The organism is Brachybacterium sp. JB7 (assembly GCF_003335205.1).
Classification (GTDB): domain Bacteria; phylum Actinomycetota; class Actinomycetes; order Actinomycetales; family Dermabacteraceae; genus Brachybacterium; species Brachybacterium alimentarium.
On sequence record NZ_QPGN01000002.1, the window covers coordinates 398,857 to 502,872 of the forward strand.

At 70.0% G+C, this 104,016-nt stretch carries 78 protein-coding genes and 3 pseudogenes (1 of these 81 only partly in view); 50 read left to right on the forward strand and 31 right to left on the reverse strand.

Going from position 1 to position 104,016, the window contains the following annotated elements:
* From CIK81_RS04140 to CIK81_RS04160, 5 genes are all read right to left on the reverse strand, one after another.
* A protein-coding gene (locus CIK81_RS04140) for a Sir2 family NAD-dependent protein deacetylase (protein WP_114306703.1) crosses the window boundary here: on the reverse strand, window positions 1–674 show its 5' portion. Its footprint begins 334 nt before the window's first position; only the first 674 of its 1,008 coding nucleotides appear in the window; the start codon lies at window positions 672–674; its stop codon lies beyond the left edge, outside the window.
* Between the two features lie 196 nt (window positions 675–870).
* On the reverse strand, window positions 871–2,577 hold the full coding sequence (locus CIK81_RS04145; protein WP_114355410.1) for a DUF222 domain-containing protein: 1,707 nt from the start codon (window positions 2,575–2,577) through the stop codon (window positions 871–873).
* 162 nt (window positions 2,578–2,739) lie between these two features.
* Window positions 2,740–4,872: a hypothetical protein gene (locus tag CIK81_RS04150; protein WP_114355411.1), complete on the reverse strand. Its 2,133-nt coding sequence runs from the start codon at window positions 4,870–4,872 to the stop codon at window positions 2,740–2,742.
* Window positions 4,869–6,164, reverse strand: a complete 1,296-nt coding sequence (locus tag CIK81_RS04155; protein WP_096164598.1) for an ABC transporter substrate-binding protein — start codon at window positions 6,162–6,164, stop codon at window positions 4,869–4,871. The genes CIK81_RS04150 and CIK81_RS04155 overlap by 4 nt, the downstream gene beginning before the upstream one ends.
* A gap of 71 nt (window positions 6,165–6,235) precedes the next feature.
* A complete protein-coding gene (locus CIK81_RS04160; RefSeq protein ID WP_241963926.1) occupies window positions 6,236–7,549 on the reverse strand; it encodes an ABC transporter substrate-binding protein in 1,314 nt (437 codons plus the stop codon).
* Window positions 7,550–8,167: 618 nt separating this feature from the next.
* Between CIK81_RS04160 and CIK81_RS04165 the strand changes: the two genes are divergently transcribed.
* The 12 genes from CIK81_RS04165 (at window position 8,168) to CIK81_RS04220 (ending at window position 23,453) form a co-directional block, all read left to right on the forward strand.
* Window positions 8,168–9,472, forward strand: a complete 1,305-nt coding sequence (locus tag CIK81_RS04165) for an ABC transporter substrate-binding protein (protein ID WP_096197087.1) — start codon at window positions 8,168–8,170, stop codon at window positions 9,470–9,472.
* 87 nt (window positions 9,473–9,559) lie between these two features.
* A complete protein-coding gene (locus tag CIK81_RS04170) occupies window positions 9,560–10,498 on the forward strand; it encodes a carbohydrate ABC transporter permease (protein ID WP_096197088.1) in 939 nt (312 codons plus the stop codon).
* Window positions 10,491–11,414, forward strand: coding sequence for a carbohydrate ABC transporter permease (locus CIK81_RS04175; RefSeq protein ID WP_096164594.1), 924 nt, complete (start codon window positions 10,491–10,493; stop codon window positions 11,412–11,414). Before CIK81_RS04170 ends, CIK81_RS04175 begins: the two co-directional genes overlap by 8 nt.
* Window positions 11,415–11,514: 100 nt before the next feature.
* Window positions 11,515–12,870: a Gfo/Idh/MocA family protein gene (locus tag CIK81_RS04180; protein WP_096197089.1), complete on the forward strand. Its 1,356-nt coding sequence runs from the start codon at window positions 11,515–11,517 to the stop codon at window positions 12,868–12,870.
* A complete protein-coding gene (locus CIK81_RS04185; RefSeq protein ID WP_096164592.1) occupies window positions 12,867–14,066 on the forward strand; it encodes a Gfo/Idh/MocA family protein in 1,200 nt (399 codons plus the stop codon). Before CIK81_RS04180 ends, CIK81_RS04185 begins: the two co-directional genes overlap by 4 nt.
* 47 nt (window positions 14,067–14,113) lie before the next feature.
* A complete protein-coding gene (locus tag CIK81_RS04190; RefSeq protein ID WP_114355412.1) occupies window positions 14,114–16,900 on the forward strand; it encodes a glycosyl hydrolase in 2,787 nt (928 codons plus the stop codon).
* Window positions 16,901–17,114: 214 nt separating this feature from the next.
* Complete coding sequence (locus CIK81_RS04195) at window positions 17,115–18,215, forward strand: ABC transporter permease (protein WP_096164590.1); 1,101 nt, start codon at window positions 17,115–17,117, stop codon at window positions 18,213–18,215.
* Window positions 18,212–19,129, forward strand: a complete 918-nt coding sequence (locus tag CIK81_RS04200; protein WP_096164589.1) for an ABC transporter permease — start codon at window positions 18,212–18,214, stop codon at window positions 19,127–19,129. The genes CIK81_RS04195 and CIK81_RS04200 overlap by 4 nt, the downstream gene beginning before the upstream one ends.
* The gene (locus tag CIK81_RS04205; protein WP_096164588.1) at window positions 19,129–20,268 is read left to right on the forward strand and encodes an ABC transporter ATP-binding protein; all 1,140 of its coding nucleotides are present in this window, start codon (window positions 19,129–19,131) and stop codon (window positions 20,266–20,268) included. The genes CIK81_RS04200 and CIK81_RS04205 overlap by 1 nt, the downstream gene beginning before the upstream one ends.
* Window positions 20,261–21,388, forward strand: coding sequence for an ABC transporter ATP-binding protein (locus CIK81_RS04210; RefSeq protein WP_114355413.1), 1,128 nt, complete (start codon window positions 20,261–20,263; stop codon window positions 21,386–21,388). Before CIK81_RS04205 ends, CIK81_RS04210 begins: the two co-directional genes overlap by 8 nt.
* The gene (locus CIK81_RS04215) at window positions 21,385–21,636 is read left to right on the forward strand and encodes a hypothetical protein (protein WP_096164586.1); all 252 of its coding nucleotides are present in this window, start codon (window positions 21,385–21,387) and stop codon (window positions 21,634–21,636) included. Before CIK81_RS04210 ends, CIK81_RS04215 begins: the two co-directional genes overlap by 4 nt.
* Window positions 21,633–23,453, forward strand: coding sequence for an ABC transporter substrate-binding protein (locus CIK81_RS04220; protein WP_096164585.1), 1,821 nt, complete (start codon window positions 21,633–21,635; stop codon window positions 23,451–23,453). Before CIK81_RS04215 ends, CIK81_RS04220 begins: the two co-directional genes overlap by 4 nt.
* A gap of 425 nt (window positions 23,454–23,878) precedes the next feature.
* Here the strand turns inward: CIK81_RS04220 and CIK81_RS04230 are convergent, their stop codons facing one another.
* The 3 genes from CIK81_RS04230 to CIK81_RS04240 all read right to left on the reverse strand — a co-directional run bounded on the left by CIK81_RS04230 (window position 23,879) and on the right by CIK81_RS04240 (window position 29,215).
* A complete protein-coding gene (locus CIK81_RS04230) occupies window positions 23,879–25,183 on the reverse strand; it encodes an ABC transporter substrate-binding protein (protein WP_114311417.1) in 1,305 nt (434 codons plus the stop codon).
* Between the two features lie 303 nt (window positions 25,184–25,486).
* A complete protein-coding gene (locus CIK81_RS04235; protein WP_096164583.1) occupies window positions 25,487–27,775 on the reverse strand; it encodes a family 78 glycoside hydrolase catalytic domain in 2,289 nt (762 codons plus the stop codon).
* A 3-nt stretch (window positions 27,776–27,778) separates the two neighbouring features.
* Window positions 27,779–29,215 carry an MFS transporter gene (locus CIK81_RS04240; RefSeq protein WP_241963928.1) on the reverse strand — a complete coding sequence of 479 codons (1,437 nt, stop codon included), beginning with the start codon at window positions 29,213–29,215 and terminating at the stop codon, window positions 27,779–27,781.
* 357 nt (window positions 29,216–29,572) lie between these two features.
* Between CIK81_RS04240 and CIK81_RS04245 the strand changes: the two genes are divergently transcribed.
* Together CIK81_RS04245 and CIK81_RS04250 are read left to right on the forward strand one after the other, a co-directional pair.
* Window positions 29,573–30,907, forward strand: a complete 1,335-nt coding sequence (locus CIK81_RS04245; RefSeq protein WP_241963930.1) for an ABC transporter substrate-binding protein — start codon at window positions 29,573–29,575, stop codon at window positions 30,905–30,907.
* 84 nt (window positions 30,908–30,991) lie between these two features.
* The gene (locus CIK81_RS04250; RefSeq protein ID WP_096164581.1) at window positions 30,992–32,005 is read left to right on the forward strand and encodes a LacI family DNA-binding transcriptional regulator; all 1,014 of its coding nucleotides are present in this window, start codon (window positions 30,992–30,994) and stop codon (window positions 32,003–32,005) included.
* Here CIK81_RS04250 and CIK81_RS04255 read toward each other — a convergent pair.
* From CIK81_RS04255 to rhaI, 3 genes are read right to left on the reverse strand one after another with little or no spacing between them, the layout of a single operon-like run.
* Window positions 31,965–33,590 (reverse strand): rhamnulokinase family protein, encoded by a 1,626-nt coding sequence (locus CIK81_RS04255; RefSeq protein ID WP_096164580.1) that lies wholly within the window; start codon window positions 33,588–33,590, stop codon window positions 31,965–31,967. The two genes, CIK81_RS04250 and CIK81_RS04255, sit on opposite strands and share 41 nt — an antisense overlap.
* Window positions 33,587–35,644 carry a bifunctional aldolase/short-chain dehydrogenase gene (locus tag CIK81_RS04260; protein WP_114355414.1) on the reverse strand — a complete coding sequence of 686 codons (2,058 nt, stop codon included), beginning with the start codon at window positions 35,642–35,644 and terminating at the stop codon, window positions 33,587–33,589. The genes CIK81_RS04255 and CIK81_RS04260 overlap by 4 nt, the downstream gene beginning before the upstream one ends.
* A 2-nt stretch (window positions 35,645–35,646) precedes the next feature.
* Entirely contained in the window at window positions 35,647–36,825 is a 1,179-nt protein-coding gene (gene rhaI, locus CIK81_RS04265) for an L-rhamnose isomerase (protein WP_096164578.1), read from the reverse strand.
* Between the two features lie 346 nt (window positions 36,826–37,171).
* Here rhaI and CIK81_RS04270 point away from each other — a divergent pair, with 346 nt between their 5' ends.
* The 6 genes from CIK81_RS04270 to CIK81_RS04295 all read left to right on the forward strand — a co-directional run bounded on the left by CIK81_RS04270 (window position 37,172) and on the right by CIK81_RS04295 (window position 43,679).
* Window positions 37,172–37,531: an L-rhamnose mutarotase gene (locus tag CIK81_RS04270; protein ID WP_096164577.1), complete on the forward strand. Its 360-nt coding sequence runs from the start codon at window positions 37,172–37,174 to the stop codon at window positions 37,529–37,531.
* A gap of 44 nt (window positions 37,532–37,575) precedes the next feature.
* Window positions 37,576–38,913 (forward strand): BNR-4 repeat-containing protein, encoded by a 1,338-nt coding sequence (locus tag CIK81_RS04275; protein ID WP_241963931.1) that lies wholly within the window; start codon window positions 37,576–37,578, stop codon window positions 38,911–38,913.
* Between the two features lie 87 nt (window positions 38,914–39,000).
* Window positions 39,001–40,053 carry an alpha/beta hydrolase gene (locus tag CIK81_RS04280; RefSeq protein ID WP_241963935.1) on the forward strand — a complete coding sequence of 351 codons (1,053 nt, stop codon included), beginning with the start codon at window positions 39,001–39,003 and terminating at the stop codon, window positions 40,051–40,053.
* Between the two features lie 58 nt (window positions 40,054–40,111).
* Window positions 40,112–40,987, forward strand: coding sequence for a sugar phosphate isomerase/epimerase (locus CIK81_RS04285; protein WP_096164576.1), 876 nt, complete (start codon window positions 40,112–40,114; stop codon window positions 40,985–40,987).
* A gap of 114 nt (window positions 40,988–41,101) precedes the next feature.
* Window positions 41,102–42,267, forward strand: a protein-coding gene (locus CIK81_RS04290; RefSeq protein ID WP_241963936.1) for an IS3 family transposase whose coding sequence is annotated in 2 segments (ribosomal slippage) — window positions 41,102–41,386 and window positions 41,389–42,267 — 1,164 coding nt in all. Because the reading frame shifts where the segments join, the coding sequence is not laid out codon by codon here.
* Window positions 42,268–42,836: 569 nt separating this feature from the next.
* The gene (locus CIK81_RS04295) at window positions 42,837–43,679 is read left to right on the forward strand and encodes a DUF1206 domain-containing protein (RefSeq protein ID WP_096164570.1); all 843 of its coding nucleotides are present in this window, start codon (window positions 42,837–42,839) and stop codon (window positions 43,677–43,679) included.
* Here the strand turns inward: CIK81_RS04295 and CIK81_RS04300 are convergent.
* Window positions 43,664–44,989, reverse strand: a complete 1,326-nt coding sequence (locus CIK81_RS04300; protein ID WP_158541912.1) for an alpha-galactosidase — start codon at window positions 44,987–44,989, stop codon at window positions 43,664–43,666. The two genes, CIK81_RS04295 and CIK81_RS04300, sit on opposite strands and share 16 nt — an antisense overlap.
* An 88-nt stretch (window positions 44,990–45,077) precedes the next feature.
* Window positions 45,078–46,370, reverse strand: coding sequence for an FAD-binding protein (locus tag CIK81_RS04305; protein WP_114355415.1), 1,293 nt, complete (start codon window positions 46,368–46,370; stop codon window positions 45,078–45,080).
* A gap of 256 nt (window positions 46,371–46,626) precedes the next feature.
* On the opposite strand from CIK81_RS04305, the pseudogene CIK81_RS04310 reads away from it, so the two are divergent.
* Window positions 46,627–47,876: pseudogene (locus CIK81_RS04310) on the forward strand (integrase core domain-containing protein).
* A gap of 213 nt (window positions 47,877–48,089) precedes the next feature.
* On the opposite strand, the gene araA reads toward CIK81_RS04310, so the two are convergent.
* The 4 genes from araA to CIK81_RS04330 all read right to left on the reverse strand — a co-directional run bounded on the left by araA (window position 48,090) and on the right by CIK81_RS04330 (window position 53,429).
* Entirely contained in the window at window positions 48,090–49,598 is a 1,509-nt protein-coding gene (gene araA, locus CIK81_RS04315; RefSeq protein WP_096164567.1) for an L-arabinose isomerase, read from the reverse strand.
* A 173-nt stretch (window positions 49,599–49,771) separates the two neighbouring features.
* Complete coding sequence (locus CIK81_RS04320; RefSeq protein WP_096164566.1) at window positions 49,772–50,560, reverse strand: L-ribulose-5-phosphate 4-epimerase; 789 nt, start codon at window positions 50,558–50,560, stop codon at window positions 49,772–49,774.
* 51 nt (window positions 50,561–50,611) lie between these two features.
* Window positions 50,612–52,258: a xylulokinase gene (locus CIK81_RS04325; RefSeq protein ID WP_114355416.1), complete on the reverse strand. Its 1,647-nt coding sequence runs from the start codon at window positions 52,256–52,258 to the stop codon at window positions 50,612–50,614.
* A gap of 148 nt (window positions 52,259–52,406) precedes the next feature.
* A complete protein-coding gene (locus tag CIK81_RS04330) occupies window positions 52,407–53,429 on the reverse strand; it encodes a LacI family DNA-binding transcriptional regulator (protein WP_096164564.1) in 1,023 nt (340 codons plus the stop codon).
* A gap of 424 nt (window positions 53,430–53,853) precedes the next feature.
* Between CIK81_RS04330 and chvE the strand changes: the two genes are divergently transcribed.
* The 6 genes and pseudogenes from chvE to CIK81_RS04360 all read left to right on the forward strand — a co-directional run bounded on the left by chvE (window position 53,854) and on the right by CIK81_RS04360 (window position 61,513).
* A complete protein-coding gene (gene chvE / locus CIK81_RS04335; protein WP_096164575.1) occupies window positions 53,854–55,005 on the forward strand; it encodes a multiple monosaccharide ABC transporter substrate-binding protein in 1,152 nt (383 codons plus the stop codon).
* An 82-nt stretch (window positions 55,006–55,087) separates the two neighbouring features.
* Window positions 55,088–56,629: a multiple monosaccharide ABC transporter ATP-binding protein gene (gene mmsA / locus CIK81_RS04340; RefSeq protein WP_114304989.1), complete on the forward strand. Its 1,542-nt coding sequence runs from the start codon at window positions 55,088–55,090 to the stop codon at window positions 56,627–56,629.
* Window positions 56,630–56,638: 9 nt separating this feature from the next.
* Window positions 56,639–57,820 (forward strand): multiple monosaccharide ABC transporter permease, encoded by a 1,182-nt coding sequence (mmsB, locus tag CIK81_RS04345; protein ID WP_096164562.1) that lies wholly within the window; start codon window positions 56,639–56,641, stop codon window positions 57,818–57,820.
* A 598-nt stretch (window positions 57,821–58,418) separates the two neighbouring features.
* Window positions 58,419–59,573 (forward strand): extracellular solute-binding protein, encoded by a 1,155-nt coding sequence (locus CIK81_RS04350; RefSeq protein WP_241963956.1) that lies wholly within the window; start codon window positions 58,419–58,421, stop codon window positions 59,571–59,573.
* Window positions 59,574–59,646: 73 nt separating this feature from the next.
* On the forward strand, window positions 59,647–60,597 hold the full coding sequence (locus CIK81_RS04355; RefSeq protein WP_096164561.1) for a carbohydrate ABC transporter permease: 951 nt from the start codon (window positions 59,647–59,649) through the stop codon (window positions 60,595–60,597).
* Window positions 60,594–61,513 (forward strand): annotated as a pseudogene (locus tag CIK81_RS04360) (carbohydrate ABC transporter permease). The gene CIK81_RS04355 and the pseudogene CIK81_RS04360 overlap by 4 nt, the downstream one beginning before the upstream one ends.
* Before the next feature lie 93 nt (window positions 61,514–61,606).
* On the opposite strand, the gene CIK81_RS04365 reads toward CIK81_RS04360, so the two are convergent.
* From CIK81_RS04365 to CIK81_RS04375, 3 genes are read right to left on the reverse strand one after another with little or no spacing between them, the layout of a single operon-like run.
* Window positions 61,607–62,191: a dihydrofolate reductase gene (locus CIK81_RS04365; RefSeq protein WP_096164559.1), complete on the reverse strand. Its 585-nt coding sequence runs from the start codon at window positions 62,189–62,191 to the stop codon at window positions 61,607–61,609.
* Window positions 62,191–62,994, reverse strand: coding sequence for a thymidylate synthase (locus CIK81_RS04370; protein ID WP_096164558.1), 804 nt, complete (start codon window positions 62,992–62,994; stop codon window positions 62,191–62,193). Before CIK81_RS04370 ends, CIK81_RS04365 begins: the two co-directional genes overlap by 1 nt.
* Window positions 62,991–64,148, reverse strand: coding sequence for a LacI family DNA-binding transcriptional regulator (locus CIK81_RS04375; protein WP_096164557.1), 1,158 nt, complete (start codon window positions 64,146–64,148; stop codon window positions 62,991–62,993). The genes CIK81_RS04370 and CIK81_RS04375 overlap by 4 nt, the downstream gene beginning before the upstream one ends.
* A gap of 241 nt (window positions 64,149–64,389) precedes the next feature.
* On the opposite strand from CIK81_RS04375, the gene CIK81_RS04380 reads away from it, so the two are divergent.
* Together CIK81_RS04380 and CIK81_RS04385 are read left to right on the forward strand one after the other, a co-directional pair.
* Window positions 64,390–65,913, forward strand: a complete 1,524-nt coding sequence (locus CIK81_RS04380; RefSeq protein WP_114355417.1) for an alpha-N-arabinofuranosidase — start codon at window positions 64,390–64,392, stop codon at window positions 65,911–65,913.
* A gap of 55 nt (window positions 65,914–65,968) precedes the next feature.
* Window positions 65,969–67,618, forward strand: a complete 1,650-nt coding sequence (locus CIK81_RS04385; protein ID WP_275937289.1) for an alpha-N-arabinofuranosidase — start codon at window positions 65,969–65,971, stop codon at window positions 67,616–67,618.
* A gap of 45 nt (window positions 67,619–67,663) precedes the next feature.
* Here CIK81_RS04385 and CIK81_RS04390 read toward each other — a convergent pair whose 3' ends face one another.
* Window positions 67,664–69,205 carry an MFS transporter gene (locus tag CIK81_RS04390; protein WP_114355449.1) on the reverse strand — a complete coding sequence of 514 codons (1,542 nt, stop codon included), beginning with the start codon at window positions 69,203–69,205 and terminating at the stop codon, window positions 67,664–67,666.
* A gap of 113 nt (window positions 69,206–69,318) precedes the next feature.
* Here CIK81_RS04390 and CIK81_RS04395 point away from each other — a divergent pair, with 113 nt between their 5' ends.
* The 4 genes from CIK81_RS04395 to CIK81_RS04410 all read left to right on the forward strand — a co-directional run bounded on the left by CIK81_RS04395 (window position 69,319) and on the right by CIK81_RS04410 (window position 72,981).
* Entirely contained in the window at window positions 69,319–69,801 is a 483-nt protein-coding gene (locus tag CIK81_RS04395; RefSeq protein ID WP_199586260.1) for a MarR family winged helix-turn-helix transcriptional regulator, read from the forward strand.
* Window positions 69,798–70,625 (forward strand): SDR family NAD(P)-dependent oxidoreductase, encoded by an 828-nt coding sequence (locus CIK81_RS04400; protein WP_114355419.1) that lies wholly within the window; start codon window positions 69,798–69,800, stop codon window positions 70,623–70,625. The genes CIK81_RS04395 and CIK81_RS04400 overlap by 4 nt, the downstream gene beginning before the upstream one ends.
* Window positions 70,626–70,699: 74 nt before the next feature.
* Window positions 70,700–71,989, forward strand: a complete 1,290-nt coding sequence (locus tag CIK81_RS04405) for a cytochrome P450 (protein WP_114355420.1) — start codon at window positions 70,700–70,702, stop codon at window positions 71,987–71,989.
* A 143-nt stretch (window positions 71,990–72,132) separates the two neighbouring features.
* Window positions 72,133–72,981, forward strand: a complete 849-nt coding sequence (locus CIK81_RS04410) for a sugar phosphate isomerase/epimerase (protein ID WP_114355421.1) — start codon at window positions 72,133–72,135, stop codon at window positions 72,979–72,981.
* On the opposite strand, the gene CIK81_RS04415 is transcribed toward CIK81_RS04410, so the two are convergent.
* Genes CIK81_RS04415 through CIK81_RS04425 form a run of 3 tightly spaced genes read right to left on the reverse strand, consistent with a single transcriptional unit; the run spans window position 72,946 to window position 77,296 of the window.
* Window positions 72,946–73,701 carry a rhamnogalacturonan acetylesterase gene (locus tag CIK81_RS04415; protein WP_114355451.1) on the reverse strand — a complete coding sequence of 252 codons (756 nt, stop codon included), beginning with the start codon at window positions 73,699–73,701 and terminating at the stop codon, window positions 72,946–72,948. The two genes, CIK81_RS04410 and CIK81_RS04415, sit on opposite strands and share 36 nt — an antisense overlap.
* Window positions 73,702–73,715: 14 nt before the next feature.
* Window positions 73,716–75,695 (reverse strand): DUF6807 family protein, encoded by a 1,980-nt coding sequence (locus CIK81_RS04420; protein ID WP_114355422.1) that lies wholly within the window; start codon window positions 75,693–75,695, stop codon window positions 73,716–73,718.
* On the reverse strand, window positions 75,695–77,296 hold the full coding sequence (locus CIK81_RS04425; protein WP_114355423.1) for a glycoside hydrolase 43 family protein: 1,602 nt from the start codon (window positions 77,294–77,296) through the stop codon (window positions 75,695–75,697). Before CIK81_RS04425 ends, CIK81_RS04420 begins: the two co-directional genes overlap by 1 nt.
* A gap of 375 nt (window positions 77,297–77,671) precedes the next feature.
* Here CIK81_RS04425 and CIK81_RS04430 point away from each other — a divergent pair, with 375 nt between their 5' ends.
* The 11 genes from CIK81_RS04430 to CIK81_RS04480 all read left to right on the forward strand — a co-directional run bounded on the left by CIK81_RS04430 (window position 77,672) and on the right by CIK81_RS04480 (window position 91,529).
* Window positions 77,672–78,682, forward strand: a complete 1,011-nt coding sequence (locus tag CIK81_RS04430; RefSeq protein ID WP_114355424.1) for a sugar ABC transporter permease — start codon at window positions 77,672–77,674, stop codon at window positions 78,680–78,682.
* On the forward strand, window positions 78,682–79,413 hold the full coding sequence (locus CIK81_RS04435) for a YesL family protein (protein WP_114355425.1): 732 nt from the start codon (window positions 78,682–78,684) through the stop codon (window positions 79,411–79,413). The genes CIK81_RS04430 and CIK81_RS04435 overlap by 1 nt, the downstream gene beginning before the upstream one ends.
* Window positions 79,410–80,912: an extracellular solute-binding protein gene (locus CIK81_RS04440; protein ID WP_114355426.1), complete on the forward strand. Its 1,503-nt coding sequence runs from the start codon at window positions 79,410–79,412 to the stop codon at window positions 80,910–80,912. Before CIK81_RS04435 ends, CIK81_RS04440 begins: the two co-directional genes overlap by 4 nt.
* Window positions 80,913–80,941: 29 nt before the next feature.
* Entirely contained in the window at window positions 80,942–82,237 is a 1,296-nt protein-coding gene (locus CIK81_RS04445) for a glycoside hydrolase family 28 protein (RefSeq protein WP_114355427.1), read from the forward strand.
* Window positions 82,221–82,679, forward strand: coding sequence for a DUF4064 domain-containing protein (locus tag CIK81_RS04450; RefSeq protein ID WP_096164546.1), 459 nt, complete (start codon window positions 82,221–82,223; stop codon window positions 82,677–82,679). Before CIK81_RS04445 ends, CIK81_RS04450 begins: the two co-directional genes overlap by 17 nt.
* On the forward strand, window positions 82,676–83,650 hold the full coding sequence (locus CIK81_RS04455) for a carbohydrate ABC transporter permease (RefSeq protein WP_241963938.1): 975 nt from the start codon (window positions 82,676–82,678) through the stop codon (window positions 83,648–83,650). The genes CIK81_RS04450 and CIK81_RS04455 overlap by 4 nt, the downstream gene beginning before the upstream one ends.
* Before the next feature lie 46 nt (window positions 83,651–83,696).
* Complete coding sequence (locus CIK81_RS04460; RefSeq protein WP_158541901.1) at window positions 83,697–85,730, forward strand: pectinesterase family protein; 2,034 nt, start codon at window positions 83,697–83,699, stop codon at window positions 85,728–85,730.
* Between the two features lie 23 nt (window positions 85,731–85,753).
* Window positions 85,754–87,250 carry a right-handed parallel beta-helix repeat-containing protein gene (locus tag CIK81_RS04465; RefSeq protein WP_114355429.1) on the forward strand — a complete coding sequence of 499 codons (1,497 nt, stop codon included), beginning with the start codon at window positions 85,754–85,756 and terminating at the stop codon, window positions 87,248–87,250.
* A gap of 47 nt (window positions 87,251–87,297) precedes the next feature.
* Entirely contained in the window at window positions 87,298–88,719 is a 1,422-nt protein-coding gene (locus tag CIK81_RS04470; RefSeq protein ID WP_114355430.1) for a polysaccharide lyase family 1 protein, read from the forward strand.
* The gene (locus CIK81_RS04475; RefSeq protein WP_114355431.1) at window positions 88,716–89,651 is read left to right on the forward strand and encodes a dienelactone hydrolase family protein; all 936 of its coding nucleotides are present in this window, start codon (window positions 88,716–88,718) and stop codon (window positions 89,649–89,651) included. The genes CIK81_RS04470 and CIK81_RS04475 overlap by 4 nt, the downstream gene beginning before the upstream one ends.
* 192 nt (window positions 89,652–89,843) lie before the next feature.
* Window positions 89,844–91,529 carry a ribonuclease J gene (locus CIK81_RS04480; RefSeq protein WP_096164541.1) on the forward strand — a complete coding sequence of 562 codons (1,686 nt, stop codon included), beginning with the start codon at window positions 89,844–89,846 and terminating at the stop codon, window positions 91,527–91,529.
* 83 nt (window positions 91,530–91,612) lie between these two features.
* Here CIK81_RS04480 and CIK81_RS18115 read toward each other — a convergent pair whose 3' ends face one another.
* Window positions 91,613–92,080, reverse strand: a complete 468-nt coding sequence (locus tag CIK81_RS18115) for a helix-turn-helix domain-containing protein (protein ID WP_158541902.1) — start codon at window positions 92,078–92,080, stop codon at window positions 91,613–91,615.
* Window positions 92,081–92,112: 32 nt separating this feature from the next.
* Window positions 92,113–92,457, reverse strand: a pseudogene (locus tag CIK81_RS18860) (AraC family ligand binding domain-containing protein); the annotation flags it as partial.
* A 55-nt stretch (window positions 92,458–92,512) separates the two neighbouring features.
* On the opposite strand from CIK81_RS18860, the gene CIK81_RS04490 reads away from it, so the two are divergent.
* Window positions 92,513–93,397 (forward strand): phytanoyl-CoA dioxygenase family protein, encoded by an 885-nt coding sequence (locus CIK81_RS04490; RefSeq protein WP_114355432.1) that lies wholly within the window; start codon window positions 92,513–92,515, stop codon window positions 93,395–93,397.
* A 50-nt stretch (window positions 93,398–93,447) separates the two neighbouring features.
* On the opposite strand, the gene CIK81_RS04495 is transcribed toward CIK81_RS04490, so the two are convergent.
* Window positions 93,448–95,040, reverse strand: a complete 1,593-nt coding sequence (locus CIK81_RS04495) for an HNH endonuclease signature motif containing protein (protein WP_158541903.1) — start codon at window positions 95,038–95,040, stop codon at window positions 93,448–93,450.
* A 356-nt stretch (window positions 95,041–95,396) separates the two neighbouring features.
* Between CIK81_RS04495 and CIK81_RS04500 the strand changes: the two genes are divergently transcribed.
* Both CIK81_RS04500 and CIK81_RS04505 read left to right on the forward strand, forming a co-directional pair.
* Window positions 95,397–96,722: an ISL3 family transposase gene (locus tag CIK81_RS04500; protein WP_096166782.1), complete on the forward strand. Its 1,326-nt coding sequence runs from the start codon at window positions 95,397–95,399 to the stop codon at window positions 96,720–96,722.
* Between the two features lie 187 nt (window positions 96,723–96,909).
* Complete coding sequence (locus tag CIK81_RS04505) at window positions 96,910–97,401, forward strand: hypothetical protein (protein WP_096197911.1); 492 nt, start codon at window positions 96,910–96,912, stop codon at window positions 97,399–97,401.
* A 75-nt stretch (window positions 97,402–97,476) separates the two neighbouring features.
* Here CIK81_RS04505 and CIK81_RS04510 read toward each other — a convergent pair whose 3' ends face one another.
* Window positions 97,477–99,045, reverse strand: a complete 1,569-nt coding sequence (locus CIK81_RS04510; RefSeq protein WP_241963939.1) for a hypothetical protein — start codon at window positions 99,043–99,045, stop codon at window positions 97,477–97,479.
* 94 nt (window positions 99,046–99,139) lie between these two features.
* Here CIK81_RS04510 and CIK81_RS04515 point away from each other — a divergent pair, with 94 nt between their 5' ends.
* On the forward strand, window positions 99,140–99,655 hold the full coding sequence (locus CIK81_RS04515; protein WP_114355434.1) for a hypothetical protein: 516 nt from the start codon (window positions 99,140–99,142) through the stop codon (window positions 99,653–99,655).
* A complete protein-coding gene (locus CIK81_RS04520) occupies window positions 99,652–100,368 on the forward strand; it encodes an HAD family hydrolase (RefSeq protein ID WP_158541904.1) in 717 nt (238 codons plus the stop codon). The genes CIK81_RS04515 and CIK81_RS04520 overlap by 4 nt, the downstream gene beginning before the upstream one ends.
* 4 nt (window positions 100,369–100,372) lie before the next feature.
* Here the strand turns inward: CIK81_RS04520 and CIK81_RS04525 are convergent, their stop codons facing one another.
* A complete protein-coding gene (locus tag CIK81_RS04525; RefSeq protein ID WP_241963941.1) occupies window positions 100,373–100,789 on the reverse strand; it encodes an HIT family protein in 417 nt (138 codons plus the stop codon).
* A gap of 68 nt (window positions 100,790–100,857) precedes the next feature.
* On the reverse strand, window positions 100,858–101,025 hold the full coding sequence (locus CIK81_RS18320; protein ID WP_176485579.1) for a hypothetical protein: 168 nt from the start codon (window positions 101,023–101,025) through the stop codon (window positions 100,858–100,860).
* Between the two features lie 255 nt (window positions 101,026–101,280).
* Here CIK81_RS18320 and CIK81_RS04530 point away from each other — a divergent pair, with 255 nt between their 5' ends.
* Window positions 101,281–102,447, forward strand: coding sequence for a 3,4-dioxygenase subunit beta (locus CIK81_RS04530; RefSeq protein ID WP_114355453.1), 1,167 nt, complete (start codon window positions 101,281–101,283; stop codon window positions 102,445–102,447).
* A 92-nt stretch (window positions 102,448–102,539) separates the two neighbouring features.
* On the opposite strand, the gene CIK81_RS18125 is transcribed toward CIK81_RS04530, so the two are convergent.
* On the reverse strand, window positions 102,540–104,016 hold a 1,477-nt coding region (locus tag CIK81_RS18125), incomplete at its 5' end, for a glycoside hydrolase family 95-like protein (RefSeq protein ID WP_346218055.1).

Genomic DNA, 104,016 nt, shown 5'->3' on the forward strand with positions numbered 1-104,016 from the left:
TCGGCGTCCCCGTCGGGGGCCTGGGCGGCGTCGGCCGCGAGTGCAGGGAGGCGCGCCGCGAGCCCAGGATTCATCGCCAGCATCCGCGCGTGCAGCGTCGATCGGGAGGAGAGCGCATCGCACTGCTGGCAGCGCACCCGGTCCAGGCGACCGTGCAGGTCCAGCACGGGATCGGACCCGGCCCCCTGGTGCAGACCGTCGACGTTCTGGGTGATCACGGCGGTCGGGGTGAACAGCTCCTCGCCGAGCGCGGCGAGCGCGAGGTGGGCGTGACCGGGACGGGCCCGGTTGAACTGCTCCCAGCCGACGGTCGAGCGGGCCCAGTAGCGCCGCCTGGCCAGGTCATGCCCCATGAACTCCTGGTAGGTCATGGGCGAGCGCGGAACGGCGTCCCGGCCGCGATAGTCGGGCAGCCCGGACGCGGTGGACATGCCCGCACCGGTCAGCACGGCGACGGCTCGATCACGCAGGATGTCAGCGCCGGCGGCGAGCTGATCCGCGGAGCTCTGACGCCCGTACTCGGCGCCGGCCATCGGGCCCCAGGCGGGGGAGCGAGGGCCGCCGCGCGTGGGGCCGGGGCCGTCCAGGGGCGCGCTGGTGGCGGAGGAGAACCATCGGCCGACGTCCGCTGCCGGACCGGCCCGGGCCGCCTCGCGTTCCGTGCTGCTGCTCATCGGTCGAGCGTAGGCGGTCAGCGGTGCGTGGTGGCGGGCTGCGACTCGGCTCCCCGCGAAATGGGCATCAGGAGCCACGATGACGTAGGGGGCGATCGTCGTCAGGGCTGGCTGAAGGCAGCCGGACGAGCCGGTGCCTGTCTTCTTGCTTGGCTGCCTGACTGCTTGGCTGCCTGACTTGCCAGCTGCCTGCTCATCACGTGCTGTCGCGGGGCAGCTGCTCGTCGACGGCGTGTGGGTCGTCTCCGTGCGGCAGATCGTGCTGGCCGGGTGGATCAGTGACGTGTGGCGGATCGCCGTCGTCCGCTTGATCGTGGCCTTGATCAGCAGCGTGGTCGGGAGCCCGCTCGGCGGCGGGTGAAGTGGCGGATGCACTGGCGGGTGCACTGGTGGGTGAAGTGGCGGGTTCGGCGGCGGGATCGGCCGTCCGGTCCACTGTCGCGGCCTCGACCTGTGGGGAGGTGAGGGCGACAGGCCCGGTCTCCCGGGTGGCGCCGGTGCGACTGGTCCAGGTCACGCGATGTCCGGAGCTGTCTGGCTCGCGCTCGACAGCCGCTGTCTGCTCTTCCTTGTCATTGCAGAAGGCGCACAGCCCCTGTCCGTTGTCGAGGCAGGTGTGGCCCCCGGCCGCGTGGGGCTTGATGTGGTCGGCGTGCCTGATCGGGGCATTGCAGAACGGCCCGCGGCAGGTCATGTCCCGCCAGCGGATGAAACGGGCCAGGGCCTTCGGGAAGACTCGGCCGATGGACTCCACCGCGACCAGCTCACCGGTGGTGGGGTGCGTGTAGAGCCGGCGCAGGGCGAGCTTGGCCGCAGCAGTGTCCGTCCCCAAGGACTCCTCGGCGCCGTGCGTGAGGGCGCGCAATCCGTCTTCGACCTCAGCGCGCACCGCCTCAGCCGTGATCGGCCCGTACCCCTCGATCTGCGCGAGGTCCCCGCACCCGGGGTTCAGCAGTGCCCGATCGGTGATGATCACGCCGAGGTCAAGGTCGGTACGGTCGATGCCGTCCTCCAGGCCGAGCAGCGACGCGACGAAGGAATCCGCTTGAATCTGCTGATGGCCGCGCCGGTCCCCGCTCGCACGGAGACGCTCGGCCTCCAGCGAGAGGCGCTTGCGGATCTTCATCGCATCCATCGCGGGAAGCCGCGCGGAGACCACGGCCATCCCGTGCTCACCTCGGCGGACGCTCACGCTGCGTCCCTGCCGTGCATGCGCGTGCCGTCGGGCCTCGCCCTCGGGGTCGGACTCGGCGATGGCCGCTGCGACCTCGCCGCGCCACTGCTCGGTGCCGCAGCCGTCCAGCGGCGCGAGGCGATCTCCGAGGAGGGCATCGACCTGCTCGCGACGAGCAGGGGTGAGGGCGGCGACCGAGGCGGCGGTGGACCGGGCGGCGCCCTCGCTGAGCTGGCCCTTCGCCACGGCGCGCAGCATCACAGGCATCGACTCGACCAGGCGGCGGGCGGACGAGAGAGTGCGGCCGGCGAGCGCCGGCGATCGCCGCGTTCTCATCGAGACGTCCCGAATCGCGGCGCGCTCGGCGCGACGCTCCGTCTCCTCGAGCGCTTCGACCGCATCGGGCTCCTGCGCCGCATCGGCATCGGCCGTGGCTCGGTCCTCCTCCCGGAATGCGTCTGCGAGAGCGACGATGCAGCGCATCTCCAAGGCATCCATCGCGGCCCGCTGCTCGTGCAGGCGCCGGAGCACGTCGGAGTACTGGCTCGAGGAGCCGGGAGCCGGGGAGAAGAGGCCGGAAGGCTGCGTAGCCAGTTCGACCAGGAGGAACCCCTGATCGCCCAAGAGCTCCGCCAGCGCCGTCGGGCCGCTCGTGCGCACGGCGTCGAGCAGCTGCCGGGCGGGGTCATCGCCCGCCGCTGCCTCGGTGCCCTGCGCGAAGTGGTTCATGCACTCCATGATTCGCGGGCCGCAGCGCTCCGGACACCGCGGATCCGGGATCGGGGATAACCACCCTCTGTGGAGGAAGGGTCGGGCTCGGGGCTCGGGGCTCGGGGCTCGGGGCTCGGGGCTCGGAGGCTCGGCGAGCTCGGGAGGTCGGGAGCTCGGGGCTCAGAGCTCCGTCAACGGCCCGGGCAGCGGCAGAATGCCCTCGTGCCGCGCGCCCCACGTGCGAGGCAGACCAGGAGAGACCGGGCCGTCGTCCTCCCCGGCGGCCATCAGGGCGAGCGCGATGAGCGTGCCCCCGTTCGCCGGCAGATAGGCGGGCAGGCCAGGGCGCTGAGGGAAGTGCCCGGCACCATCGCAGCGGTTCTTCACGGTGGGCATCAGCAGGGCGTCGACCGCGGTCTCCGGCCGACGCAGCCGAGCGGCTGTCATCGCGAGCGCGGGATAGTCCCATCCCCAGGTCGAATCCCAGTCCCACTCGGCCAGAGCGTCGTCCAGCGCGGCGCTCGCCGCGGCGGCAGGGATCGTCCCGGTGGGCGGCACCATTCCGTAGGCGAGCAGGTGGGACGGATGATCGGAGCGTTCCATCGCGGGGTCCGCTCGGAACGTCGAGAGCACCCCATCGGCCCGCAGCGGCGAATAGATCCTCCGGGCGATCGTCGTCAGCTCCCCGGCGTCCCGGGCATCACGACGGCTGCGCCAGCGGTCGGCCACGCGCAGCGCCCAGGCCACGTAGGCGAGTTCGAAGGCGGGGTCCTGCAGGCGCGAACGGTCCTCGACGTGCCGCTCCTGGGCTCCGATGAGCGGAGCGCCGAGACCGAGGCGCTCGCCGTCGGGCCGCAGCAGGTCCACCAGGCACAGAGCGCTCTGCTCGACGACCTCGACCAGGGTCGGATCCAACGCAGCTGCGGGATCTGCACGGCGCAGCAGCTCCGCCAGGTGGATCGGATGGGGCTGCTGCCACAGCAGGAACGGCCCGATGTCGCTCGGGGAGTCGTGGAGGTCAGGGCCGATCTGCTTGGGCCAGCGTGCGCCCCGGCAGCCCTGGCGCCGGGCCGTCTCCCGGGCCGATGGCAGCGCCGAGACATAGAAGTCCAGACTGCGTCGCAGGGACGCCGCATCACCCCACAGGGCGAAATGCGCGGCGTGCCACCAATGCATCTCCAGGTGGAACTTCCCGCGCCACGAATTCGCGAGCAGACCGGTCTCCGCCGGAGGGAGGGTCCCGGCCGCATGCACCCGCTGGGTGTAGCGCGAGAGAACGGCCCGACGCTCCAGCTCGTGAGCCCGCGGATCCGTGGCCTGGCCCAGGTCGAGCACACCGGTGGACTCCCAGTGCTCTGCCCAGAAGCGGGCTGACCGCGCCCGGATGCCCGCGCCGCTCTCGGCGCTCACGGCGCCCTCGGCGCCCTCGGCGCGGCCGGGCAGGGGGAGGGCGGGCACCTCGCGGGGCACCAGCTCGAGCACCACGTCGAGCACGCCGTCGCGCGGTGCGGACTCCCCGATCCTGAGCGGTGCGGACGCTCCGTGCCCGGTGCCAGCCGCGTCGCCCGTGCCGCTGGCCCGCAGTCGCACCTCGTGCGCGTCGGTCTGCTCCGCCGTCGCACCGTGGACGAGGACGTCATAGGCCAGGTCATCGAGCCGCCGACGGATCCGCCCGCCCTCGCAGCGCGTGCTGTGCGCATCGGGCTCCTCCCAGCTCGCGGCGCGCTCCCAGCCGGTCGACCCATACGGAAAGCTCAGGGCCAGATCGAGACCCGGCGCCTCGACGCGGAGCGCGATTGCGTCACGCTCGGGATCGGCCGACGTGATCACCGTGCAGGCCCGCCCGCGGTACCGGAAGGACGAACGGATCGTCCCGCTCCACAGGTCCAGGTGCTGCGTCGCCCCGGTGATCTCCGCGGCCGACGGACGGGCTCCGCCGTCCCGGTCCACGAGCGCGAAGCGCATCAAGGAGACCTTGTGCGGGTTCTCCCGGAACCAGGCGGCACCGGGCGAGGGGCTCTCGGTGCCCCCGGGCAGATCGAGGTACGGCACCGGCCCGCGCGGTGAGGAGTAGGAGCGCAGCAGGCTCTCCCACGGTGCTGGCGGCTCGCCGGGCATCGTGTGCCAGCCCCATTCGGCCAGTGTGTTGAGCCGCTCCTCGTCGCTGCCGGGACCGGCGAAGGTCTGCGTCCCGGTACGGTCCACGCCGACGGCGAAGCGCCCATTGCCGACGGACAGGATCGCATCGTCGGCCCACGTCAGGCGCGGATCATGACGCGAGACGACCGCGCGCCGGTCGATCCGCGCGCTCATCCGGCGACGGCCGCGACGGCCTCGGTGTGCCAGGCCTGCGCCGCCTCCTTCGACGAGGCGGAGCCGAACAGCACGTCGTTCTGGTGCCGGGGCGTGATCTCCTCGACGGCCGTGGAGCCCGCCGGGCCGACCCACGTGGGCTTGAGGTCCATCTCGCCGAGATCGGAGATGTACTCGACCTCTCGCCGAGCCGTCTCGCCGAGCTCGGGAAGGATCGCCTGGCGCACCGACTCGACCGCCGGCACCCCACGATCGGTGAGGATCAGCTTCGCCGCCTCGGGGTCGTTGATCAGGAAGTTCACGAAGGTCGCCGCATTCTCGGGGGAGCCGGTGCGGGCGGAGATCGTGTAGAGCTGCGAGGGCTGGAGCCACACCCCGGTCTCGGTGGACTCGCCGGGGACCTTCACGATCTCGAGCTCTTCTCCGGAGGCCTCGGACAGTGCGGTCAGAGAGCTGGACCAGGTGAGCATGAACGCGGCGAGCCCGCGCCCGATCAGGGTCTGCTCGGGGCCGACGTCGGTGAGCTCGACCAGCTGATCCGCTCCCGGGGAGGCGTTGGTGTCCACCAGGAGCTTCGAGTATTCGAAGAACGCCTGCACGGTCGCGACGTCCACCCCGATCTCGCCGTCCTCGGTGTAGAGGATCTGACCGTGCTGGCGGGCCCAGAGGTCGATGGAGTCGTGGGAGAAGACCGTCCCGGAGCCGAAGGTGCCGTCGGGCGTGTTCTCGCTGACCGCCTGTGCGGCCTCGGCGAAGTCGTCCCAGTCCCAGGTCTCGGTGTCCGGCAGCTCGATGCCCGCGGCCTCCAGCACCGCGCGGTTCACGACCATGCCGGGAGCGTTGATGCCGGTGGTGACGGCGACCTGGGTGCCTCCGACCTGGCCGCTGGACAGCGCCGCATCGTCCATCGCGGAGAGATCGAGAACGTCCTCCACGGTGCTCAGATCCAGCAGGACGTCGCGCGCCGCGTACTCGGCGGGGTAGGCGCCGCCCATGGTGATCACGTCGGGTTCGTCCCCGGCGGCGACGGACGTGGCGAGCTTGTCGAAGTATCCGGAGATGTCGCCGGGCTCGGCGCTGATCTCGAGGCCCTCATGCTTCTGGACGAACAGATCGATCACTTCCTGAGTGGTCGCGGCTCGTTCGGGGTTCCCCCACCAGGAGAACCGCAGCGTGTCCTGGCCCTCGTCGGACCCGCCGCCGGAGGCGTTGGGCCCGCAGGACGCGAGCGTGCCTGCGGCGAGCGCGCTGAGCGGCACCGCGGTGAGGGCCGTGCGTCGGGACAAGGTCATGGGGTCTCCTCGGGGCGGGGCAGTGCGGGGGCGGGCTGCGTCTGGTCTGGTCTGGTCGGGTCTGGTCAGGCTCAGATCTCGGGCTGCATTCCGGTCAGGACGGTGAGGATCTCCTCGGCGACGTCCGCCGGGGGACGCGTGCCGAACAGCGACTCCTCGCTGAGGCGGGAGAGCTCGTCGCCGAACCCGACCCCGGAGGCAGGGGTGACCAGCGGCGGACGCACCACCTCGGCCTGCATGTCCCGGGCGAAGTCGAGGGAGACCATCTCGTTCTCGTCGAGCACCGTCTCGATCTCGGACTGCAGTTCGGGGAAGGCTGTCACCCCGCGCTCGATCTTCAGCACCTTCGCCGCCTCGGGATCGCGCAGCAGGAAGTCGACGAGCGTCGCCGCGGCCTCGGGGTCCGGAGCGTTCGCCGCGATCGACCAGTACATCGACGCCTTGTTGACCATCTGCGGGTCTCCGCTGGTGAGGGCCGGCAGCCGCAGGAGCTTCAGGGGCGAGCCGGAGGCCTCCTGGAAGGTCTGCACCTGGGTGTGGAACTGGAAGTGGAAGGCTGCGCGGTTGTTGCCGAAGCGGCCCTGCTCGACGCCGGCGGCGAAGTCCTCGATCTGCTCGGAGGGGCCCACGGCCGCACCGGAGTCGACCAGTGCGAGCGCGTACTCGAGGTAGGCGGTGATCGTGTCGGCGCTGATCAGGGTCTCGTCCTCGCGCGGGAACAGCTGTTCACCGCTCTGACGCGCCCAGGCGCCGAGCTCGGCTGCGCTGGTGCCGAAGAAGTCGAGCCCGACGACGTCCTCGCCCTCCTCCTTCGCCCAGGCGCTCACCGCACCGGTGATCTCGGCGAAGTCGTCCCAGGTCCAACCGGTGTCGTCAGGCATGTCGAGCCCGGCCTGCTCGAGGAGGGTGGGATTCACGCCGACGGAGAAGATCCCGACCCCGAGCGGCGCCCCCACGAGCGTGCCGTCGGCCAGACGCCCGGTGTCGAGCACGGCTTCGTCCATCGCTCCGAGATCGAGCACGTCGGAGACGGTCTCGAGGTCGAGCAGGGAGGAGCGGGTCCCGTAGGAGTCGATGTAGGCCTCGTCCATCTGCAGCACCTGGGGCGCGTCGCCGCCGGCGAACTGGGTGGCGAGCTTGTCCCAGTACCCGGTCCATTCGCTGTACTCGGGGGTGACGGTGATGTCCTCGTGCGACTGCGCGAACAGGTCCAGCGCATCGCGGGTGAGCGTATTGCGCAGGTCCCCGCCCCACCAGTAGATCCGGACGGTGCTGCCGTCCCCGTCCTCACCGCCGGGTGAGGCGTTGGGCCCGCACGCGGCCAGGGCGGGCAGGGAGCCGGCGGCGGCGAGCAGGGTGAGGGTGCTGCGACGGGTGATCATCATCGATCCTTCCAGGGCCGTCCGACGCGATGGTCGGGCAGGGGCGTCGGTGTGGGTGGGGAGCATGGAGCGCTGTGCAGGGAGGTGCGTCCAGGCAGGCGTGGCGACGGGGCGCGCCATTGCGGGTCCGGTGTCAGGTGTTCGGTGTTCGTCCTGGTCACGAGCGACGACGCTCGTGACGGACGGGAGGACTCCCACTAAGTTATGGACGCACACTAATCGGAGCTCGACGTCTGGACAAGGGGTTCGGGTGCGCGTCGGGCGGAAGGAGCAGCAGGAGATCGACAGAAGGGGCGACAGGCGGACCGGGGCTCGGTCGATCGTGATCCGTGCGTGACGATGCCGGGTTGACAAGAGGCTCGTCAAGCGCTTTCCTGGGGTGAGTCGTCCCCGGATGAATCGCCGCAGCCGCGAGCGCTTGAACGTCGGATGGCCCGAGGAGAGGATTGAAACCTTTCACTCGTCATAGTCCTCCGGATCGTGCTGCTGCGCGGTCCGCGCCATATCGGGTGGGACGACGGAGTTCCCGCCCGAGCATCACCCCGACCGGGGCGACCACGGTGGTCACCCGGAGACCATCTCGCCCCGCCTGTCGGCGCCGCGACGATCACAGGAGATCTGATGTTCACTCGACGTAGAGCCCTCGCCCTCGGCCTCGCCGTCCCCGGTCTCGCCGGCCTCGCGGCCTGCGGTCCCAATGCCTCCGGCGGCTCCGGGGGAGGCGGCGGTGAGGGTGGCGGCGCCACGCTCCGCCTCGCCTGGTGGGGCAACCCCACCCGCGATGAGAACACCACGAAGGTGGCCGAGGCCTACGAGGAGGTCGATGACGAGGTCACCATCAGCCTCGAGCCGGGCGAATGGAGCGGCTACTGGGACAAGCTCGCCACCCAGACCGCCGGCGGCGATTTCCCCGACATCGTGCAGATGGACGAGAAGTACCTCGCCGAGTACGGGGAGCGCGGCGCGCTGCTCGACCTCGCCGACGCCGGTCTGAACACCGACGACTTCGTGGAGGGATCGGTCGAGGTGGGCGAGCTGCCCGACGTCGGTCTGGCCGCGATCAACGCCGGTCTGAACGCCTTCGCGTTCCTCATCAACCCGATGGTCTTCGAGGATGCCGGCGTCGATATCCCCGACGACACGACCTGGACCTGGGACGACCTCATCGACACCGCGGTGAAGATCTCCGAGAACACCGACACGGGCACCTACGGCATGACCCAGATGGGCACCGTGCAGGGACTGTTCCAGGTGTTCGTGCGCCAGGCCGGCCAGGACCAGTACAAGGACAAGGGGGCCGGCTTCGATCTGAAGACTGCCACCGAATGGTTCGACTGGGCCAAGAAGGTCCAGGACAGCGGCGCCGGTCCCGATGCGAGCGTCTCGGTCGAGGACGCCGCGCAGGCGATGGACCAGTCCCTCTTCGCCACCGGCAAGGTCGGCATGACGGTCGCCTGGTCCAACCAGGTCGTCGCCCACGATGCTCTCGTCCCCGAGGGCGTCGTCGTGCTGCGCCCGCCGTCGATGGAGGGCTCCGCCTCCGCGGCCCAGCTCTGGTACAAGGCCTCCATGTACTGGGCGGTCTCCGCGAAGGCGTCGGACCCCGAGGCCGCAGTCGCCTTCGTGGACTTCCTCGTGAACTCGCCGGACGCCGGCAAGATCCTCTCCGTCGAGCGCGGAGTGCCCGGCAACATGACGGTGCGCGAGGCGATCGTGCCCGACCTCGACGAAGCCAACAAGAAGGCCGTGGACTTCCTCGAGTCGATCGAGGACGAGCTGGGCGACGCCCCCGAGATCACTCCGCAGGGCGGCGGCCAGTTCGAGGACATCCTCACCCGTGCCGGCGAGGACATGCTCTTCGGCAAGCTCACCACGGAGGAAGCCGGCCAGCGCGTGCTCGACGAGCTGGAATCCGCTCTTGGCTGAGACCACCCATGCCGCGATGCCCTGCCGGGAGGGGAATCGTCCCCTCCCGGCGGGGCCCGTCGGTGATCCGATGAAGGGAAGAGACCTATGAGTGCAGTCGGCGAACTGACACAGATGGTGTCGAGCCGCAAGAAGGGCGGCGCGAAGGAGAAGCACCCCGACAACAAGTCGGCATTGGTGTTCATGCTGCCCTGGCTGGTGGGGCTCCTGGGGATCACGCTGATCCCGATGATCGCGTCGTTCGCGCTCGCGTTCACCGACTACAGCCTGCTGGCGCCGCCGGAGTTCGTGGGCCTGGCGAACATCAAGGAGATGATCTCCGATACCCGCCTGCACAACTCGCTGGTCGTCACCTTCATCTACGTGTTCGTGGGGACCCCGCTGCAGCTGGTCATGGCGCTGCTGCTCGCGGTGGTGCTGAACCAGGGCATCAAGGGCCTGGCCTTCTACCGCTCGATCTTCTACCTGCCCTCGCTGCTGGGCGGTTCGGTGGCCATCGCGATCCTGTGGCGCCAGATGTTCGGCGCGAACGGTCTGATCAACCAGGTCGCCGGGATGATCGGCTTCGAGAACCTGCCGGGCTGGGTCTCCAACCCGGATACCGCGCTCAGCACGATCATCCTGCTGCACGTGTGGACCTTCGGGTCCCCGATGATCATCTTCCTGGCGGGCCTGCGGCAGATCCCCGAAATGTACTACGAGGCCGCGTCCGTGGACGGTGCCTCGAAGGTCGCGCAGTTCTTCCGGATCACGATCCCGCTGCTCACGCCGATCATCTTCTTCAACGTGGTGCTGCAGGTCATCAATGCGTTCCAGTCGTTCACCCAGGCCTTCGTGGTCTCGGGCGGCACCGGCGGACCGTCGGATTCGACGATGTTCTACACGCTGTACCTGTACCAGAAGGGCTTCACCCAGTTCGACATGGGTTACGCGTCCGCGATGGCCTGGCTGCTGCTGATCATCGTGGCGATCTTCACCGCCATCAACTTCTTCGTCTCCAAGTTCTGGGTGTTCTACGATGACTGATCTTCAGAGCCGGCCGATCCCCGCCGATGCCTCCGGTGCCGGCACCGGAGGCCAGGGCGCCTCGCCCGCAACCCCGAAGCCTCGCCCCCGGCGTCTCGTGCGCCGCGGAGTGCGGCACGCGATCATGATCATCGCGTCGGTCGTGATGATCTATCCGCTGCTGTGGATGGTGGTCTCCTCGCTGCGACCCAATGAGGAGATCTTCCGCAACCCGAGCCTGTTCCCGATCAGCCTGGACTTCTCGAACTATGCGCGCGGCTGGGAATCCCTCGCGCAGCCGTTCTCGCACTACCTGATGAACTCCACGCTGCTGGTGCTGGGCTGCGTGATCGGCAACCTCATCGCGTGCTCGCTGACGGCCTATGCCTTCGCGCGGCTGAAGTTCTGGGGCCGGAACATCGCCTTCGCGATCATGCTCATGACGCTGATGCTCCCGATCCACGTGGTGATCGTGCCGCAGTACATCATCTTCAGCCAGACCGGCTGGGTGAACACCATGCTCCCCCTGATCCTGCCGAAGTTCCTGGCCACGGATGCCTTCTTCGTGTTCCTCATGGTCCAGTTCATCCGCGGCATCCCCCGGGAGCTCGACGAAGCGGCACGCATCGACGGCTGCGGTCATTTCCGCATCTTCTTCCAGGTGATCCTGCCGCTCATGCTCCCGGCGCTCGCGACCACCACGATCTTCACGTTCATGTGGATGTGGAACGACTTCTTCGGCTCCCTCATCTACCTGACCACCCCGGAGAACTTCACGGTGCCGCTGGCCCTGAAGTCGTTCCTGGACACCCAGGGCTCCTCCGACTGGGGAGCCATGTTCGCCATGTCGGTCGTCTCCCTGATCCCGCTGTTCCTGGTGTTCCTGTTCGGTCAGCGATTCCTCGTCAAGGGATTCGCCACCACCGGCATCAAGTAGCCGCCAGGGCGGCCGACGGGGCCTGCAGCCCCGTCGGCCGCCGGATCATTTCTGTTCCCGCTCGTTCCCGCCCTCGTTCCACCCCATCGCCAGGAGAGACATGCCCACCCGCTATGCCCTGATCGGTTCCGGACACCGTGCCCAGATGTACCTCGATGCGATCGCCGGGCCGCACGCCGATGTCGCCGAGCTGGTGGCCCTGCTGGACGTGAACCCGACCCGTCGCGAGTTCCACCGCGACCGCGTCCCGGCCTTCGCCGACGTGGTGCTGGCCGGACCCGAGCAGCTCGAGTACGTCATCCGCAAGCAGCAGGTGGACCGGGTGATCGTCACCAGCATCGACCGTCTGCACGCCGAGCACGTGGTGCGCTCGCTCGAGGCCGGGGCCGACGTGATCGTCGAGAAGCCGCTGACCATCGATGCGCCGTCGGCCCGCGCCATCCAGGACGCGATCGACCGCACCGGCCGCAGCGTGGTGGTCACCTTCAACTATCGCTACAGCCCCCGCAACAGTGCGCTGAAGCAGGTCATCGCCTCGGGAGAGATCGGCGACGTGGTCTCCGTGAACTTCGAATGGGTGCTGGACACCCAGCACGGCGCGGACTACTTCCGTCGCTGGCACCGCGACAAGACCCACAGCGGCGGCCTGTTCATCCACAAGGCCGCCCACCACTTCGATCTCGTGAACTGGTGGATCGCCGACACCCCCGCCCGGGTCTATGCCCGCGGCGGCCTGCGCTTCTACGGCCAGGAGAACGCGAACGCCCGCGGCCAGGCACCCCTGCCCGAGCGCGGCACCCACGACGGCACCCACGACCCCTTCGAGCTGGATCTGCGCTCCGACGAACGGCTCGAGGCGCTCTACCTCAAGGCCGAGCAGCACGACGGCTACCAGCGCGACCGCTCGGTGTTCGATGCCGGCATCACTGCCGAGGACAACCTCACCGCGATCGTCGACTACGCGGGCGGGCCGGTCCTCACCTACGCCCTGAACGCGCACAGCCCCTGGGAGGGCTACCGGGTCGCGGTCAACGGCACCAAGGGTCGCGCCGAGCTCGAGGTGGTGGAGCGAGCCGAGGTGATCGCGAAGGGGGAGGACGGGCAGTCGTCCTCGCACGTGGACCCCAGCGCCGTCGCCGTCTCCACGGCCGATGCCGGGGTCCGCGAGCGCGGTGAGCACCTGGTGGTGCAGAACCACTTCGCCCCGGCCCGGGAGGTCGAGATCCCCGAGGGCGTGGGCGGGCACGGCGGCGGCGACGCCCTGCTGCTGCGCGACGTGTTCGTGGGCCCCGCCGAGGACGAGCTGGGCCGCCCCTCCGACCACCGCGACGGTCTGCGTGCGATCTCCGTGGGCATCTGCGGCAACGAGTCGCTCGCCACCGGCGGCCCCGTCGACGTCGCCGAGTTCCTCGGCCTGGATCTCGCGCGGGACGCGCAGGTGGAGGTCGCCCGATGACCACCGCGCCCTCCGGATCAACCGATCCCGCCCGTATCGCGCTGATCGGCACGCACGGCTTCGGCGCCTCGCACCTGCGCAACCTCGCCCGGCTCGAGAAGGAGGGCGTCGCGCGTCTGGTCGGCGTCGTGGACGTCACCGAGCCGCCGGCGGAGCTGCAGGCGATCCACCACCGATCGCTCGGCGAGCTGCTGGACGCGGTGAGCGCCGGGGACCGGCCCGAGATCGTCATCATCGCCACTCCGATCGACACGCACGTGCCGCTCGCGACCGAGGCGCTCGCCGCCGGGCTCGACGTGTACCTCGAGAAGCCTCCGGTGCCGGCGCTGGAGGAGCTGCAGCAGCTGGAGGACGCGGCCCGCGCTGCCGGATGCTCGGTGCAGGTCGGCTTCCAGGCGCGCGGCGGGGCCGGTGTGGATCTGCTGGCCGACGAGGTCGCGAACGGCGCGCTCGGACAGGTCGACACCGTGCAGGTCTACGGTGCCTGGCAGCGGGATCGCGCCTACTACCGCCGCTCCGCCTGGGCCGGCAGGCGCCGGCTGAACGGCCGACGGGTGGCCGACGGCGTGGCCACCAATCCGCTCGCCCACTCGGTGCACGCAGGCCTGGTCATCGCGGGGATCCACGAGGTCTCCGACATCAGGTCGGTCACCACGGAGCTGCGCCGGGCCCATGACATCGAGGCCGACGACACCACCTTCCTGCGGATCGACCCGGTGGGCGACGGGCCCGCGGTGGTCTGCGCACTGACCACGGCGGCGCCCACGCAGAGCCCGCCGTGGATCGAGGCCGTCGGGACCAGCGGCACCCACCGGCTGTTCTACACGGACGACGTCTCCCGACGCACGCAGAGCGCCGCGGCCGGCGCGGCCGTCGAGCTCACCCACCAGCGGCTCGACCTGCTCGAGAACCTCATCGCCCACGTGCGCGACCGCTCCGTCGGGCTGCTCTCCTCGCTCGAGTCGACCGGGGCGTTCAGCGCCGTGCTCGAAGCGATCCAGTCCGCCCCGGATCCGGCACCGATCCCCGCCGAGGCCGTCGACTGGCAGGGGGAGGGCGACGCCGCGCACCCCGTGGTCGAGGACATCGAGGAGACGCTGCGGCGGTCCCTCGCCGAGGGGCGACCCTTCAGCGAGCTCGGGGTGAGCTGGGCGGACGAGGAGGCCGTCCAGGTCTGGACCCCGCCGGCGCCCTGAGGCACGCGGCGCCGACCATCGACCAGCACCCTCCGAGGAGACCCCGTATGCCCCGCTCAACTGTCGACGAGGCAAGGACCCTGTTCACCGCCCCGGATCCGGCGGCGCGCCCGATGATGCGCTGGTGGTGGTTCGGGCCGGACGTCGACGCGGCAGAGATCGACCGCGAGCTGCGAGCGATGGCGGACGCCGGGCTCGGCGGAGCCGAGGTCTCCTTCGTCTACCCGCTGCGGCAGGATTCCCCCGAATACCTCTCCGACCGGGCCATGGCGCACCTGCGTCATGCCGCCGAGACCGCCCGTGACCTGGGGCTGCGACTCGATGTGACGCTCGGCAGCGGCTGGAGCTACGGGGGTTCCCACATCGGGCCCGAGCACGCGTCGCGGCGCCTGCGCTGGGAGCACCGTGGCCTCGGCCCGGCTCCGCTCGCCGTGGAGCTGGTGCCGTCCTGGCCGGGGGACGAGATCGTCGGCGCGTACCTCGGCGACGGAGTCCCGCCGTCGGCCTGGCGCGCACTGGAGCTCGACCGCGATCCGTCCTCGCAGGCGGCCCGGCTCGAGATCCCCGCGGGGCGGGGGCCGCGGACCGTGCTGATCGCGTGGTCCACGACCACCGGCCAGCAGGTCAAGCGCGCCGCCGCTGGCGCCGAGGGGCCGGTGCTGGACCATCTCAGCGCCGACGCCGCCCGCCACCACCTCGCGGTGGTCGGCGAACGGATCGTCCGCGCCGTACCGGCCGAGCTGCTCGGCTCCGTGTTCAGCGACAGCCTCGAGGTGTACGACGCCGGCTGGACGGCCGGGCTGCCCGAGCACTTCCGCGCCCGTCGCGGCTACGATCCGCTGCCGCTGCTGCACCTGCTCGAGGTGGACGTGCCGGCAGCTGGGGACACACCTGGCTCTCCTGGCTCCCCGGGCTCCGCGACGTTCCGGGAGGACTTCGGCCGCACCCTGTCCGAGCTCGTCCAGGAGAACTTCGTGGCCGTCTGCCGGGACTGGGCCGAGGAGCACGGGGTGCGCTTCCGCCTGCAGGGCTACGGCGAGCCGCCGATCACGATGAGCGCGCAGCGCGGCGCCCATCTGATCGAGGGCGAAGGTGCCGGGTGGACCTCGCTCACCCAGTCCCGATGGGCGTCCTCGGCGGCGCATCTCGACGATCGGGCGTCGGCCTCCAGCGAGATCTGGACCTGGGTGCACTCCCCGTCCTTCCGCGCCACCCCGCTCGACCTGCTCGGGGAGGCCCATGAGCACCTGCTTCTCGGCATCACCCGCTTCGTCGGCCACGGCTGGCCCTACAGCGCACCCGACGCCGCGGGACTCGGTTGGACCTTCTACGCCGCCGGCGCACTGGACGATCGCAATGCCTGGTGGCCCGCGATGCCCGAGCTCACCGCGTATCTGACACGCCTCTCCGGGGTGATGAGCGAGGGCAGGACCGGCGCCGACGTGGCCCTCTACCTGCCCTATGCGGACGTGCGCGCGGCGAGCCGAGGCGGCCACGACCTGTGGCGCGCCTGCCGCGCCCACGTCGGGGAGGAGATCCCGGCGCTCCTCCGACGCGCCGGCTACGACATCGACCTGATCGACGACGACGCGCTCACCGCCCTCGATCCTGCCGCCTATCCGCTGGTGGTGCTGCCGCGGGTGCATCGCCTGCCCGCTGCGGCGGAGGGCTGGCTGGACCGGGCGCGGGAGGCCGGGGGCACCGTGCTGTCCGTCGGCTCCCCGGCCTATCCCGCAGGCGTGGCCGTGACCGCCCCGGCGGATGTGGTCGACGCGGCAGCGCTCGTGGACCACTCGCTGCTGGCTGCTGCGGCCCAGCAGGCCGGGCGGGGCACCGACGAGGGCGCGGAGGGCGACGAGGGCGACGAGGGCACGGCCCCGCTGGCGGCGGCCGTGCAGGCCGCACTCGCACCGCCCGTGTCCCTCGAGGGGGCAGGTGGCGAGATCGGCGTGGTGCGGCGACGCCTCGAGGACGGCGACCTGTATCTGCTGGTGAACACCGGGCCGACGACCCGCGAACTCACGGTGCGTCTGCGCGAGCCCCGTGAGCACCTGGAGGTGTGGGACCCCGCCACCGAGGAACGGATGGTGCTCACGATCGACGGCGGATCCGACGGCGGAGCCGAGGGTGGGCCCGACGGGGGAGCCGTGAGGTTGCACCCGTACCAGGCGCTGCTGCTGGTCGCGAGCGGTCAGGCCGTTCCCGACAGGACGGAGCAGGCCGGACAGGCTGGCGTCCCCACGGACGCACAGCGAGCAGGCACGGTCCCGTCGGCGGCCCCGGCGGCCCCGGCGGCCCCGGCGGCCCCGGCGGTGGAGATCAGCGGCTGGACGGTCTCGCGCGGGAGCGCCGCCCCGCAGGAGGTCGAGCTGCCGCATCTGCTGGGCCCCGTGCCGGACGCCGACCTGAGCCCGCTGGTGTTCGAGGCGAGTGTGCACCTCACCGAGGAGCAGCTGCGCGGCCGGGTGGAGCTGGACCTGGGAGAGGGCACTCCTCGCCCGGCGACGCCGGGCGCCCAGGGGTATCGGACGATGCTCGAGCCGCCGGTGCGGGAGATCGCCGTGGTCGAGGCGAACGGCCAGCGGTGCGGCGTGATCTGGCGCCCGCCCTATCGCCTCGACCTCACCGCGGCGCTGAGGCCGGGGGAGAACCGGCTGCGGATCCAGGTGCACGGCACCACCGCGCCCGCCGCGGCCGCCGATCCCGAGACGGAGCGGACGGTCGCCGCTGCGCACGCCGCCTACGGCGAGCGGTTCCAGCAGCAGCAGCTGGAGCGGATGCTCGACGGGGCGGACACGGGCCTGGGTGTCGTGCCGCAGCTGCGGATCCTCTGACGGACGGCTCTCCGAGAGGCCGGCACAGGCCTCCTCCTCCGCTGCCGGGGGAACCCTTCTGACGCGTTCGGCTGCCCGGCACGGGAGAGCGATCCTGAGCGAAATGCGCCGACATCAGCAGAACACATCGAACTGTGACCGTTTTCTGCTGTGTTGGAGGTCACGTCCGGGCTAGAGTTTCGGATCGAGCACCGACGCTCGACCGAGGAGAGCCATGACCGCTGATGTCTCATCCGGAGAGGCCCTGCCCGGGGTCCGCCCCGGCACCCGCCCGAAAGCCCCGCTCGGGCGCAGGATCTACCACTCCTTCGTGCTGCGGCGCCTGGTGCGGTCGGCCTTCGTGATCTGGGTGGTCGCCTCCGGCGTGTTCCTCATGGTGCGCCTGCTGCCGGGCAACCCCGTGGACGTCTACATCAACCAGCAGATCGCCCTGTACGGGAAGAGCTACGAGCAGGCGGCGGCCGAGGCGCAGAACTACTTCCGCTTCGACCCCGCCACCCCGATCTGGCGGCAGTACCTCGACTACCTCGCCGGGCTCCTCCACGGCGACATGGGCACCTCGATCGCGACCCCCGGCGTGACGGTGACCGGCAAGATCGCCCAGTACCTCCCGTGGACGCTCTACAGCGTGGGCCTCGCCCTGCTGATCTCCATCACGATCGGCCTGATCCTCGGCATGATCATGGCCTACCGTCGCGGCGGCATCATCGACCACGTCGTCTCCATCGTCGGCAGCGGTTTCCACGCGATCCCCAACTACCTGCTGGCGATCCTCATCGTGGTGGTCGGCGCCGTGCAGCTGGGCGTCATCGACTACACCCGGATGCGCGGCAACGTCTCGCCCGGCGTCACCCCGGAGCTGTCCCTGCGGTTCCTCTCCGACATCGGGTATCACGCGACGCTGCCCATGATCACGTACATCCTCACCACCGTGGGCACATGGGCGCTGATCATGAAGGCCTCGACCACGCAGGTGCTCGGCGAGGACTACGTGACCGTCGCCAAGGCGCGCGGGCTCAAGGAGTCCCGCATCCAGACCAACTACGTCGGCCGCAACGCGCTGCTCCCGCTCATCGCCCAGATCGCCACCCAGGCAGGGTTCATCGTCGGCGGCGCGATCTTCGTCGAGCAGACGTTCTCGTATCGCGGCATCGGGCTGCTGCTGTTCGAGTCGATCAACACCCGCGACTATCCGACGATCCAGGGCGTGCTGCTGGTGGTGACGATCACGGTGGTGCTCGCGAACCTCGCCGCGGATCTCGTCAACGCCGCGCTCGACCCACGGATCCGTCTCGGCGAGGGAGGTGCGGCATGACCGGCGCGCCCCCTCCCGTCACCTCCGCTCCTGGAGCGCCCGCCCCCGAGAGAGCGGCCGCCGTCAGTCCGCTGCGTCGTCTGCTCAGCGAGCTCACCCGCAGCCGTTCCGGCTTCGTGGGCCTGTGCCTGGTGGTCGCCATCCTGCTGGTCTCCCTGCTGGGACCGCTGGTCCTCGGGTCCCAGGTGGTCGGCGACCCGATGCGCGCCTGGGAGGCTCCGAGCGGGTCGCACTGGCTGGGCCTGGAGGGCGGCGGCAAGGATATCCTGCACCTCCTGGTCACCGGAGGCACCACCGTGCTCATGGTCGGCTTCCTCGCCGCGACGATCACCACCGTGATCGCGGTGGCGATCGGGTCGCTGGCCGGCTACTTCGGCGGCCGCTTCGACGCCCTCATGCTGCAGCTGACCGACGTGGTCATGACCGTCCCGCAGATCGTGCTGCTGGCCGTGGTGGGTGCGTTCTACAAGCTGGACTCCCCGATGCTGCTCGGCGTGATCATCGGGATCCTCAGCTGGCCGGTGCTCATGCGCTCCATCCGCGCCCAGGTGCTCTCGCTCAAGGAGCGCGAGTTCGTCGAAGCGGCCCAGCTGCTCGACGTGGGCTGGGTGCGCATCGTGTTCGGGGAGATCGTCCCCAACATGGCCAGCTACATCCTCATCAACTTCATCATCGCGGTCACCAACGCCATCTACGCGATGGTGGGCCTCTACCTGCTGGGCCTGGCCCCTCAGAAGGGCAGCAACTGGGGAATCATGATCAACGACGCGTGGACCAAGGGGGCGATGTTCAACCCTGATGCGATGGCGTACATCATCGCCCCGGTCACGATGATCGTGCTGCTCCAGCTGGGCCTGATCCTCCTGACCCGCACCCTCGAAGAGATCCTCAACCCCCGACTGAGGGACCGCTGATGAACGATTCCACGCCCCCGCTGTCCACTCCGACCGGTCCGCAGGGCCTCGGTCACGAGAGCCTCGGCCCCGACGGCCCCGGCCATGACGACACCGGCCCGCAGGAGGCTCCCGTCCTCTCGGTGAGGGACCTCGAGGTCGCCTACCGCACCGGCAAGCAGTCCCGCGTGCGGGCCCTGCGCGGGGTCAGCTTCGACCTGTACCCGGAGAGCTCCCTCGCCCTGGTCGGGGAGTCCGGCTGCGGCAAGACCACCCTCGGCCTCGCACTGCTGCGACTGCTGCCCACCCTCGGCGAGATCACCGGCGGCGAGGTGACCTACACCGGCGGCGACGGCCGCTCCCGGGACGTGACCGCGATGAGCGCCTCGCAGCTGCGCAGGTGGCGCTGGTCGGAGGCCGCGATGGTGTTCCAGGGCGCCCAGAATGCGTTCAACCCGGTGCTCACCATCGGCCAGCAGATGGCGGAGACCCTCAAGGACCACGCGCGCGGAGGGATCGGCCGACGGGAGATCCTCGAGCGCTCGGCCGAGGCGCTGCGCTCGGTGCGGCTCGAGCCGCGGCGCGTGCTGGGCAGCTACCCGCACGAGCTCTCCGGCGGCATGAAGCAGCGTGCCCTCATCGCCACCGGCCTGCTCCTGCACCCCCGACTGCTGGTGCTCGACGAGCCGACCACGGCGCTGGACATCCTCACGCAGCGCACCGTGATCGACCTGCTCGCAGAGCTGCGGGCCGAGTACGGCTTCGCGATGATCTTCATCTCGCACGACCTCGCGCTCGCCGCGGAGCTCGCCGATCGGGTGATCACGATGTACGCGGGCAAGGTCATCGAGACCGGATCGACGCAGGACATCTTCACCGCGCCCAAGCACCCGTACACCTCGAAGCTCATCAACGCCGTGCCCCCGGTGACGGGCGATCTGCCGGAGCTGGCCTCGATCCCCGGCGCTCCGCCGTCGCTCGCGACCCTCCCACCCGGCTGCGCCTTCGCCCCGCGCTGCGAGCTCGCGACCGAGGAGTGCGTGCAGAGCGAGCCCGAGCTGATCACCCTCGCGCAGCGCCCGGCGGACATGACGCACGCTGCGGCCTGCATCCATCACGACCAGGTCCATCACGAACGGAAGGTGATCGCGCGTGCGTGAATCCACCGCTGAGCCCGCTGGGTCCGCTGGGTCCGCTGAGCCCGCTGAGCCCTCGGCATCCCGCCCGGCACCGGGCTCCGTGCCGGCACCGGCCCCGCTCATCGAGCTGGACGGCGCCTCGCAGGTCTTCCACGTCAAGGGCAAGGACCTGCCCGCCGTCTCGGACGTCTCCCTGAGCGTCGGCGAGGGCGAGGTGCTGTGCCTGGTGGGCGAATCCGGCAGCGGGAAGACCACGACGGCGCGCCTCGCGGCGGGTCTCGCCGCCCCGACCTCCGGTGCCGTGCGCTTCGAGGGCAAGGACCTCTCGGAGATGACCCGGGCGGAGCGCCGCGAGTACCGGCGCGCCGTGCAGTACATCCACCAGGACCCCTACGCCTCGCTGAATCCGATCCGCTCGGTGCGCAGCACGCTCGCGATCCCGCTGAAGCGCCATGGGCTCGCTCGCACCGCGGCCGACGTGGACCGACGGGTCGACGAGCTGCTCACCACGGTGGACCTCACGCCGCCGGAGAGCTACAGCGCAAAATTCCCGCACCAGATGTCCGGCGGCCAGCGCCAGCGCGTGGCCGTCGCCCGTGGTCTCACGCTCTCCCCGCGCCTGCTGATCGCCGACGAATCCACCTCGATGCTCGACGTCTCGATCCGGGTGAGCCTGCTGAACATGCTCACCAGGCTGCGCACGGAGGAGGGCGTCGGCTTCATCTACATCACCCACGACCTCGCGCTCGCGAAGTACTTCGCCTGGGAGGGGCGCACGGCGGTCATGTACCTCGGCAAGATCGTCGAGGTGGGGCCCACCCCGCAGGTGATCAACTCCCCTCAGCACCCCTACACCAGAGCCCTGCTGGAGGCCGTCCCCGAACCCGATCCGGAGCTGGCCGCGCAGAAGAAGGCTGCGGGCGGACTGCTCAGCGCCGAGATCCCGAGCCTCTCCGACCTGCCCAGCGGCTGCACCTTCCATCCCCGCTGTCCGCTCGCGGAGGACCGCTGCCGCGAGGTCATCCCCGTGCTGCGCACAGCGCCCGAGGCCTCCGCGCAGGAGGTCGCCTGCATGGTCGTCACCGATCCGCAGCCTGCGGCGTCGGCCGGAACCGCACCCGGAGGAGGTGGACCCCCGTGATCGACATGGCCACCCGGGCCCTGCTCTCCCTGGGCTGCTTCGTGGGGGTGGGCGCCGCGCTCATGATCCCCTTCACCCAGGCCGGCACCGGGGAGCGGGTCGTCAGCATCCTGGCGCTCGTGCTCGGCATCGGCATCGTCGCCGGCTCGGTGGCCGCGCGACTCCTCAGCTCCCGACGACGCCAGCGCAACGACGCGATGGCGGATCTCATCGACGACCCGATCGTCACGACCAAGGAGAACCCATGATCAGCAACTGGACCCGACGAGACGTCCTCAAGGCAGTGGGACTGACCACCGTCGCCGGAGCGGGTGTGGCGGCCTGCGCCCCGGCCGAGCCCGAGGGCGGCGGCGGCAGCGGCGGCGAGGGGAGCGGCGGAGACTTCCACGGCGCCTGGCCGTACATGCCCTCCCCGGAGGGCCACTTCAACTTCGCCGCCCTGCCCTACGCCGGTGTGCCGACAGTCATCCTCGGCGACGGCCCGTACCGCGACCTGCTGCTCCCGCCGTCGGCCCTGTGGCTGTGGGCGGACAAGGAGTGGGAGTACCTCATCGCGGAGTCCCATGAGCTCGACGCCGATGCGGGCACGCTCACCGTGACCCTCAAGCCGGACCTGACCTGGAGCGACGGCTCGGCCCTCACCTCCCAGGACTACCTGACCACGTTCTACGTGCAGTTCATCCAGCGCTCCCCGGCCTGGGACTTCATCACGGGGCTCGAGGCACCGGACGACACCACCGTGGTGGTGAGCTTCGAGGACCCGCCCGCGGTGCTCGAGCGCTTCATCCTCAAGAGCAACATCGTCCCCACCGCCCAGTACGGCGAGTGGGCGGATCGGGCCAAGGCGATCGTGGATGCCGGCGGGTCGATGGACGAGGGCGACGGCGAGGCGCTCGGCACCGACTTCCAGACGTTCAAGCCCGAGAAAGTCGTGGTCTCCGGTCCGTACGACTTCGACTACGACACGATCACCAACACCCAGCTCACCCTGGTGCGGAACAAGACCGGCTACGGGGCCGACAAGGTCACCTTCGACAACGTGGTCATCTACAACGGCGAGACCACCGAGATCACCTCGCTGGTGCAGTCCGCGGACATCGACTACGCGACCCACGGCTTCGCGCCGGCCTCGGAAAAGCCTTTCGAAGCGGCCGGCTACACCATCCTCCGCCCGCCGGTGTACTCGGGGCCGGCCCTGTACCTCAATCAGGAACGGTTCCCGGAGTTCGCCGACGTGCGCACCCGCAAGGCGTTCGCGCACCTGCTCGACCGCGCGACCATCGGCCAGGTCTCGCTGGCGGAATCCGGCGTGGCCGTGACCAACATGGTCGGCTTCTCCGACAACTTCGTCGATGAGTGGCTGACCGATGACGTCAAGGGCAAGATCGACAAGTACGAGCAGGACGTCGACAAGGCGACCTCGCTGCTCGAGGAGGCGGGCTGGACCAAGGACGGCGACGCCTGGAAGACCCCGGAGGGGAAGTCCGCCTCCTACGAGATCCAGTTCCCGCAGACCTATGCCGACTGGTCGGCGGCGGGCAAGGAGGTCGCCGAGGAGTTCGCGGCCTTCGGCATCTCGGTCACCGCCCGTGGTCTGGACGACAAGCAGGCTCCGATCGACCTCGACAAGGGCGACTTCGAGATGGCGATCGAGGCATGGGGCTCGTCGGCCCACCCCCACCCGTACTTCTCCTTCGTGCAGGACCTCTTCGTGCACAACATCCCGATCGCGAAGAACCAGGGCGGCAAGGGCTACGCCTTCCCGCTGCAGGACGTGGAGACCTCCGCCGGGACGGTGGATCTCGAGGAGGTCGTGACGAAGTCGGGCGAGGGCCTGGACGTGGAGGACCAGAAGAAGAACGTCTCCGTCGCGGCGCTGGCCTTCAACGAGCTGCTCCCGATCATCCCGATCTTCGAGCGCTACGGGAACAATCCCGCGCTCGAGGGCGTGCGGGTGCAGGGCTTCCCGGCGGAGGACGATCCGATCCTGGAGAACGCCCCGTATGCGGACAACTTCGTCGTGCTGAAGATGTTCCGCGGTGAGATCACCCCGGTCGAGGGCTGATCGCGGACGGGCCGATCCCGGGTCGGTCCCCCCGGCCGGCCGCCACTGCCCAGGTAGCCGCTACTGCCCAGGTGGCCGCTACTGCCCAGTGAGCCGCTACTGCCCGGGTGGCCGCTACTGCCCGGGTAGCTGCCACTGCCCAGGTAGCCACCACTGCCCAGGTAGCCGCTACCGCCCGGCGAGCCGCTACTGCCCGGTTATGAGCGTCTCACTTCCACTGATGGAAGTGAGACGCTCATAACTGTCCGGTAGGGCTTGGGCTTGGGCTTGGGCTTGGGCTTGGGCTTGGGCTTGGGCGTGGGCGTGGGCGTGGGCGTGGGCGTGGGCGTGGGCGTGGGCGTGGGCGTGGCGTGGCCCGACCTGACCTGACCTGGCCAGGCCAGGCGTGACCCTGCCTAAGGGCGGGGCCCAGGGAAGAGAACGGATCAGCTCTCGGGCTGCATGTCGGTGAGGATCTCGAGGATCTCGTCGGCCACGTCCGAAGGGGTGCGCTTGCCGAACAGCGACTCTTCGGCCAGACGGGTGTACTCGTCCCCGAAGCCGACTCCGCTGGCGGGCGTCACCGCAGGTGGCTTCACGACCTCCTCCTGCATGGTCTGCGCGAAGTCGAGGGAGACCAGCTCGTTCTCGGTGAGTAGCGGGCGCACCGCCTCCTGCAGCTCGGGGAAGGCGGGGATGCCGCGCTCGATCTTCAGCACCTCGGCGGCGCCCTTGTCGTTCAGCAGGAAGTTCGTGAGCTCTGCGGCGGCGGCGGAAACCGCCGACTTCGCGCTGAGGGACCAGTACATGGACGCCTTGTTCACCATCTTCGCCTTGCCGCTGGTGCGGGCGGGGGTGCGCAGCAGCTGCAGCGGGTCGCCGGTGGAGTCCTGGAAGGTAAGGATCTGCGAGCTCGGCACCTGTTGGAAGGCGCAGCCCGCCGTCGCGAACAGTCCCTGCTCCAGGCTCGCCGAGTTGTTCTCGATCTGCGCCCCGGGCTCGAGCGCCGCGCCGGAGGTGGCGAGGCTGAGGCTGTACTCCAGCAGCGAGACGATCGTGTCCTTGGAGACCATCTTCTCGTCCTCGCGGGGGAACAGCTGCTCGTCGTCGGACTGTCGTGCCCACGCGGCGAGATCGCCGGAACCTAGACCGAACCCGCTGGTTCCCACCAGGTTCTCGCCCGAGGACTTCCCCCACTCGGAGATCTCCTGGCAGAGCTCCAGGAAGTCGTCCCAGGTCCAGGTGGTGTCATCGGGCAGGGCGATGTCGGCCTTCTCGAGCAGCGTGGGGTTCATGCCGGTGGCGAAGAGGTTGAACCCGTTCGGCGCTCCCACGAGCGTGCCGTCGGCCAGGCGTCCGGTCTCGAGGATCGCGTCGTCCATCGCGGAGAGGTCCAGCGTGTCCGAGACGCTCTCCAGATCCAGCAGCGACCCCTTGCTGCCGTAGGAGTCGATGTAGGCCTCGTCCATCTGGATGATGTCCGGGGCGCTGCCGCCGGCGGTCTGGGTGGCGAGCTTGTCCCAGTATCCCGACCAGTCGCTGTACTCCGGTTCGATCGTGATGTCCGCGTGGTCCTCGGAGTACATGTCCAGCACCTCTTGGGTGAGCCCCGCCCGAAGATCTGCTCCCCACCAGTAGATCCGCAGCTTTCCGCTGTCGGAGCTGGAGGCGGAGTTCGGGCCGCAGGCGGCCAGGGCAGGAGCGGCGCCGGCGGCGGCCATGAGGGCGAGGGCGTGACGGCGAGAGAGCATCGGAATCTCCTGTGCAGGGGCGGCGAGACGGTGGGACTGCGGTGACGGTCGAGGGGGAGAGCTTCTCTGCTCACGTGGGAAATTCAGGCTCTTCCGGCTGGGCCCGACCGGGGCGGACATGAGCCAGTCTCGACCCGACGCACTGCCACGGTCAAGCGCTTACCGCGGTGCGGGACGGGGCGTGCTGTGCCGTGGAGCGCCGTGCCGTGCTGTGCCGTGCCTTGCCGTGCAGCGGCGTGCTGCTGTGCCGTGCTGTCGGGCAGGCGGCCGTGGGCTCCGTCGGCGAGGGTCCGCCGTCTCCTCTCAGAAGCTGTGCCGACCACCAGTGACGGTGTGACGGGCGCCGTCGGGGAGCACCACGTCGGCCTCGATGCCGTCGGGGATCGTGGCCGTCAGGGCGAAGCTCCCGTCGGCCGCCGACTCCCACGACACCTCGATGCGGCCGACGACCGAGTCGTAGGCGCCCTTGGCCCAGTCGATGCCCGGGCCCGGGGTGGGCTGGATCAGGATCCGGCGGTAGCCGGGCTCGGCGGCGCGGATGCCGAGGATGACCTGGTAGATCCAGTCGGCCACGGCGCCGAGGGCGTAGTGGTTGAAGCTTGTCATCTCGCCGGGGTTGATGGAGCCGTCCGGCAGCATCGAGTCCCAGCGCTCCCAGATAGTGGTGGCGCCCATCGAGACCGGGTACAGCCAGGAGGGGTTCGAGTCCTCCAGGAGCAGCCGGTAGGCGTCCTCGACGTGGCCGGTCTCGGAGAGGGCCCAGGTCACGAAGGGAGTGCCGGCGAAGCCGGTGGAGACCTGGTAGTTCGCCTCGCGGACGAGTTCGGCGAGGCGCTCGGCGGAGCGCGGTCGGGTGCCCTCGTCGAGCAGGTCGAAGGCGATCGCGAGGGCGTACACGGTCGCGCAATCGGAGACGATGTGGCCGTCGGCGCTCACGTAGGCCTCGGTGAAGGCGGCGAGCGTGCGATCGGCGAGGTCCTGCCAGCGGGTGGCGTCGGCCTCCTCGCCGAGCAGACGGGCCGTCTCGGCGGCGAAACGCGCCGAACGGATCAGGCAGGCGGTGGCCACGACGCCCTTGTCCGCCTTCGCATCGGCGGGTGAGTCCGCCGGCGCGTCGGGGTCGAGCCAGTCCGCGAACTGGAACCCCTGGTCCCAGAGACCCGTGGGGGACAGCGCGCGCTCGACCGACTCGAGGTGGAGCACCATCCCCGGGTACTCGGCGCGCAGCCGGTCGAGGTCCCCGTAGGCGTTCCACAGGGCCTCGGCGACCCAGACGGCTGCATCGCCCCAGATCGCGGTGGGTATTTCCTTCGGGTCACCGTCGGAGAAGGGGTCGGCACCGCCGACGCGGAGCTTGAGGATGTCCGGCACGACGAAGGGGACGAAGCTCAGCGGCGGCAGGCTCGCCTCGGCCTGTACGTCGAGGAGCCAGCTATGGAGGAAGTCGGAGACGTCGAACTGGTAGGCGGCGGTGGCGGCGTAGGCGGCGATGTCGCCCGTCCAGCCCAGGCGCTCGTCGCGCTGGGGGCAGTCCGTGGGCACGGCGAGGAAGTTGCCGCGCTGGGACCAGATCGAGTTGCTGATCAGCTGGTTCACGCCCTCATGGGAGGACTCGAACCAGCCGGTCCGGGGAATGTCGGAGTGGACGACGACCGCCTCGATGTCCTCGGCGGTGAGCTCCCCGGGCCAGCCGGTCACCTCCGCATAGCGGAAACCGTGGAACGTGAACGTCGGCTCGAAGTAGTCGCCGTCGACGTCACCGGAGAGCACCAGCTGATCGGTGGCCTTCGCGGCGCGCAGCGGCCGGGTGCCGAGCTCCTCGTGCTCGAGCACCTCGGCGTGGCGCAGGGTGATCTCCGTGCCCGCAGGGCCGGTGACTGTGAAGCGCAGCCAGCCCACGAGGTTCTGCCCGAAGTCGAGCAGCGTCTTCCCGGAGGGAGAGGTCCAGATCTTCTCGGGCCGACGGGTCTCGTGCCGAGTGATCAGCGGGGAGGCCTGTTCGATCAGCGTGGACCGGTCGATCTCGGTGACGCGCACGGGGCGGGGGTCGCCGGCAGCGAGCGTGCGGTCTTCGTGCTGGCCGTCGTAGATCGTCGCGAAGGTGATCGGCGAATCGGTCGCGGTCCAGGTCTCGTCGGTGGCGACGGTCTGGGTGGAGCCGTCCGCGTAGGTGATGACCAGGGCGGCGAGGAGAGCGTTCTCGTCCCCGTAGTTGGAGGCGGCGTCGCCGAAGCCGAAGTCGCCGTTCCACCAGCCGCGGCCCAGGAGCACCGACAGCTCGATCTCCTCGCCGCCGGAGCGTGCCTGCTCGGTGACGTCGAAGCGCTGCACCTGCAGGCGGGACTCGTAGACGGTCCAGCCCGGGTTCAGCACGGAGTCGGTGGCGCGTGCGCCGTTGAGCGATGCCTCGTAGATGCCGTGGGCGGTGGCGAGGAGCTCCGCGCCGGCGATCGCCGAGGCAGGGCCCTGGAGCGCGGCGCGCGTGGACAGTACGGGGGCGCGGCCATCCGTGGGATCGGCGGTGATCGCCGTGGCGCTCTCGAACGGTGCGGCGGCGGGGGCGTCAGCGGTAGTGCTGTCAGTCGTGGTCATGGGTCACCTCTCGGTCGGGGCGTATGGGGTGGTGGGGGAGAGCTGTGCGTGCCGAACGGCATGCGGCGCAGCGGGGCGGGGAGGGCGTCGACGGTCGGTGCGTGTCCTGGTGCCGGCACCGGAATGCGCGCCGGGGTTCGTGTCGCCGACGGAGGCGGCTGCGGGGGCGGATAGCGTGGAGGCGTCGAGGGTCTCCTCGGCAAAGGCGTCGAACCCGGTGCGTCGGAACCCGACCCACCCGCAGACGAGGCCGACCGTCACGATGATCGTGAGCAGCAGGTAGGCCATCGTCGGCGTGTTCATGAGGGCCGGCGTAATAAGGGCGACCCCGGCGGCGAGAACCCGGGCGATGCCGATCACGGAGCCCTGCACCGTCGAGCGCAGCAGGGTCGGGAAGGACTCCTGGGACCAGACCTTCATGATCGCCTCGAAAGCGAACGCGCCGCCGATGGCGTTGAAGAAGCTCAGGGCGACCCAAGGGATCAGGCTGAAGCCGAAGACCACGGGGATCAGGTAGGAGCCGGCCAGGAGGACGGCGCCGACGGCGTAGACCTTCATCCGCAGCGGGGTGTCGACGATCCGCATGAACACCATGGCGCCGAGCATGCCGACGCCGAGCATCACGATGCCCAGCAGCGACTGTTGCTGCACGGTGATCCCCACGACGTTCACGCCGATGTAGGTGCCGAACTGACCGCCGGTGTTCGCGCCGATGTTCGTGAGCGTGTAGAAGCCGATCAGGGCGAGGAACGGCATGAGGAAGATCTTCTGGCTGAGCACGTCCTTGAGGCCTGTGCTCGAGGCGCGGATCGTGTCCGAGCCGGCGAGGCGCTCGCGGTCGGCGTTAGCCCAGGTGGTCGACTCGGGGATGCTCAGTCGCGCGGCGAGGACGATCAGGGCGACGATCCCGACGTGGCAGAACATGATCTGGCCGCCGAGCTGGCCCAGGCCGCCAGCGATGATGCCGAAGACGTTCGCGCCGATGATCCCACCGAACCAGAGGATCTGCGAGAAGCCGACGAGCCGACCGCGGTTGTGGTCCGATGCCGCCTCGGAGATCGAGGCGAGGGAGACCGGGAGATCGGCGCCGGAGCCGAGACCGACGAGCATCATGCCCACCATCAGCATCGCGAACCCGGGCGCGAGCACCAGCAGGGCCGAGCCGATGACGATCATCGCCATCGTGGTGAGGAAGACTCGACGGCGCCCGTAGCGATCGCCGAGCCGCCCTCCGGTGAGTGCGCCGACGGCGATGCTCAGGGTGAGGGTCGCGGAGAGGGCGCCGATCTGGCCCTCGGTGATCCCGATGGAGTGCTGGTAGAGCACCAGCGCGGTGCCGGAGCTGACGATGGCGGCGGAGTCGATGTACGACGCCATTCCGCAGATCAGGGCCACCCACCAGGGATGGGCGGTCGACGGGCTCGAATGGTCTGGTCGCACTCGTGTTCTCCTTCGAACGGGTGCAGGGCGTGAGCCGCAGCTTCTCGGTCCTGTCTCTATGGCCTGCGGCGATACCCAAATCTGTTGAAACGACTCAACATCGTGTCCGGCGAGACTAGCAACGGCTCGACCGGCCCACAACCCGTACGGCAGATGCGAGGCGCCAGGTCCGCATTCATGGGGTCGGAAAGGGCTTTACACGTTTCAAGCGGCGTGTCTGCACTCCGGTCACGATGCACTCGCGCCCGACCTGGTCCGAGCCGTGCACCCCGACGACCTCCCGCTGCAGAGTCCCGAGAGTCCCGCAGCGGAATCTCCGGTCGGGTCTCCCTGCCCTCGCCGATCGAAGGAGATCACATGACGTCCTCCCGCCTGCTCGTCCGCCTGCCCACCCGTCGTGCCGCCCTTGCTGCGCCCCTCGCTCTGACCTCGCTCGTCTCCGTCGCCTCGCTGTCCGCCTGCGGCCCTAACGCTGCGGGCAGCGGCGACTCCGGGGATGCCGAGTCGGGGGATCTCCGCTTCGCGTGGTGGGGCAACACGACGCGCGACGAGCTCACCCGCACTGCCCTGGAGGCCTTTCAGGACATCGAGCCCGACCTCACGGTCTCCGCCGAGCCGGGTGACTGGAGCGGCTACTGGGACAAGCTCGCCACGCAGGTCGCCGGCGGGGACGCACCGGACATCATCCAGATGGACGAGGGCTACCTCGCCGAGTACTCGAGCCGGAAGATCCTGCTGGATCTGTCCACCACGGACTTCGACACCGACGGCATCGACCCCGATGCCCTGGACGCCGGCATGGTCGACGAAGGGCTGTTCGCCGTCAACGCCGGGATCAACGCCCCGGTGCTGCTGGCGAACCCCGATCTGTTCGAGGCGGCGGGCGTCGACATGCCGGACGACACCACCTGGACCTGGGAGGACCTCCTGGAGATCGCCACGAAGATCTCGGAGAACACCCCGGAGGGCACCTACGGGGTGCAGCAGTTCGGTGCGGCGGGCGGGCCGCCGCTGAGCGTGTTCCTGCGTCAGCTCGGGGCCGACCGGTTCGGCCCGGACGGCGTCGGGTACACCGCCGATCAGCTCGAGAAGTGGATGGACTTCGCACTCGAGCTGCAGGACAGCGGTGCGGCGCCGCCTGCGTCCGTGGCCGTCGAGGAGGCGGGCCAGTCCGTCGACCAGGCGCTGTTCGCCGTCGGGAAGTGCGCGATCCAGGCGCAGTGGTCGAACCAGGTCGTCACCTTGGATGCCGCGCTCGACGGGAAGGTCGTGATCCTGCGGATGCCCTCGATGACCGGCAGCGCGGCCGACGCCCAGCTCTGGTACAAGGCGTCGATGTACTTCTCGGTCGCCGCGACCTCCCAGAAGCAGGATGACGCCGTGGCCCTCGTCGACTGGCTGCTCAACAGCGTCGACGCCGGGAAGATCCTGCTCGCCGAGCGCGGAGTGCCCGCGAACCTCGAGGTGCGCGAGGCGATCGTCCCCGAGCTCACCGACTCCGATCTCAAGGCGGTCGACTTCATCGAGGCGATCGCGGACGAGCTCGGCGAGGCGCCGCCGCTCACCCCGCCCGGCGGCGGAGCCGTCGACGACGCCCTCGCCCGGCACGTCGAGGACGTGCTGTTCGGGCGGGAGAAGCCCGCGGAGGCGAGCGCCGCCGTGATCGACGAAGCATCGGGTCTGCTGGGCTGAGGCGATCGCGATACAGTCACCGGATCACGGTCCCGGAGCCCACGGCCCCGGGGCCGGTCAGGTCGAGCCGAGGAGCGTGGGGGAGTGGCCGGGAACCGCCTGGTGAGCATGAAGGATGTCGCGCGCCGCGCGGAGGTCTCCGTCGGTACCGTCTCCAACGTCCTGAACCGGCCGGACATCGTCTCCCAGGACCGTCGCGAACGGGTCGAGGCGGCGATCGCCGAACTCGGCTACGTGCGCAACGATGCCGCTCGCCAGCTGAAGCTCGGCCACTCCCGCACCGTCGGCGCGATCGTGCTGGACTCCGCGAACCCGTTCTACGGCCAGATCGTCGGCGGCATCGAATCCGCCGCGGAGTCCTCCTCCCTCGCAGTGATCGCCGGCAGCACGGGCAACCGGGAGCAGCGCGAGCGGCTGTACCTCTCGCTGTTCGAGGAGCAGCGTGTGCGGGGCATCCTGCTCGCCTCGACCGGCGGCACCAAGGAGCTCATCGACGGGATCCGCCGACGCGGGACGCCCGTGGTGCTGGTCGAGAGCAGCCGGGACGCCACCGGTGGGTCCTCGGTGAGCGTGGACGACATCGCCGGTGGCGAGATCGCCGTGCGGCACCTCGCCGAGCTGGGGCGGCGCCGGATCGGCGTGGTCGCCGCCCGGCAGGATCTGCGGCAGGTCGCGGATCGTCTGCACGGGGCACGCCGCGCCGCGGCCGACGCCGGGATCGAGCTCGAGGTGCTCGACGCGGAGGACCTCACCGTGCTCGCGGGCCGCGCCGCCGGCATGAGCATCGTCGAACGCCCTGCGGCCGAGCGTCCCGACGCCGTGTTCTGCGTGAACGACCTGATCGCCGTCGGCGTCCTGCAGGCGTTCGCCTTCCGTCACCAGATCTCGGTGCCCGAGGAGATCGCGCTGGTGGGCTACGACGACATCGCCTTCGCGAGCTCGACCGTGGTGCCGCTGACCTCGGTGGCGCAGCCGGCCGACCTCATGGGCCGCACCGCGCTCGCCCTGCTCGAGGAGGAGATCGCCGATCCCGACGCCTCGCCCCGGCACGTGAGCTTCACGCCGACGCTCGTGGAGCGCGAGTCGACGACGGGCTGAACGTCTCCAGGTCCACGCTCGCGCGGATGAGCTCCCGGATCGCGCCGTCGGGGGACGGAACGGCACTGAGAGCTCGGGCCTGCACCGCGATGTTCCCCAGCGCGGTCGCCTCCATGGGGCCGGCGACCACCTCGATGCCCAGGGCGTCGGCGGTGAGCTGGTTCAGCAGGGCGTTGCGGCTGCCTCCGCCGACGACGTGCAGACGCGACGGCAGGGGGAGTTCGGCGAGTCGGCAGGCGGTGTGCAGCCCGTCGCGGTAGGTCTCGGCGAGCGATTCGAGGATGCAGCGCACCAGCTCGGCGGGGGAGCGAGGGTGGGCGCTGCGCCGCTCCGGTCCGTCCTCGTGGTCCCCGTGCTGCTCGCCGGTGACCGGGCGGGCGGCGGCCATGACCCGATCCGCCATCTGGCCGGGCGGGAGGAAGGCCGGATCGGTGGGGTCGATCCGGAAGCGGCCGCCCGGGACCGACGCGGCGGCCTCCAGCAGATCACCGAGGTCGACCTGCGCGCCCTCGTCCTCCCATTGCCGGATCGATTCGCTGACCAGCCACATCCCGGCCACGTTCTTGAGGACGCGGAATGTGCCGTCGATGCCGCGCTCATTCGTGAAGCCGGCCGCGAGGGCCGGCCCCGAGGGGACCGCGCCGGCCAGCTCGAGCCCGATGAGGGACCAGGTGCCCGAGGAGATGTAGGCGACGGGGGCGTTCTCGAGGGCGGCCGCCGGCGAGGCCGGGGCCGCCAGCACCGCCGACGCGGTGTCATGGGAGCCGACGGCGATCACCGGGGCCTCACCGATGCCGAGCACGGAGGCGAGCTCCGGGCGGACCGTGCCCAGCTGCTCGCCCGGTGCGATCAGGGGCGCCAACAGCGCGCGGTCCACGCCGGCTGCCTCCAGGAGCTCGGGGACCCACTCCCGGGCGGTCACCGACAGCATCCCGGTGGTCGAGGCGTTGGTGAGCTCCGTGCGGCGCTCGCCGGTGAGCAGGTAGCCGATGAGGTCGGGCACCATCAGCAGCGCGCTGCCCGCGGGCAGCTCCGCGAGGCGGTCGTCGGCCAGCAGCTGGTAGATCGTGTTGAAGGGCTGCTGGGCGATCCCGGTGAGCGCGAACTGTCGCTCCCGGGAGACCTTCCGCGCGAACTCGTCGGCGACCCCGTCGGTGCGGGAATCCCGATAGGCGATCACCTCGCCGAGGCGCTCGCCGGAGCCCGGCACAGGGGTGCCGTCGGCCCCGACCGCGTCCGGCCCGACCAGGCCGTAGTCCACGGCCCAGGAGTCGACGCCGATGGAGGACAGGCGGCCCAGTCCACGCACGACGGCGAGATCATGGGCGTCGGCCAGCCCCTGCCTGATCTCGGCCCACAGGGCATCGAGATCCCAGCACAGGTGACCGCCGCGCCGGACCAGACGGTTCTCGAAGCGGTGCGCCGGGACCAGCTCGAGGCGACCGTGGTCGACCACGCCGAGCATGACCCGGCCCGAGGTGGCACCGAGATCGATCGCCGCGACTGCGAACGGGCTGCTGGTGCCGGTGCTGGTGCTGGTGCCGTAGTCAGGTCGTGGGCCGGGGGCCGGGACGGCGCCGCTCATCGCAGGAACGCGGCCGCGACCCCGGCGTCGACCGGGACGTGCAGGCCGGTGGTGTGCGAGAGGTCCCCGGAGGTCAGGGCGAACACGGCGTTCGCGACGTTCTCCGGCAGCACCTCGTGTCCGAGCAGCGTGCGCTGGGCGTAGAACTTGCCGAGGTCCTCCTCCTGGACGCCATAGACCTTCGCGCGGCTGGCGCCCCAGCCGCCGGCGAAGATGCCGGAGCCGCGCACCACCCCGTCGGGGTTGATGCCGTTGACCCGGATCTGATGGCTGCCGAGCTCCGCCGCGAGCAGCCGCACCTGATGGGCCTGATCGGCCTTGGTCGCCGAGTAGGCGATGTTGTTGGGCCCGGCGAACACGGAGTTCTTCGAGGAGATGTAGATGATGTCCCCGCCCATGGCCTGGTCGATCATCACTCGCGCCGTCTCCCGGGAGACCAGGAACGAGCCGCGCGCCATGACGTCGTGCTGGAGGTCCCAGTCCTTCGCGGTGGTCTCCAGCAGCGGCTTGGACAGCGACAGCCCGGCATTGTTGACGATCAGGTCGAGGCCGCCGAAGGCGAGCACAGCCTCGGCGACCGCCTCCACGACCGCGGCCTCATCGGAGACGTCGGCCCGCAGGACCACGGCCTTGTCCGGTCCGCCCAGCTCCTCGGCGACGGCCTGTGCGTTCTCGAGGTTCAGATCGGCGATGACCACGCAGGCCCCGTCGGCGACCAGTCGGGCCGCGGTGGCCTTGCCGATCCCGGAGCCGCCCCCGGTCACCAGCGCCACTCGAGTGGCGAGCGGCTTGGGCGCGGGCTTGCGCTGCAGCTTCGCCTCCTCGAGGGCCCAGTATTCGATGCGGAACTTCTCCGACTCCTCGATCGGCGCATAGGTCGAGATCGACTCCGCGCCCCGCATGACGTGGATGGCGTTGACATAGAACTCGCCGGCCACGCGCGCGGTCTGCTTATCGGCACCGAAGCTGAACATGCCCACGCCCGGGACCAGCACGATCGCGGGGTCCGCACCGCGCAGGGCGGGGGAGTCCGGCTCAGCATGGCGCTCGTAGTAGGCGGAGTAGTCCTCGCGGTACGCCTCGTGCAGCTCCGTCAGGCGGGCCACGGAGTCCTCGACCGACGCGTCGGCCGGGAGGTCCAGGACCAGGGGCTTCACCTTGGTGCGCAGGAAATGGTCGGGGCAGGAGGTGCCGAGCTCGGCCAGGGGCGCGAGCTTCTCGCTGGCGAGGAACTCGTGCACGATCTCGGTGTCCGTCCAGTGCCCGATCATCGGGGCATCGGTCGAGGCGAGGCCGCGGATCACCGGGAACAGGGCCGACGCCTTCGCATGGCGCTCGGCCTCCGGAAGTGCTTCCCGGGCGGCGTCGTGCGCGCCGAACGGCTCCGCGGAGCCGGTGCGCTCGAGGAACTCGGTCGCCTCGGCGATGATCCGCAGGGAGTTCTCCTGCGCCTCCTGGGAGGTCTCGCCCCAGGCGGTGATGCCGTGCCCGCCGAGGATGCAGCCGATCGCAGCGGGGTGCTCCGCCTTGATCGCCGCGATGTCCAGGCCCAGCTGGAATCCCGGGCGGCGCCACGGCACCCACACCACGGCGTCGCCGAAGCACTCCGTCGTCAGGCGCTCGCCGTCGGCCGCGGTCGCGAGCGCGATCCCGGCGTCGGGGTGCAGGTGGTCCACGTGGGCGGCATCGACGAGCGCGTGCATGGCAGTGTCGATCGACGGCGCGGCGCCGCCCTTGCCGTGCAGGCAGTAGTCGAAGGCCGCGACCATCTCGTCCTCCCGGTCCACGCCCGGGTACACGTCCTGCAGGGCGCGCACACGATCCAGGCGCAGCACCGCCAGGCCCTTCTCCTGCAGCGTGCCGAGGTCTCCGCCGGAGCCCTTGACCCACAGCAGCTCGGTCTCCTCGCCGGTGACCGGATCGGTGTCCGTGCCCTTGGCGGACGTGTTCCCGCCCGCGTAGTTGGTGTTCCTCGGATCGTCGCCCAGCTCGTGCGAGCGGCGGAGCAGGGCGTCGATCGTCTCGCGTGCGTTCGTGGTGCGATGCGTCGTCATGCTCAGGCTCCCCATCCCATCTGGTTGCCGCCCACGCGCTCCGCGGCGACCTTGTCCTCGTAGCCGCTCGCCCGGAACGCCTCGAACGGATCGGCCGGGAGGCCCCGCTCCTCGCGGAAGGCGGCCAGGGCCGGGCGCACGTCGGTCCAGAACGCGTCCATGAGGATCGTGTTCGCCTCGAGCACGTCGTGGCGCTCCTGGGCATCGGCGAGGGCTTCGCGATCCACCAGCAGCGTCTTGGCGAGGGTCTCCTGGACGTTCAGCACCGAGCGGATCTGGCCCTGGATCTTGGACTCCAGGTTGTGGCACTGGTCGAGCATGAAGTTCACACCCGCGGCAGGGCGGTGCGCGTCCTGCTGGACGATCTCGAACAGGATCCGGAACAGCTGGAACGGGTCCGCCGCCCCGACGATCAGATCGTCATCGGCGTAGTTGCGCGAGTTGAAGTCGAAGGCGCCGAGGCGGTTCTGGCGCAGCAGCTGGGCGACGATGAACTCGATGTTGGTGCCGGGCGCGTGGTGACCGGTGTCGAGCACGACCTGCGCCTGCTCGCCGAGGGCCAGGCAGTGCAGCAGGCTGGTGCCCCAGTCCGGGACGTCCGTGTGGTAGAACGCCGGCTCGAAGAACTTGTACTCGAGCACGATCCGCTCGCCCTCGCCGAGTCCCTGGTAGATCTCCGCGAGGGACTCCGCGAGATGGTCCTGACGGGCGCGGATCGAATCCTGCCCGGCGTAGTTCGTGCCGTCGGCCAGCCAGATCTTCAGCTCGTGCGAGCCGGTGGCGCGCATGACGTCCAGGCACTCGAGGTGATGGTCGATCGCGCGGCGCCGCACGGTCTTGTCGCCGTGCGTGAGCGAGCCGAACTTGTACTCGTCGTCCTGGAAGGTGTTGGAGTTGATCATCCCGAGCGTCATGCCCTGCTCCTCGGCGAACTCGCGCAGGGCACCGAAGTCCTCGACCTTGTCCCAGGGGTAGTGCAGGGAGACGCGCGGCGCCGAGCCGGTGAAGGCGTGGGTCTGCGCGGCGTCGGCGATCTTCTCGAAGGGGTCGCGCGGGGTGCCGGGGGTGCCGAACACCTTGAAGCGGGTGCCGGAGTTGCCGTAGCCCCAGCTGGGGACCTCGATCGAGAACTCTTCGAGATCCCGGGCGACGTCGGCGGGAAGGGTGGTGGGAGTGGTCATGGGTGCTCCTCGAGGATTCCGTCGGAGCCGGAACCCGGTCGACGGTGACGGGCGGGGTGGTGCGATGTCATGCCGCAGCGGGTGTCACGCACTAGTTGAAACGACTCAACCCACGTTATCACGCCATTGGGTGGAAGTGCCAGGCGGCACTGGCGACGCCCGAGGGGGCGCGCTGGGCGCGCCGCGTTCCGCTCGCGGGTGGCGCGGGAAAGCGGTTGACATTGCCGGTCGATGAACTCAGGATGGGCGGCAGCGGGTGCACGCCGAGGCCAGTCCCGAGACTCGCGCGCATGAGCCGGGTATCCACGAAACCCTCGGACTTCACGCCATCCCCGCAGGAGCCCCGTTGACCAGCGCTGACCTTGACCACCTGCTCGCCACCACCCCCGCCCGCAGCCCGCATCGCTGCTGCTTCCTGCTGCACGTGCGCCCCGAGAGGCTGGTCGACTACGTCGCCGCCCACCAGGACGTGTGGGAGGAGATGCGCGAGGCGCTGACCACCGCGGGCTGGCGCAACTACTCCCTGTTCCTGCGCCCGGAGGATGGCATGGTCGTCGGCTACTTCGAGGCCGATGACGTCGACGCCGCGCAGGAGGCCATGGGTCGCGCCGCGATCTCCCCGCGCTGGGAGGCGACGATGGCCGAGTACTTCGCGCCCGGCGGCGGCGAGAAGCAGGTGCTGCCGCAGTACTTCCACCTCGCATGATCCACTGATCCCCTGGCACTGCAGTCCCCGAGCGAAGGAGCCCGATGAGTCCGATGAGGCCGAGCAGCCCGCAGTCCGCGCCTTCCCCGCAGGTCATCAACCCCGATGGCGCCTGGTGCTGGTTCCAGGACGAGCGCGCGCTGGTCGACCCCGAGGCCGGGCTGCTCGTCGTCGGCTCCATCGCCTCCGGGGGAGCCCCTGAGGATGTTGCGCGTCGCGGGGACCTCGATCTCACGGTCGTGGATCTCGCGTCGGGCGCCGCCCAGGTGGTGACCCTGCACCCCGGGTTCGAGGCCGACGATCACGATGTGCCCGCACTGTGGCGTCGGCCGGACGGCCGCTGGCTCGCGGTCTACGCCCGGCACAAGAGCGACGACCTCACCCACTGGCGGATCAGCGAACCCGGCGACCCCACCCGCTGGGGCGAGGAGCGCACCTACGACTGGACCGCGCACACCGGCGGCCGCGGCGTCACCTACTCCAACCTCCACGAGATCGACGGCCGCCTGTACTGCATCGCCCGGGCCGTCAACGACGATCCCTGCGCCCTGGTCTCCGACGACCACGGGGACACCTGGGCCTACGCCGGTAAGCTGTTCGACCGCCCCAAGATCGGCTACGTCAACGGCTACGCCCGCTACGCCGACGGCCCCGGGAGCCTGCACGTGCTGGTCACCGACCATCACCCGCGCGACCACGACAACTCGATCTACCACGGCACGATCGCGCGCGGCCGCCTCCGCGACAGCACCGGCCGCGCCCTGGAGGCCGAACCGTTCACCGATCCCGCGCCGGACCAGGCGGAGCTGACCACCGTGCTCGCCGCGGGCACGGAGGTCGGGGGAGCGCGGCTGGGGCACGCCTGGACCACGGACATCCGCGAGGCGGACGGTCAGGTGGCCGCGGTGATGACCGCCCGCGCCGACCATCAGGCGGCACCGGACGGCGCAGATCTGGGACGCAACGTCCCGGTCCCGGACCTGCGCTTCGTCTATGCCCGGCTCGGCGCCGACGGCCGGTGGACCCTCTCTCCGCTCGCGAAGGCCGGGCCAGGCCTGCTGCCGCACGAGCAGGACTATTCCGGGCTGGCGGCGATCGACCCGTACGACGTCGACACCGTCTACCTCTCCACCCCGATCGACCCGCGCGACGGCTCCCGCCTCGCTCACCATGAGATCTTCCGTGGACACACCGCCGACGAGGGGCGACGCTGGGCATGGACCGCGCTCACCGATGCCGCCGAGAACCCGGGGGTCGACAACCTCCGCCCGATCGTCGCCCCGGGCGACCCGTCCACGACTCATCTGCTCTGGTTCCGCGGAACCATGCGCTCCTCCCAGGACTACGACTGCGAGGTCGTGCTCCGCAGCACTCCGCGCTGAGGAGCCCCGTCCGCAGAGCCCCGTCCGCAGGGCCCGCCCACTGCACCGGCCCGCCCGCACCCTCCGCACCACCGAAAAGGACCCGCGATGACAGAGAAGACTTCCCCCGATCTCCGGCCCGCGCCCCGTGACCCCGCCGAGGAGGCGATGGCCACCCCCACCGGCCCCCTCGAGATGGAACGTCGGATGCACGCCCTCGGCGATGCCGCCACCTGGGAGGACGTCGACGCACAGGCGCATCGAGCCTGGGACGCTCCGTATGGCCCGCCGGAGACGTGGGCGGTCGATGCCGAGGACCGGGAGATCCCCGGCCCGCACGGCCCGGTCCCCGTGCGCGTCTACACCCCGCGGGCCTCGGCCGACGGGCCACGACCCTGCCTGGTGTGGCTGCACGGCGGTGGCTTCGTGCACGGCGACCTCGACATGCCCGAGGGCGACCATGTGGCGCGGGGCGTCGCCGGACGCGCCGATGCCGTCGTGGTCTCGGTCGACTACCGGCTGTGCGACGGGTTCGACGGGAGCCCCGCCCGCGAGTTCCCCGGCGGGCCCGAGCACGTGACCGCACCGATCCCGCTGGACGACGTCTGCGCGGCCGTGGCCTGGACGCGGAGCAGCGCGGACACCCTCGGCATCGACCCGGCCCGGGTCGCGATCGGCGGCGCCAGCGCGGGCGGCAACCTCGCCGCGGCGGCGTCCCTGCGCCTGACCGACGAGGGCACTCTGCCGGCCGCCTCGCTGCTGATGTATCTCGTCGCCCATCCGGTGCGGCCCGAGCCCGACGCCGAGGAGGCGCAGGCGCTCGCGGCGACGCCGCCGATGGTGCGCTTCCCCCTCGAGACGATGCAGGCCATGTCGAGCAACTACCTCGGGCGCCCCTTCCAGGAGGCGACGCCCTACGACTTCCCGGGGCTCGCCGACCCCGGCCAGCTGGCGGCGCTCCCGCGCACCTATATCGAGACCGATGAGTACGACGACCTGCGGGTCAGCGGGCGTCGATACGCCGAGCAGCTGCGCGAGGCCGGGGTGGACGTCGAGTATGTCGTGCGCCGCGGCGTGTGCCACGGGCATCTGAACCGGGTGGGACTGGCGGAGGCGCGCGACTCCATGGACCGGATGGGGGACCTGGTGCGCGGACTCTGAACCGCTGCACGGGCAGGACCGGTGCGACCGTCGCACCGACCCGGATCGAGGAGGATCCATGCAGTCACCGCAGAACGGGCAGTCCCCGCATCACGGACAGTCACCGAAGCACGGGCGATCACCGCAGTACGGAGTCATCGCTCCTGACCAGGACGTCGACGCGATCCTCGCCGCGGGCGCGGACTACATCGAGCCCACGATCGTCGGCAACGTGATCATGCCCGACGGCGACGGTGTCGACGACGGCGGCGGTGTCGGCGGGTGGCGGGTGAACACCGCACTGCGGACGCGCGCGGCCTCCCCGTCGTTCGCCGTGCTGGTGCCGGGGGCGATGCGTCTGTCCGATCCCGATTTTCCGCTCGCCTCGACCCGCGACTACCTGCGCACCGCGCTCGGCGCGGCCGCCGATCTGGCCCGCCCGGGAGCCACCGTGGTGCTGGGCAGCGGAGCAGCACGACGCATGCCCGAGGGGGTCGACCCGGACGCTGCCCGCCTGCAGTTCGCCCGCTCGGTCGAGGTCGCCCGCGACGTCGGGGCGGAGCATGGCCTCGAGATCGTCCTCGAGCCCCTGCATCGTGGGGAGACCGACCTGATCAACACCGTGACCGAGGCGATCGACTTCCTCGATGAGTTCGGGATGGGTGAGCTCAGGGTCGTCGCGGACCTCTTCCACATCATGCGGGAGGGGGAGCCCCTCGAGGTGATCCGGGCTCGGGCCGACCGCGTCGCGCATGCCCACATCGCCGACTCGGGCCGCACCCCGCCCGGTCAGGGGGAGTGGCCGCTCGCGGAGTTCTTGGAGGCGCTGCGCGGCGGCGGATACCGCGGGCACGTCTCGATCGAGTGCACCTGGGCCGACGTCGCCTCCGAGGCCGGGCCGGCGCTCGCCGCAGTGCGTGCAGCGGACCCGGCGTGGGCGGCATCGGGCGCCTGATCCGGGAGTCGGGCGGCGAGCGGACGGTGGACGAGCGAGTGGAAGGGACTGATGCACGATCAGGTGTCACATGATCTGTGGCGCCGTGCGGCGTTGCAGGGAAGGATGTGCGCCATGCCCGCTCCCTATCCCAAAGAGTTCCGTGAGGACGTCGTCCGCGTCGCGAGGAACCGTGAACCCGGCCAGAAGCTCTCCGTGATCGCGAAGGACTTCGGGATCTCCGAGTCCTGCCTGACGAACTGGATGCGCCAAGCGGACGTCGAGGACGGCAACCGGCCTGGGAAGACCCGTGAGGATTCCACCGAGCTGCGCGAGCTCCGACGCCGGAACCGGCTGCTGGAGCAGGAGAACGAGGTGCTCCGCCGTGCTGCTGCATACCTGTCCCAGGCGAATCTGCCGGGAAAATCCTCTACCCGCTCGTGAGCGAGCTCGCCGCCGACGGGATCCCCGTTGCGGTGTCCTTGCGGGTCCTGAAGCTCTCCCGTCAGCCCTACTACCGCTGGCGCAAACAGCAGGTCACCGAGGCCGAGCTGGTCGAGGCCTATCGAGCCAACGCGCTATTGGACGCTCACCGCGACGACCCGGAGTTCGGGTACCGATTCCTCGCCGGCGAAGCCGCTGAGGCTGGTGAGGTCATGTGCGAGCGAACCGCGTGGCGGATCTGCCACGACAACCAGTGGTGGTCCGTTTTCGGGAAGAAGCGCGCCAAGAACGGGAAACGTCCGGGACCGCCTGTCCACGATGACCTCGTCCAGAGGGACTTCACTGCCGATGACGTCAACGAGCTGTGGCTGACCGACATCACCGAGCACTGGACTGATGAGGGCAAGCTCTACCTCTGCGCGATCAAGGACGCCTTCTCCGGCCGGATCGTCGGCTACTCCATGAGTGACCGGATGAAGGCCCGCTTGGCGGTGAACGCCCTGGCCAACGCGGCAACCCGGCGCGGCGACGTTGCTGGCTGCATTGTTCACTCAGACCGCGGGTCGCAGTTTCGATCCCGGAAGTTCGTCCACGCCCTGAACCAGCATCACCTCATCGGATCCATGGGCCAAGTCGGTGCTGCCGGTGATAACGCGGCGATGGAATCCTTCTTCGCGCTACTCCAGAAGAACGTCCTGGACCGGCGCCGTTGGCGCACCCGTGAGGAACTCCGGATCGCGATCATTACCTGGATCGAACGGACCTACCACCGCCGCCGGCGTCAGGCCCGCCTGGGCCGATTGACCCCCATCGAATACGAGACCATCATGAACCCGACCGTCACCCTGGCGGCCTAAACCAAGCTGACACCTGATCGTGCATCAGTCCCAACGTCGTGACAGCATCTTTGCGGTCCCTTCGGAGGAGGAGTGCGACTACGGGCGGTTACGTGCACTGGACAGCTCATCAGCGAGCGATTCGTCGACCACCGGCGGTCAGCGAGCCCAGACATCACCTGCGCGCCACGACGGTCTCTCCCTGGGTGGGTGTGACCGGCGTCGCTTGCTGGTGGTCTATGAATGTGCGCCTTCCGGGCGGGAAGCGTGAAGTGTTGCCGCGTGTTGCCGAGAGCGCTTTCCCTGGAGAGTGTTCCTCGTGGAGCGGTATCTGTACAGGTCAGGGCTCATGCAAGACGTGCGAAGGTTATGCAATCTGGCCGCAGCGAGATGACTCGTTACTGAAACGGGATGTTCCCGACCAGTCATAGGGGGCGGCCGCGACTTCGATGGGCGCCCCCGGATGGACGACCTTCTTGACGGGGGCGTCGCTCCTTCACCGCGTCGGCGGCGGTGTCCCGACCGTGGGGCGGCGGGCTCGGGCGCAGGGCGCGAGGTGACCGCAGACCACAGCGCTCTACAGTGCGGGTATGAACGCTGACCGAGACGCGCAAGGCGATTCAGCGCCGGTGGAGGAGGCCGTCGAATCTGCGGCCGACGAGCCGGCCCTCGAAGTGATCGCTCGGGGTGGGTTCCTCATGAGCGGGCTGGTGCACCTGCTGATCGGATGGTTCGCCGTGCAGCTGGCCTTCGGGGACCCCAGCGGCAGCGCCGACCAGTCCGGAGCGATCAGCGCGATCGCGCAGGCACCGGGCGGGCGGGTCCTGCTGTGGACGGGTGGGATCGCGATGACGGCGCTCGCGGTGTGGTCGGCTCTGCGAGCGTGGCTCTCGGCGCGGCGTGCGCGGTCGGCGACCTCGGCCCTGACCCAGTGCCTGCGATGGGCGGGCAGGGCCGTGATCTACGCAGGGCTGGCAGCGACCGTGCTGAGGTTCGCCGCTGGTGGCGGAGCCTCCTCGAGCGCGCAGACGGAGTCGGCCACGGCCGGTCTGCTCGGCGGCGGGGCCGGACGGGTCGCGGTGGTCCTCGCCGCGGGCGTGGTGATCAGCATCGGGGTCGGCTTCGTCGTCATCGGAGCCGGCCGTCGGTTCCTCCAGCAGCTCGAGCGCAGCGGGCACCGCACGGTCGGCCTCGCGCTCCGGGTCACCGGGGTTCTCGGGTACATCGCGAAGGGAATCGCCCTGGTGGCCGTCGGGGCGCTGCTCGGATGGGCCGGTATCGCCGCGGAGCCGCAGAAGGCCACAGGCCTCGACGGAGCGCTGCAGGCACTGTCCGGGGTGCCGGAGGGACGGATCGTCCTGCTGCTCCTCGGCATCGGCCTGATCGTCTTCGGGGTCTACTGCTTCCTCCGCTCGCGCTACCAGGACATGTGACCGGGAGCCTCAGGCCTCGACCGATGACACCGGTGACGCAGCAGCACTGCCCCGTGGCGGGGGATCCGCAGGTCGATCGCGGTCGAGCCCGGGGCCACGCCGCGGGCGGCGTCGGACTGCTCCGTCACGGCGCGCACGGGTACAGCGGCCCCGCTCCACAGCTCCCTGACCTCGCCCTCGATCCGCGCGGGCAGCCCCACGTCCTGGCTGTCGAGCGAGACCGTGAGCTCGTTTTCGCCGAGGTTGAAGGCGGCGACATAGCGCGTCCCGCCCGCCCCGTCGGCCGACCACAGGACCAGCGCCCCCTCGCGGAAGACCTCCCGGTTGTCGCAGGAGCGGTGGAGCACCTCGAGCACGTCGGCGTTCTGCAGCAGCGCGATCGTCGCCTGATCGGAGCTGGGCAGGTCACCGCCCACCATGAGCGGCGAGCGGGCGATCACCCAGAGGGTCATCAGCGCGACCTGCTCGTGCGGGGTCAGCGAAGAATCGCGGGGCTCGCCGCGCTCGGCACGGATCCCGATCCGGCCCAGCGGCAGCATGTCGCCGTCGGCCCAGCCGTCGGGTCCCGAGAACGGCGCCCAACGGGCGAAGCGCGCGAAGTTCGCCTCCACGTCCTCCCACCGATCCCACAGGTCGTCGCAGATCCGCCACATCGTGGCGTGCTCGCGCAGGTGATCGAGCCTGGTCAGCGAGAGGTCGCGGCCCGGGGACAGGCTCAGCTGCAACGGCCGGCCGCAGCGGTCGATCGCCGCGGTGAAGGTCTCGATCTCGGCGGCCTGGTAGGGCCACAGCATGTCGTCGACCTTGAGGAAGTCCACGCCCCAGTCCGCGTACAGCGCGAGCACCGAGTCGTAGTAGGCGTGGGCGCCCGGCACGGCATGGTCGATGCCCACCATGTCCGGGTTCCACTCGCAGGCGTTGGTCTCGTCGGCGATGTCCGCCGCACGCAGCGGGGAGCCGATGAGCGGGGTGTTCGCCGCCACCGCGCGCCGGGGGATCCCGCGCATCACGTGGATGCCGAACCGCAGGCCGAGGGCATGGATCTGCGCGGCCAGCGGGGCGAACCCGGCGCCGTCGGCGGAGCTCGGGAAGCGGCCCGGATCCGGGAGCAGCCGGCCGTGCTCGTCCATCGCGAGCGGGGCGTCGGCGTTGTAGCCGTGGGAGCGGGCCGACGGATCGGACCAGTCGATGTCTACGACCACCGTGTCCCAGCCGAAGGGCAGCAGATGCTCGGCGAGGAAACGGGCATTGGCCAGCACTTCCTCCTCGGTCACCGTGGTGCCGTAGCAGTCCCAGCTGTTCCAGCCCATCGGCGGACGCGAGGGATCGGCCGGGCGGGGCGCAGCGGGTGCCGCGGCGACGGTCCGGGCCCCGGACGGGGCAGGAGGCGTGGTCATGTCACTCTCCGAGCAGACGGTCGACATAGGTATTGCGGAAGACCCGTTCGGGATCCAGCCGATCCCGCAGGGCCCGGAAGTCCGGCAGACGGGGATACTGCGCGCGCACCGTCCCCGGGGCGGTGGTGAAGACCTTGCCCCAGTGGGGTCGGGGCGCGAACGGGGCCAGACGCTCCTCGATCTCCGGCAGCAGGGCCTCGACCTCGCGCGGAAGCTGCTTCCAGGTGAAGTGCACGCAGGAGCTGTCGCGATGGAACGCGGGGGAGAGCCAGAGGTCGTCGGCCGCGACCGTGCGCACCTCGGAGGCATGCAGCAAGGGGCGGATCCGCTCGCCGAGCGGCATCACGGCGGCAAGCGCCTCGGCCACCTGAGCGCGCGCCACGAAGTACTCGGACTGGATCTCCTCGCCGCTGCTCGGCGTGAACTCCAAGCGGAAGTGCGGCAGACGCTCGTGCGACGGCCCCGATGCACCGCTCTGGTCCGTGCAGGGCTCCGCGAGCAGATCGGGCAGCGGGTGCACCGCCCTGGTGGCCCGATGCCCGCCGTGCCACAGCTCGGGAAGCTCGTCGTCCACACCGACGGCCTGTTTCACCCAGGCCTGCGCGATGCGTCCGTCCCAGCGGTGGAAGAGGCTCACGCTGTAGCCTGCGCCCAGCATCTCGTCCAGTGCCGCGCTGGTCATGGCGCCGTCGGCGACGTCGAGGTGCACCGTCTGCCGCATGGCGAACGCGGGCACCAGGTCCAGCGTCAGGTGCGTGACCACCCCGAGCGTGCCGAGCGACAGGACCACCCCGTCGAAGATCGCGGGGTCGTCCTCCCGGGACAGCGCCAGCAGGTCGCCGTTCGCGGTGACGAGGTCGACGGCCCGCACCGAGGAGGCCAGCGACCGGTGGCGGTCACCGGAGCCGTGGGTGCCCGTCGCGCTCGCGCCGCCGACGGAGATGTGGGGGAGCGACCCCATGGTCGCGAGGGCCAGACCGTGCTCGGCCGCTGCGACGGCCAGCTCCCCGTAGCGCACCCCGGCCGCGACCCGCACGGTGCGGGCGGCGGTGTCGAACTCGAGGTCCGACGGCATCGCGGCCAGGCTCACCAGCGGACCGTCGCTTGCCGCGACCTGCGAGAACGAGTGCCGCGTGCCGAGCGCTCGGAGCCGTCGACTGCGGCCCACGAGCGCCTGCAGCTCGGGGACCGACGTCGGAGCATGCAGCGGGCCGGGCCCGTAGTCCACGGTGCCGGACCAGCTCAGCCCGGGCCGGGCCAGCGGGGTCTCCCGCGGGATGTCGTCAGGGGGCATGCGCTCCACCTCTTCGTGGTCTGCCGTGGATGAGGAGAACGAGTTTTGCGCCCGCACGACCTATGTTGCGCTCCGCATCGGTTGTTATGTCGCAGGACATCGGTGACAGTTCTGTATCAGGACATCGGTGACACTTCCGTGGCTCTTGGTGGTGACACTTCGCCGGTAAAAATGGGCGGTGAGCAGAAACGAGCCCGTCGATCCCACTGTCCGCCTGGCCATCTCGCGGTGGCCTGATGACGCGCCGCGTGGGTCGGTGAGCACGTTCTGCGTCGAGCACGGCATCTCGCGCAAGACGTTCTACGTCCTCCGTGCTCGCGCCCGCGTCGATGGGCCCGCGGCCGTGCTCGAGCCCCGCACCAAACGACCACATACCTCCCCGGGCCAGCTCGATGAAGAGGTCAAGGACCAGGCTGTTCAGGTCCGCGCCGCACTCGAAGCGTCTGGGCTGGATCACGGTCCGATCAGCGTCCACGACCGGATGAAAGCGATGGGACTTGAAGCGCCATCGATCGCGGCCCTGGCACGGATCTTCCGCGAACGAGGCGTGGCTCGACTGGAGCCGAGGAAGCGGCCTCGCGCGTCCTGGCGGCGGTTCGTCTATCCGGCACCGAACGCGTGCTGGCAGCTGGATGCGACCCAGTACGTCCTCACCAACGGCCGGACCTGCGTGATCTTCCAGCTCCAGGACGATCATTCGCGCCTCGCGGTCGCCTCTCACGTGGCGGGCAGCGAGACCGCTGAAGCAGCGATCGCGGTGTTCAACAAGGGCACCGCGCGTTGCGGAACTCCACAGCGTCTGCTCACCGACAACGGAGCCGCGCTGAACCCCACGCGCCGTGGGATGAAGGGCCAGCTCGTCATCCACGTGACCGCGCTGGGAGTCGAGGCGATCACCGGGAAGCCCTACAAGCCGACCACGCAGGGCAAGAACGAACGATTCCACCAGACCTTGTTCCGCTGGCTGGACAAGCAGCCCATCGCGGGAAGCATCGAAGAGCTCCAAGCACAGGTCGACGAGTTCGACGTCATCTATAACGAGCAACGCCCTCACCAGGGACTTCCCGGACGGATCACACCACGCCAAGCCTGGGACGCGACTGAGCCGGCACCGTCTCCCCGGCCTGTCGTGGAGCCCAGCCTGATCATCGAGTCCGTCGGGGACAGCAAGAAGCGTTCCCGGAAGCTCCCCCGGGAGCGGGTCATCCAGACCGGTGAACGAACACGGGTGGTGAACAACAACGGCACGATCACCCTCCACGGCGTCGCGTTCCAGGTCTCCTACCCTCATGCCCAGCAGGAAGTGCACGTCCTCGTCGAACAGGCCAGCGTCACGTTCGTCGACCTTCACGGCGAGATCCTGGCCGAGCACGCTTGGCCCCCGCTCGGCATCCGATACGCCTCCAAGCACACGGGTCAACGGAGCGGCAAACGCCGAGGCCGGCCACCGAAGAACCCCGAACCGTCACCGATGTCCTGAGACATCAACTGTCACCGATGTCCTGATACAGAACTGTCACCGAAGTCCTGAGACATCACAGCGCTCCGCATCGGTCGTGCGGGTGCAAAACTTCGGTGGTTCGCGTGATCCGGCGCGCGGGCCCGGCGTGCGGTGCCCGGCGCGCGGTGCCCGGCGCGGTGCCGGGCCCGGCCACCTGGATCGCGCCCGCGGACCGGGCCCGGCCGCCCGGTTCGCGCCCGCGGACCGGGCCCGGTCGGTCAGAAGCCCTGGCCGAGGCGGTAGAAGACCTGGTTGGTGCGCAGCTCCTGGGCGAAGGAGCGCACCGTGGTGTCCTCGTCGATCACGGCGAGCTCGAGGTCACCGATCTGGGCGAGGTCCTCCCACACCTCGAGGTCCACCGCATTGCTCATCACCGTGTGGTGGGCGGCGCCGGCGGTCAGCCAGCACTCGGCGGAGGTCGCGAAGTCCGGGGCGGGCTCCCAGACGGCGCAGGCCACCGGCAGGTTGGGCAGGTCGTGGTCGGGCTCCACGACCTCGACCACGTTGGCGATCAGTCGGAAGCGCTCGCGCATGTCGCTCAGGGCCACCACCACGGCGGGTCCGGCGTCGGCCGTGAACTTCAGGCGCACCGGGTCCTCGCGGTCCCCGATCCCCAGCGGGTGGATCTCGAGGGTGGGCTTCGCGGTGGTCAGCGAGGGGGAGACCTCGAGCATGTGGGCGCCGAGGATCTTCTCGCTGCCCGGGGTGAGCTCGTAGGTGTAGTCCTCCATGAGGGACGCGCCGCCGGGCAGGCCGTGGCCCATCACCGCAGCCACCCGCACCAGGATCGCCGTCTTCCAGTCGCCCTCGGCGCCGAAGCCGTAGCCGTCGGCCATCAGGCGCTGCACGGCGAGACCGGGCAGCTGGCGCAGCCCGCCGAGGTCCTCGAAGTTCGTGGTGAACGCGCCGAAGCCGCCCTGCTCGAGGAACGAGCGCAGGCCCAGCTCCTGGCGGGCGCCGTAGCGCAGTGCGTCGTGGCGCTCCCCGCCCGCGCGCAGCTCGGGGGCGACGTCGTACAGCTCCTCGTACTCGGCGACCAGCGCGTCGATCGCGCTGTCCTCGACGGCGTCGACGACCTCGACCAGGTCGTTCACGCCCCAGGTGTTCACGGAGACGCCCAGGCGCAGCTCCGCCTCGGTCTTGTCGCCCTCGGTGACGGCGACATTGCGCATGTTGTCGCCGAAGCGCGCCAGCTTCAGAGAGTGCATCTCGGCCCAGCCGGTGGCGGCGCGGGCCCAGCGGCCCACCTTCTCCTGCACACCCTCATCGCTCGCGTGGCCCACGACGGTCTTGCGGTTCACGCCCAGGCGGGTGGCGATGTAGCCGAACTCGCGGTCGCCGTGCGCGGCCTGGTTCAGGTTCATGAAGTCCATGTCGATCGTGGACCAGGGCAGTTCGACGTTCGCCTGCGTGTGCAGATGCAGCAGCGGGGTGCGCAGGGCGTCGAGGCCCTGGATCCACATCTTCGCCGGGGAGAAGGTGTGCATCCAGGCGATGACGCCCACGCAGGCGGGATCCGCGTTCGCGGCCAGCGCGATCTCACGGATCGCGTCGCGGTCGGTGAGCACCGGCTTCCAGACGATCTTCACGGGGATCGACGAGCCGGCGTCGAGGGTCTCGGCGATCACACGGGACTGCTCGGCGACCTGGTCGAGCGTCTCGGGACCGTACAGGCCCTGGCTGCCGGTCAGGAACCAGATCTCGCGGGTTTCGAAGGGGTTCTGCATGGGGTGTCCTAGCGGTCGAATGAGCAGGTGCGGAGTGCGGAGTGCGGAGTGCGGAGTGCGGTGTGCGGGGTGCGGGTCGCGGGGGTGCAGCGTGCGGCCTGCGAGAAGTGCAGGGCGTGGGGTGCACGGTGCGAGGAGCGCGGGGCACGGGTGCCCGCGCAGTGTGCGGCGGGTCAGTGGGCGTCGATGCCGTCGTCGGCGTCGGCGAGGGCGTCGGCCGCGGGCTCCGCGGCGTCGCTGCGCTGTCCGTAGACGTTCTGGTAGCGGTCGAACAGCGAGTCGATGTGCCGGGCGTCGATCGGCAGCGGCTGGCCGAGCTGGCGGGAGATGTGCACCGTGCGGGCCACCTCCTCGCACATCACGGCGGCCTTCACGGCATCACGGCCGTCCTTGCCGATCGTGAACGGGCCGTGGTTCTGCATCAGCACGGCGCGGGAGCGGGAGCCTCGCAGGGTCTCGACGATGCCCCGGCCGATGGAGTCGTCGCCGATGATGGCGAAGGGGCCCACGGGGATCGGCCCGCCGAACTCGTCGGCCATCATCGTGAGCACGCAGGGGACCTCCTCGCCGCGCGCCGCCCAGGCGGTCGCGTAGGTCGAGTGGGTGTGGACCACGCCGCCCACCTCGTCCATGTGCTCGTAGACATAGGCGTGGGCCGCGGTGTCCGAGGACGGGGTCAGGGAATCCGGGGTGCCATCGACGATCTTCGCGCCGTCCAGCGTGCACACCACCATCGTCGACGGTGTGAGCTCGTCGTAGGAGACGCCGGACGGCTTGATGACCAGCAGGCCGGGCACCTCGGGGGAGGTCGCCGGCACGCGCTCGGAGACGTTCCCGGCGGTCCAGACCACGAGTCCGTTGCGCGGCAGCTCGGCGTGCAGCGCGGCGACGCGCTCACGGGTCGCGGCAACGGCCTCCTGCGTGGACCGGGGGAGGTCGGTGAGGACGAGGGGCTGGGTCATGGGGCGACTCCTGGGCTGGGAGGGGTGGTGGGAGGAAGCGAGGGGACGGGATCAGTCGAGCAGCTCCCCGGCCAGGCGCTCGACCTGCAGACCGGTGCGGTAGCTCTCCAACCACGTGGCGTGCCCGGCCATACCGGCCTCGTCGGGCTGGAGCGTGCTGAGCTCCTGCGAGGCGAAGACCTCCTCGGACAGGAAGCTGCTGAGAGAGGTCGGTGCAGACCCGTCGGCCGCAGCCGTGCGAGCGGTGTAGGCCGCGAGCAGCGCCATGCCCCACGAGCCGCCCTCCCCGGCGGATTCGCCGACGGCGACCGGGGTCGCGAGGGCATCGGCCAGCACCTGCTGGGCGATGCCGCGGGTGCGGAAGATGCCGCCGTGGGCGTACATGACGTCCAGCTGCACGCCCTCGTCCTTGAGCAGCGCCTCCATGCCCACCGCGAGCGCCCCGAAGGCGCCGTAGAGCTGGGAGCGCATGAAGTTCTCGAGGGTGAAGCGGGCCTCCTGCTCGCGCACCAGCAGAGGCCGACCGGAGGGCACGTCGGTCTGATGCTCGCCGGAGACGTAGTTGTAGCTCAGCACGCCGCCGGCGTCGGCCTCGCCGTCGGCCCCCGCCCCGAAGAGGGTGCTGTAGAGCTCCTCGGGATCGGCGGGGCGGCCCAGCATTTCGGCGAAGCGACCGAAGATGCCCAGCCACGCGTCGAGGTCGCTGGTGCAGTTGTTCGTGTGGATCATCGCGACCGGATCGCCTGACGGCGTCGTGACCAGGTCGATCTCTTCGCGCGGGCCGGACAGCGGACCCTCCAGCACCACCATCGCGAAGGCGCTTGTGCCGGCCGAGACGTTGCCGGTGCGCGGATCCACCGCCTGGGTGGCGACCATGCCCGTGCCGGCATCGCCCTCGGGGGCGGCGGCGACGGCGCCGGACCGCAGCGCGCCGGAGGGATCCAGCAGCGCGGCGCCCTCGGCGGTCAGGGAGCCGGCGTCCTGCCCGGCCACGAGCACCTCGGGGAGGATGTCCGGCAGGTTCCACGGGACGTCGGCGACCTCGTCGAGCCCCGCGAAGCGCTCGAGCAGCTCGGGGTCGAAGGCATCGCCGGACGCGGCCAGCGGGAACATGCCGCTCGCGTCCCCGGCGCCGAGCACCTGGCGGCCGGTGAGCTGCCAGTGGACGTAGCCGGCGAGCGTGGTGAGGTGAGCGATCCGCGGCACGTGCTCCTCGCCGCCCAGGATGGCGTGGAGCAGGTGGGAGACGCTCCATCGCAGCGGGATGTTGAGCTCGAGGGTGCGGCTGAGCAGTGCGGAGGCGTCCGCCGTGTAGGTGTTCCGCCAGGTGCGGAAGGGCGCGAGCTGCTCGCCCTCGGCATCGAAGGCCAGGTAGCCGTGCATCATGGCGGAGATGCCGATGCTCGCCAGGCCCGTGAGCTCGACGCCGTGGCGTTCGCGCACGTCACGGACGAGATCCGCGTAGCAGTCCTGGATCCCGGACCATGCGTTCGAGAGCGAGTAGGTCCAGCTCTCGTCGGAGAACTCGTTCTCCCAGGCGTGCGATCCGGTGGCGAGAACGGCACCGGAGTCGTCGATGAGGGCGGCCTTGATGCGGGTCGAGCCGAGCTCGAGGCCGAGGTGGGGACGGCCGGCCTCGAGAAGGGCGGCCGCGCCTGCGGCGGTGTGGTCTGCTGAGGACACGTCGGCGTGCGTCATGCCCCCATCCCACCAGCTCCCGGACGCGATGTCAACGTTCACATTGCGGGCGCGCCGACACGGATCAGGGGCGGATCAGGACCGGACCAGAAGCGGATCAGGAGCGGGTCGGGGCCGGCCGGGGACTCACCAGGCTCGGCCCGACGCGTCAGTGGGTGCGCTCGGGCCGAGTGGAACGACGCACGACGAGCCGCGGCGGCAGCGTGCTGGGCGTGCCGGGCGGCAGCTCCGTCCCCTCGAGCAGGTGCAGCAGCCGCTCCAGGGCGAGTCGGCCCAGCTCGGCGAAGGGTTGGGCGACCGTGGTCAGGGACGGCACCTGGAACTCCGCCCCGAGCGTGTTGTCGAAGCCGACCACGGCGCAGTCCTCCGGGACCCGGATCCGATGCTCGTGCAGGGCGTGGAGCACCCCGATCGCCATCATGTCGTTCGCTGCGAAGATTGCCTCGGGCAATCCGTCCCTGACCAGGGCGTTGGTGAGCTCGTAGCCGGAGCGCGGGGTCCAGTCCCCGGGGCCCACGACGGCGCCGTCGAGCCCGTGCAGCGCGATCGCCTCCTCGAAGCCCTCCTGGCGGGAGCGGGCGTCGAACCAGTCCTGCGGGCCGGCGGCGTGCACCACGGAGCGGACGCCCGTGCGGGCGAGGTGCTCGATGACCTGCCGTGCCCCGAGCCGCTGGTCCACGCCGACCACTTCGATGCCCTGCATCTGCAGCGAGCGGGCCGCGACGGCGACGACGGGGGTCGAGCGCGCCGCCGTGGAGACGGCCGGGACCATGCCCTCGTGGGCGGCGACGACGAGGATCCCGTCGGCGCCGGAGCCCAGCAGCTCCCCGCCCACCTCGCGCCCGGCGCCGTCCTCCGCGCCGACCGTCGTCAGCAGCACGGAGTAGCCGGCCCTGCGCGCCGCCGATTCGATCGCGGTGGTGGTCTCCGTCGGGCCGAACAGCGCCGAACCGTCGGTGAGCATGCCGATCAACGATGAACGGGTGGTCTTCAGGGCGCGTGCGGCGCGGTTACGGGTGTAGCCGAGCTCGCTGATCGCCTCGCGCACCCGGGAGCGGGTGGCGGGCTTGACGATGTCCGGCTCGTTGAGCACCCGGGAAACGGTCTGGTACGAGACGCCGGAGCGCGCGGCGACGTCCGCCATGGAGGGGCGGCGGGAAGAGACGTCCATGCCTCTGCTCCTTCCCGGACGTTCTGACGGTCCTGGGGGTCCTGGGGTTCGTGGGTGGCCCTGGGAATCGTGGGTGACCCGACGGGGTGGTCCAGGACGGGTCGGGTGCGTCATGACCTGCGGAATCGTTTCACAGCAGGTCAGGGACCACCAAGGAACCGACCAGTGGTAAGCCGTTGCCGACTTGTGACCCGCAGGACGTGATTTGGTTGACATCTTCGGTGATGTGAACGTTAGCATTCGGGGCGTCCCACGCCACCGATGGCGTGCGGACCATGGACACCGGCCCACCGGGTCCGGGCATCAGCCGACCTCGAGTCGGCTCCACAGCGGGCGACGGCGTCCGCGGGGATGCGCGGCACCACGGGTCGTCCCCTGCTGCAGGGCGCAGACGGTGATTTCGAGGAGGAAAGACCACATGACCATGCATAACCGCAGAACCTTCATGCTCGGAGCGACCGCCACGGCGGCCGCACTCGGACTGGCCGCCTGCGGCGGCGAGGGCGCCGGATCCGGCGGTCCCGACACCGACGCGGCTCCCAGCGAGCAGACCGTCGGCGTCGCGATGCCGACGCAGACCTACGAGCGCTGGGTCGCCGACGGCAACAACATCAAGGAGGGCCTGGAGGACAAGGGCTTCACGGTCGACATGCAGTACGCCGAGGACGACATCCCCACGCAGCAGCAGCAGATCGATCAGATGGTCAACGCGGGCGTGAGCGTCCTGCTGATCGCCTCGATCGACGGCGCCTCGCTCTCCTCGCAGCTCGATGCGGCAGCTGCCGCGAACATCCCGGTCATCGCCTATGACCGCCTGCTCACGGACAACGAGAACGTCGACTTCTACGTCACCTTCGACAACTACAAGGTGGGCGTGAACCAGGCCAATGCGCTGATGTACGGCCTGGGCCTGCTGGACGAGAAGTTCGAGGCGGCCGACGACGCGCCGGAGGGCCCGCTGAACGTCGAGCTGTTCGCCGGCTCCCTGGACGACAACAACGCCCACCTGTTCTGGCAGGGCGCGATCGACACCCTCCAGCCGTACTTCGACGACGGCACGCTCGTGGTGCTGTCCAAGCAGACGGACATCGATCAGGCCGCCACCCAGCGCTGGGAGCAGGAGACCGCTCAGAAGCGGATGGAGAACCTGCTGACCACGCACTACAACGGCGGCGAGGAGCTGTCCGGGGTGCTCGCTCCGGCGGATCCGCTGTCGCGCGGCATCATCAACGCGCTGCAGAACGCGGGCCTCGGCCCGACGATCGAGGAAGGCCTGCCCATCGTCACGGGGCAGGACGCCGAGATCGCCTCGATCAAGCTGATCGCCGACGGCGTGCAGTCCTCGACCATCTTCAAGGACACCCGCAACCTCGCCGACCAGGCCATCGTCGCCGCGGAGTCCATCCTCAACGGCGACGACCCCGAGGCCAACGACACCGAGACCTACGACAACGGCGAGAAGGTCGTGCCGTCGTACCTGCTCGAGGTGCAGATGGTGCTGGAGGACAACTACGAGGAGATCATGGTCGACTCCGGGTACTACACGGAGGAGCAGGTCGAAGCTGGCCAGCTCTGAGCGGCCGCACGCAGCAGAATCCCGGTGGGTCCCGGCGCGCGCGAGACCGCGGCGCCGGGGCCCCAGCCCGAAGGAGGGCCCCTTGACCGAACACATCCTCGAGATGCGGTCCATCACCAAGAGATTCCCCGGCGTCGTCGCCCTCAAGGACGTGTCCCTGACGGTCGACGCCGGCGAGATCCATGCGATCTGCGGCGAGAACGGCGCGGGCAAGTCCACGCTCATGAAGGTGCTCTCCGGTGTCGAGCCGGCCGGCACCTATGAGGGCGAGATCCACTTCCGCGGTCGTCCCGTCAGCTTCGCGACCATCAACGACTCCGAGGCCGAGGGCATCGTGATCATCCACCAGGAGCTCGCCCTGGTGCCCCACCTGTCGATCGCCGAGAACATCTTCCTCGGCAACGAGCAGACCAAGGGGGGCGTGATCAGCTGGCACGAGACCAATGCGCGCGCCGCCGAGCTGCTCGAGCGCGTCGGCCTGAAGGAGAAGCCCGTCACGCCGGTGGGCCAGCTGGGCGTGGGCAAGCAGCAGCTGGTCGAGATCGCGAAGGCGCTCACCAAGAACGTGAGCCTGCTGATCCTCGACGAGCCGACGGCGGCGCTGAACGACGACGACTCCGAGCACCTGCTGAACCTCATCCGCGGACTGCGCGACGAAGGCGTCACCAGCATCATCATCAGCCACAAGCTGGGGGAGATCGCTGCCGTCGCCGACGCCACGACGGTCATCCGCGACGGGTCGACCATCGAGACGATCGACATGGACGTCCCGGTCGATCAGAAGCGCACCCTCATCCCGCGCATCATCAAGGGCATGGTGGGGCGCGACATCGACAACCTCTACCCGGAGCGCAGCGCCGAGATCGGCGAGGAGATCTTCCGGATCGAGGACTGGCACGTCAACCATCCCACCCAGCCCGGCCGCACGGTCGTCGACGGAGCGGCGCTGAACGTGCGCGCCGGCGAGGTCGTCGGCATCGCGGGCCTCATGGGTGCTGGACGCACCGAGCTCGCGATGAGCGTGTTCGGCCGCTCCTACGGCCGCGACATCAGCGGCACCGCGTACGTGCACGGCAAGCCGGTGCAGATGCACACGGTCGCCGACGCGATCAACGCGGGCATCGCGTACGTCTCCGAGGATCGCAAGCGCTACGGGCTGAACCTGATCCAGGACATCCGCACCAACGTCACCGCGGCGTCCCTGCGCAAGATCACCACCGGCGGCTGGATCAACGGCAACGAGGAGATCGCGGTCGCCGAGCGCTACCGCTCCTCGTTGAACATCAAGACGCCGACGGTGATGGCCCCGGTCGGGAAGCTCTCCGGAGGAAACCAGCAGAAGGTGGTGCTCAGCAAGTGGCTGTACACCGAGCCCGATCTGCTGATCCTCGACGAGCCCACCCGCGGCGTCGACGTCGGCGCGAAGTTCGAGATCTACTCGATCATCAACGAGCTCGCCGAGGCCGGCAAGGCGATCATCGTCATCTCCTCGGAGCTGCCCGAGGTCCTCGGGCTCTCCGATCGCATCTACACATTGTCCGCAGGCCGCATCACCGGTGAGGTCGCCGTGCAGGACGCCACGCAGGAGCACCTCATGGAGCTCATGACCATGGAGAGGGAGTGAGCGCGCCTCATGGCGGGAACTTCTGACATCAAAGAACTCCTGACGCGGAACATGCGTCAGAGCGGCATCTACGTCGCATTCGTGTTCATCATCGTGCTGTTCACGATCCTGACGAACGGTGCCCTGCTGAGCCCGGGCAACCTCACGAACCTGGTGCTGCAGTACTCCTACATCCTGATCCTCGCGATCGGCATGGTGCTGATCATCGTGGCCGGGCACATCGACCTGTCGGTGGGCTCCGTGGTCGCGCTGACCGGCGGCGTCGCTGCCGTCGTGGTGATCGGCCACGGCATGCCCTGGTGGCTCGGCGTCCTCGCGGCGCTGGGCACCGGCGTGCTGGTGGGGCTGTGGCAGGGCTTCTGGGTGGCCTACGTGGGCATCCCGGCCTTCATCGTCACCCTCGCGGGCATGCTCATCTTCCGCGGGCTGACCATGCAGGTGCTGGGCAACGTCTCGCTCTCCCCGTTCCCCAAGGAGTACCAGTACATCTCCGGCGGGTTCCTCAACGGGATCTTCGGCGGCAACGGGTACGACGCCTTCACGCTGTTCCTGGGGGCGGCGCTGATCGTGGTGTTCGTGATCCAGCAGTACCGGGGGCGTCTGGCGAAGCTGAAGTACAAGCAGCAGGTCGAGGCGTTCCCGCTGTTCTGGCTCAAGAACGCCGCAGTGGCCGTCGTGGTCATGGCCTTCGCCTGGCAGCTCGCGCATTCGCGCGGACTCCCGGTGGTGCTGATCCTGCTGGCCGCCCTCGTGCTCATCTACGGCTTCGTCAGCCAGCGGACGATCTTCGGCCGACACATCTACGCGATGGGCGGCAACCTCCAGGCCGCGCAGCTCTCGGGCGTGAAGACCCGCCGGGTGAACATGCTCCTGTTCGTGAACATGGGCCTGCTCTCCGCGATCGCGGGCATCGTCTACTCGGCCCGTTCCAACAGCGCCCAGCCGGGCGCCGGCAACATGTTCGAGCTCGACGCGATCGCGGCCGCCTTCATCGGCGGCGCGGCGGTGACCGGTGGTGTGGGCAAGGTCCACGGCGCCATCATCGGCGGTCTGATCATGGCCGTCATGTCCAACGGCATGCAGATCATGGGCATCGACCAGTCCACCCAGTCGGTCGTGCGCGGCGTCGTGCTGCTCGTGGCCGTCGCCTTCGACGTCTGGAACAAGAAGCGCTCCGCGACCGGAGCGTGATCCGCGAGCCCGCCTGACGGGCTGCGGCGCACGGCGCCCTGGGCATCTCCGCAGAGATGCCCAGGGCGCCGTCGTGCATCGTCGGCCCCGTGTTGGCCCCGTGTCGGCGCCATTGTCGGCCCCGCTGCGCGGTCACGCCGCGTGACCTGCGGGAGCGTCGCGCGGGAAAGCGTCCGGCGCTTTTCCGTCGGCGACCGGCTGGGAGTCGCCGGGGGTGACGGCGAGGAGGACGGCCGGGGTGTTGACGCTCACATTACAACGATGTAAATTCAGGGCACCATCACGATCCGACGACATGCGGGCGGTGATCGTCGGCGGCATGCACCGCGGCGACCGCGCCCCACCACGAAGAGGTGGACACGATGACGCTTGGTTCTTCACGCGCCGGGGCCCTGGGCCCCCGGCCGGCTGCCCCGGGGGCTCACCCGGGAGCGGCCCGCGCGCGCGCGCCGCCGTCGGCCGACGACGCTCATCATGCAGGAGGCGCGCCCCGCGCGCTCGGAGGCCCGGTGCGCTGTCCGGCTGCGCGGGCACCGCCGCCCGCGCCGCCGATGACATCGCGTTCTGGCATCTGCTCTCGGGTCCCGACGGCGTGACCATGGGCGAGATGCTCGACGGCTACATGGCCACCGACGGCGCCCCGACGGTCACCCAGACCGTCCTGGCCTGGGGCGCCCCGTACTACACGAAGCTCGCGATGGCCTCCGCCGGCGGCCGCGCGCCGGACCTGGCGATCATGCATGCGGCGCGAGTCCCCGGCTACGCCCCGGGCGGTCTGCTCGACGAATGGGACCTGGACCTGTTCGGCGAGTTCGGTGTCGCCAAGGAGGATTTCCCGGAGCTGATCTGGGAGAAGATGGTGGTCGACGGCAAGCTCACGGCGATCGCCCTGGACTCCCACCCGTTCGTCCTCTACTACAACACCGACATCGCCGAGGCCGCCGGAGTGCTCGGCAGCGATGGCCTGCTCCTGCCCACCGACAACCCCGAGGACTTCCGCGAGCTCGCCCTCGAGCTCGGCGCGAAGGCCCCCAGCGGGTACGGGCTGTCCTGGGGCTACCTCGGGGACGGCTCGAACCAGTGGCGCATGTTCTCCACCTACTACTCCCAGCTCGGCGGCACGATCGACCTGCCGATCGGCGGGAAGATGGAGTACCAGGAGGAGATCGTCATCCAGGCGATCGAATGGATCCTCTCGCTCATCGACGGCGAGGTCGGCAATCCCGGCCATGACGGCGGCACGGCGATCTCCGAATTCGCCACCGGCGGTTCCGGCGCCTTCTACGGCGGCGTCTGGGAGTCGGGGAGCTACCGCAACGAGGGCGTGCCCTTCGACATGACGATGGTCCCCGGAGTCTTCGGGGAGCCCGTCGCGTACGCCGATTCCCACGCCTTCGTGCTGCCCCACCAGATGACCCCGGACGAGGACCGCCGTCGCAACGTGCACGCGGCGGTCGCCTATCTGCTCAAGAACTCGATCACCTGGGCCGGGGCGGGGCACATCCCGGCCTACTCCCCGGTGATCGAGGACCCGGCCTACGCCGATCTGGTCCCGCAGTCGCACTACGCGGATGCGGTCGACCATCTCGTCTACGACCCGCCGGCCTGGTTCACCGGCTCCGGCAGCGACTTCCACACCTACTTCGGCAACGACATGCAGAACGTCTGGGCCCGGCGCACCGACCCCCTTGAGGGCTGGAACGCGTTCGTCGCCCGGATCAACGCCCTGCTGCTCAAGCCGACCCCGATGTGATCGCCGTGCGACACCACCTCCCCGCGCCCGCCGCACCCGGGCTGCCCCGTCCGTCCGTCGAAGGAGACGACCGATGACCACCGCCGAGGGCCTCGCCGGCCCCACCCGGGACACCGCCCCGGCCGACCATCTCTCCGCCGGGCGCGCCCGCCGACGCCGCGCCGACAACCTGCGCGGCTGGCTCTACTGCTCGCCGTTCCTCGTCGCCTTCCTCCTGTTCCTCATCTGGCCCACCGTCTACGGGCTGTGGATGAGCTTCACCGGCACCAGCCTGGCTGGCACCAACACCGGATTCGTGGGACTGGCGAACTGGAAGGAGGCCCTCGGGGACCCGGAGGTGTGGAGCTCGCTGGGCAACACCGCCTGGTTCACGATCCTCTCGACCATCCCCCTGGTGCTGGTCGCCATGCTGCTCGCCGTGCTGGTGAACATCGGCCTACCCGGTCAGTGGTTCTGGCGGCTCTCGTTCTTCCTGCCGTTCCTGCTGGCCTCGACCGTGGTCTCGCAGTTCTGGAACTGGATGTACAACCCCCAGCTGGGCCTGATCAACACGTTCCTGGGCTGGTTCGGGATCACCGGGCCCGCCTGGCTGCAGGATCCCAGCACCGCCATGATCTCGGTGGTCATCACCACCGTGTGGTGGACCGTCGGCTTCAACTTCCTGCTCTACCTCGCCGCTCTGCAGAACATCCCCGACCAGCTCTACGAGGCGGCGTCGCTCGACGGCGCCGGCGGATGGCGGAAGTTCCTCTCGATCACCCTGCCCCAGCTGGCCCCGACCACGGTGCTGGTGCTCGTGCTGCAGCTGCTGGCCTCGCTGAAGGTCTTCGACCAGATCTATCAGATGACCTCTGGCGGGCCCGGTGGCAGCACCCGTTCGATCCTGGTCTACATCTACGAGGCCGGTTTCACCGGATATCGCCTGGGCTACGCCTCGGCGATCTCCTACATCTTCTTCTTCCTGATTCTCATCGTCTCGATCGCCTACATGGTGATCTCGTCCCGACGGAGTGTGAAGGCATGAGCGCCGCGACCCCCACCAGTCCCGCCCTCGGCACCAGCGTGCCCGCGGTGAAGGCTCCCGCGGTGAGCCTGAGCGTCACCCGGCGCTGGAAGAAGCCCACCCCGCCCGCATCATCGCCTTCGTGATCCTCGCCGTGCTGGCGCTGTCCTGGCTGGTCCCGGTGCTGTGGGCCGCGCTGACCTCGCTCAAGACGGAGGCCGAGGCGGCGGCGATGCCGGTCTCGATCATCCCCGACAGCGGCTTCACCCTGAAGGCCTACGCGAACGTCCTCTCCGAGGGCCTGGTGCCGCGCTGGGCCTGGAACAGCCTGATCACCTCGGCGGCGGTCACCGCGATCACCGTGACCATCTCGGCGCTCGCCGGCTACGCCCTCTCGCGGCTGCGGTTCGCGGGCCGCACGATGCTGATCTCCCTGATCATCGCGTCGATCATGATCCCCGGCCAGATCCTCATCGTGCCCCTGTTCCAGCTCATGCTCTCGCTGAACCTGGTGGACACCTTGTGGGGCATCATCCTGCCGCAGGTGGTCGCGGCCCCGATGGTGTTCATCCTCAAGAAGTTCTTCGACCAGATCCCCTTCGAGCTCGAGGAGGCCGCGCTGATGGACGGCGCGAGCCGCTTCCGGATCTTCCGGTCGATCGTCCTTCCCCTGTCCCGGCCGATCCTCGGCGCGGTCGCGATCTTCGTGTTCATCGGGGCGTGGAACAACTTCCTGTGGCCGTTCATCGTCGTCAACGACGCGAACCTCATGACGCTGCCGACGGGCCTGCAGACGGTGATCAGCGCCTATGGCATCCAGTACGCGCAGAACATGGCCCAGGCCGTGCTCGCCGCACTGCCCCTGATCGTGGTGTTCATGTTCTTCCAGCGCCAGATCATCAAGGGCATCGCGACCACCGGTATCGCCGGCACCTGACCCGGTCGGTCCGGCCGCGCCAGCTCCCACCTGCACACCGGGACGGCATGGCGGGCACTCAACGGGCCCCGACGGGCCCCGACGCGGACGTGCTCAGCGCGCGTAGGTGACGATCCGGTAACGCAACCCGTTCGCGGCCTCGTGCCAGCCTGCGGTCGGATCGGTAGTGGCCGCGTAGAAGTGGTCCGGCACGTCGGGGGCGGTGGTGTCCCCGTCGACCTCGAGGTCGATCTCGGTGACGACCAGCAGGTCCGCGTCGCCGATCGCCTCGCGGTAGATGGAGCCGCCGCCGATCACCCAGATCGTCGGGTGGGGCCCGTCCGGGCCGTGCGAACCCTCGGCGCTGCCGGTCGCCGCATCGGCCCCGTCGGCCTGCGCACCCAGGGCGCCGTGAGCGATCCGCAGCGCCTCGGTCAGGTCACGCGCCCGCACGGCCCCCTCGTCGGTGAAGGAGTCGTCCCGCGTGATGACGATGTTCGTCCGTCCGGGCAGCGGGCGGAACTTCGCTGGGAACGACTGCCAGGTGCGTCGGCCCATCACCACGGGCGAGCCCTTGGTGGTGCGCGAGAAATGCTTCAGGTCCTCGGGCAGGTGCCAGGGCATGGTGCCGCCAGCGCCGATCACGCCGCCGCGGGCCTGCGCCCAGATCAGCCCGATGCGGGAGGGGCTCTGCACCATCAGACGGCCACCGGGGCCTTGATGCCCTTGTGGTGCTGGTAGTTCTCGATCTCGAAGTCCTCGAGCTCGTAGTCCAGGATCGACTCCGGCCGGCGTGTGATCCGCAGCGTCGGGTACGGGAAGGGGTCGCGCGAGAGCTGACGGGTCACCTGCTCGACGTGGTTGTCATAGATGTGGCAGTCGCCGCCGGTCCACACGAAGTCGCCCACCTCGAGATCGGTCTGCTGGGCGATCATGTGCGTGAGCAGGGCGTAGCTGGCGATGTTGAAGGGCACGCCGAGGAACAGGTCGGCGCTGCGCTGGTACAGCTGGCAGGAGAGCTTGCCGTCGTGCACCTCGAACTGGAACAGCGCATGGCAGGGGGCGAGCGCCATCTGCGGGATGTCGGCCGGATTCCAGGCGGAGACCAGCAGGCGCCGTGAGTCGGGGTGGGTGCGGATCTGCTCGACGACGTCGCTGATCTGGTCGATCACGCCGCCCTCGGGGGTGGGCCAGGAGCGCCACTGCGCACCGTAGACCGGGCCGAGATCGCCGTTCTCGTCGGCCCATTCGTCCCAGATGCTCACCCCGCGCTCCTGCAGCCAGCGCACGTTGGTGTCGCCGCGCAGGAACCACAGCAGCTCGAGGATGATCGAGCGGGTGTGCACGCGCTTCGTGGTGATCAGCGGGAAGCCCTGGGCGAGGTCGAAGCGGATCTGCTTGCCGAACAGGCTGCGGGTGCCGGTGCCGGTGCGGTCGCCCTTGGCGTTGCCGGTCTCCATGACCTCGCGCAGGAGGTCCTCGTACGGGGTCGGGATGGTCACGGGGCGTGCTCCTCGAGGTCGGAGGTGGTTGGTGCGGTCAGTGCTGACGCTGCGTCCGGTGCGGACGACGCGACCGACGCGGCGGTGCTCGCCGTCGCCGGCCCCGTCGACTCGCGGATCACCAGCGAGTACGGGGTGTCCAGGATCCGGGGCGGGCCGTCGTGCCCCTGGATGCGCTCGGTCAGCAGATCCAGTGCCGTCGCGGCGAGGGAATGCTTGTCCGGCGAGATCGTGGTCAGCGGCGGCGAGGCGAACGGGGCGTCCGGGGTGTCGTCGTAGCCGACCACGGCGATGTCCTCCGGCACTCGCCGGCCGAGGCGACGCAGCTGGGCGAGGACTCCGATCGCGAGGTCGTCGTTGCCGCAGACGATCGCGTCGAGGTCCGGCCGCCTGGCCATGAGCTCGGCCGCCCCGGAGAAGCCGTCGTGGCGATGCCAGTCGGCGACCGCCTGCACGAGATCCTCCTCGGGGGCGACCCCGTGCTGCCGCAGTGCGGCGCGGTACCCGTCGCGGCGGAGATTGCCCGAGCTGTGGGGCTGCAGGCCGTGCCTGGTGGCGATCGCGCCGAGGAACGCGATGCGGCGTCGGCCCGTGTCGAGCAGATGCGTCGTCGCCTCGAAGGCCGCAGCGACGTTGTCGATCCGCACGTAATCGCTGCCCTGGGGAAGCTTCTCGGGAAGATGCTCGCCGATGAAGACCGTGGGCTGCGTGGTCCGCTCCATGCGGGCGAACACGTCCTCCTCGATCAGCAGCGGATTGAAGATCACGCCGTCGCCGACCACCCGATTGAAGCCCTCGAGCACGGTGCGCTCGGCCTCGCGGCCGCCGGAGGTGGAGTGCAGGACGACGGTCTGGCCGCGCAGCTGGGCCTCGTCGATGAACTGCTGGGCGAGATCGGAGAAGTAGGAGAACGTCAGTGCCGGCACCGCGAGGGTGACCATCTTGGAGGCGCCGGTGCGCAGCTGCTGGGCCGCGACCTGCGGACGGTAGCCGACCTGCAGGATCGCTTCGCGCACCTTCTCGCGGGTCGAGTCCTTCACGTGGGGGTAGTCGTTGACGACGTTGGAGACCGTCTTGATCGAGACGCCCGCGAGGTCGGCGACGTCGCGCAGCGCCGGAGGGCGCTTGCGGCCGGTCGAGGGGTGCAGGGGCATGCGGTCGATTCTTGCACTGAAGGCCGCGCAAGGGCACGGATGAGCGGGAGCGGAGGGATCGACGCCACCCGCCTCGCGCCGCCTCGTGCGTCCGCGGCGCGCCCTCCGCCGCGGCCCAGGCCGGCGCGGGCCGTTGACGCGGGGGCCGGGCTGTGGAAAGCTGGTTTGCAACGTTGTAGAACTGGTCGTCGCACAGTCGCGCACGAACCGGTGCCCCTCCCCGATAAGGACGCCGACACCGATGTCTTCGCACGTCACCCTGACTTTGAACCCCGCCTTCCGCGTCGCCCCCGTGCGTCGCCGCACCTTCGGCGCCTTCGTCGAGCACCTCGGCCGCTGCGTGTACACGGGAATCCACGAACCGGGCCATCCGTCGGCCGACGCCGACGGCTTCCGCACCGACGTCCTCGAGCTCACCCGCGAGCTCGGCGTGAGCTCCGTGCGCTACCCGGGCGGGAACTTCGTCTCCGGCTACCGCTGGGAGGACGGTGTGGGCCCGGTCGACGAGCGTCCCGTGCGCCACGACCTGGCCTGGCACTCGAGCGACCCCAACACCGTGGGTCTGGACGAGTTCATGACCTGGGCGCGGAAGGCCGGCGTCGAGCCGATGTACGCGGTCAACCTCGGCACGCGCGGCGTGCAGGAGGCCCTCGACGTGCTCGAGTACGCCAACGCTCCCGTCGGCACCCATCTCTCCGACCAGCGCGTGGCCAACACCGGTGCCTCCGAGTCCCACGACATCCGTCTGTGGTGCCTGGGCAACGAGATGGACGGCCCCTGGCAGATCGGCCACAAGAACGCGGAGGAGTACGCCCGAGTCGCGACCGAGACCGCCCGCGCCATGCGCATGGAGGATCCCGACCTGGAGCTGATCGCCTGCGGGTCCTCGAACGCGCAGATGGAGACCTTCGCGGCCTGGGAGAACACAGTCCTCACCGAGGCGTACGACGTCGTGGACATGATCTCGGCCCACGTCTACTACTCGGAGAAGGACGGCGACCAGGCGTCCTTCCTCGCCTCGGCCGACGACATGGACTACTTCATCGACTCCGTCGTCGCCACCGCGGATCACGTGCGCGCGAAGCTCAAGCGCGACAAGCGCATCATGATCAGCTTCGACGAGTGGAACGTCTGGTACCAGCACCGCGCCGAGTCCCGCCCGCCCAGCGGCGACGACTGGCCCGTCGCCCCGGTGCTGCTCGAGGACATCTACTCCGCGATGGACGCCGTGGTCTTCGGCAACCTGCTGATCTCGCTGCTGCGGCACAGCGACCGCGTCGCCTCCGCGTCGCTCGCCCAGCTGGTCAATGTGATCGCCCCGATCATGACCGAGCCCGGCGGTCGCGCCTGGAAGCAGAGCACCTTCCATCCCTTCGCGCTCACCTCCCGCTTCGCGAAGGGTGAGGTGCTGCAGGTCAACGTCGAGGCTCCGACCTTCGAGAACCAGCGTTTCGGCACCAGTGCGTCGGCCGACGCCGTCGCCACCTGGGACGAGGAGTCCGGGGACCTCGCACTGTTCGTCGTGAACCGCGACGCCTCCGGGATGCTCGACCTCGGCGTGGACCTCGCCGCCTTCGGCGACCTCGAGCTCGTCGAGGCCCTCACCCTGCACCACGAGGACCCGTACGCCGCGAACTCGGCCGACGCCCCCGACACCGTCGCCCCGCAGCCGAACTCCTCGGTCGCGCTCGACGGCGGGCGCCTGACCGGCGAGCTGCCCTCGATCTCCTGGACCCTGGTCCGCCTCGCGCGCGCCGCCGCCTGATCGGCGCCCGTCATCATCACCGCCACGTCCGCCTCTCGTCCTGCAGGAGATTCTCGTGACCACCCCCTCTCGTGACCTCGCCACCGGGCTGGTCTCCGCGCTGAGCGCGACCACCACCGGGACCGGCCCCGGCACCTCGACCGGCCCTGGCAGCGCCCCGACCGACGGCCCCGCCCGCGTGGTGATCGACCTGGATCTGCCCGGAGCCACGATCAGCCGGCATCTCTACGGCCATTTCGCCGAGCACCTGGGCCGCTGCATCTACGAGGGGTTCTTCGTCGGCGAGGACTCGCCGATCCCGAACACCCGCGGCATCCGCGACGACGTGGTCGCCGCTCTGCGCGCCCTGCGGATCCCGAACCTGCGCTGGCCCGGCGGATGCTTCGCGGACGACTACCACTGGAAGGATGGCATCGGCCCGCGCGAGGAGCGCCCACGGATGGTGAACTCCCATTGGGGCGACATCGTCGAGGACAACTCCTTCGGCACCCATGAGTTCATGGACCTCGTGGAGCTGCTGGACACCGAGGCGTACGTCAACGGGAACGTCGGCTCCGGCACCGTGGCCGAGATGAGCGAGTGGATCGAGTACCTCACCCGGGCGGACGATTCGCCGATGGCCTCGCTGCGCCGCGAGAACGGACGTGACGAGCCGTGGAAGGTCCCGTTCTTCGGCATCGGCAACGAGGCCTGGGGCTGCGGCGGAAACATGCGCGCCGAGGACTATGCGGCCCTCGCCCGTCAGTACTCCACGTACGTGCGCGACCAGGGCGGCGACCCAGGAAATACGGTCACCCGCATCGCCGCCGGCGCCAGCGACGACGACTTCGCCTGGACCGAGGCGCTCATGCGTGGGGTGAAGAACCTCGAGAGTCGGGACGGCGAGGCCGGCCCCTACCAGGCGATCTCGATGCACTACTACACGATGTCCGGCCCCTGGGAGGACAAGGGGAGCGCCACGGAGTTCAGCCAGGAGGAGTGGTACCGCACGCTCTCCCGCGCGGCGCGCGCCGAGGAGCTCGTGGCGCGCCACTCCACCGTGATGGACCACTACGACCCGCACAAGAAGGTGGGTCTGGTGTTCGACGAGTGGGGCACCTGGTGGAACGTCGAGCCCGGCACGAATCCCGGCTTCCTGTACCAGCAGAACACCGTGCGCGACGCCCTGGTCGCCTCGATCCATTTCGACGGCTTCCATCGTCACGCGGATCGCCTGATCATGGCCAACATCGCCCAGACCGTGAACGTGCTGCAGGCGATGATCCTCACCGATCCGGAGTCGGGCGCTCTCGTGCTCACCCCGACGTACCACGTGTTCGCGATGAACGCCGGGCACCAGGACGCCCGCGCGCTCGCCGCCCACGTGCTGCTGCCGGAGGAGCCCGCCGAGGTCGACGGGCGCGCCCTGCCGATGATCTCCGCCTCAGCATCCACCACCGGCGCGACGGCCCTGGTCTCGCTGTCCAACCTCGATGCGGCCGAGCCCCGCACCCTCGTGCTCGACCTGCGCGGACGCCCCGTCACCGGCCACACCGCACGCGTCCTCACCGGTGCGAGCTCCGCCGCGCACAACACGCCCGAGCAGCCCGATGCGGTCGCCCCGGCCGAGCTCGCGGACGTGCGCGAGCTCGAGCAGGAGGGTCGTCTCGAGGTCACCCTGCCCCCGCACTCCTTCGCGACCGTGGAGCTGCAGCTGGGGGAGTGACGCCGTGCGCGGCCGCGGCCGCCCGCAGCGCTCCGGCAGGTGCGGTCAGGAGAGCGCCGGCTCCTTCGTCGAGCCGTCGGCCGGGGTCGATGTGGGGGCGGAGTGCGCGGCCGACGCCAGCCCGTCGGGCTCGTCGGTCCCCTCGGCATCGGTCCCCTGGTCGGCCGCGAGCTGCTCGGGGGTGCGACGCCGGATGAACAGCGTGACCACCGCAGCGCCCAGCCCGGCCACCGCGCCGAGGGCGAAGCAGACCTTGAAGGCGGTCACGGTCGGCAGCTCGGTGCCGCCCAGGGTGGTGGTGATCGAGGTGAGCACGATGGCCATCACGGCGCCCGCGATGGTGGTGCCCATGGAGCGCATGAGCGCGTTCACGCCCACTCCGGCACCGGCTTCGGAGGCCGGTGAGTTCTCCATGATCAGCGTGGGCATCGCGGCGTAGGCGATGCCGACGCCCGCGGAGGAGATGCAGGAGGCGAGCATCAGCTGCCACGGCGCAGCGGTGAGGAAGAAGGCGACACCGTACCCGCTGGCCAGCACGAACATGCCTGTGGCCAGGGTGACGCGGCCGCCGAAGGCGGTGAGCATGCGGCTGGAGATCGGGGTGAAGGCGAGCATCATGAGCCCTGCCGGGGCCATCCAGAGTCCGGCCTGCAGCATCGTCTGGCCGAGCCCGTAGCCGGTGGCGTCCGGGGCCTGGAGCAGCTGCGGGACGACGATCGACTGCGCCATCATCCCGAAACCGGCCATGAGGGCCGCGATGTTGGTCAGCAGGATGGGTCGCCGCGCGGTGGTGCGCAGGTCGACCAGCGGGTTCTCCTGGGCCACCTCGAAGCGGCCCCACAGCAGGAGCACCACGACGCCGCCGATGATCGCGCCGAGGGTCGCGGGGCTGGTCCAGCCCCAGTCGTTGCCCTTGGAGACGCCCACCAGCAGGGCCACCACACCGATCGCCATGCCGAGGGCGCCGATCACGTCGAGCTTCCCGGACTGCGCCGCGGGGCGGTGCGGCATGACCACCAGGGTCGAGACCACCATGATCGCCGCGAGGGCGCTGGCCAGCCAGAACAGGGCGTGCCAGTCGTAGGACTGGGCGATCCAGGCCGCGATGGGCAGGCCGAGCGCGCCGCCCACGCCGAGCGTGGCGCTGATCCCGGCGACGGCAGTGTTGCGCAGGTGCGGGGGCATCACCTCGCGCACGAAGCTGATCGCGACCGGGATGTAGCCCATCGCGAAGCCCTGCAGCGCGCGCCCCACCAGGACCGGCGCGAGGGAGTCTCCCAGGGCGCAGATCAGGGAGCCCACCAGCAGGATCAGGGCCGAGCCGACCAGTACGGGCTTGCGGCCCTTGAGGTCGGCGAGCTTCCCCGAGACCGGCATCGCGACGCCGCCGGCGAGCAGGGTCGCCGTCACCACCCAGGCGGCGTTGGCTCCCGATGTGCCGAGCATGCGGGGGAGTTCGGGCTGGATCGGGATCACGAGGGACTGCATGAGCGCCGCGCACAGGCTCGAGAAGCCCGCGACGAGCAGGATCAGGACGGGGCGGCGGGCGCTGCCGCGGGCTGTCACGGCGTCGGCATCTCTGGTCATCAGCACCTTCTGGATCACGTCAGGGGGTGCAATGTGTAAGATACACATTGCTTCGATGTGCAGATTACATAGCTAGTGTCGGGCTCACAACCTGGTGAGACGGAGAGAACGAGATGGACGAATCTGACGCCCTCGTGGACATGACGACCACCGAACGGGGCAGGCGCCTGGCCGGAATGTTCTGGAGGCTCGATCGGTACCGCCGCGCGCACGAGCAGGCCATGGCGCTCGGGACGGCTGATCTCCGCATCCTGTGGTTGTTCTCGGACAACGCGCCGCGCACGCTCAAGGAGGTCGCGCACGAGCTCGGCCTCGAGCAGTCCACCGTCAATCGGCAGGTGAACGGTGCGGTCGCCGAAGGTCTGCTGGCGCGGGACCGGGAGCCCGGCGAGTCCGCCTACCGGTTCTCGCGGACCGATGCTGGACGCGACGCCTTCGAGGCGGACGTCGCGATCTCCCTGGGCGGCTACGGCGCAGCCTTGGAGGACTTGGGCGACGCGGATGCGGCGACGTTCCTGCTGCTGATGGACCGCTACCTGGCTGCCTATGGGGCGGCCGCCCCGCCGCGAGGCGAGACCGAGCGGACCTGGACATGAAGGACGAGAAGAAGCCCCTGAGCGGCCGCACCACGATCGGACAGTGGCTCGCGAGCCCTGTCGGGGGACCGTCAGCACCCTCCTCGGACCGCTTCGCCGGTCGCACGATCGTGGTCACCGGAGCCGCCTCCGGCATCGGTCGGGCCACCGCCCGCAGGATCCTCGCCGAGGGTGGTCGCGTCGTCGCGGTCGACCTCACCGAGGACGCCCTCACCGCGCTCGCCGAGGCGTATCCCGAGGGTGCCGTGGTCCCGGTGACTGCGGACCTCACCACCCCCGAAGGCCTCGACGCGATCGTCGCCGCGGCAGGCGGCACGGTGCACGGCCTCGCCAACGTCGCGGGTATCACCGACGGGCACCGCCCCCTCCACGAGACCGGCGACGACGTGTGGGGACGGGTCATGGCGGTCAACGTCGACGGCCCCTTCCGTCTGATGCGTGCGCTGGTGCCCGGGATGCTCGAGGCGGGCAGCGGCGCGATCGTGAACGTCGCCTCCGAGGCCGCGCTGCGCGGAGGCGCCGCCGGCACCGCCTACACCGTCTCCAAGCATGCCGTCGTCGGCCTCACCCGCAGCGCCGCGTTCCTCTACGCGCCGCAAGGGATCCGTGTGAACGCCGTCGCCCCCGGGCCGGTGGCCACCGGGATCGAGGGCGCCTTCGCCTCCGAGTTCTCCCAGGCCCGCCTCGGTCCGTTCCTCGGCATGATCCCGCCGGTCGCCGACGCGGACACCCTTGCCGCCTCCATCGCGTGGATGCTCAGCGACGACTCCCGCAACGTCAACGGCGTCGTGCTGCCGTCCGACGGCGGCTGGTCGGTGCAGTGAGCGGCGCTGTCACGACGCACTCCGGCACGACGCCCTTTCCGCACGACGAGCACCCGCACGACGAAGGAGCCACGATGACCCAGGCCGATACCGCACGCCCGGACGAGGGCATGCTGCAGGACGTCCCCATGGCCCGTGAGGAACGCTGCCCGTTCGATCCGCCGCCGGCCGGACGCTCGCTGCAGGCCGAGGGCCCGATCACCCGGGTGCGCCTCGCCGACGGCAGCACTCCCTGGTACGTCACCCGGTACGCCGAGGGGCGCAAGCTCCTCCTGGATCCGCGGCTGAGCTCGGACGCCTCCCGACCCGGATATCCCCACGCCTCCGCGAGCGCCGCCCGCGCCGTCGCGGAGGCAGAGGCGGCCCAGAAGGCAGAGGACCCTGAGGAGAGCGGCGGCACCAGGAACCACGGACTGGGCTTCATCCTCATGGACGACCCCGAGCACGCCCGCCTGCGCCGCATGGTCACGGCGCCCTTCGCGGTCAAGCGCATGGACGCCATGCGGCCGACGGTGCAGCAGATCGCCGATGACCTCCTGGAGGCGATGCTGGCGAAGGAGGGCCCCGTCGACCTCGTGGACGAGTTCGCCCTGCCGCTGCCGTCGCTCGTGATCTGCCTCCTGCTCGGCGTCCCCTACGACCAGCACGACTTCTTCCAGCACCACTCCAGGCTGATCGTGCATCGCGACGCGACCCCCGAGCAGCGCCACGGCGCGATGACGGAGCTCGGCCAGTACATGGGAGAGCTCCTCCAGGAGAAGATGCGGCACCCGGAGGAGGACATCTTCTCCGACCTCGGCGAGCGCGTGCGGGCCGGCGAGATCGAGGCCGCCGATGCCGTGCAGATGGGCATCCTGCTCCTGGTGGCCGGGCACGAGACCACCGCGAACATGATCGCGCTCGGCACCACGGCGCTGCTGGCGCATCCGGAGGAGGCGGACCGCCTGCGCGATGAGCCCGACCCTGCGCTGGTGGCGTCGGCCGTCGAGGAGCTGCTGCGCTTCCTGACCATCACCCACGATGGGCGCAAGCGCGTGGCGACCGAGGACATCGAGATCGCCGGGGTCACGATCGCCGCCGGCGAGGGCGTCATCATCGCGACCGACCTCGCGAACTGGGACGAGCAGATGTTCCCGGACCCCGACACCCTCGACCTGGGCCGCAATCCCCGCCGGCACATGGGCTTCGGCTTCGGGATCCACCAGTGCCTGGGCCAGAACCTCGCGCGCATGGAGCTCCAGGTCGTCTACCCGACCCTGCTGGCGCGCATCCCCACCCTGCGCCTGGCCACGGAGATCTCGGACATCCCGTTCAAGCACGACGCCACCATCTACGGCGTCCACAGCCTGCCCGTCACCTGGTGACGAGACCAGCAGTGCGGTCGCGGCGTCCTCGCGATCAGCGCGCCCCCATGGCCGTGCAGGGGCCCGACGCACCGCTGATCCCAGCAGGTGGACGCTGTGCGCTGAATCACCACGTGGGAAGGAAACGCGAATAAGCTTTCCGGATGTTCTCGAATCTCTCGGCCGGCGCACTCGGCCTTCCCCTGGACCACACCACCTCGATCGACCTCGCGGCGAAGCACGGCTTCGGCGGCGTCGACCCGGACCTCGGATACTTCCGCTCGCTCGGCAGCACCACGGCGGTCGCCGAGCACGCCGCCGCCGTGCGCGATAAGGGCCTGGAATGGGGCATGACCGGGCTGCCCGTCCCGCTGGACGGCTCCGCGGCCGAGTTCCGCCAGGCACTCGTCGACCTCCCGGAGGCCCTCGAGCTGCTCACCGCCGCGGGGGTCACCCGCGTGGGCACCTGGATGCGGCCGATGCACGACGACCTGGACTACCTGCGCAACTGGCGCCTGCACGTGGGGCGTCTGGCGCTGGTCGCCGAGCTGCTGGCCGACGCCGGCCTGCGCATCGGCCTGGAGTACATCGGGCCCAAGACCTTCTGGTCCACCGAGCGCTTCCCGTTCATCCATTCCCTGCGCGAGGCACGCGAGCTGATCGCGGATTCCGGCGCCACCAACGTCGGGATCATCCTGGACAGCTACCACTGGTACACGGCCGGGGAGAGCGCCGCGGACCTCGCGGGCCTCACCGATGCCGACATCGTCTCGGTGGACATCAACGACGCGCGCGCCGACCGCGAGCGCGATGAGCAGCAGGACCTCGACCGCCGCCTGCCCTACGACACCGGGGTCATCGACCTCGAGGGCTTCATGGGCGCCGTCCACGCGGCCGGCTACAGCGGTCCGGTGAAGGTCGAGCCGTTCATGAAGTCCCTCGCCGAGCAGCCGGTCGACGAGGTCCTCGCCGACATCTCAGCGCGGCTGGATCGCGCCGTCGCGGGAGCGTGATCCGTCCGGGGCGGGGCCCCGCGCGGCGAGGGCGCGCAGCACGATCGGCGTGAGCAGCTCGGCGACGATCTCGGCGACGGTGATCGCACCGTCGACCGTGAAGTGCGTGTTGTCCTCGATCCCGTCGGGGTAGAGGACGCTGGCCCCGGCGGGGAGCTGTGTGAACAGGCGCCGTGAGGGCTCCTCGCCGAGGGATTCGATGAGTTCGCGGGTCCGGGCGTTCAGGTCCAGCAGGGGCACGCCCCGGCGCTCCGCGAGGGCGATGACGGCCGCGGGATACTCGCCGTGGGTGTGCAGCAGCGCACCGTCGGCGTAGTGGCGACGGGCGACCGGGGTGCACAGCACCGGGAGCGCTCCGAGCGCTCGCACCTCGGCCACCATCCGGTCCAGCGCCGCGGTGTATCCGCCCCAGGGGTCGAGGTGCTCGTGCTTGGGATCGTTGTGGCCGAACTGGATTACGACGACGTCCCCGGGGCCGGCCGCATCGAGCACCCCCGCCCACAGGCCGTCCTCGCGGTGGCTCTGCGTCGAGGCGCCGTTCTTGGCGAGGTCGACCACGTGCACCGGGCCGACGTCGGGTGCGGAGGCGACGACCGGAGCTGTCAGCGCGGCCCCCAGATGCGCACCCCAACCGCACATCGGGTACGCGGTCGCCACATACGGCGCGACGGTCGAGTCCCCGGCGAGGACCACGCGCAGCGTTCGCGCCCGGGAGCTCATGGGGCTCACGGGGATCACGCGGGCATCGCCGCGATGATCCCGGCGACCTCGTCGGCGCTGACCAGATGATCCAGCACGGCGGCCCGGACCCTCACCTCGAGCGAGTCGTCGGCGGGGATGTCCCGCTGCTGCGACCACGCCAGGCTCGTGCCGACGCCGACGTAGTCCATGACCCGCACGAACCACGGATCGATCCGCCCCTGGATCGCCTCGTCCTGGACCAGCAGCAGGCTCGTCCAGTCCTCGCCGTGGCGTCGGCTGACCACGATGAACTCGCTGGTGGAGCCGTGGGCGATGGATTCTCCTCGGCCGCCCTCGACCAGGATGCGGGTCTCGTCCGCAGTGGGCAGGCGCCAGAACAGACCGCCGTAGCCGGCGCCCAGCCGGCCGCGGGTGGCGGGGCTGTTCAGGTGCAGCGCCCCGGAATCCGCCTCGAGGCGGCTGTGCCACGACAGGCCCCATCCTCGGTGCTCGGGCAGCAGGAACGCGCCGGTCCGACGATGCTCGAGCAGCACGTCCGACCCGTCGTGAGTGCGCCACCGCACCTCGGCGTGCAGGTCACGGCCGTTCTCGGTGAGCTCCTCCGCGAGCGACTCCTGGCGGCCCTGGTTGGCCAGGAGCGTCGGCCCCTGGCCCTCGACATAGGTGCGGCCGCCCCAGTAGGTGGTGCCGTTGACGTCGGGGAGCGCGAGCGACACCCCGAAATGGTGGCGATGGTCGACCGGGTTGGTGACCGTCATCGCGTGGCCGGCGAGCGAGCGCACGGGGTGCAGGTGGGGTCTCGGGCTGTGCACCGGGGCCATCGACGCTCCGGTCAGCGCCGCGGAGAGCAGCACCCCTCCGTGCATCAGGGTCCAGTCGCGCCCCTCCCGCACCCATCCCAGCGGCTTGTCCTCGAGCGCGACGGCGTCGGCCGCGGTGCGTGCGGGACGGGTCGACGCGGCCGGGATCCGCGAGGGCGGGACCCTCCCGGTGCTGTCGCCCCGCAGGATCTGCGGCTCGAGCAGCACGCGGCGGGTGCTCTCCGCAGCGGACGAGCCCTCGGCCTCTGAGTCCTTGGAGCCCGATCCCTCGATGCGGCTGCGCAGGAGGCCCCACGCGACCGCTCCGGCGTCGAGCTCCTCCTGGGCGACCGTGGTCAGGCTCGGCACCGCGAAGCGGGTCAGCGTGATGCCGTCGAAGCCGGTGACGGACAGATCGCCGGGCACGTCGACGCCGAACTCGTTCAGCCGCGCGAGCAGCCCGAAGGCCGCGAGGTCGTTGAACGCCAGCGCCGCCGTGGCACCGGAGTCCAGCACCTGCTCGGCCACCCGGTAGCCGTCGGCCATCGACGAGCCGCCGTGGATCGAGCGCAGCGAGAGCGACGGGTCGGCGTCGGCCAGGGCGTTCAGCGCCCGGAGCCGCTCCCGGTTCGCGGAGCTGCGAGGCGGCCCGGCCACGTACAGCAGGTCCCGGTGGCCGAAGCCCGCGAGATGGGCCACCAGCTGGCTCATGCCGGCCGCGTAGTCGATGCCGACCGACGCGATGCGGGGGTGGGCCGAGCGACGGTTGACGAGCACGACGGGCGAGATCTGCTCGACCAGGTCGTCCAGTGCGAGATCGTCCATGCGCGGCGAGACCAGCACCACCGCATCGCACCGCCGGCGGGCGTCCCGGGCGATGGCCGCCTCGCGCTCGGGCGAGGGGGCCTCGGCGACGAGCACGCTGTAGCCGTCGGCCTCGGCGGCGCGGGACAGGCTGCGCAGGATGGTCTGGAACATGGGATTGCCGAGATCGGGGATGACCAGGGCGATCGTGAGGGTGCGGCCGGTGGAGAGATAGCGGGCCGTGAGGTTCGGGCGGTACTGCAGCCTGTCGGCGGCCTCCCTGACGCGCACCCCGATCGACGGGTCCACGCTGGGGCGGCCGTTGAGCACCCGGGACACGGTGGCGCGCGAGACCCCCGCGGCCTCCGCGACCTGCGTGATCGTCGGTCCTCCGCCGGCTCGAGCCATCAGGCCTCACGTCCCTCTCGTCGTACGGTCACCGGGCCGAAGTGTGCCCGGCGCTCGGAGAGATCATGACTCATCGGGGAGTCGACGGTCGCGAACAGCCCGATCTCGGCGCCGATCCAGTGCCCCTTGGTCGCCTGCCAGTCTGACAGCAGCACGTCCTGCTGCCCGATCTCCGCCCCGGATGCAGCGAAGGAGACCCGTCCTTCCGCGTCGACCGTGAGGTGCAGGCGCACCTCTGCCTCCGCCCCGGGATCCGCGCTGAGCAGGCGGTGCGTGGAGAGGACCTCGTCGGCGCCGTCGGCCGCCATGGTGGCGTGCGCGAGCGCGATGCCGTCGGCGTCGCGCCACAGTCCCGCCCAGGCGTAGGACGAGCCCAGGACGACGACTCCCGCCCGCTCGATGCCGATCGCGGCGGAGGTCGCGACGCCGGGCAGGCTCAGCTCGACCGTCCAGTCCGAGGGCTGTCCCGGCAGCTGCTGGCAGAGGATCGCGCCCTGGTCCCGCAGGTCACCGCGGGGGCTGGGCGCGAAGGCGAGGTCCAGACGTCCGGTGCCGGTGCGCCACCAGTGCGGTTGCGGATTGGCCTGCCAGTGCCAGCGGGGGTGGAGCTGCGCGGAACGGAAGTCGTCGGAGCGCCGGGGTTCGCGGTAGAGGGCATCGGGGGCGTCCTCGTCGGCACCGGCACCGGCACCGGCAGCGGCATCGCCCTCGAGCGGGGGCACGACGGCGACCGGTCGGCCCCGGACATCGTCGATGCGCTCGCCCAGGTGCGGCCAGCCCTCGGCGTCGAACTGCACCGGCTGCACATGGGTGACCCGGCCGAACACCCCGCGGTCCTGGAAGTGCACGAACCACCACCCGCCGGCGGGGTCGTCCACGAGCGCGCCCTGATGGGGACCGTTGACGGGGGTCGAATCCTGCTCGAGCACGATCCGATGCTCGTAGGGGCCGCGCAGGTCACGGGAGCGGAACACCAGCTGATAGCCGTCGGCCACCCCGCCTGCGGGCGCGTAGATCCAGTACCAGCCGTCGTGCCGGTACGCCTTGGGGCCCTCGAGCGTGAGCATGTCGGGGATGGCCGCTCCGTCGATGATGATCTGCGAGGTCGACAGGGGAGCGGTGAGGTCGGGGGTGACCTCGAGCAGCGAGAGCCGGTTCTTGACGCGGGCTCGTGAGCGGGCCCAGCCGTGCACGAGATACGCCCGTCCGTCGTCGTCCCACAGCGGGCACGGATCGATCACGCCGTGCCCGGGAAGCAGGAGCCGCGGCGCGCTCCACGGGCCGGCGGGATGCGGGGCGTCGAGCACGAAGATCCCGTGATCGGGGTCGGGGTAGACGAGGAAGAAGGTGCCCTCGTGCTCACGCAGCGATGGCGCCCAGACCCCGCTGCCGCGACGGGGGAGCGCGTAGTGCTCCGCCGGGACCAGGGCGGGCAGCGCGTTGGTGACGTGCTCCCAGTCCACCAGGTTCGTCGAGCGCAGCACCGGGAGCCCCGGGGCGCGCTGGAAGCTCGAGGCGATCATCCAGAACTCGTCGCCCACGCGGATCACGTCGGGGTCGGGCCAGTCCGCATCGAGGACGGGGTTCGCGCGATGCTCCACGAGGTCTCCTCCGGGTCGGGGTGCTGAGTGTCGGCGCGCCGGATCCGGAGACCGCGGAGCGACAGCGGGGAACCGGTTTCTCCCGGCCGAGATCAGACAGTACCAGGGGCTCCGACGGGGTGGTCCGGGACGACTGTGGACGACGGGCGCCGCGAGCGCTCCAGCGAGACCGAACTGTGATGTGGCTCTGACCTGCATGCATGAATGGGAGCGCGGCGTCCGTGGGTGTCTGGGCTGCGGCGGATCTCGACGAAGTCGTTGACAGCCGTCGGCGGCGACAGCACACTGGGCCTCAGTCGGGAACCGGTTTCCCGTGGAACGGTTTCTCGTCAGTGCCCGACGGTGCGAACGCCCAACGATGAGCAAGGATGGCCAATGGTGGCTGACCCCGCAGGTGACCCCCGGATGAGCGCCCCGGTGCTCGCGGCGACCGCGACCCCGGGCGCCGAGGCCTCGGCCCCGGCGCCGCTCCCCATGCCCCGGAAGCCGCTGGGCAGGACGCTCTGGCGCTACCGCTCGCTCTACCTGATGGCCCTGCCCGGGATCGTGTACTTCCTGGTGTTCAAGTACCTCCCGATGGGCGGCCTGATCATCGCCTTCCAGGACTACAAGCCGTTCCTGGGGATCCTGGACAGCCCATGGGTGGGCTTCGAGCACTTCGTGCGGCTGTTCACGCAGGACACCTTCTTCATGCTCCTGCGCAACACGCTGTTCCTGTCGTTCCTGCTGATGCTCATCTCGTTCCCGGTGCCGATCATCCTGGCCCTGCTGCTGAACGAGCTGCGCGGCATCGTCTTCAAGCGCAGCGTGCAGACCATCATCTACATCCCCCACTTCATGTCGTGGGTCATCGTGGTCTCGCTGTTCTACGTGATGCTCACGACCGACGGCGGCGCGATCAACAACCTCATCGTCTCCCTCGGCGGCGAGCCCGTCGGCTTCCTCACCGATCCCGACTGGCTGCGCCCGATGTACGTCTTCCAGCACGTGTGGCGCACCGCCGGCTGGGGCACGATCGTCTACCTGGCCGCGCTGACCGCGGTGGACATGAGCCTGTACGAGGCCGCGGAGATCGACGGCGCGAACCGCTGGCAGCAGACCTGGCACATCACCCTGCCCGCCATCCGCGCGACCATCATCGTGCTGTTCATCCTCTCCATCGGCGACTTCCTCGAGCTCGGCTTCGAGCACATGTTCCTGCTGCTGAACTCGATGAATCGTGAGGTCGGCGAAATCTTCGACACCTTCGTCTACACGGCCGGCATCCAGAACGGGCAGCTCAGCTTCGCCACCGCCGTGGGGCTGTTCAAGGGCCTGGTGGGACTCGTCCTGGTGATGGGCGCGAACACTTTCGCCAAGAAGCTCGGCGAAGAGGGCGTGTACTGATGTTCGGCTTCGAGCAGTTCGTGACGCTGAACCGGTGGCTCACCGGGTTCTGGCGCCTGGCCTGGCTGAACATCCTCTGGCTCGCGGTGACGGTGCTCGGACTCGGCGTGCTCGGCGTGGGTCCTGCCAGCTATGCCCTGGCGAAGTACCTCGACCGCTGGTTCCGCCACGGCGAGACCCCGCCCGCCGCCCCGACGTTCTTCCGGTACGCCCGGGAGCTGCGCTGGCATCCGGTGCTGATGGGGCTGATCCTGCAGGCCGCCGGCGCCGTGATCCTGGTGAACCTGCTCGGCCTCACCGACTGGTACCTGCGGGCCGCGAACCTCCTGGCGCTCGCCGTGCTCTGGATCATCGCCGTGCACGTGTTCTTCGTGATGGCCGCGATGGACCTGCGCGGCCTGCGGGCGCAGCTGTCCGGCGCGCTGCTGCTGGGCCTCGGCTCCCTGCACTGGACCATCCTCGGCACCACGGCGGTGCTCGCGGGCTACGGACTGATGATCCGCTTCGCCGTGCCGCTGCTGGCCCTGTTCGGCGTGGCCCTGCCCGCCGTCGTCTTCGCGGCGATCTGCCGTCGCATCCTGCGTGATCTCGAGGCCGAACCGGCTCCTTCCCGCACCGCTCGTCTCCCGCGCATCGCAGCGCGTTCCGCGGAGCGCACCGACGCGCTCCCGCGCCGCTCACCGTCGGCCTCCGACCGAGCGACCACCCTTCAGAAAGGAACCCCGGCATGATCTCTCGCAGGAATCTCCTCTCCTCCGTGCCCGTCGCCGCAGCAGGCGCCCTCGCCCTCTCCTCGTGCGGCAGCAGCTCGGGCAGTTCAGGCGGCGGCGACGACCCGCTCACCTGGATGGCGATGCTGCACACGCCGAGCACTCCGGATGCGAGCGGCCCGGTGCAGAAGGGGCTGACCGATCTCCTCGGCACCGACTTCACGATGCAGTGGGTGCCCGACGCCTCCAAGGAGGAGAAGATCAACGCGGCGCTCGCCTCCGGCTCCGTCGCGGACGTCACCTCGATCACGGAGCTGAACAACTCCTCCATTCGCAGCGGTGTGACGTCGGGGCTGTTCTGGGACGTCGAGCCGTTCCTGTCCGAGTTCGACCATCTCAAGGACATCGATTCGACGATCCTGGACGGCGCCCGCCTGGACGGTGTGCTGTACGGGGTGCCGTTCCAGAAGATCCTCGCGCGTTACGGAGTGCTGATCCGGCAGGACTGGCTGGACGAGCTGGGGCTCGAGGTGCCTCACACCATCGAGGATCTCGGCAAGGTCGCGAAGGCCTTCGCCGAGGGCGACCCGACGGGCACCGGGAAGTCCGTCACCGGGTTCATCGACCGTGAGGAGAGCTTCAAGGTCGGCTTCCGGTCGCTCGCCGGCTACTTCGGCGCCGGCGAGACCTTCCAGCTGGACGACTCCGGGACGATCATCCCCGCGATCATCAGCGATCCCTGGAAGGAGGCGATGGAGTGGTACCGCGGCGTGTTCGAGGCCGGCGGCGTGAACCAGGAGTTCATCACCACCCAGAAGGAGAATCAGCAGCAGGCGATCGCCCAGGACAAGGGCGGCATCGTCGTGACCGGTCTGTTCGAGGCGAAGAACTACGTGGCCCTCGCGGAGTCGATCAACCCCGACACGTCGGTCGAGTGGACCCTCATCAACGACATCACCTTCGAGGACGTGCCGCGCCGGATCGTCTCGGACACCGGCGGCGGCGTGGGCGGCCTGCTGGCGCTGTCCACCCAGACGGTGAAGACCGAGGAGGACGTGCGCCGGGTGCTCGGCTACGCGGATGCCCTGATGACCGAGGAGGCCCACGGCCTGATGACCAACGGCATCGAGGGCACCCACTACGAGATCGACGGCGACGGCGCGGTCACGATCATCGACCAGGCGCTGTGGGAGCAGGAGGTGCAGCCGTACTCGAGCTCCCGCCTGGCGGAGAACGCGTTCACCTACAAGTCCTCGGACCCGTACGTGAACCTCGCCAACGAGATGATGGAAGAGAGCTCGCAGTACGCGATCACGAACCCGGTCCAGTCGCTGAACTCGGAGACCTTCAACTCCCAGTGGGCGACGATCGAGCAGACGATCCAGGACGCGTACAACAACTTCATGATGGGCCAGGCCTCGATGGCCGATTACGAGTCCGCCATCGAGACCGTCCGCTCGCAGGGCCTGGACGACATCATCTCGGAGTACACCGAGGCGTACGAGAAGTTCAACGCCTGATCCCCTACCGCTCGCGAAAGGTCGCCTCCGTGCCCACCGTGGAGATCATCGAACACGCCCCAGCCCCCGAACTGGCGACGGCGTGGCTGCAGGACGCCATCGACGAGGCGGCCGGTCGCGGCGGCGGTCAGGTGCGGGTCCCCGCCGGGACCCACCGCACCGGGGCGCTGCGCCTGCGCTCCGGCATCGACCTGCATCTCGAGGCCGGCGCCGTGCTGCAGTTCGTGCCGGAGCCGGAGCTGTATCCCGCGGTCGAGGCGCGCTGGGAGGGCGCGGTGGGCACCGTGCACTCGCCGTGCCTGTACGCCCACGGTGCGACGGACGTGGCGATCACCGGCTTCGGCACGCTCGACGGGGGAGGGGCCGCCTGGTGGGACACGTTCCTGCACCGTCGTGGCGAGCTCGCGCATCCGCGGCCCACGCTGATCGGTCTGCACGAGTGCGAGCGCGTCACGATCCGTGACGTGGTGCTGCGTAACTCGCCGGCCTGGACGGTGCACCCGGCGCTGTGCGACGACGTGACGATCACGAACGTGCGCATCAGCAACCCGGCCGATTCCCCGAACACCGACGGCATCGATCCCGAGTCCTGCCGCAACGTGCGCATCAGCGACTGTCACATCGATGTGGGCGACGACTGCATCGCGATCAAGGCCGGCACGGAGCGCACCCCGAGCCGGGTGGCCAGCGAGAACATCGTGATCACGGGCTGCACGATGGTCCATGGCCACGGCGGGGTGGTGATCGGCAGCGAGATGAGCGGCGGCGTGCGCAACGTCGTGATCAGCAACTGCGTCTTCCAGGGCACCGATCGCGGGATCCGGGTGAAGACCCGCCGCGACCGCGGCGGGACCGTCGAGGACGTGCGGGTGACGAACATCGTCATGGACGACGTGCTGTGCCCGATCACCGTGAATCCCTTCTACTTCTGCGGGCCCGACGGGAAGGACCCCCATGTCGGGGACCGCTCCATGCGACCCGTCGACGCAGGGACCCCGCAGATCCGCGGCCTGCACCTGGCCCACCTCACCGCCCGCAACGTCCATGCCTCGGCCGGGCACCTCTACGGACTTCCCGAGGCTCCGCTGGCGGACCTCTCGATCCACGATCTGACCGTCTCCTTCGCCGCGGAGCCCCGGGCGGCCTCGCCCGAGATGGCCTCGGGCGTCGAGCCGTGCACCCGCTCGGGGATCGAGCTCGGATTCGTCCGGGGCGGGGAGCTCAGCCGCGTACGGGTCTCCGGGGCCGACGCGGAGGCCGTCACCGCGACCGCCTGCGAGGACCTCGAGCTCGACGTGAGGGGGAGCGATGAGCGTCATCGCTGAGACGCGTCGCCGGCCCGCGACCCGGATCCGCCGCACCGCGGAGCTGTGGCTGGTCGGGATCGCGATGGTGCTCTCCACCGTCGGCCTCGGCGGATTCTCCCTGGTGATGAACCAGGCCGATGCCCCCACCTTCGAGCGCGTCATCCTGCCGAGCCTGCTGGGCACCGAGTCCGGCATGGGCCTGGACCAGGCGTACGAGGCGGGCCGCACCCTCGGGGCGTGGTTCGGGGTGACCCTGATCGTCGTCCTGCTGCTGTCCGTGGTGGGCATCTTCTTCGCCCGTCGTCGGCCCTCGCGCCGCAGCACCGGCTGGTGGTTCCTCGCGGCAGGCCTCGCCTGCCTGCTGGGCAGCCAGCTGATCCTCTACCCGATCGCTTTCGTGTTCTTCGTCAGCGCCGGACTGTTCGCCCTGCGCACGGTCACCGATGGGAGCCCCTCATGACCACCACCTCCTCCAGCCCCGCGACCGACGACGCGGCCAAGGCCGTGCTCGGCAGCCCGCTGCCCGAGCCGGTGCGGACCACAAAGCCCAAGAAGCCCACAGCGCGTCGGCTCACCCCGGGCGAGCAGGGGTTCCGGGTGGTCAACGTGATCATCCTCAGCGGCTTCTCGCTGATCTGCCTGATCCCGTTCGTCCACGTGTTCGCGAGCTCCTTCGCGACGCCGGGCGAGCTGGCCACCAGCAACTTCCTGCTGGTCCCGCGCGAGGTCACCCTTGATGCCTACCGCTACATCCTGTCCACGCCCACCATCTTCCGGGCGATGGGCGTCTCCACGATCGTCACCGTCGGCGGCACCCTGCTCAGCCTCGTGGTCACGGCCCTGATGGCCTACGCCCTGGCCAAGCCGTACCTGATGGGCCGACGGGTCATCAACTTCATGGTCATCTTCACCATGCTGTTCAGCGGCGGCATGATCCCCACGTTCATCGTGGTCTCGAAGCTGGGGCTGCTGGACTCCCTGTGGGCGCTGGTGCTGCCGGTGACCGTGAATGCCTTCAACTTCGTGATCATGCGGAACTTCTTCCAGGGCATCCCGGACAGCCTCGAGGAGGCCGCGCGCATCGACGGCTGCTCCGAGTTCGGCGTGTTCGTGCGGATCGTGCTGCCGCTGTCGGTCGCCTCGATCGCCACCATCGGCCTGTTCTACGGAGTCACCTACTGGAACACCTACATGCATGCGGTGCTCTACATCAACGACTCCTCGAAGTGGCCGATCCAGGTGCTGCTGCGCCAGATCGTCATCGTGGCCAGCGGCGTCAACGCCGACGCCTCGGCCGTGGACGTGGTGCCTCCGGCGCAGTCCGTGAAGATGGCCGTGATCACCGTGGCCACCCTGCCGATGCTCATGGTCTACCCGTTCATCCAGCGCTTCTTCGTCAAGGGCGCCCTCATCGGCTCCGTGAAGGGCTGACCACCGACCGACCCACGCAGTTCGCCACGACAGATCGAGGATGATCATGCCTTCCGTGTCTCGCCGCCAGTTCGCCGCCGCCCTGGGAGTCGCCTCCGCGACGACGCTCGTCCCCCTCGCTCCTGCGACCGCCGCGCCGACCTCCCCGAGCACAGGGAGCGAGGTCCTGACGACGATGCGTGTCCCTCCGGGCAGAGGAACGGAGGATGGCCCCGTCTGGTCCCCGCAGGCCACGGGCTTCGCCGGCGTGAGCACTTCGGACGCTCCGGACGGAGCGATCGGAGGTCTCGGCGGTGACGTCGTCGTGGTCCAGGATGCACAGGCGCTCGCCGAGGCGGTGCTCCGGGACGGGCCGACGGTCGTGCTCGTGGAGGGGACGGTCACCATCGAGCCGTTCGGGACCACCCTCAAGGTCTCCGCGGACACCAGCATCCTCGGCGTGAGCCGAGGCGCGGAGATCGTGGGCGGAGGATTCCACCTCGACCGTGTCGCGAACGTCGTGATCCGCAACCTCACCTTCCGTGATTCCTATGTGCCGGGGGACTGGGACGGGAAGAGCGACGACAACGACAACGACGGCGTCCGCGTGGACACCTCGCACCATGTCTGGATCGACCACTGCGAGTTCATGCGTCTGGGCGACGGGACGGTGGATGTCAGGAAGGACTCCACGAACGTCACGATCTCCTGGTGCGTGTTCCGCGACCACAACAAGACGGTGGGCGTCGGCTGGACGGAGAACGTCCTGACCGCGATCACTTTGCACCACAACTGGTTCTCGAACACGTATCAGCGCAATGCGAGCATCGACAACGTCGCCGCCGGGCACGTCTACAGCTGCGTGTTCCAGGGGCAGGGCCAGTACGGGACCATGTCGCGCGGCGCCTCGCAGCTGGTCGTGGAGTCCTGCCTCTACGAGAACGGCGAGGATGCGATCGTCGCGAAGGATCCGCAGTCCCGGGTCGACTCCCGCGGCAATCGGTTCACCTCGATCCGCGGCCGGAAGGACCACACGGGCCCCACCTTCGAGCCGTCGGACCACTACTCGTACGCTGCCGAACCCCTCGACGACCTCACCGGGATCGTCACGAAGCACGCCGGGCCGCATGCACGACGCGAGCGGGCCGCGCGCCGGATCCGCGTCGCCCTGGACGGCACGGGTGATGTCGCCAGCATCGGGGCTGCGGTCGGGGCTGCATGGCGCTCCGCAGCCCCTGCCGAGATCGTCGTCGCTCCGGGCACGTACCGGGAGATCGTCCGGATCTGGCCGGGTGCCCCGGCGGGGCTCGTGCTGCGCGGGGAGACCGGCGTCGCGGAGGACGTCCGTCTGACCTACGACCTCTCCGCGGGCACCGAGAAGTTCTACGGCGGCGACTTCGGCGCGACAGGGGCGGCCACGCTCGCCGTGCTGGCCGACGACGTGACGCTCCGCGATCTGACGGTCGAGAACGGCTACGACGAAGCCGCCCACGGGGGAAGTCAGGCGCAGGCGCTCCGCACGGTCGGGGACCGGATCCTGCTCGACGGCGTACGACTGCTCGGCAACCAGGACACGTTCCTCGCCGAGACGCCCTCGAAGGACCAGGCCGGCCGGGTCTATGTCACGGGATCGTTCCTCGAGGGCGATGTCGACTTCATCTACGGCCGGGCCACGATGGTGCTCGAGGACTGCGAGATCAGCTCGTTCGACCGCGGCGAGGAGAACAACGGGTACGTCTGCGCCCCGAGCACTGCAGGGGGCGAGCGGGGCCTGCTGTTCGTGAACTGCCGTTTCACCTCCGCTGCGGCTCCCGGGACGGTCCACCTCGGACGACCCTGGCATCCCAGCAGCGATCCCGAGGTCGAACCGGCGGCCGTCGTGCGCGACTCGCACCTCGGTGCGCACATACGGACCCCGGCATGGTCAGACATGGGCGGCTGGCCCTGGCAGGACGACTTCCTGCGCGAATACGGAAACACGGGCCCCGGCGCGGGGTCGGGCGATGCCGAGGGCCGCCCACAGCTCACCGAGCAGGAGGCCGCGAACCACACCCGCGAGACCTATCTGCTCGGCGCCGACGACTGGGCCCCCTGGGCCTGACCCCTCACAGATCAAGGACGATCATGCACTCCATCCCCCGTCGGACTCTGCCGGCCCTCGCCGGTCTCACCCTCAGCGGTGCCGCTCTCCTCGGCGCCGCGAACCCCGCCATCGCGCGGCCCCGGGAGTCACGATCCGCGGCCGACGAGCTGCTGCGCCTCATGCGCGTCCCGGCAGGCCGATCGACGGCGTCCGGACGCATCTGGTCCCCGCACGCGACGGGCTTCGCGGTCCTCCCCACCGACGAGCTGCCGCACGGCACCACCGGTGGTCTCGGTGGTCGCGTGGTCACCGTCGGCTCCGCCGAGGAGTTCGCCGGCGCCGTCGGCGCGGAGGAACCGACGATCGTCCTCGTCGAGGGCACGATCGCTTTCCCGGTGGGCACGATGACCGACGTCGCATCGAACACGAGCATCCTCGGGATCAGCCGTGGGGCAGAGCTCGTCGGCGGCGGTCTGCGCCTTCCCGAGGTGTCCAACGTCGTGATCCGCAACCTCACCGTCCGCGACTCCTTCGTCGCGGGCGACTGGGACGGGAAGTTCGATACCAACGACAATGACGGCATCCGCGTGGACACCTCGCACCATGTGTGGATCGATCACTGCGAGTTCGCTCGGCTGGGGGACGGCCAGGTCGACATCCGCAAGAACTCCACGAACGTCACCGTGTCGTGGTCCGTCTTCCGTGACCACAACAAGACACTCGGAGTGGGCTGGACCGATGACCTCGTCACCACCCTCACCCTGCACCACAACCGCTTCTCCAACGTGCATCAGCGCAACGGCAGCATCGACCAGGTGAAGATCGGGCACGTCTACAACTGCTGGCTGGAGGGGGCGAGCTCCTACGGCATGGCGTCGCGTGGGGCCACCCAGCTGCTCGTCGAGCACAGTGTCTTCGACTCCGTCCGCAACCCGATCGGAACGAGCGATGAACTCTCCCGGGTCGCCCAGAACGGCAACCTGAACGCGGGCTCCTGGGGCAGCTGGGAGGACACCGGCATCGAGGCGGACCCGGCTGATCACTACGACTACGAGCTCGATCCCGTCGACGCGGTGCGAGACCTGCTGTCCCGCGATGCCGGGCCGCACGCCCGCAGAGAGCACATTCCGCGCACTCTCCATGTGGCCCAGGACGACAGCGGCGATCTCGCCTCGATCCACGCGGCGATCGGTGCCGCCTGGCGGAGCCCGCACGAGGTCGAGATCGTCGTCCATCCCGGCGTCTATCGGGAAGTCCTCTCGCTGTGGCCCGGCTGCGACGGTCTCGTGATCCGCGGGGCATCAGGGAACCCCGAGGACGTCGTGGTCACGTATGACAAACCCGCACACGACTGGGCGACGGTCACGGTGCTCGCCCAGGACGTCTCCCTCCGAGCCCTCACGCTGGAGAACGCGTACGACGAGGCGCAGGGAGGAGAGGCTCCGGCCTATCCGCTGCGGTCCCTCGACGACAGCCTCCTGCTCGCGGACGTGGTGCTGCGCGGTGGGCCCCACGAGGTCTCCGACCCGCGCACATGAGTTCAGCCGCCTGTTCCCTGCCCCCTGACGACAGATCGAGGAAGATCATGATCACCCGCACGTCCCCGCGACCCCTGGCCAGCCTGCACAGCCTGGCCAGCACCGCTCAACACCTCGCCTGCGTCGCCGCCGCGGCCGCCCTGGTCGCCACGGTGCCGGGCGTCGCTGCCGCAGCCCCCACCGCCGACGCCGCGCGGGTCACGGCGATCACGGAGCGTCAGGTGCTCGGCGACGGCGACGGCTGGGGGAGCGCGGACGGCGGCACCACGGGCGGCTCGGCCGCCTCCTCCGAGCACGTGTACGACGTCTCCACGCGCAGCGAGCTGCTCGCCGCCCTCGACAGCGCCGGCGACGAGCCCACGATCGTCCGCGTGCACGGGAACATCCCGATGAACGCGGACGAGGACGGAGCTCCGATCACCTGCGAGGAGCTCGCCGCGGGCACCGGGTTCGACCTCGACGCCTATCTGGAGGCCTACGACCCTGAGACCTGGGGAACCGATCGTGAGCCCGAGGGCGCCCAGGAGGACAGCCGTCGGGCGGCGGCCGCGAAGCAGAGCGCCCTGATCGCCGTCCCCGTCCCGTCGAACACCACGATCATCGGCGCGACCGGCGGCGCGGGATTCACCGGGGCATCGCTCTCGGTGAAGGGCGTCGACAACGTCATCCTGCGCAACCTGGAGTTCGCCGACACCTACGACTGCTTCCCCTCCTGGGACCCGACCGACGGCGCCGACGGCAACTGGAACAGCGAGTACGACAGCGTGAGGATCGTGGACGGCTCCACGAACATCTGGGTGGACCACAACGCCTTCACCGACGAGCCGATGACGGACGACCAGCTGCCGAGCTACTTCGGGCGGATCTATCAGCGTCATGACGGAGCGCTGGACCTCACCAACGGCTCGGACCTGGTCACCGTCAGCTGGAACACCTTCCGAGACCACGACAAGCTGACCCTGGTCGGCTCGACCGACAGCCCTGATCGGGGCGACCCCGGCAGGCTCCGGGCGACCTTCCACCACAACCTGTACGAGGGCGTGGGCCAGCGTGCCCCGCGAGTGCGGTTCGGGCAGGTCGACGTCTACAACAACCACTACGCCATCAGCGAGGACCAGACCGTGGGCTACGGATACTCCCTCGGTGTCGGCTACGACTCGCACCTGTGGGTCGAGGCGAACAGCTTCACCACCGGCGGCGCGGCCGAGCCCGGCGACCTGATCTCGGTGCTCAAGGGCACGGAGATCGCCACCCATGGGAACCTCGTGGACCGCCGTGAGGTGGACCTGCGCGAGGCCTACAACGCCCAGGCCCCTGAGGACTCGCAGCTGGCGGAGGACACCTCCTGGGAGCCCGCTCTGCGTGCCTGCGTCGACGAGGTCACCCGCGTGGACGCCGCGGTCCAGTCATGGTCCGGTCCCCGCTTCGGGCCCGTGCGCGGCCGGATCGGGGCAGACTGCCGCTCATGATGATCACCCCCGAGAGCCGACGAGAACGGCTGCGCGGCCTGCTCGGCCTCGCGATGCCCACGCCCGGCGACGACAGCGCGCATCTGGTGGAGGAAGCGGACGGCGCCGCCCCGGCCGGCGAGCACGGTGTGATCACGACGCGCCTGGTCACGGCCGACGGAGAGGCGATCCCCGCCTTCCTCCTGCGCCCGGCCCCGGAGGTCGCCACCGGCTCCGCGGTGGTGCTCGTGGCCGGACATGGCGGCGGCATCGACGATCTGGTGGCCACGGATCCGGCCGACGACTACCACGACGGCCTCGCCCACAAGCTGGTCCGGGCCGGGCTGACGGTGCTGTGCCCGGAGATGATCAGCTTCGGTCGTCGGCGCTTCCCACGGCCTGCCGGCGCGGTGCCCTACGAGCCGACGGAGAACTCCTGCGGCATCGACGCGGCGCGGTATCTGCTGCGCGGGCAGCCGCTGATGGGGGCTCGAGCGGCCGACGCCCAGGCCGCAGTGCACGCCCTGCGCCGACTGCCCGGCGTGGATCCGCAGCGGGTGGGCGTGGCCGGCGGATCCGGCGGCGGAGCGGTCTCCCTGCTCCTGGCGGCAGCGGATCCGACGATCGCGGGAGCCCTGGTCGCGAGCTATTTCTGCAGCTTCGAGGCGAGCCTGTGCTCGATCCGGCACTGCCCCTGCAACATCATCCCCGGAGTGCTTCCGGACCTCGAGATGGCGGACATCGCCGCTCTCATCGCCCCGCGTCCGCTGGTGCTGGAGGCGGGGGAGCGCGACCACATCTTCCCGATCGAGGCGACCCGACGCTCCTTCGCGCAGCTCGCCCCGGTCTGGGAGGCGATGGGGGCGCCCGCGCCGGAGCTCGTCGTCACCGACGCCGGGCATGCGTTCCGCGCCGAGCGGTCCCTCGAGGTGCTGGTGCAGCGACTGGGCTGAGCAGTCGTCGGCCGCGGGAGACCGTCGGCCGCAGGCGCGGATCGCCGTGACAAACGTGGCCTTTACGGCATGAGCGCGGTTCGGAGGCCTCTCCTGCCGTACCGTGAATGCTGTGAACGCTGCTGCGGCCCCTGCGCCGCGCGCGACACCCGACTCTTGAGACCCTGACCGTTCAACGATTGAGATTCCTCCATGCCCTCTCCCGCACGCAAGCTCACCGCACCCCCGCGCCTGGCCAAGCGAGGCATGCGCATCACCCCGCTCGGCGGCCTCGGCGAGGTCGGCCGCAACATGACGGTGTTCGAGCATGCCGGCAAGCTGATGATCGTCGACTGCGGCGTGCTCTTCCCCGAGGAGCACCAGCCCGGCATCGACGTGATCCTGCCGGACTTCACGTCCATCCGTGATCGCCTCGACGACATCGAGTGCATCGTCCTCACCCACGGCCACGAGGACCACATCGGCGGCGTCCCGTACCTGCTCAAGGAGCGGCCGGACATCCCCCTGATCGGCTCCGAGCTGACGCTCGCCTTCATCACGGCGAAGCTCAAGGAGCACCGCATCACGCCGAAGACCATCCAGGTCGAGGCCGGGGAGCACCGCAAGATGGGGTCGTTCGACCTCGAGTTCGTCGCGGTCAACCACTCGATCCCGGATGCCCTCGCGGTCATGATCCGCACCAAGGCCGGCTCCGTGCTGCACACCGGCGACTTCAAGATGGACCAGTTCCCGCTGGACAACCGCATCACCGACCTGCGCGCCTTCGCGCGGCTCGGCGAGGAGGGCGTGGACCTGTTCCTCACGGACTCCACCAACGCCGAGGTCCCCGGGTTCACGATGTCCGAGCAGGACCTCAACCCCGCGATCGACCGGGTGTTCACCACCTCCCCGCGACGGATCATCGTCTCCAGCTTCGCGAGCCACGTGCACCGCATCCAGCAGGTGCTCAACGCCGCCCACGCCAACGGTCGCAAGGTGGCCTTCGTGGGCCGCTCGATGGTGCGCAACATGGGGATCGCGCGCGACCTCGGCTACCTGGAGATCCCCAAGGGCCTCGTCGTCGACTTCCGCAAGATCCAGTCGATGCCGGACCACAAGATCACGCTGATCTGCACCGGTTCACAGGGTGAGCCGATGGCGGCGCTCGCGCGGATGGCCAACGGCGACCACCAGATCCAGGTCGGCGAGGGCGACACCGTGCTGATGGCGAGCTCGCTGATCCCCGGCAACGAGAACGCCATCTACGGGATCATCAACAAGCTCACCGACCTCGGCGCGAACATCGTCCACAAGGGCAACGCGAAGGTGCACGTCTCCGGCCACGCGAGCGCCGGCGAGCTCGTGTACTGCTACAACATCGTGCGCCCCAAGAACGTCATGCCGGTGCACGGCGAGTCCAAGCACCTGCACGCCAACGCCGAGCTGGCCCGTCGCACCGGTGTCCCGGAGAACCGCATCGTCGTGGGCCAGGACGGCGTCACCGTCGACCTGATCGACGGCCACGCGAAGATCTCGGGCAAGGTCGAGGCCGGACTGGTCTACGTCGACGGCCAGACCATCGGTGCGGCCACCGAGGACACGCTCGCAGAGCGTCGCCTGCTCAGCGGCGGGGGCGTGGTCACCGTCGTCGCGCTGATCGACCCCAAGACCAACCAGCCCACCGAGCCGCTGGAGTTCCTCACCAAGGGGTTCGTGCACGATGCACGCACCTTCGACGGTGCCGAGACCCAGGTGACCAAGGCGCTGGCCCGCGCGAAGCAGGACAAGATCGACGACATCGGCGAGATCGAGAACATCATCGTCGAGGCCGTCAGCAACTACCTGCGCCGCATCTACCGCCGCGAGCCCGCAGTGATGGCTGTGGTCGTCGACGCCTGATCGCGTCCGCCGGCAAGGCCCCTCCTGTCCCGCTGAGAGGTGAGACAGGAGGGGCCTTCGTCGTCAGCCGTCGTCAGTGGTCGTCAGCGGTGCTGGGCCCGATAGGCCGACGGGCTGGCGCCGTGCCGGCTGCGGAAGCGGCGCGAGAAGTACAGCGCGTCCTGGTAGCCGACGCGCCGGGCCACCTCCGCGACCGGTTCGCCCGTCATCTCCAGCAGCCGCGCCGCGAGCTCCATTCGCTGGTCCTGCACGTAGCGGGTGATGGACGTGCCCACCTGATCGGTGAACAGGTGGGAGAGGCGTGAGGGCGAGAGGTGGGCGACGGCGGCGAGCTGCCTGACCTCGAGCTCCTCGGTGAGGTGCGCGTCGAGGTGCTCGAGGACCCGCAGCACCCGGTCGTCGAGCTGCTGTTGGCGCTGCTGCGGGTTCTGCGTGTCGTACCAGAGCAGAGCCGCCTCGATCCCGTTGAGGGCGAACAGCTCGGGGCGGCCGACGGCGAGGCGCGTGGCGCGGGCTGCGCTGCGCAGATGCTCCTGGACGCGGCCGGCCACTCCCACCCCGAGCCGGATGCGGCCGACGCCGGGTGCCGCCTCGGCCAGTCCAGCAGGGCGAGCCAGGTCGCGGGCGGGTGGACATGGCAGTACTGCAGGTGCCAGGTCCCGACGGTGGGGTCGGTGCCGTAGTCGTGCAGCGCTCCGGGCCGCAGCAGCACGGCGTCGCCAGGGGCGGTGGCCAGTGCTGTGCCGTCGGACGCGTGCACGATCCCGCCGCCGCCGACGGTGTGCAGCAGCAGCCAGTCCTCGGTGCCCCGGGAACGACGCACGCGATATGCGCTGTCCTGCTCGAACTCGCCGGCGAGAACCCGGCCCGTCCGGGGAGCAGGGACCTCGACCGCCGCCGCCTGGCGGGGCGCAGCAGGATCGTCCATGTGCCCGCCCTCCGATCACCTGGTCCGTAGAGGTCCAGGGAACCAGACTGACAGCATGACCACCACCCAGCACACCACCCAGAACACACCCGTGGGCCCTCCGGACGTCTCCGAGGTGACCGGGCTCCAGCTGCTCGACGGAGCGAGCCCGGATCCTCGACAGCTCGCAGATGCCTATGACCGCAACGGCGCCGTCCACCTGCGCGGAGTGCTCAGCGACGAGGAGGTCCGCGAGCTCCGCGACGTCTTCACCGGCCATATCGAGACCGACGGCAGCGGCGGGGCGTTCGACGAGACCGGCGAGGACGACCCGCTGCACGCCTACCCGCGGATGATCCAGCCCCACCGCGACGATCACCAGCCGGGTCGGCTCGCCCGCCGGTGGCTGCTCGAGCAGCGTGTGATGGGACGCGTGATCGAGGCGGTGGGCCCGGTGTGGGCGGCGCAGTCGATGTTCTACTTCAAGCCGGCCGGCGCCCGCGGCCAGGCGATGCACCAGGACAACTACTTCCTGCAGTCCCATCCCGAGACGTGCGTGGCGGCGTGGATCGCGGTCGATGACTGCGATGCCGAGAACGGTGCGCTGGGCGTTGTGCCCGGCACCCATCGCTATGAGATCGAGTGCCCCGAGGAGGCCGATGCGAGCGAGTCGTTCACGTCGATCACCGTGCGCATCCCCGAGCACCTCGGCGTCGTCCAGGCCGACATGAAGGTGGGCGACATGCTCATCTTCCACGGCAGCCTGGTCCATGGGTCCCGGCCCAACACCAGCGCCGACCGCTTCCGGCGTTCGCTGATCTTCCATTACATCCCCGAGGGGAGCCACGAGGTGGCCGCCAGCTACCAGCCCCTGCTCGACGCTGCAGGTGACGAGGTCACGATCGAGAACTCCGAGTACGGCGGTCAGTGCGGCGAGGGCTGGGTGCCGCTGAACCACTGAGCTGCTGAGCCACTGAGCTGCTGAATCACGGCGGCTTGCGGCGATGCGGCTCAGTACGTCGGGTCGGGGTATGACTCCGGGTCGAAGGGCGGTGCAGCGTCGACGGGCGCTGCTGCCTCGACGGGCGGGGCCGGATCAGCGTCCTGGAGCAGGCCTCGGGTCCGGGCGCTGTCCCACATCATCATCTCGTCGTAGAACTCCCACGAACGTTGCAGGGCATCGGCGAGCTCAGGCGTCAGCAGGTCCCGGTTCGGGTGCGTGGTGAGGCGTGCTTGCCCGCCGATGTACCAGGTGGTGGTTCCATCGGGCTCGCGGACGGGATCGAGCAGTCCCCGGGTCTTCATGTCATGGTGAGTCCAGCACAATCGGTGGAGATTCTCTATCGAGGTCTGTCCGCCTTGTTCCGGATATCGATGATTATATTCTTCGATGTGGTCGGCTTCGCCGACGGTGCATACATTTCGTGTACAGCCCGGAACAGCACATACCGGATCGAGAAGGCGAAGATGCTCTCTCATCGTGGCTGTCGGAGAGTATCGCGAGGGCGGTAAGGGGAGGACAGCCCCGCTGGTGGGATCGGTGAGGATCCGGTACCAGGTGGATTCGTCGGCCGCGAGATGCCGAGCCAGACGGGCCGGCAGCGGGATCGTGCCGTCGATGGTGCCGGGGGCATCGGTCTCCCCGAGCAGGGTCAGCGCGGGGACGACCACCTGCAGCCGGAGGCGGCTCTGCGGCACCTCGATGCCGCCGGTATCGAGCATCGTGCGGGACACGATGGCGTAGCGCAGGGCGGCGAGCGTCATCTGACGGCCGTCCCGAACGACGTCTCCGTCGATGTCGAAGGGGGCGGGCCGGTTCTCCTCGAGGGCTCTGCGCTGCTGGCTCTGGACCTCGCGGGCGGCGAGATCCAGTCGGCGCGTGAAGCCGAGGATCTCGTGGATCGGGCCGGTGATGACGACGCGTGCGGTGCCGTCATGGTCCGGATTCAGCTGGAGTGCGACGTCCCTCTGCTCCGCCGGGGTGGCGTGCACGGCGGCAGCGCCGAACCAGGCGACCAGCTTCCCCAGCTCGCGCGTGAACCGGTCGCAGGGGATGTTCGCCAGGTCCCACCGGGAGACCCGGTCGTCGACCTGTATGCACTGGTCAGGGGTCAGTCGGCGGACCCGACGAAGGAGCAGCTCGAACCAGGTGACCGGGAGATCGCCCGCTTCGAGGCGGGCAAGCGTCATCGGAAGGGCGGTGACCGCGGTGCAGGCGTCGTGCAGCAGGGCCCGGGCCTGGTGGAGGGTGATGCGGCGTGCGTCGGCGATGAGGATCACGTAGAGCTCGCCGCCGTCGGGGTCTTCATCGGAGTCATCCCAGAGGGCTGCGAGCTTCCGCAGACGCTCCGCATAGGCGCGGGCCTCGTCACGAAGCGTGGAGAAGAGGTCGTGGGCGATGAGGACCTCGGTGCATCCGGGCTCGACATAGGAACGGGCGGCGAAGTCCTTCGGGTCCAGTGGCTTGCGCGCGAGGACCTCCTTGCGCGGCGGCTCGATGCCGCGTGCAGGCCCGGGCGCGGGGACGGGTGCCTGTGCCGATTCGGAGGCGCGGCTGAGGGCGGAGTCAGGGGCGGCGACGTCGGCCGCGGAACTCGTCTCCACCGGCGGACGGAATGCAGAAGACGTTGACATTTCTCCACCCCGTTTCGCGTGATAGTGCAGATGTTTATGGGATCTTTCTCGACCTTCCATCAGTATACGAGGCGGCACGGCGTGACGCGAGGGTAAGAACGCAAGGGAGCGAAAATGTGGATAACTCTGGGCGGTGGAGGAAGGATGGTTGAGCTGAGTGTGGATAACTGCCCGCGGTGGAGGAAAGGTTCATGACGAAATAGTGGATAACCGGCTCTTCAGAGTTGAGTGTGGGCGCGCCGGTGGTGCGGGGTAGCTGGGGATAGACGTCGAGGTCCTCGATGATGAGCGGACTCTTACCTCTGCTCGCACCAAGGACCTCGACAATGCACAACCATAGTTGCGTATGCCCTGACACGCTCGATCGCTGCGACCGATGCGACCTTCTGCTGGACTTCCCCGGCCTCCATCTGGTGGCCGTCTCGAAGGCCCGGGCCGGGCTGGTCCTCGAGGTCGAGTCCTGTGACCCGGTGACGGGATGTCCTGGTTGCGGAGTCATCGCCACTGGTCACGGACGGATCGCGGTTGAGGTGATCGATGCGCCTTGGGCGGGCCGGCCGGTGCGGATCCGCTGGCGCAAGCGCCGCTGGGTCTGCCTCGAGGACGTTTGCAAGGTGGCCACGTTTCTCGAGCAGGACCCGGAGGTTTGCGCCCCGCGGGGCCTGCTGAGCACGCGCGCGATCCGCTGGGCGATCGGTCAGCTCCGCCGTGAGGGAGCGACGATCCAGGGCCTCGCCCGCCAGCTCAGCACGACCTGGAACACGCTCTGGTCCCAGGTCCAGCCCGTCCTGGCCCGGGCCGCGGAAGACCCGTCGCGGTTCGAGGGCGTGCAGGTCCTGGGCGTGGACGAGCACATCTGGCACCACCGTGACCCGCGCCGGCGCGGGCCGAAAGCGCTCACCGGGATGGTGGACCTGACCCGAGGAACCCACCCCACTGCGAGGCTGCTCGACCTCGTCCCAGGTCGGTCCGGGACGGTCTATCGCGACTGGTTGGGCCAACGCGGTGAGAGGTTCCGGGAGGAGATCGAGATCGCGACGCTGGACCCGTTCCAGGGATACAAGAACGCGATCGATGACCAGCTCGAGGACGCCACCTGCGTGCTGGACGCCTTCCACATCGTCAAGCTCGCCGGCGCAGCGGTCGATGACGTCCGCCGCCGAATTCAACAAGAGACCCTCGGCCACCGCGGCCGCAAGGGCGACCCTCTGTTCGGGATCCGGCACATCCTCCGCGCCGGGCGTGAACGCCTCACCACGCGCCAGCAGAACCGCCTGGCCAGGGCATTCTCCGCTCACCCCGATCACGTCGCAGTCGAGGTCGCCTACCAGTGCGCGCAGGACCTCCGAGACGTGTTCCACCAGGCCACACCCGCCCAGGGACGTCGGCTCGCCGAGCAACTCATCGACACTCTGCCGTCCTGCCCGATTCCCGAGATCGCAAGGCTCGGGAAGACGCTGCGTCGCTGGAAGACGGCGTTCCTGGCCTACTTCGACACCGACGGCGCGAGCAACGGCGGCACGGAAGCCATAAACGGGATCATCGAGCTCGGCCGCCGTATTGCCCGTGGGTTCCGGAACTTCGAGCACTACCGCCTCCGAATGCTCCTCATCGCTGGCGGACTCGACGCCTCACCCCACACTCATCTCTGAAGAGCCGGATAACCGTCTGCTGTGGAGGAGAGGTGCGCCGGAAACGGGCGCGGCGTCTTCCTGCAGCCGCCCGCCGGGTCGGGTCGGGCTGAGCCCGCCCGCCCGGGGTCCTCCGCGTCGTGCCTCCTCGGTCTTAGTTGCCCGCTGGGGCTCCCGAGCGCGATCACGGCACGGAAGAATGATGGGCATGCCTCACGCTCTCGACTCCCCTCGCGTTCCCGGAGCACTCGCGAAGGAAGCTCTGCCCTTCCGCGGGGTCGCCCTGGCCTGGGTGATCACCGGAGGTCTGGTCGCCGCGGTGACGGGCCCGCTGGGTCTTGACCACGGCTCCTGGTCCGCTGCATTCCAGGTGCTGGTCGGAGGAGTGCTGCAGGCTGGGCTCGGGGTGGCGCAGAGTGCGCTCGCTGGGCGGCCGATCTCGCGCCGAGTGCTCGCCGCCGAGCTGCTGACCTGGAACCTGGGCTGCCTGGCGGTCATCGCCGGCACGGTGCTCGCCGCGCCGCTGATCGTCGACGCCGGCGGGCTGCTGCTGGTGGTCGCGATGGCCTTCATGATCCGGGCGGTGGGCCGAGGGGCGAAGGGGCCCGCGTGGGCGCTGTGGACCTACCGCGCGTTCCTGGTGCTGGCGTTCGTGAGCATCCCGATCGGGCTGTTCCTGGCCCACACTCGGGCCGGCTGACTCCCAGCTCAGGAGGGACGCCGAGCTAGCTGGGCTCCCAGTCCAGCACGTCCTGGACGAGCAGCCCGCGCGCACTCACTGGTACGACACGAACCATGGGCGCGGCTCGACCTCGTAGGTCTGCTCCGGGGAGAACGTCGGGGTGTCCTCGTCGTAGAAGTTCTTCCACGCCATGAAGACCCCGTCGGGCAGATCGGTCTGCAGGGCGTTCCAGGTCTCGAGCTTCGCGTCGGGAGTGCCATGGCCGTCGGCGTGCACCGTGACGGCGAGCTCCGGATGCGAGGCGTCGATGTCCTGCCGGTCCGTGATCATCGAGAGGCTGAACTGGTGGAGGATGAACGCCTTCTGCGGGAGGTCGTTCTCCGCGGTGAGGTCCGCGAGCCACTGGGCGGTCTCGTCGACCTCCGCGGCGGAGACCGAGCCGATCTGGGCCAGATGCTTCTGGCCGGGCTCCAGTCGCCATTCGGCATCGAGCGCGAGGCCCACGTGCGGCTCCTTGAGCAGGTCTTCGTACTGCTTGGCCTGCGTGAGGAAGTCCGTGGTGCCGGGCTGGAGGTCCAGGACGACGTACACCCCGGCCTCGCCGGCCCTGTCCACCCACTCGCGAATCGTCTCGGGGTCGAGCTCGCTCGAATAGTTCCCGTCGGCCCCCGGTTCGGAGGAGGCGACCGTGGTGATGATCTCGAACGCCGGGACGACGGGCTCGTCGGTCAGCGGCGCGTAGTCCTCGGCGAGGCCCTTCACCCGCTCGATGGAGGCGTCGAGGTCCTGCTCACCGAGGATCCCGAGCGAGGGAATCCCGGGGGAGCCGTACGCCGCGATCATGCGCCGGCCCGGGAAGACCGTCTGGCCGCCGCCGGGCAGCTCGGGGGCCGTCACGGCCGTGTGCAGGGTGGGGGCCCACTGGTCGGCCGGCCCGAAGGTGCCGCCGAGGGCGAGCATGCCGGCCGACGGGTCGTCCCCGACGGCCTCCTTCGTCGCCGCGACGCTGTCGCTGCTGCGGCCGGGATCACCACCGGGGATCTCGGTGACGGTGCCGCCGGCCGCGGCGATCTCCGCGCGGGCGACCGTCTGGGCGGTGCCCTCCTGCGAGGGGTCGACGAACATCGAGACCGCGAAGGCGTCCTCGTCCTCGTCGGCCGACGGGACCTCCTTCTGCGCGTCCTCGTCGGCGGGATCGATCTCGACCACGTCGAGGTCGTCCCCGAGGGCTGAGAGGTCGGTGCCCTCCGCTGTGACGACGGTGGTCGCGCCGAGACGCTGGAGCTCGTCGGCGACCGCCTGGTCGGTGCCGATCAGCAGCGGGAGGCCGGCGGCGGAGGCCACGGCCGCGAGGGGCTCGGCGGTGTCCTCGGTGGCGATCACGGCACCCTCGGCCGAGGTGAACAGGGTCGAGCTCAGGGCGAGGGCGGTCTCCGCGCCGTCCCCGTCGGGCACCACGGTCGATGCGGGTGCCGTGTCGACGATGTCCACCGTGAGGCCGTCCTCCCCGAAGACGCAGGCGCCGAGGCCCACGACCAGCGCCGCGACCGCAGTCACCGAGGCAGACGTCCGCACGAAGGTGGCGCGTCGGCCCGAGGTCATGCTCGTGCGATCAGGGGAGGGGAGGGTCTGGTGAGCTCGCATGTTCTGGTTCGGTGCCACGGACCCAGACTGCCGTGCCGGGACCCCATCGGGCGAATGACGTGGCCGCGGGCGGACGCCTTCCCTTCCGCAGGGCGCCGGGGATACTGGGCGGATGACGGAGACTGATCTGCACCTGATGCTCGGCGGACGCTCCCGGGACGAGCTGCGATCGATGCTGGCGGCCCAGGGGGTCAAGCTGAACGGGTACGCGGAGGAGCTGCTCACGCACAGCAGCGTCGATGCCCACGCCCCGCAGGCTGTCGTGCTCACGCAGCGCACCGTGGCCGAGCTCGGGCTGCCCCGCGGAGGGACCCTGCCGCAGATCTTCACCGCCTGTGAGGAGAGGGGCCTCCTGCCGTGCCCGCTGGAGACAGGCCCCTACCTGCGGCTCGCGCTGAGCGATCAGGAGCAGGCGCCTGACTCCGTGCTGTCCGCCGGCCGGGTCCCGACCGGATCGCTCCACGTCCTCTCGGCACCGCTCAGCGAGGATCACGAGGTGCCCAAGGGCTTCTATCTCCGGGTCGTCGACGGGGTCGGGTGGCTGCGGGGGTATCGCTGCGACGACGAGTACGTGCTGCCGCCCGAGAGCGCACTGGTGCTTCGTCGGCCGACGACGGAGGAGCTGTGAGCGACGGTCGACCCGCCAGAATTCTTGCCCGGGCCGTGGTGGTGGACCTCGACGACACCCTGTTTGACCATCGGGAGTCGGCTCGACGTGGCCTGGCGCGGCTGATCCACGAGCTCGGCGGGACGGCCACGGCGGAGATCATCGATACCGCAGAGATGACAGCGGAGCGGCTCATGGGCCGCCGTCGCGCAGGCGAGATCGGCCGGGCCGACTACCGACGGCTACGGATCCGGCATCTCCTGGCCGATATCGATCAGCGCCTCGAGGCGGGGCGCCTGGAGGACGAGCAGTGCGATCTGCTCTACGAGAGGTTCCTCGAGGTGTACGAGGAGGAATGGGTGGGCTTCGCCGATGCCGTCCCCATGCTGCGAGGTCTGCACGACCGGCGCATCCCGGTCGCAGTTCTCACCAACGGACCCGAAGAACGACAGCAGCGTAAAGCCCGTGTGCTCGACCTCGAGCCCTGGGCGCTCGGCGTCTGGACGAGTGAGCGTCTTGCGGCGAAGAAACCTGAGGCGAGCACGTACCTGACGGTGTGCGGGGCACTCGGCATCGAACCCGGTGCGGTTCTCCATATCGGCGACAACGTGGAGCATGACCTGCACGGAGCCCGGGCTGCTGGATTGCAGGCCCTGCACCTCGATCGGGGGCAGGCGTTCGCGGAGTCATCGCAGCGGATCACGACCCTGGACGCCGTGCTCGGCATGCTCTGACGATTCAGACGGCCGCCAGGGCCTCGAGCGCCGCGATGAGCTCGACGCGCAGGCCGTCGTGCTGCCTGGAGAGCTGCGTGGTGGGATCCGACCACCGCTCGCGAGGATGGAGCCAAACGGGCTTGGTGACGATGTCGGCGGGTTCCCAGTCGTAGCGGGGCCAGACGTGGGCGTGGAGGAAGGCGTCCGTGTTCCCGAGGATCTCCAGGTTGACACGGCGGAACGCCGCATCGCGCGCAGAGCACACCCGTTCCACGGCCTCGCCGAGCAGGTCCATGCTCGTCAGGAACTCGGCGCGTTCCGATCGAGGCAGGTCGGAGAGACGATCCGCACCGGGCCGATCGGTGAGCAGCACGCTGTATCCGGGGAGGAACTGCACGTCACCGATGACGGCGAAGCCACCGGACAGGCGAGTGAGCACCGTCGGGTTCTCTCCGGCCAGGGCGCTGCCGACCCGGTCCTGGCGCCACTGGGACCCTGGGCCCGGCACTACGCCCACGGCTCCAGCTCGTCCGCACGGAAGTACATCTGCTGCGCACCGCCGAACCGCACCAGGTAGGTGCCATCGTCCTCGCGGAGGAAGACGACCGTTCCGTACTGATGCGTCATCGGCCCGTCCTTCGCTCGGACGCCGTCCCCGATCGCGTACTCGTCCATGGTTCTCCTCCGTCGACTCGTCATGGCCGGAATCGACCGCTGACACCAGGATCCCGCAGAGGAGGCCGGTTCGGGCGGGAGAGGTGCCTCCGGATCCGATTCAGGGCAAGTCCTCATCCGAGACATAGGAACGGCATAGCTTCCGTTCCTAGTGCCCTCGGCATGAGCACCGGAACCACGTCCGGGAGAGCCCACCCGCAGCGGTGGGTCCCGCTCTCCATCTCCACCCTCGCACCGTCTCGAGAGGACTCGATCATGCCCCGTCCCGACCTGCACCGCACCGATCTGCACCGCACCGATCTGCACCGCACCGATCTGCACCGCACCGATCAGCACCCCACCGACCCGCACGACACCCGCCGTCGCGCCTTCCCCGCCGCCTCCGAGGGCGACGACTCTCCGCATGCCGCGAACAGATCGAGCACCTGGCATGGGCGGCCGCTGGACCGGCCCGGGGAGGACGTCGAGGACCAGGGGCTCGCCTTCGATCTGGGCACGCTCGTCACGCGGCGCCGCACCTTCGGCGCGCTCGGGACCGGCGCCGCGGCGATGGTGCTCGCGGCCTGCGGCACGGGATCCGAGGACTCCGCGAGCGGTGGCACCACGTCCGCGTCCGACGGCGGCGGCGACACCGCCAGCTCCGGGGAGGAGATGCCCACCGAGACCGCCGGCCCGTATCCCGGTGACGGCTCCAACGGGGCCGACGTGCTGGAGATCAGCGGCGTCGAGCGCAGCGACATCACGTCCAGCATCGATACGGACACGACCGCCGAGGGCACGCCGATCACCCTGACGATGACCGTCACGGACCTCGCCGAGGACGGTGCCGCGATGACCGGCGCTGCCGTGTACGTGTGGCACTGCGACGCCGAGGGCGAGTACTCGATGTACGGCGACGGGCTCGAGGACGAGACCTATCTGCGTGGCGTGCAGGTGGTGGGCGACGACGGCACCGTCACCTTCACCTCGATCTTCCCGGGCTGCTACTCGGGCAGGTGGCCTCACATCCACTTCGAGGTGTTCCCGGACATCGACTCGATCACCGACGCGGGCAACGCGGTCCTCACCTCTCAACTGGCCCTGCCGGAGGACGTCAGCACCGACGTCTACTCGTCATCTCTCTACGACGGCTCCGCGCAGAACCTGGACGCCATCACGCTCGAGAGCGACAACGTCTTCTCCGACGGCTGGGACCTGCAGCTCGCGACCGTCACCGGCGACGTCGACGCCGGCTACCAGGTGAGCATCGACGTCCCGATCGACACGAGCACGGAGCAGGAGGCGCCGGAGCAGCCCGGCGGTGAGGGACCGGGCGGCCCCGGCGCGTCGGATGGCGGCGGCGCACCTCCCGCAGGGGGAGCGGGTGAGCCACCGGAGGGCGCGCCCGACATGCCGTCCGACGGGGGCTCCGACCAGGGGTGACCCCATATCGATCCGGCTGCCGACGGGCGACGCGTCCGGGCCGATGCGGTAGACCGGCCGGTCGGACTCAGGCGAGCTGTTCGAGAGCGAACTCAGCGCAGTGCCGCGACGTCGACCTCCACCGTCTGCGTGTCGGGCAGGTCGATGGTCATCGCACGTTCCCCGAGACGTATCCGGTGCGTGCCCAGCGCGCCCGGGCCGACGGCGCGCAGGCTCAGGGCGGTGAGCGCGCCATCGCTCCAGGCCATGTCGACCTCCACGCCGGGTCGGGCACGCAGGGCGCGCACGGAGCCGGTCGCCAGGATCGGAGCCGGGGCCGGCAGCAGCTCGATCTCCCTGCGATGGCTCTGGATCAGGCATTCGGCGATCGCCGCGACGATGCCGATGTTGCCGTCGATCTGGAACGGGGGATGGGCCGAGAACAGGTTCGGGTAGAGCCCGCTGCGCTCGCCGGCCTCGGTCTCGGCGGGCCGCAGGAACAGCTGCAGCAGGTCCTGGACCTTGTCGGGGCGATGCAGGCGCGCCCACAGCGAGGTCTTCCAGGCGAGGGACCAGCCGGTGGCCTCGTCGCCACGGGCCTCCATCGACGCGGTCACCGCCTCCGACAGCTCCGGGGCGAGGTGCTGTGCGCCGGGGTACTCGAATCCCAGGTGGGAGACGTGGCGATGGGTCGGCTCGACCTCGTCCGCACCGTCCCGGTGCCACTCCAGGATGCGGCCGTCGGCCCCGATCCGCGGGCCGGGGATCCGCGTGAGCGCGGCGGCCGCTCGGCGCACCACGTCGTCATCCGTGACGCCCAGCAGCTCGGCCTTCGCGACGAGGGACTCGAAGACCTCGCGCAGCAGCCACCGGTCCATCCCGGAGCTCTCGGTGAGTGCGACGGGGGCCCCGTCGGTCGTGATCCACTCGTTCTCCGGCGAGGTGGAGGGGAAGGTGACCAGCGTGCCGTCCGGCCCCTCGTGCAGCAGGTCCAGGGCGAAGGTCGCAGCCTCCCGCAGGGCCGGCAGACGGTGCTCGGCGAGCACGGCAGGGTCCTCGCCGCTGAAGGAGGCGAAGGAGTCGAGCTCGCGCTCGAGCCACAGCCCGCCCATCGGCCAGGTCGCCCACTTCGGGTCGCCCGCGACCGGATCGGTGTACCCCCAGGGGTCGGAGTTGTGGTGCACGGTCCAGCCGCGTGCCCCGTACAGGCGCCGGGCGGTCTCCCGGCCGGCCTGCCGGAGCATCGCGACGTAGCCCTCGAGCGCCTCGGCGGCCCCGGGGACGTGCGCGACGCCTGCGGCCCAGTGGTTCATCTCCAGGTTGATGTTCACCGTGTAGTTCGAGTTCCACGGCGCGAGCACCTGCTGGTTCCAGATGCCCTGCAGGTTCGCGGGCGGCAGCCCCGCTCGGGACGAGGCCGCGAGCAGATGGCGACCGTAGGCGAACATGGTGGACAGCAGCTCGGACTCGGCGGAGCCAGTCAGCTCGAGGCCGACGGCGTCCGCTCCCGGCAGCGGGGCTCCCTCGTGCCGCTGACGCAGCTCGCGCTCGCCGCGGACCAGCGCGGCCTCCGCCTGCGCGGTCGCGTCC

What these genes read in the sequence shown, in the direction of transcription:
- CIK81_RS04145 (WP_114355410.1), bottom strand. Translation starts at nt 2,577, where the DNA reads ATGAACCACTTCGCGCAGGGCACCGAGGCAGCGGCGGGCGATGACCCC.
- CIK81_RS04150 (WP_114355411.1), bottom strand. Translation starts at nt 4,872, where the DNA reads ATGAGCGCGCGGATCGACCGGCGCGCGGTCGTCTCGCGTCATGATCCG.
- CIK81_RS04155 (WP_096164598.1), bottom strand. Translation starts at nt 6,164, where the DNA reads ATGACCTTGTCCCGACGCACGGCCCTCACCGCGGTGCCGCTCAGCGCG.
- CIK81_RS04160 (WP_241963926.1), bottom strand. Translation starts at nt 7,549, where the DNA reads ATGATGATCACCCGTCGCAGCACCCTCACCCTGCTCGCCGCCGCCGGC.
- CIK81_RS04165 (WP_096197087.1), top strand. Translation starts at nt 8,168, where the DNA reads ATGTTCACTCGACGTAGAGCCCTCGCCCTCGGCCTCGCCGTCCCCGGT.
- CIK81_RS04170 (WP_096197088.1), top strand. Translation starts at nt 9,560, where the DNA reads ATGAGTGCAGTCGGCGAACTGACACAGATGGTGTCGAGCCGCAAGAAG.
- CIK81_RS04175 (WP_096164594.1), top strand. Translation starts at nt 10,491, where the DNA reads ATGACTGATCTTCAGAGCCGGCCGATCCCCGCCGATGCCTCCGGTGCC.
- CIK81_RS04180 (WP_096197089.1), top strand. Translation starts at nt 11,515, where the DNA reads ATGCCCACCCGCTATGCCCTGATCGGTTCCGGACACCGTGCCCAGATG.
- CIK81_RS04185 (WP_096164592.1), top strand. Translation starts at nt 12,867, where the DNA reads ATGACCACCGCGCCCTCCGGATCAACCGATCCCGCCCGTATCGCGCTG.
- CIK81_RS04190 (WP_114355412.1), top strand. Translation starts at nt 14,114, where the DNA reads ATGCCCCGCTCAACTGTCGACGAGGCAAGGACCCTGTTCACCGCCCCG.
- CIK81_RS04195 (WP_096164590.1), top strand. Translation starts at nt 17,115, where the DNA reads ATGACCGCTGATGTCTCATCCGGAGAGGCCCTGCCCGGGGTCCGCCCC.
- CIK81_RS04200 (WP_096164589.1), top strand. Translation starts at nt 18,212, where the DNA reads ATGACCGGCGCGCCCCCTCCCGTCACCTCCGCTCCTGGAGCGCCCGCC.
- CIK81_RS04205 (WP_096164588.1), top strand. Translation starts at nt 19,129, where the DNA reads ATGAACGATTCCACGCCCCCGCTGTCCACTCCGACCGGTCCGCAGGGC.
- CIK81_RS04220 (WP_096164585.1), top strand. Translation starts at nt 21,633, where the DNA reads ATGATCAGCAACTGGACCCGACGAGACGTCCTCAAGGCAGTGGGACTG.
- CIK81_RS04230 (WP_114311417.1), bottom strand. Translation starts at nt 25,183, where the DNA reads ATGCTCTCTCGCCGTCACGCCCTCGCCCTCATGGCCGCCGCCGGCGCC.
- CIK81_RS04235 (WP_096164583.1), bottom strand. Translation starts at nt 27,775, where the DNA reads ATGACCACGACTGACAGCACTACCGCTGACGCCCCCGCCGCCGCACCG.
- CIK81_RS04245 (WP_241963930.1), top strand. Translation starts at nt 29,573, where the DNA reads ATGACGTCCTCCCGCCTGCTCGTCCGCCTGCCCACCCGTCGTGCCGCC.
- CIK81_RS04255 (WP_096164580.1), bottom strand. Translation starts at nt 33,590, where the DNA reads ATGAGCGGCGCCGTCCCGGCCCCCGGCCCACGACCTGACTACGGCACC.
- CIK81_RS04260 (WP_114355414.1), bottom strand. Translation starts at nt 35,644, where the DNA reads ATGACGACGCATCGCACCACGAACGCACGCGAGACGATCGACGCCCTG.
- rhaI (WP_096164578.1), bottom strand. Translation starts at nt 36,825, where the DNA reads ATGACCACTCCCACCACCCTTCCCGCCGACGTCGCCCGGGATCTCGAA.
- CIK81_RS04275 (WP_241963931.1), top strand. Translation starts at nt 37,576, where the DNA reads ATGAGTCCGATGAGGCCGAGCAGCCCGCAGTCCGCGCCTTCCCCGCAG.
- CIK81_RS04280 (WP_241963935.1), top strand. Translation starts at nt 39,001, where the DNA reads ATGACAGAGAAGACTTCCCCCGATCTCCGGCCCGCGCCCCGTGACCCC.
- CIK81_RS04285 (WP_096164576.1), top strand. Translation starts at nt 40,112, where the DNA reads ATGCAGTCACCGCAGAACGGGCAGTCCCCGCATCACGGACAGTCACCG.
- CIK81_RS04295 (WP_096164570.1), top strand. Translation starts at nt 42,837, where the DNA reads ATGAACGCTGACCGAGACGCGCAAGGCGATTCAGCGCCGGTGGAGGAG.
- CIK81_RS04300 (WP_158541912.1), bottom strand. Translation starts at nt 44,989, where the DNA reads ATGGGCTGGAACAGCTGGGACTGCTACGGCACCACGGTGACCGAGGAG.
- CIK81_RS04305 (WP_114355415.1), bottom strand. Translation starts at nt 46,370, where the DNA reads ATGCCCCCTGACGACATCCCGCGGGAGACCCCGCTGGCCCGGCCCGGG.
- araA (WP_096164567.1), bottom strand. Translation starts at nt 49,598, where the DNA reads ATGCAGAACCCCTTCGAAACCCGCGAGATCTGGTTCCTGACCGGCAGC.
- CIK81_RS04320 (WP_096164566.1), bottom strand. Translation starts at nt 50,560, where the DNA reads ATGACCCAGCCCCTCGTCCTCACCGACCTCCCCCGGTCCACGCAGGAG.
- CIK81_RS04325 (WP_114355416.1), bottom strand. Translation starts at nt 52,258, where the DNA reads ATGACGCACGCCGACGTGTCCTCAGCAGACCACACCGCCGCAGGCGCG.
- CIK81_RS04330 (WP_096164564.1), bottom strand. Translation starts at nt 53,429, where the DNA reads ATGGACGTCTCTTCCCGCCGCCCCTCCATGGCGGACGTCGCCGCGCGC.
- chvE (WP_096164575.1), top strand. Translation starts at nt 53,854, where the DNA reads ATGCATAACCGCAGAACCTTCATGCTCGGAGCGACCGCCACGGCGGCC.
- mmsB (WP_096164562.1), top strand. Translation starts at nt 56,639, where the DNA reads ATGGCGGGAACTTCTGACATCAAAGAACTCCTGACGCGGAACATGCGT.
- CIK81_RS04350 (WP_241963956.1), top strand. Translation starts at nt 58,419, where the DNA reads ATGGGCGAGATGCTCGACGGCTACATGGCCACCGACGGCGCCCCGACG.
- CIK81_RS04355 (WP_096164561.1), top strand. Translation starts at nt 59,647, where the DNA reads ATGACCACCGCCGAGGGCCTCGCCGGCCCCACCCGGGACACCGCCCCG.
- CIK81_RS04365 (WP_096164559.1), bottom strand. Translation starts at nt 62,191, where the DNA reads ATGGTGCAGAGCCCCTCCCGCATCGGGCTGATCTGGGCGCAGGCCCGC.
- CIK81_RS04375 (WP_096164557.1), bottom strand. Translation starts at nt 64,148, where the DNA reads ATGCCCCTGCACCCCTCGACCGGCCGCAAGCGCCCTCCGGCGCTGCGC.
- CIK81_RS04380 (WP_114355417.1), top strand. Translation starts at nt 64,390, where the DNA reads ATGTCTTCGCACGTCACCCTGACTTTGAACCCCGCCTTCCGCGTCGCC.
- CIK81_RS04390 (WP_114355449.1), bottom strand. Translation starts at nt 69,205, where the DNA reads ATGACCAGAGATGCCGACGCCGTGACAGCCCGCGGCAGCGCCCGCCGC.
- CIK81_RS04395 (WP_199586260.1), top strand. Translation starts at nt 69,319, where the DNA reads ATGGACGAATCTGACGCCCTCGTGGACATGACGACCACCGAACGGGGC.
- CIK81_RS04400 (WP_114355419.1), top strand. Translation starts at nt 69,798, where the DNA reads ATGAAGGACGAGAAGAAGCCCCTGAGCGGCCGCACCACGATCGGACAG.
- CIK81_RS04405 (WP_114355420.1), top strand. Translation starts at nt 70,700, where the DNA reads ATGACCCAGGCCGATACCGCACGCCCGGACGAGGGCATGCTGCAGGAC.
- CIK81_RS04410 (WP_114355421.1), top strand. Translation starts at nt 72,133, where the DNA reads ATGTTCTCGAATCTCTCGGCCGGCGCACTCGGCCTTCCCCTGGACCAC.
- CIK81_RS04415 (WP_114355451.1), bottom strand. Translation starts at nt 73,701, where the DNA reads ATGAGCTCCCGGGCGCGAACGCTGCGCGTGGTCCTCGCCGGGGACTCG.
- CIK81_RS04420 (WP_114355422.1), bottom strand. Translation starts at nt 75,695, where the DNA reads ATGGCTCGAGCCGGCGGAGGACCGACGATCACGCAGGTCGCGGAGGCC.
- CIK81_RS04430 (WP_114355424.1), top strand. Translation starts at nt 77,672, where the DNA reads ATGGTGGCTGACCCCGCAGGTGACCCCCGGATGAGCGCCCCGGTGCTC.
- CIK81_RS04435 (WP_114355425.1), top strand. Translation starts at nt 78,682, where the DNA reads ATGTTCGGCTTCGAGCAGTTCGTGACGCTGAACCGGTGGCTCACCGGG.
- CIK81_RS04440 (WP_114355426.1), top strand. Translation starts at nt 79,410, where the DNA reads ATGATCTCTCGCAGGAATCTCCTCTCCTCCGTGCCCGTCGCCGCAGCA.
- CIK81_RS04450 (WP_096164546.1), top strand. Translation starts at nt 82,221, where the DNA reads ATGAGCGTCATCGCTGAGACGCGTCGCCGGCCCGCGACCCGGATCCGC.
- CIK81_RS04455 (WP_241963938.1), top strand. Translation starts at nt 82,676, where the DNA reads ATGACCACCACCTCCTCCAGCCCCGCGACCGACGACGCGGCCAAGGCC.
- CIK81_RS04460 (WP_158541901.1), top strand. Translation starts at nt 83,697, where the DNA reads ATGCCTTCCGTGTCTCGCCGCCAGTTCGCCGCCGCCCTGGGAGTCGCC.
- CIK81_RS04465 (WP_114355429.1), top strand. Translation starts at nt 85,754, where the DNA reads ATGCACTCCATCCCCCGTCGGACTCTGCCGGCCCTCGCCGGTCTCACC.
- CIK81_RS04470 (WP_114355430.1), top strand. Translation starts at nt 87,298, where the DNA reads ATGATCACCCGCACGTCCCCGCGACCCCTGGCCAGCCTGCACAGCCTG.
- CIK81_RS04475 (WP_114355431.1), top strand. Translation starts at nt 88,716, where the DNA reads ATGATGATCACCCCCGAGAGCCGACGAGAACGGCTGCGCGGCCTGCTC.
- CIK81_RS04480 (WP_096164541.1), top strand. Translation starts at nt 89,844, where the DNA reads ATGCCCTCTCCCGCACGCAAGCTCACCGCACCCCCGCGCCTGGCCAAG.
- CIK81_RS04490 (WP_114355432.1), top strand. Translation starts at nt 92,513, where the DNA reads ATGACCACCACCCAGCACACCACCCAGAACACACCCGTGGGCCCTCCG.
- CIK81_RS04500 (WP_096166782.1), top strand. Translation starts at nt 95,397, where the DNA reads ATGCACAACCATAGTTGCGTATGCCCTGACACGCTCGATCGCTGCGAC.
- CIK81_RS04505 (WP_096197911.1), top strand. Translation starts at nt 96,910, where the DNA reads ATGCCTCACGCTCTCGACTCCCCTCGCGTTCCCGGAGCACTCGCGAAG.
- CIK81_RS04515 (WP_114355434.1), top strand. Translation starts at nt 99,140, where the DNA reads ATGACGGAGACTGATCTGCACCTGATGCTCGGCGGACGCTCCCGGGAC.
- CIK81_RS18320 (WP_176485579.1), bottom strand. Translation starts at nt 101,025, where the DNA reads ATGGACGAGTACGCGATCGGGGACGGCGTCCGAGCGAAGGACGGGCCG.
- CIK81_RS04530 (WP_114355453.1), top strand. Translation starts at nt 101,281, where the DNA reads ATGCCCCGTCCCGACCTGCACCGCACCGATCTGCACCGCACCGATCTG.